Origin of the sequence: Streptomyces sp. PA03-5A (genome assembly GCF_033792725.1) — a bacterium.
Lineage (GTDB): Bacteria > Actinomycetota > Actinomycetes > Streptomycetales > Streptomycetaceae > Actinacidiphila.
Window position 1 is genome coordinate 56880 of sequence record NZ_JARAVL010000019.1, and the last position, 113845, is coordinate 170724.

The 113845-nt window shown below is 72.4% G+C and carries 101 protein-coding genes and 5 pseudogenes (1 of these 106 running past the window's edge); 58 read left to right on the forward strand and 48 right to left on the reverse strand.

Going from position 1 to position 113845, the window contains the following annotated elements; genetic code table 11:
- Window positions 1-30 precede the first annotated feature (30 nt).
- Window positions 31-753, reverse strand: coding sequence for a class I SAM-dependent methyltransferase (locus tag PV410_RS23850; RefSeq protein ID WP_500327508.1), 723 nt, complete (start codon window positions 751-753; stop codon window positions 31-33).
- 221 nt (window positions 754-974) lie between these two features.
- Here PV410_RS23850 and PV410_RS23855 point away from each other — a divergent pair, with 221 nt between their 5' ends.
- On the forward strand, window positions 975-2189 hold the full coding sequence (locus PV410_RS23855; protein ID WP_500327509.1) for a lycopene cyclase family protein: 1215 nt from the start codon (window positions 975-977) through the stop codon (window positions 2187-2189).
- Window positions 2180-3748: an FAD-dependent oxidoreductase gene (locus PV410_RS23860; RefSeq protein ID WP_500327510.1), complete on the forward strand. Its 1569-nt coding sequence runs from the start codon at window positions 2180-2182 to the stop codon at window positions 3746-3748. Before PV410_RS23855 ends, PV410_RS23860 begins: the two co-directional genes overlap by 10 nt.
- Window positions 3749-3819: 71 nt before the next feature.
- On the opposite strand, the gene PV410_RS23865 is transcribed toward PV410_RS23860, so the two are convergent.
- The 5 genes from PV410_RS23865 to PV410_RS23885 all read right to left on the reverse strand — a co-directional run bounded on the left by PV410_RS23865 (window position 3820) and on the right by PV410_RS23885 (window position 10396).
- The gene (locus PV410_RS23865) at window positions 3820-4836 is read right to left on the reverse strand and encodes a Rieske (2Fe-2S) protein (RefSeq protein WP_500327511.1); all 1017 of its coding nucleotides are present in this window, start codon (window positions 4834-4836) and stop codon (window positions 3820-3822) included.
- Complete coding sequence (locus PV410_RS23870; protein ID WP_500327513.1) at window positions 4833-5834, reverse strand: phytoene/squalene synthase family protein; 1002 nt, start codon at window positions 5832-5834, stop codon at window positions 4833-4835. Before PV410_RS23870 ends, PV410_RS23865 begins: the two co-directional genes overlap by 4 nt.
- Window positions 5831-7348: a phytoene desaturase family protein gene (crtI, locus tag PV410_RS23875; protein WP_500327515.1), complete on the reverse strand. Its 1518-nt coding sequence runs from the start codon at window positions 7346-7348 to the stop codon at window positions 5831-5833. Before crtI ends, PV410_RS23870 begins: the two co-directional genes overlap by 4 nt.
- 43 nt (window positions 7349-7391) lie before the next feature.
- On the reverse strand, window positions 7392-8492 hold the full coding sequence (locus PV410_RS23880) for a polyprenyl synthetase family protein (RefSeq protein WP_500327516.1): 1101 nt from the start codon (window positions 8490-8492) through the stop codon (window positions 7392-7394).
- 449 nt (window positions 8493-8941) lie between these two features.
- On the reverse strand, window positions 8942-10396 hold the full coding sequence (locus PV410_RS23885; protein ID WP_500327518.1) for an MFS transporter: 1455 nt from the start codon (window positions 10394-10396) through the stop codon (window positions 8942-8944).
- A gap of 165 nt (window positions 10397-10561) precedes the next feature.
- On the opposite strand from PV410_RS23885, the gene PV410_RS23890 reads away from it, so the two are divergent.
- The 13 genes from PV410_RS23890 (at window position 10562) to PV410_RS23950 (ending at window position 20968) form a co-directional block, all read left to right on the forward strand.
- The gene (locus PV410_RS23890) at window positions 10562-11002 is read left to right on the forward strand and encodes a MarR family winged helix-turn-helix transcriptional regulator (RefSeq protein ID WP_499509010.1); all 441 of its coding nucleotides are present in this window, start codon (window positions 10562-10564) and stop codon (window positions 11000-11002) included.
- A 166-nt stretch (window positions 11003-11168) separates the two neighbouring features.
- Entirely contained in the window at window positions 11169-11921 is a 753-nt protein-coding gene (locus tag PV410_RS23895; protein WP_500327519.1) for an SDR family NAD(P)-dependent oxidoreductase, read from the forward strand.
- Window positions 11922-12127: 206 nt separating this feature from the next.
- A complete protein-coding gene (locus PV410_RS23900; RefSeq protein WP_500327520.1) occupies window positions 12128-12826 on the forward strand; it encodes an SDR family oxidoreductase in 699 nt (232 codons plus the stop codon).
- Between the two features lie 169 nt (window positions 12827-12995).
- The gene (locus PV410_RS23905) at window positions 12996-13367 is read left to right on the forward strand and encodes a ClpX C4-type zinc finger protein (protein WP_500327522.1); all 372 of its coding nucleotides are present in this window, start codon (window positions 12996-12998) and stop codon (window positions 13365-13367) included.
- 146 nt (window positions 13368-13513) lie between these two features.
- Window positions 13514-13984, forward strand: a complete 471-nt coding sequence (locus PV410_RS23910) for a cation:proton antiporter regulatory subunit (RefSeq protein WP_500327524.1) — start codon at window positions 13514-13516, stop codon at window positions 13982-13984.
- A 2-nt stretch (window positions 13985-13986) separates the two neighbouring features.
- Window positions 13987-15225, forward strand: coding sequence for a cation:proton antiporter (locus PV410_RS23915; protein WP_500327526.1), 1239 nt, complete (start codon window positions 13987-13989; stop codon window positions 15223-15225).
- A gap of 171 nt (window positions 15226-15396) precedes the next feature.
- On the forward strand, window positions 15397-16650 hold the full coding sequence (locus tag PV410_RS23920) for an MFS transporter (RefSeq protein WP_500327527.1): 1254 nt from the start codon (window positions 15397-15399) through the stop codon (window positions 16648-16650).
- Between the two features lie 183 nt (window positions 16651-16833).
- Window positions 16834-17832, forward strand: coding sequence for an RNA polymerase subunit sigma-70 (locus PV410_RS23925; protein WP_500327529.1), 999 nt, complete (start codon window positions 16834-16836; stop codon window positions 17830-17832).
- A gap of 5 nt (window positions 17833-17837) precedes the next feature.
- Entirely contained in the window at window positions 17838-18128 is a 291-nt protein-coding gene (locus PV410_RS23930; protein WP_500327530.1) for a hypothetical protein, read from the forward strand.
- Between the two features lie 5 nt (window positions 18129-18133).
- Window positions 18134-18580, forward strand: coding sequence for a DUF6069 family protein (locus PV410_RS23935; protein ID WP_500327532.1), 447 nt, complete (start codon window positions 18134-18136; stop codon window positions 18578-18580).
- Window positions 18581-18706: 126 nt separating this feature from the next.
- The gene (locus tag PV410_RS23940; RefSeq protein ID WP_499509019.1) at window positions 18707-19243 is read left to right on the forward strand and encodes an NUDIX hydrolase family protein; all 537 of its coding nucleotides are present in this window, start codon (window positions 18707-18709) and stop codon (window positions 19241-19243) included.
- Between the two features lie 191 nt (window positions 19244-19434).
- The gene (locus PV410_RS23945; protein WP_500327533.1) at window positions 19435-20460 is read left to right on the forward strand and encodes a baeRF2 domain-containing protein; all 1026 of its coding nucleotides are present in this window, start codon (window positions 19435-19437) and stop codon (window positions 20458-20460) included.
- A 67-nt stretch (window positions 20461-20527) separates the two neighbouring features.
- Entirely contained in the window at window positions 20528-20968 is a 441-nt protein-coding gene (locus tag PV410_RS23950; RefSeq protein ID WP_500327535.1) for an ATP-binding protein, read from the forward strand.
- Between the two features lie 85 nt (window positions 20969-21053).
- Here the strand turns inward: PV410_RS23950 and PV410_RS23955 are convergent.
- Both PV410_RS23955 and PV410_RS23960 read right to left on the reverse strand, forming a co-directional pair.
- Window positions 21054-21371 (reverse strand): annotated as a pseudogene (locus PV410_RS23955) (SDR family oxidoreductase); the annotation flags it as partial.
- Window positions 21372-21591: 220 nt separating this feature from the next.
- Window positions 21592-22176, reverse strand: a complete 585-nt coding sequence (locus PV410_RS23960) for a TetR/AcrR family transcriptional regulator (RefSeq protein ID WP_500327537.1) — start codon at window positions 22174-22176, stop codon at window positions 21592-21594.
- 77 nt (window positions 22177-22253) lie between these two features.
- On the opposite strand from PV410_RS23960, the gene PV410_RS23965 reads away from it, so the two are divergent.
- Both PV410_RS23965 and PV410_RS23970 read left to right on the forward strand, forming a co-directional pair.
- Window positions 22254-23033, forward strand: coding sequence for an SDR family oxidoreductase (locus tag PV410_RS23965; RefSeq protein WP_500327539.1), 780 nt, complete (start codon window positions 22254-22256; stop codon window positions 23031-23033).
- Between the two features lie 88 nt (window positions 23034-23121).
- Window positions 23122-23250 carry a hypothetical protein gene (locus tag PV410_RS23970; RefSeq protein WP_500327541.1) on the forward strand — a complete coding sequence of 43 codons (129 nt, stop codon included), beginning with the start codon at window positions 23122-23124 and terminating at the stop codon, window positions 23248-23250.
- A gap of 9 nt (window positions 23251-23259) precedes the next feature.
- On the opposite strand, the gene PV410_RS23975 is transcribed toward PV410_RS23970, so the two are convergent.
- Window positions 23260-25740, reverse strand: a complete 2481-nt coding sequence (locus PV410_RS23975; protein ID WP_500327543.1) for a helix-turn-helix domain-containing protein — start codon at window positions 25738-25740, stop codon at window positions 23260-23262.
- A 178-nt stretch (window positions 25741-25918) separates the two neighbouring features.
- On the opposite strand from PV410_RS23975, the gene PV410_RS23980 reads away from it, so the two are divergent.
- Both PV410_RS23980 and PV410_RS23985 read left to right on the forward strand, forming a co-directional pair.
- Window positions 25919-26374, forward strand: coding sequence for a carboxymuconolactone decarboxylase family protein (locus PV410_RS23980; RefSeq protein WP_500327697.1), 456 nt, complete (start codon window positions 25919-25921; stop codon window positions 26372-26374).
- A 529-nt stretch (window positions 26375-26903) separates the two neighbouring features.
- Window positions 26904-27251 (forward strand): hypothetical protein, encoded by a 348-nt coding sequence (locus tag PV410_RS23985; RefSeq protein ID WP_500327545.1) that lies wholly within the window; start codon window positions 26904-26906, stop codon window positions 27249-27251.
- Window positions 27252-27363: 112 nt separating this feature from the next.
- Here PV410_RS23985 and PV410_RS23990 read toward each other — a convergent pair whose 3' ends face one another.
- From PV410_RS23990 to mmsA, 3 genes are all read right to left on the reverse strand, one after another.
- Window positions 27364-28476, reverse strand: a complete 1113-nt coding sequence (locus tag PV410_RS23990; RefSeq protein ID WP_499509026.1) for a substrate-binding domain-containing protein — start codon at window positions 28474-28476, stop codon at window positions 27364-27366.
- A gap of 79 nt (window positions 28477-28555) precedes the next feature.
- On the reverse strand, window positions 28556-29854 hold the full coding sequence (mmsB, locus tag PV410_RS23995) for a multiple monosaccharide ABC transporter permease (protein WP_500327547.1): 1299 nt from the start codon (window positions 29852-29854) through the stop codon (window positions 28556-28558).
- Window positions 29851-31398, reverse strand: coding sequence for a multiple monosaccharide ABC transporter ATP-binding protein (mmsA, locus tag PV410_RS24000; protein WP_500327549.1), 1548 nt, complete (start codon window positions 31396-31398; stop codon window positions 29851-29853). Before mmsA ends, mmsB begins: the two co-directional genes overlap by 4 nt.
- 265 nt (window positions 31399-31663) lie before the next feature.
- Between mmsA and PV410_RS24005 the strand changes: the two genes are divergently transcribed.
- Window positions 31664-32854 (forward strand): ROK family transcriptional regulator, encoded by a 1191-nt coding sequence (locus tag PV410_RS24005; protein ID WP_500327551.1) that lies wholly within the window; start codon window positions 31664-31666, stop codon window positions 32852-32854.
- A 12-nt stretch (window positions 32855-32866) separates the two neighbouring features.
- Here PV410_RS24005 and PV410_RS24010 read toward each other — a convergent pair whose 3' ends face one another.
- The 5 genes from PV410_RS24010 to PV410_RS24030 form a co-directional block, all read right to left on the reverse strand.
- Window positions 32867-33496: a TetR/AcrR family transcriptional regulator gene (locus PV410_RS24010; RefSeq protein WP_500327552.1), complete on the reverse strand. Its 630-nt coding sequence runs from the start codon at window positions 33494-33496 to the stop codon at window positions 32867-32869.
- Complete coding sequence (locus PV410_RS24015; RefSeq protein ID WP_500327554.1) at window positions 33496-34380, reverse strand: class I SAM-dependent methyltransferase; 885 nt, start codon at window positions 34378-34380, stop codon at window positions 33496-33498. Before PV410_RS24015 ends, PV410_RS24010 begins: the two co-directional genes overlap by 1 nt.
- A 68-nt stretch (window positions 34381-34448) precedes the next feature.
- The gene (locus PV410_RS24020) at window positions 34449-35177 is read right to left on the reverse strand and encodes an MgtC/SapB family protein (protein ID WP_500327556.1); all 729 of its coding nucleotides are present in this window, start codon (window positions 35175-35177) and stop codon (window positions 34449-34451) included.
- Between the two features lie 118 nt (window positions 35178-35295).
- Window positions 35296-36630, reverse strand: coding sequence for a sensor histidine kinase (locus PV410_RS24025; RefSeq protein ID WP_500327558.1), 1335 nt, complete (start codon window positions 36628-36630; stop codon window positions 35296-35298).
- Window positions 36627-37286 carry a response regulator transcription factor gene (locus tag PV410_RS24030; protein WP_500327560.1) on the reverse strand — a complete coding sequence of 220 codons (660 nt, stop codon included), beginning with the start codon at window positions 37284-37286 and terminating at the stop codon, window positions 36627-36629. Before PV410_RS24030 ends, PV410_RS24025 begins: the two co-directional genes overlap by 4 nt.
- A 113-nt stretch (window positions 37287-37399) precedes the next feature.
- Between PV410_RS24030 and PV410_RS24035 the strand changes: the two genes are divergently transcribed.
- Entirely contained in the window at window positions 37400-38011 is a 612-nt protein-coding gene (locus tag PV410_RS24035) for a PepSY domain-containing protein (protein ID WP_500327561.1), read from the forward strand.
- An 18-nt stretch (window positions 38012-38029) separates the two neighbouring features.
- Here the strand turns inward: PV410_RS24035 and PV410_RS24040 are convergent, their stop codons facing one another.
- The 4 genes from PV410_RS24040 to PV410_RS24055 form a co-directional block, all read right to left on the reverse strand.
- Window positions 38030-38653 carry a histidine phosphatase family protein gene (locus PV410_RS24040; protein ID WP_500327563.1) on the reverse strand — a complete coding sequence of 208 codons (624 nt, stop codon included), beginning with the start codon at window positions 38651-38653 and terminating at the stop codon, window positions 38030-38032.
- 100 nt (window positions 38654-38753) lie between these two features.
- Entirely contained in the window at window positions 38754-39593 is an 840-nt protein-coding gene (locus PV410_RS24045; RefSeq protein WP_500327565.1) for an MBL fold metallo-hydrolase, read from the reverse strand.
- Window positions 39594-39600: 7 nt separating this feature from the next.
- Window positions 39601-40119 (reverse strand): DUF302 domain-containing protein, encoded by a 519-nt coding sequence (locus PV410_RS24050; protein WP_500327567.1) that lies wholly within the window; start codon window positions 40117-40119, stop codon window positions 39601-39603.
- An 81-nt stretch (window positions 40120-40200) separates the two neighbouring features.
- The gene (locus PV410_RS24055) at window positions 40201-41202 is read right to left on the reverse strand and encodes a LuxR family transcriptional regulator (RefSeq protein WP_500327569.1); all 1002 of its coding nucleotides are present in this window, start codon (window positions 41200-41202) and stop codon (window positions 40201-40203) included.
- A 252-nt stretch (window positions 41203-41454) separates the two neighbouring features.
- Here PV410_RS24055 and PV410_RS24060 point away from each other — a divergent pair, with 252 nt between their 5' ends.
- On the forward strand, window positions 41455-45210 hold the full coding sequence (locus tag PV410_RS24060) for a S8 family serine peptidase (protein WP_500327571.1): 3756 nt from the start codon (window positions 41455-41457) through the stop codon (window positions 45208-45210).
- A gap of 144 nt (window positions 45211-45354) precedes the next feature.
- On the opposite strand, the gene PV410_RS24065 is transcribed toward PV410_RS24060, so the two are convergent.
- The 7 genes from PV410_RS24065 to PV410_RS24095 all read right to left on the reverse strand — a co-directional run bounded on the left by PV410_RS24065 (window position 45355) and on the right by PV410_RS24095 (window position 58151).
- Entirely contained in the window at window positions 45355-47058 is a 1704-nt protein-coding gene (locus tag PV410_RS24065) for an ABC transporter family substrate-binding protein (protein ID WP_500327573.1), read from the reverse strand.
- Between the two features lie 94 nt (window positions 47059-47152).
- Entirely contained in the window at window positions 47153-49267 is a 2115-nt protein-coding gene (locus PV410_RS24070) for an ABC transporter ATP-binding protein (protein ID WP_500327575.1), read from the reverse strand.
- Window positions 49268-49571: 304 nt separating this feature from the next.
- The gene (locus tag PV410_RS24075; protein WP_500327577.1) at window positions 49572-50591 is read right to left on the reverse strand and encodes an ABC transporter permease; all 1020 of its coding nucleotides are present in this window, start codon (window positions 50589-50591) and stop codon (window positions 49572-49574) included.
- Between the two features lie 36 nt (window positions 50592-50627).
- Complete coding sequence (locus PV410_RS24080) at window positions 50628-51596, reverse strand: ABC transporter permease (RefSeq protein WP_500327579.1); 969 nt, start codon at window positions 51594-51596, stop codon at window positions 50628-50630.
- A gap of 373 nt (window positions 51597-51969) precedes the next feature.
- Window positions 51970-55248 carry a GH92 family glycosyl hydrolase gene (locus tag PV410_RS24085; protein ID WP_500327581.1) on the reverse strand — a complete coding sequence of 1093 codons (3279 nt, stop codon included), beginning with the start codon at window positions 55246-55248 and terminating at the stop codon, window positions 51970-51972.
- A 423-nt stretch (window positions 55249-55671) separates the two neighbouring features.
- Entirely contained in the window at window positions 55672-56904 is a 1233-nt protein-coding gene (locus tag PV410_RS24090) for a GNAT family N-acetyltransferase (protein ID WP_500327583.1), read from the reverse strand.
- Window positions 56905-57419: 515 nt separating this feature from the next.
- Entirely contained in the window at window positions 57420-58151 is a 732-nt protein-coding gene (locus PV410_RS24095) for a DUF7873 family protein (RefSeq protein ID WP_500327585.1), read from the reverse strand.
- 79 nt (window positions 58152-58230) lie between these two features.
- Between PV410_RS24095 and PV410_RS24100 the strand changes: the two genes are divergently transcribed.
- Window positions 58231-58752, forward strand: a complete 522-nt coding sequence (locus PV410_RS24100) for a GNAT family N-acetyltransferase (protein ID WP_500327587.1) — start codon at window positions 58231-58233, stop codon at window positions 58750-58752.
- A 6-nt stretch (window positions 58753-58758) separates the two neighbouring features.
- On the opposite strand, the pseudogene PV410_RS24105 reads toward PV410_RS24100, so the two are convergent.
- Window positions 58759-58956: pseudogene (locus tag PV410_RS24105) on the reverse strand (alpha/beta hydrolase); the annotation flags it as partial.
- 48 nt (window positions 58957-59004) lie between these two features.
- Here PV410_RS24105 and PV410_RS24110 point away from each other — a divergent pair.
- Entirely contained in the window at window positions 59005-59472 is a 468-nt protein-coding gene (locus PV410_RS24110) for an LLM class flavin-dependent oxidoreductase (protein ID WP_500327699.1), read from the forward strand.
- Here the strand turns inward: PV410_RS24110 and PV410_RS24115 are convergent.
- Complete coding sequence (locus PV410_RS24115) at window positions 59402-59863, reverse strand: macro domain-containing protein (RefSeq protein ID WP_500327589.1); 462 nt, start codon at window positions 59861-59863, stop codon at window positions 59402-59404. The two genes, PV410_RS24110 and PV410_RS24115, sit on opposite strands and share 71 nt — an antisense overlap.
- A 42-nt stretch (window positions 59864-59905) precedes the next feature.
- Here PV410_RS24115 and PV410_RS24120 point away from each other — a divergent pair, with 42 nt between their 5' ends.
- The 3 genes from PV410_RS24120 to PV410_RS24130 all read left to right on the forward strand — a co-directional run bounded on the left by PV410_RS24120 (window position 59906) and on the right by PV410_RS24130 (window position 62582).
- Window positions 59906-60790, forward strand: coding sequence for an SCO4651 family lipoprotein (locus PV410_RS24120; protein ID WP_500327591.1), 885 nt, complete (start codon window positions 59906-59908; stop codon window positions 60788-60790).
- Window positions 60791-60936: 146 nt separating this feature from the next.
- On the forward strand, window positions 60937-62088 hold the full coding sequence (locus tag PV410_RS24125; protein WP_500327593.1) for a methyltransferase: 1152 nt from the start codon (window positions 60937-60939) through the stop codon (window positions 62086-62088).
- Window positions 62089-62138: 50 nt separating this feature from the next.
- Window positions 62139-62582: an archease gene (locus tag PV410_RS24130; RefSeq protein WP_500327594.1), complete on the forward strand. Its 444-nt coding sequence runs from the start codon at window positions 62139-62141 to the stop codon at window positions 62580-62582.
- A 43-nt stretch (window positions 62583-62625) separates the two neighbouring features.
- On the opposite strand, the gene PV410_RS24135 is transcribed toward PV410_RS24130, so the two are convergent.
- The gene (locus PV410_RS24135) at window positions 62626-64038 is read right to left on the reverse strand and encodes an RtcB family protein (protein ID WP_500327595.1); all 1413 of its coding nucleotides are present in this window, start codon (window positions 64036-64038) and stop codon (window positions 62626-62628) included.
- A gap of 213 nt (window positions 64039-64251) precedes the next feature.
- On the opposite strand from PV410_RS24135, the gene PV410_RS24140 reads away from it, so the two are divergent.
- The 7 genes from PV410_RS24140 (at window position 64252) to PV410_RS24170 (ending at window position 70151) form a co-directional block, all read left to right on the forward strand.
- Complete coding sequence (locus PV410_RS24140; RefSeq protein ID WP_500327597.1) at window positions 64252-64608, forward strand: PRC-barrel domain-containing protein; 357 nt, start codon at window positions 64252-64254, stop codon at window positions 64606-64608.
- Between the two features lie 37 nt (window positions 64609-64645).
- On the forward strand, window positions 64646-64813 hold the full coding sequence (locus PV410_RS24145) for a hypothetical protein (protein ID WP_500327598.1): 168 nt from the start codon (window positions 64646-64648) through the stop codon (window positions 64811-64813).
- 133 nt (window positions 64814-64946) lie between these two features.
- Window positions 64947-66827 carry a transketolase gene (locus PV410_RS24150; RefSeq protein ID WP_500327600.1) on the forward strand — a complete coding sequence of 627 codons (1881 nt, stop codon included), beginning with the start codon at window positions 64947-64949 and terminating at the stop codon, window positions 66825-66827.
- A 332-nt stretch (window positions 66828-67159) separates the two neighbouring features.
- Window positions 67160-68200: a hypothetical protein gene (locus tag PV410_RS24155; protein ID WP_500327601.1), complete on the forward strand. Its 1041-nt coding sequence runs from the start codon at window positions 67160-67162 to the stop codon at window positions 68198-68200.
- 175 nt (window positions 68201-68375) lie between these two features.
- Window positions 68376-68825, forward strand: a complete 450-nt coding sequence (locus tag PV410_RS24160; protein WP_499509056.1) for an SRPBCC family protein — start codon at window positions 68376-68378, stop codon at window positions 68823-68825.
- Between the two features lie 144 nt (window positions 68826-68969).
- Window positions 68970-69410: an ATP-binding protein gene (locus PV410_RS24165; RefSeq protein WP_500327602.1), complete on the forward strand. Its 441-nt coding sequence runs from the start codon at window positions 68970-68972 to the stop codon at window positions 69408-69410.
- Window positions 69411-69782: 372 nt separating this feature from the next.
- The gene (locus tag PV410_RS24170; protein WP_500327604.1) at window positions 69783-70151 is read left to right on the forward strand and encodes a GNAT family N-acetyltransferase; all 369 of its coding nucleotides are present in this window, start codon (window positions 69783-69785) and stop codon (window positions 70149-70151) included.
- Window positions 70152-70280: 129 nt separating this feature from the next.
- Here PV410_RS24170 and PV410_RS24175 read toward each other — a convergent pair whose 3' ends face one another.
- Window positions 70281-70529 (reverse strand): hypothetical protein, encoded by a 249-nt coding sequence (locus PV410_RS24175; RefSeq protein ID WP_500327605.1) that lies wholly within the window; start codon window positions 70527-70529, stop codon window positions 70281-70283.
- A gap of 113 nt (window positions 70530-70642) precedes the next feature.
- Here PV410_RS24175 and PV410_RS24180 point away from each other — a divergent pair, with 113 nt between their 5' ends.
- A complete protein-coding gene (locus tag PV410_RS24180; RefSeq protein ID WP_500327606.1) occupies window positions 70643-71800 on the forward strand; it encodes a serpin family protein in 1158 nt (385 codons plus the stop codon).
- 45 nt (window positions 71801-71845) lie between these two features.
- Here the strand turns inward: PV410_RS24180 and PV410_RS24185 are convergent, their stop codons facing one another.
- The 5 genes from PV410_RS24185 to PV410_RS24205 form a co-directional block, all read right to left on the reverse strand.
- The gene (locus PV410_RS24185) at window positions 71846-72154 is read right to left on the reverse strand and encodes a hypothetical protein (RefSeq protein ID WP_500327607.1); all 309 of its coding nucleotides are present in this window, start codon (window positions 72152-72154) and stop codon (window positions 71846-71848) included.
- A 179-nt stretch (window positions 72155-72333) separates the two neighbouring features.
- Window positions 72334-75192 (reverse strand): FAD-binding and (Fe-S)-binding domain-containing protein, encoded by a 2859-nt coding sequence (locus tag PV410_RS24190; protein ID WP_500327609.1) that lies wholly within the window; start codon window positions 75190-75192, stop codon window positions 72334-72336.
- Between the two features lie 42 nt (window positions 75193-75234).
- Window positions 75235-76413, reverse strand: a complete 1179-nt coding sequence (locus PV410_RS24195; protein ID WP_500327610.1) for an anhydro-N-acetylmuramic acid kinase — start codon at window positions 76411-76413, stop codon at window positions 75235-75237.
- A gap of 86 nt (window positions 76414-76499) precedes the next feature.
- The gene (locus PV410_RS24200) at window positions 76500-78086 is read right to left on the reverse strand and encodes a sodium:solute symporter (protein WP_500327611.1); all 1587 of its coding nucleotides are present in this window, start codon (window positions 78084-78086) and stop codon (window positions 76500-76502) included.
- Between the two features lie 8 nt (window positions 78087-78094).
- Entirely contained in the window at window positions 78095-79090 is a 996-nt protein-coding gene (locus PV410_RS24205) for an N-acetylglucosamine kinase (protein WP_500327612.1), read from the reverse strand.
- A gap of 205 nt (window positions 79091-79295) precedes the next feature.
- Here PV410_RS24205 and PV410_RS24210 point away from each other — a divergent pair, with 205 nt between their 5' ends.
- From PV410_RS24210 to PV410_RS24230, 5 genes are all read left to right on the forward strand, one after another.
- Window positions 79296-80246, forward strand: coding sequence for a MurR/RpiR family transcriptional regulator (locus tag PV410_RS24210; protein WP_500327613.1), 951 nt, complete (start codon window positions 79296-79298; stop codon window positions 80244-80246).
- 58 nt (window positions 80247-80304) lie between these two features.
- Window positions 80305-81201, forward strand: coding sequence for an N-acetylmuramic acid 6-phosphate etherase (gene murQ, locus PV410_RS24215; RefSeq protein WP_500327614.1), 897 nt, complete (start codon window positions 80305-80307; stop codon window positions 81199-81201).
- Between the two features lie 118 nt (window positions 81202-81319).
- Window positions 81320-83680 (forward strand): SpoIIE family protein phosphatase, encoded by a 2361-nt coding sequence (locus tag PV410_RS24220; RefSeq protein WP_500327615.1) that lies wholly within the window; start codon window positions 81320-81322, stop codon window positions 83678-83680.
- A 101-nt stretch (window positions 83681-83781) separates the two neighbouring features.
- On the forward strand, window positions 83782-84156 hold the full coding sequence (locus tag PV410_RS24225) for a DUF488 domain-containing protein (RefSeq protein WP_500327616.1): 375 nt from the start codon (window positions 83782-83784) through the stop codon (window positions 84154-84156).
- Between the two features lie 285 nt (window positions 84157-84441).
- Window positions 84442-84822 (forward strand): thioesterase family protein, encoded by a 381-nt coding sequence (locus tag PV410_RS24230; RefSeq protein ID WP_500327617.1) that lies wholly within the window; start codon window positions 84442-84444, stop codon window positions 84820-84822.
- Window positions 84823-85016: 194 nt separating this feature from the next.
- Here PV410_RS24230 and PV410_RS24235 read toward each other — a convergent pair whose 3' ends face one another.
- On the reverse strand, window positions 85017-85190 hold the full coding sequence (locus PV410_RS24235) for a hypothetical protein (RefSeq protein WP_500327619.1): 174 nt from the start codon (window positions 85188-85190) through the stop codon (window positions 85017-85019).
- A gap of 138 nt (window positions 85191-85328) precedes the next feature.
- On the opposite strand from PV410_RS24235, the gene PV410_RS24240 reads away from it, so the two are divergent.
- Window positions 85329-85637, forward strand: coding sequence for a hypothetical protein (locus tag PV410_RS24240; protein WP_500327621.1), 309 nt, complete (start codon window positions 85329-85331; stop codon window positions 85635-85637).
- A gap of 66 nt (window positions 85638-85703) precedes the next feature.
- Here the strand turns inward: PV410_RS24240 and PV410_RS24245 are convergent, their stop codons facing one another.
- Window positions 85704-86489, reverse strand: coding sequence for an SDR family NAD(P)-dependent oxidoreductase (locus tag PV410_RS24245; RefSeq protein ID WP_500327623.1), 786 nt, complete (start codon window positions 86487-86489; stop codon window positions 85704-85706).
- A gap of 306 nt (window positions 86490-86795) precedes the next feature.
- Window positions 86796-87491, reverse strand: coding sequence for a type 1 glutamine amidotransferase domain-containing protein (locus tag PV410_RS24250; protein WP_500327624.1), 696 nt, complete (start codon window positions 87489-87491; stop codon window positions 86796-86798).
- Between the two features lie 128 nt (window positions 87492-87619).
- Between PV410_RS24250 and PV410_RS24255 the strand changes: the two genes are divergently transcribed.
- Window positions 87620-88591, forward strand: a complete 972-nt coding sequence (locus tag PV410_RS24255) for a LysR family transcriptional regulator (RefSeq protein ID WP_500327625.1) — start codon at window positions 87620-87622, stop codon at window positions 88589-88591.
- Window positions 88592-89087: 496 nt separating this feature from the next.
- Window positions 89088-92807, forward strand: coding sequence for a S8 family serine peptidase (locus PV410_RS24260; protein ID WP_500327627.1), 3720 nt, complete (start codon window positions 89088-89090; stop codon window positions 92805-92807).
- Between the two features lie 110 nt (window positions 92808-92917).
- On the opposite strand, the gene PV410_RS24265 is transcribed toward PV410_RS24260, so the two are convergent.
- On the reverse strand, window positions 92918-93508 hold the full coding sequence (locus tag PV410_RS24265; protein ID WP_500327700.1) for a TetR/AcrR family transcriptional regulator: 591 nt from the start codon (window positions 93506-93508) through the stop codon (window positions 92918-92920).
- A 131-nt stretch (window positions 93509-93639) separates the two neighbouring features.
- On the opposite strand from PV410_RS24265, the gene PV410_RS24270 reads away from it, so the two are divergent.
- The gene (locus PV410_RS24270) at window positions 93640-94602 is read left to right on the forward strand and encodes a zinc-dependent alcohol dehydrogenase family protein (RefSeq protein ID WP_500327702.1); all 963 of its coding nucleotides are present in this window, start codon (window positions 93640-93642) and stop codon (window positions 94600-94602) included.
- A gap of 49 nt (window positions 94603-94651) precedes the next feature.
- Here PV410_RS24270 and PV410_RS24275 read toward each other — a convergent pair whose 3' ends face one another.
- Window positions 94652-95275 carry a TetR/AcrR family transcriptional regulator gene (locus PV410_RS24275; RefSeq protein WP_500327628.1) on the reverse strand — a complete coding sequence of 208 codons (624 nt, stop codon included), beginning with the start codon at window positions 95273-95275 and terminating at the stop codon, window positions 94652-94654.
- 209 nt (window positions 95276-95484) lie between these two features.
- Between PV410_RS24275 and PV410_RS24280 the strand changes: the two genes are divergently transcribed.
- Both PV410_RS24280 and PV410_RS24285 read left to right on the forward strand, forming a co-directional pair.
- Window positions 95485-96921 carry an aldehyde dehydrogenase gene (locus PV410_RS24280; RefSeq protein WP_500327629.1) on the forward strand — a complete coding sequence of 479 codons (1437 nt, stop codon included), beginning with the start codon at window positions 95485-95487 and terminating at the stop codon, window positions 96919-96921.
- Between the two features lie 249 nt (window positions 96922-97170).
- Complete coding sequence (locus PV410_RS24285) at window positions 97171-97383, forward strand: hypothetical protein (protein ID WP_500327631.1); 213 nt, start codon at window positions 97171-97173, stop codon at window positions 97381-97383.
- A gap of 58 nt (window positions 97384-97441) precedes the next feature.
- Here the strand turns inward: PV410_RS24285 and PV410_RS24290 are convergent, their stop codons facing one another.
- Window positions 97442-101248 (reverse strand): Kelch repeat-containing protein, encoded by a 3807-nt coding sequence (locus PV410_RS24290; RefSeq protein WP_500327632.1) that lies wholly within the window; start codon window positions 101246-101248, stop codon window positions 97442-97444.
- A 133-nt stretch (window positions 101249-101381) separates the two neighbouring features.
- Entirely contained in the window at window positions 101382-101969 is a 588-nt protein-coding gene (locus tag PV410_RS24295) for an RNA polymerase sigma factor (RefSeq protein WP_500327634.1), read from the reverse strand.
- Window positions 101970-101978: 9 nt separating this feature from the next.
- Here PV410_RS24295 and PV410_RS24300 point away from each other — a divergent pair, with 9 nt between their 5' ends.
- The gene (locus PV410_RS24300; protein ID WP_500327636.1) at window positions 101979-103373 is read left to right on the forward strand and encodes a serine/threonine-protein kinase; all 1395 of its coding nucleotides are present in this window, start codon (window positions 101979-101981) and stop codon (window positions 103371-103373) included.
- Between the two features lie 113 nt (window positions 103374-103486).
- Window positions 103487-104233 (forward strand): DUF4232 domain-containing protein, encoded by a 747-nt coding sequence (locus tag PV410_RS24305; RefSeq protein WP_500327637.1) that lies wholly within the window; start codon window positions 103487-103489, stop codon window positions 104231-104233.
- A gap of 15 nt (window positions 104234-104248) precedes the next feature.
- Here the strand turns inward: PV410_RS24305 and PV410_RS24310 are convergent, their stop codons facing one another.
- Window positions 104249-104842: a TMEM175 family protein gene (locus PV410_RS24310; protein WP_500327704.1), complete on the reverse strand. Its 594-nt coding sequence runs from the start codon at window positions 104840-104842 to the stop codon at window positions 104249-104251.
- A 305-nt stretch (window positions 104843-105147) separates the two neighbouring features.
- Between PV410_RS24310 and PV410_RS24315 the strand changes: the two genes are divergently transcribed.
- From PV410_RS24315 to PV410_RS24325, 3 genes and pseudogenes are all read left to right on the forward strand, one after another.
- Window positions 105148-105549 (forward strand): VOC family protein, encoded by a 402-nt coding sequence (locus PV410_RS24315; RefSeq protein WP_500327639.1) that lies wholly within the window; start codon window positions 105148-105150, stop codon window positions 105547-105549.
- 81 nt (window positions 105550-105630) lie between these two features.
- Window positions 105631-106536: a LysR family transcriptional regulator gene (locus PV410_RS24320; protein ID WP_500327641.1), complete on the forward strand. Its 906-nt coding sequence runs from the start codon at window positions 105631-105633 to the stop codon at window positions 106534-106536.
- Between the two features lie 76 nt (window positions 106537-106612).
- Window positions 106613-107480: pseudogene (locus PV410_RS24325) on the forward strand (alpha/beta fold hydrolase).
- A gap of 30 nt (window positions 107481-107510) precedes the next feature.
- On the opposite strand, the gene PV410_RS24330 reads toward PV410_RS24325, so the two are convergent.
- Window positions 107511-108122 carry a CGNR zinc finger domain-containing protein gene (locus tag PV410_RS24330; protein WP_500327643.1) on the reverse strand — a complete coding sequence of 204 codons (612 nt, stop codon included), beginning with the start codon at window positions 108120-108122 and terminating at the stop codon, window positions 107511-107513.
- Between the two features lie 164 nt (window positions 108123-108286).
- Here PV410_RS24330 and PV410_RS24335 point away from each other — a divergent pair, with 164 nt between their 5' ends.
- From PV410_RS24335 to PV410_RS24350, 4 genes and pseudogenes are all read left to right on the forward strand, one after another.
- Window positions 108287-109147: a DUF427 domain-containing protein gene (locus PV410_RS24335; RefSeq protein ID WP_500327645.1), complete on the forward strand. Its 861-nt coding sequence runs from the start codon at window positions 108287-108289 to the stop codon at window positions 109145-109147.
- A gap of 72 nt (window positions 109148-109219) precedes the next feature.
- Entirely contained in the window at window positions 109220-109936 is a 717-nt protein-coding gene (locus PV410_RS24340; protein ID WP_500327646.1) for an SDR family oxidoreductase, read from the forward strand.
- Window positions 109937-110023: 87 nt separating this feature from the next.
- Window positions 110024-110218 carry a hypothetical protein gene (locus tag PV410_RS24345; protein ID WP_500327648.1) on the forward strand — a complete coding sequence of 65 codons (195 nt, stop codon included), beginning with the start codon at window positions 110024-110026 and terminating at the stop codon, window positions 110216-110218.
- Window positions 110179-110853 (forward strand): annotated as a pseudogene (locus PV410_RS24350) (cytochrome P450); the annotation flags it as partial. The gene PV410_RS24345 and the pseudogene PV410_RS24350, both read left to right, overlap by 40 nt.
- Here PV410_RS24350 and PV410_RS24355 read toward each other — a convergent pair.
- A pseudogene (locus PV410_RS24355) lies at window positions 110789-111441 on the reverse strand (DUF2238 domain-containing protein). The pseudogenes PV410_RS24350 and PV410_RS24355 overlap by 65 nt on opposite strands.
- 160 nt (window positions 111442-111601) lie before the next feature.
- On the opposite strand from PV410_RS24355, the gene PV410_RS24360 reads away from it, so the two are divergent.
- Together PV410_RS24360 and PV410_RS24365 are read left to right on the forward strand one after the other, a co-directional pair.
- The gene (locus PV410_RS24360) at window positions 111602-112075 is read left to right on the forward strand and encodes a carboxymuconolactone decarboxylase family protein (protein WP_500327650.1); all 474 of its coding nucleotides are present in this window, start codon (window positions 111602-111604) and stop codon (window positions 112073-112075) included.
- A gap of 26 nt (window positions 112076-112101) precedes the next feature.
- Window positions 112102-113025 (forward strand): RNA polymerase sigma-70 factor, encoded by a 924-nt coding sequence (locus PV410_RS24365; protein WP_500327652.1) that lies wholly within the window; start codon window positions 112102-112104, stop codon window positions 113023-113025.
- 27 nt (window positions 113026-113052) lie between these two features.
- Here the strand turns inward: PV410_RS24365 and PV410_RS24370 are convergent, their stop codons facing one another.
- Window positions 113053-113472 carry a hypothetical protein gene (locus PV410_RS24370; protein ID WP_500327653.1) on the reverse strand — a complete coding sequence of 140 codons (420 nt, stop codon included), beginning with the start codon at window positions 113470-113472 and terminating at the stop codon, window positions 113053-113055.
- 61 nt (window positions 113473-113533) lie between these two features.
- Here PV410_RS24370 and PV410_RS24375 point away from each other — a divergent pair, with 61 nt between their 5' ends.
- Window positions 113534-113845: the 5' portion of a GNAT family N-acetyltransferase gene (locus PV410_RS24375; RefSeq protein ID WP_500327655.1), read on the forward strand. The gene runs 282 nt beyond the window's last position; only the first 312 of its 594 coding nucleotides appear in the window; it begins with the start codon at window positions 113534-113536; the stop codon falls past the right edge of the window.

Below are 113845 nucleotides of genomic sequence, written 5' to 3' on the forward strand. Positions count from 1 at the left end.
CTCACCGCGAGCCGGGGACCCCGCACGGTGTCACGTCCGGCCGCCGACCGGCGCTCGTGCCACGAAGGTGTGCGCGACGCCGGTCTGCCAGCCGGGCAAGGGCAGGACCCGCACCTGCCGGAAGCCCGCCCGTCGCATCCGTGCGGCGAAGACGTCGGCGGTGTCGAACGCGAGGACGCTGCGCCACAGATGCTCGTACAGGGGGCGGTCCCCGGTCAGGCGCGCGACGGGCAGGAGCAGTCCCCGGCACACCGCGGTCCATACCGCGCGATGGCGAGGCCGCCCGCTGAGGGTGTACTCGTGGACCGCGATGCGCCCGCCGGGGGCCATCGTGTCCAGCACCCGGGCGAGGACCAGATCAGGGTCGGCCACGTTGCGGAAGAGGTAGGCGGCGAACACCGCGTCGAACGGTCCGGCCGCCCCCGCTTCGGCAAGGCCCTCGGCCGGGGCGTGGTGGAAGGTGACACCAGGGCCCCATCGCTTGCCGGCCGCGACATGGAGCATGCCCTCGGAGGAGTCGACCGCGGTGATCCGCGCACGCGGGGCCGCCGTGAGCAGGGCGACGGTGGACGCACCGGTGCCGCACCCCAGGTCCAGCAGCCGCATGCCCGAACCACCGGCAGGCAGCCGCAGCCGCCGTGCCGACCGTCGCAGATGGGCGTGGTAGCCCGGATTGACGGCGACCATCCGGTCGTACAGCGTGGCGGCGTGGTCGAACGCGGACGCGAGTTCGCCACCGTGCATCAGGGTCATGCCGTGCTCCTCTGCCGCCGGAAAGGTACGGGGACGGCGAACGCCGGCCATGTCCGGCCAGTGCCCATCCCACCCTCGGTCCCGTCGAGGCGCACCTCGGCGGGCACGTCCACGGACGGATCAAGAAGCGCGTGTCCGGGTCGACCGTGGTCCCTCCCGGCCGCGGAAGCGGCGATCATCGCCACAACCGCTCCGCACGCGTCACCGTTCGGGAGGATCCGTTGACCGAGGCCGACCACCTGGATGCCGTCGACGTCGTGATCGTCGGGGCGGGCGCCGCCGGGCTGTCGCTGGCCCACCGTCTGACAGCCTCGCCGGGTCCGCGCGGCCTGCCCGCATCGGTCGTGCTCGTCGAGCCCCCGGCGGGGTCGCCCCTCCGCTCCCCCGCCCGGAGCTGGTGCTCCTGGGAGCACGAGCAGGACGAGTACGACAGCCTGGTGGCCGCCCGCTGGCACCGGATGCGGATCACGGCCAGGGACGGCCGCCACATCTCGTTCACGTCCCCTCGCGCCTACCGGATGATCCGCTCGGCCGACTTCCTCCACGGAGTCGGTGCCGTGCTCGAGCGCCGGCCCGGAGTACGAAGGGTCGCGGCGACCGTGACCCAGGTGCGCGACGTGCCGGGAGGCGCCGAAGTGACCGGCCACGACGTGGCAGGACGTGCGATCCGGCTGAACGCCCGCTGGGTCTTCGACTCACGGCCCCCGAGCGACCTGCCGGCCGCCCGCACCACGCTCCTGCAGCACTTCCGGGGCTGGTTCGTCACCACCCGGGACGACCGCTTCGACCCCGAAGTCGCCGACCTGATGGACTTCCGCACCCGCCAGCCCGAACACGGCCTGTCCTTCGCCTACGTGCTGCCCTTCACCCCTCGCGAGGCACTGGTCGAGTACACGGAGTTCTCCGCCGAACCGATGACGGGGTCCGCTTACGACGCGGCACTGGAGGAGTACGTCCGCGGGAGGCGCATCTCGCACTACTCCGTGACAGCTGTCGAACAGGGGGTCATCCCCATGACGGACGGGCGCTTCCCCCGTCGCGCGGGGCACAGCGTGTTCCGGATCGGCGTGGCAGGGGGCGCCACCCGCCCGTCGACGGGGTACTCCTTCGCCGGGATCCAGCGGCAGTCGGCCGCGGTGGCCGCCGCCTGGCAGGCCGGCCGGACCCCCTGGCCACCCGTACCGCACGCCGCACGTCACCGCTTCATGGACGCCGTCATGCTGCGTGCGCTGGCGACCGGCCGGGCCGGTGGGGCGGGCTTCTTCGAAGCTCTGTTCAGCCGCAACCCCCCGGACCGGATCCTGCGTTTCCTCGACGGCACGTCAACCCTGCACGAGGAGTGGGCGATCGGTCTCACCACACCGGTGCCGGCCATGCTGCGCTCATTGCTGGAGCTCCCTCTGGTTCCACGACGAAAGGCCACCGCATGCCCGTGAATCCCCCCTTCCGGCCGGTCCGTCCCGGCCGCGATCGCAGGGCCGGCCTGTGGCCGGCGCGGGACGGCGCCGATCGTGTTCCGGCACCTGGGCCCCGCGTCGCCGTGGTGGGTGGAGGCATCGCCGGGATCGCCGCGACCGCCGCACTCGCCGAGCGCGGCGTCCGGGTCGACCTGCTGGAGCGGGAGGAGGTGCTCGGCGGCAGGGCCGCCGGATGGCGGACCACTCTGGCCGACGGCCGCCCGGTCACGATGAGCCGGGGTTTCCACGCCTTCTTCCGCCAGTACTACAACCTGCGCGCACTGTTCCGTCGGGTCGACCCTGGTCTCGACTCGCTGCGACCGCTGGCCGACTACCCGCTCCAGCGCGGCACCGGCGCCCGTGACAGCTTCCGCAACGTGCCGCGCACACCGCCGTGGAGCGTGCTGGGCTTCGTCGCGCTCAGCCCCAGCTTCGGCTGGTCGAGCCTGGCCCGGATGAACCCGCGGGCCGCCCTGCCGCTGCTGGACGTGCGCGTCCCTGAGGTGTACGAGCGGCTCGACGGGATCAGCGCGAGCGCCTTCCTGGACGACATCCGTTTCCCGGAAGAGGCCCGGGACCTGGCCTTCGAGGTGTTCTCGCGCAGCTTCTTCGCCGACCCGAAGGAGCTGTCCGCCGCCGAGCTGGTGCTGATGTTCCACATCTACTTCCTCGGTTCGTCGGAGGGGCTGCTGTTCGACGTTCCCCGCGAGCCGTATCCGCAGGCGTTGTGGGAGCCGCTGTCCGACCACCTGTCCGGGATGGGGACCGCCATCCGTACCGGTCGCACGGTGCTGGCCGTGCACCCCGACGGGGACGGCTTCCGGCTCACGGTCACCGCGACCGGTTCACCTCACGCGCCGCAGGAGCACGGGTACGACGCGGTGGTCCTCGCCCTCGACACGGCCGGGCTTCAGGCCGTGGTCGCGGCGTCACCCGGCCTGGAGAGGGGCGGTTGGCGCGCGGGCGTCGAACGCCTACGGCAGGCGCCGCCCTTCCTGGTCTCGCGCTGCTGGCTGGACCGGCCCGTGCGGCCCGACCGGCCCGGCTTCCTGGGGACCAGCGGCTTCGGCCCGGTGGACAACGTCAGTGTCCTGAGCCACTGGGAGGGAGAGGCGGCCCGGTGGGCTCGGGAAACCGGGGGTTCGGTGGTGGAGCTCCACGCGTACGCCGTCGACCCAGCCGCCGACCGGACCGTCGTCGCGGACTCGATGCTGCGCGAACTGCACCGGATCTACCCCGAGTGCGCCGGGGCGACCCTGGTCGACAGCCGCCACGAGTGGCGGCAGGACTGCCCGCTCTTCTCCGTCGGCGGCTACCAGGACCGGCCCGGCGTGCTCACCTCCCACCCCCACCTGGTGCTCGCCGGAGACCTGGTGCGCACCGCGCTGCCGGTGGCCTTGATGGAGCGCGCGGCGACCACGGGCATGCAGGCGGCGAACGCGCTCCTGGCGACCTGGGGCGTACGCGGCCACCCGTTGTGGTCGGTCCCTCTGGGTGGGCGGAACCACGTCATGCGCGCCCTGTCCCGGTGCGGCTGAATCCGCCGAGGCCCTACGGCACCCCGTCGAACGGGGCCGCTCCCCACGGCCGCTCACCGCACGGCAGGGCGTCAGCCGGGGAACCGGCCCTGGCTGCGCAGGGCGTAGCGGCGCTCGGCGTAGGCGAGGTCCTCGCGCCACAGCCGGCCGGCACCGCGCCGCATCAGCGACCGCATCAGCGGCGCCGCCCGGCGCGCGAGGGTGAAGCCCCGGCGCGGCGAGTGGGCGACGACGGCTTCGATCACGGCGGTGCGCGGTCGTCCGTCGCTGCCGGGGCCGAGGGGTGTGGCGTGGGTTTCCACAACACTGGTGGCGCCCTCCCCGGAGACGATCCGCATCACCACGGTGCGCGGCCCGGGCGCGGTGAACTCCGCCCGCACCGGAACGCCGAGGCGCCCACGGACGCGGAAGGAGACGTCGACCAGGAACCGGTCCACGGCGACGTCTGCCGGACCCGAGTCATGGGCGGCAGGGGCCTCGGCGACACTCAGGTCGGCGAAGGAGTGAGGGTGGAACCAGGCGCCGTGCCAGGGGTCGAGCCGGTTGGCGACGACGTCCTCGGGTTCGCAACGTCCGGCGACGGTCATGACGGCCGCCAGTGACGAAGCGAGGGCGGGCCGCGTGGGGACGGGCGGCGCCGCCGAGGGCTCCTCACCGCCGACGGCGTCCAGACGCGCCCACACCAAGAGGCCGTCGTCGTGGGCGGGGTAGGGCTCCCAGCCGGGAAACCCCGAGGGCTTCAGCGCGAGGCCGTGCCAGTGGCAGACGATCGTGCCGTCCCGCACGAAGCTTTCGCACAGCGGAGCGCCCAGGTGGGGGCAGGCGCCGGGGGCGGCCCGGACTCGCCCCTGACGGTCCCGCCACAGCACCAGTTCGACGCCGGCCACGCACCTCCCGGTGATGCGCCCGCTGGCGACCTCCGAGCTGGCCGCCACCACGTACCAGTTCCCGGACGGCCGGGCCTGGGCGCGCTTCAGCGCGGCCGCGACGAGGGCCGGTTTGGCCTCGTGCCAGGTGGGCGGCTGGTCCTGCCACTTGCCACCGCTGAGCAGGGCCAGCGGATGGAACGGACGGCGGGAGCGGCTCATACCGGCGACCCCTCGGGAGTGTCGGATGCGGCACCGGACGGCGCCGGGCGCGGGCAGGCCCGATGGACGGCGCGGCTCGAGGCGACGGCGATCAGACCACGGGCGGCTTCGCGCGCACGGCGGTGGCGGGGCACGGCCACGCGGCGGTGGAGCACCGGGTAGCCGGCGGCCTCGATCTCGTCGAGGATGCCCCGGTAGAGCACCAGTGCCGTTCGGACGCAGGGGCGCGAGACAGGTGCGAGCAGGCCGATGCCGGTGGCGGCCCGCCGGTACACACCGCGGGTGAGAGCGGCGGTCTCGTGAAGGGCGGCGCGGACCCGTGGGTCGGTGGTGCCCCGCTGCCGGCACCACGTCAGGAGGGCCTGGTCGGCCCCGTGGGCGCCCAGGATGTCGCCGGGGATGTAGACGCGACCGCGGTCGAGATCCTCCCCGACGTCGCGCAGGAAATTGGTGAGCTGGAAGGCGACGCCGAGTGCGGCCGCCGCAGGAGCGGCCTCCTCACGCGACGTCACGGTGCCGAGGACCGGCAGGACCTGGAGGCCGATCACCGCGGCCGAACCGTGCATGTAGCCGGCCAGGTCGCCGTAGGTGGGGTAGGCGGTGACCGTCAGGTCCATCTGCATCGAGGCCATGAAGTCGGTGAACAGCGTGTGGTCGAGTCGGTGCCGGCGGACGGTGTCGGCGAGCGCGGTGACCACGGGATGGTCCGCGTGGCCCGTGCGCAGTCCGTCCAGCAGCACCGTCTCCAACTCGGCGAGCGCCTGCTTCCGGGCGGCGGAGGTGACACCGCTGCCGTCGTGGCAGTCGTCGACGATGTCGTCGGCCCACCGGGCGAAGCCGTAGAGGGCGTGGACGAAGGGGCGGCGGTCCGGGGTGAGCAACCGGGTGGCCAGGAAGTAGGTCTTGCCGTGCCGTGCGTTCAGCGCCCGGCAGCGGCTGTAGGCTGCCCGCGTCCGGGGCTCGGTGATCCCCGCGGCGTCGAGTTCACGGGCGGTCACGGGACGCTCCTGCGCGGCCGGTGCCGGGCCACCGCACGGTCCCCGGCGATGCGGGCGGCCGCTAGCTTCCCGGAGATCAGCACGGTGGGCACTCCGACACCCGGTACGGTGCCGCAACCGGCCAGCACGACGTTCTCGGCACCGTGGACGAGGTTGCGGGCGCGGAAGGGGCCGGTCTGGGCGAAGGTGTGAGCGGCGGAGAAGGGTGTGCCCGCGGCGTGCCCTTCGGCCGCCCAGTCGGCAGGTGAGACGGTCCGCGAGGTCTCGACGGACGCCTCGAACCCCTCCAACCCGCGCTTTTCCAGTTCTTCCACCAGGCGCTCCCGGTAGGTGGGGCCCAGCTGGGCCCAGTCGGCGGGGCCGGTGGAGAGGTTGGGGCACGGGGCGAGGACGTAGTGCAGGTGCCGGCCTTCGGGGGCGAGGGAGGGGTCGGTGGTGGTGGGGCGGGTGATGAGCAGGGAGGGGTCGCTCATGAGCCGTCCGAGGCGGGTCAGTTCGTCGAAGGTGCGGGTCCAGGCGCCGCCGAAGGAAAGGGTGTGGTGTGCCAGCTGCGGCCACGTCCGGCGGGTTCCGGCGTGCAGCACGAACGCGGAGGGCGACCAGCGCAGCCGTACCGGCCGCCGGGGGACGCGACCGAGGAGCCGGTACGCCACCGGCAGGTCGGGGGTGAGGACCACGGCGTCACAGGCGAACCGTTCACCCTCGGCGGTGCGTACGGCCGTGACCCTGCCGCCCGTGCTGCGCTCCAGGACGGCCACCTCGCTGTGGTAGCGGAGGTCGGCCCCCGCGCCGGCGGCCTCGGCGGCGAGCGCACGGGCCACGGCGTGCATGCCGCCTCGTGGGAAGTACACACCGGCGACCGTGTCCATATAGGCGATCACGGCGTACGCGGCAAGCGCCCGGGCGGGTGGCACTCCGGCGTACAGGGCCTGGAACGAGAAGACGCGCTGCAAACGCTCGTCCTTGACGAAGCGCGCGATGCGCGGCTGGAGCCGGCCGAATCCGCCGAGCGCCGCCAGCCGGGCGAGGTCGGGGGTGAGCAGCGACAGGGGCGAGTCGAAGTTGACGTCGATGAAGCCGCGCATCTGCACCCGGTACAGCTCGCTCAGCCAGCGCCGCAGCCGCCGGTACCCCAGTGCCTCCCGCCCGCCTGCGAACCGGGCGACCTCGGCCTCCATCACGGCAGGGTCGGAATGCACGTCGAGGGCGGAGCCGTCGGCGAACTGCGCGCGGTAGGCGGGGTGCAGCGGCTGTAGCTCCACCCGCGAGGCCAGGGTGCCGCCGGTGGCCGCGAACGCTTCCTCGAGGAGATCGGGCATGGTCAGTACCGTCGGCCCGGTGTCGATGCGGTAACCCCCGAGCTCGAGCAGACCGGCGCGGCCCCCGGGTCCACCGGCCCGCTCGAGAACGGTCACCCGGCGACCCGCGCCCAGCAGGTGCAGTGCAGTGGCCAGCCCGGACAGCCCTGCGCCGACGACGACCACGTGATCGGTGGGGCCCTGAACGGACCTCATCAGCAGTCCTCCTGCGACTCGGGGGCGGGTGGAACCGGCGGCGTCATACGACGGCGACCGCACCTATACGGCGGGCCAGCCGGGCCAGGGAACGGACGCCCTGCGGTTCGAGGAGCCCGGTTGTGAGGAGACCGGCGGCCTCGTCGGCCAAGGCGGCGATCCGGGTCTCCACCGCCTGCACCGCACCCAGGTCCCGCAACAGCCCGCGGAGGCCGTCGAGCGCCGTCTCGTCCGCATCGGGGTTGCCGAGCGTCGCGCGGATGCGGGCTTCGGCTGCGGGCGAGCCGGACCGCCGGGCCAGTTGCAGCGCCACGGCCGTCAGGTACGTGAGCTTTCCCGAGCGGATGTCGTCGCCTGACGGTTTGCCCGTTTCTGCCGGGTCCCCGTAGACGCCCAGCAAGTCGTCACGGAGCTGGAAGGCCAGGCCGATCCGGCGGCCGAACTCGTGCAGGACCTCGGTCGTGCGGTCGTCCGCACCGGCGGCGACCGCGCCCACTGCCAGCGGGCGGGCGACGCTGTAGAGGGCGGACTTCAGTTCGGCGGTACGCAGGGCCGCCCTGGGGTCGTCCGAGCGTTCCGCCTGCAGGCGCAGGTCGAGGTGCTGGCCCGCCACCATCTCGGAGCGCATGGCCTGCCACAGCCCTTCGACCTGACGGCGCACCACGTCGCCCAGCGGCACGGTCCTGAGGAGGTCTTCCGCCCACACCAAGGCCAGGTCGCCGGCCAGCACCGCTTGCGCGAATCCATAGGCCGCCGCGTCCCCGGACCAGCCCGCCCGCAGGTGCGCCTCGGTGAACTGCGCGTGCACCGCCGGCCCGCCCCGGCGTGTGTCCGAGCGGTCCATCACGTCGTCGTGGATCAGCGCGCAGGCCTGCAACAGCTCCAGCGCCGCCCCCAGCCGTACCGGGGTCACGACCTCGTCCCGGGCGACCGGCCCACCCGCCGCGAGCCAGCCCCACCACAGGCAGCGTGCGCGCAGCCGGGCGCCACCACGCGACACGAACTCCGTGAGGGTGCCGGCCAAGGTGGCGTCCGCGGGCAGGACACCCGATCCGGTGAGGCGCCGTTCCGCCATGTAGGCGGACAGTTCAGCCTCGACCGCTTCCACCACCTCGGTGTCCGCTCCCGTCTCCGAGCTTCCCACGGCGGCCTCTCGGTCGATGCCCCGGGCGGCCGCGTCCCGCGCGGAGGCGGCTCCCTCTGACGACCGCTCCCCACCTCCGCGGCCTCGGAGCCTCGCGGGGTGATCACGGTCGTTCCCGACTCTGGCACCGGCTCGGCCACCGCGCATCTGCAGCCGTCCGTCCGAACCCGCCAGGGGAGGCGATCAGCCCTCGGCGCCGGTCGGGGCGGGTGGCGTCCCGTCGACCGCGAGGGCCTGTACAGGGCGGTCAGGCGATGGCAGAAGGTGATCAGCCGGAGGAGACGCTGCCGGCCACACCGACGGCCCTGAGCCTCGTATGCCCCGGCCTTCTCCGGTACGACGCGGAACAGGGACGCGTACGGCCGCACGCCCGTCATGCGGGAGTGCGGCCGCTGCCCCGCGTCTCGTCGACCGATCGCCCGGGGGAACCGTGGGGTTCGTGAGGCGGATCAGTTCTCCAGGGCCGCCTGCTTGGCCACCGGGGCCGGCGCGGCCTCGGCGTCGCCCGACGCGGCGCGGGCGGCCGGGATGGCCATGGCGACGAGCGCGGCGACCAGCGCGATGCCGCAGCCGATCACCAGGCCGGTACGGAAGCCGTTCTCGGAGGTGAAGGTGTAGCCGCCCACGGTCGTGGTCATCTGGGAGAGGACGACACCGATCACGGCGGCGCCCACCGAGGTGCCCAGCGAACGCATCAGGGCGTTGAAGCCGTTGGCGGCGGCGGTCTCCGACAACGGGACCGAACCCATGATCAGGGCGGGCATCGATCCGTACGCGAGTCCCACGCCGCTGTTGACGACCATGACCGCCAGCATCAGACCCCAGGCGGAGCCCGTCAGCACCAGCGACAGGCCGTACCCGGCGGCGAGGACCAGGGCGCCGCACATCAGGGTGAACTTGGGGCCGCGGGCATTGGTCAGCTTGCCGCCCAGGGGAGAGACGATCATCATCATGATGCCGCCCGGCAGGAGCCACAGGCCCGCCGCGAGCATGGACTGGCCGAGGCCGTAGCCGGTCGCCTTGGGGAACTGCAGCAACTGCGGGACGACCAGCATCCCGGCGTACATGCCGAAGCCCACGAAGACCGAGGCCAGGTTGGTGATCAGCACCCGGGGCCGGGCCGTGGTCCGCAGGTCGACCAGCGGGTCGCGGGTGCGCAGTTCCCACCAGCCCCAGCCGGCCAGCACGACGACGGCGGCACCGAACAGGCCGAGCGTGGTCGCCGAACCCCAGCCCCAGTCGGCTCCCTTGGAGACGGCGAGCAGCAGGCAGACCAGTCCGACGCCCAGTCCGAGCGCGCCGGGCACGTCGAAGCGCTGGCCCTTGGCGCCGGCGGGAACCTCGGGGATGAAGAACCAGATCAGCACCGCGACGACGGCGGCCAGGCCCGCGGAGCCCCAGAAGAGCACGCGCCAGTCGGCGTACTGGGCGATCGCGGCGGCGATCGGCAGGCCCAGACCGCCGCCGATGCCCATGGAGGCGCTGACCAGGGCGATGGAGGAGCTGAGCTTCTCCGCGGGCACCACGTCACGGAGCAGGGCGATGCCGAGCGGCACCATGCCCATGCCCATGCCCTGCAGACCCCGCCCGACGATCATCGGCGTGACGGAGGACGACAGGGCGCACACCACCGAGCCCGCCACGAGCGGCACCGAGCAGACCACCAGCATGCGCCGCTTGCCCACCAGGTCGCCGAGGCGCCCGAAGACGGGCACGCACACGGCCGCCACCAGAAGGGTGGCGGTGATCACCCAGGCGGCGTTCGAGGACGAGGTGTGCAGGATCTGCGGCAGCTCCGTCAGCAGCGGGGTGACGAGCGTCTGCATGATCGCGGCGGTGATGCCGGCGAGGGCCAGCGTGGCGACCACGCCCCCTGCACGGGCTGTGGGTTGTGGGGCGTTCATGACGGCACTCCTCGCCTGACGGTCCTGCGTTCGGGATCGATGTGCATCGTACATAGGAAGTGCATCACGCACATGATGTGGCTGGTGCACGCGCTGTGCGAGGATGACAGCGGGCGCCGCACACGCACACCGGCGGCCCGGCGGACGGCAGGAGGCGGAAGAGCTATGGGCAGGTCCACCCACGAGGTCGAGTACGAGCAGATGCTCCTCAGCCGCCACGAACTGCTGCGCCACAGGTCCGGCGCCCTGGACCGCAGCGCGTACATCCTCCTCAGCCGCATCCGGGTCCAGGGGCCCATGTCGATCGGCGAGCTGAGCGAGGCCTTCGCGCTCGACGCCTCGACCCTCAACCGGCAGACCGCCGCGGCCATGCGCGCCGGGCTCGTGGAACGCATCCCCGACCCGGAGGGCGGCATGGCGCGCAAGTTCCGCATCACGCCCCAGGGCGCCCGCATGCTGGACGAGGAGCGCGACGCCATCATCGGCGGCCTGGACAAGGTCATGGCCGACTGGCCGGACCAGGACATCGCCGCCTTCGCCTCCTACCTCAGGCGCTTCAACACCGACATCGAACGCCTCGCCGGACGGCCCTGGCCCCGCCCCTGAACCGCCGGGCGCCCGGCCCGCGGGCCGCCAACCCACCTCGTCGGCAGGATATTTGACGGGGCAAGCACTCCTCGATTTACTTGACGTAGCAATCACTTCTGCGACCGGTCCGGCTCGCCCGCGCCGTCACGCGCGGAAGTACCCGTCATTCCTTGGAGGTTGTGCAATGGGACGTCTACTGGGCCGCGCCGCGCTCGTCACCGGTTCGACGAGCGGCATCGGACGTGCGGTCGCGGAAGCCCTGGCACTTGAGGGTGCCACCGTCGTGGTCACCGGGCGCAGCGCGGAGCGCGGTGCCGGGGTCGTCGAGGGGATCACGGCACAGGGGGGCCGGGCGCACTTCGTCCAGGCCGATCTGGCGGCGGGCGGTGCGGAGGTCCGGCGGCTGGCGCAGGAGGCGTCGGCGCTCGCGGGCGGGCCGATCGACATCCTGGTGAACAACGCCGCCTACCTGGTCCCGCCGCAGTCGATGACGGAGGCGACCGAGGAGCAGATCGACGAGGCGCTGGCGGTCAACGTCAAGGTCCCGTTCCTGCTCGCGGCCGCGCTGGTGCCCGCCATGGTGGAGCGCGGCGCCGGATCGGTGATCAACGTGGGGTCGATCAACGGTGTCGTCGGCATGGACTTCGCGGCGCTCTACGGGGCCACCAAGGCCGGTCTGCACTCGCTGACGAAGTCCTGGGCGGTCGAGCTGGCCTCCAAGGGGGTGCGGGTCAACACCGTCGCTCCCGGCCCGACCGTCACCGAGGCCAACGAGGTCTACCGCACCCTGCTGGAGAAGCTCGCCCAGAACTACCCCGCCAAGCGGCCGGGCACCGCCAAGGAGGTCGCCGCCGCGGTGGTCTTCCTCGCCGGCGAGGACGCCGCGCACATCCACGGCGCCACGCTCCCGATCGACGGCGGCGCCCTCGCCCTCTGAGGCGGACACCCAGGCCCCGCCTCCGGCCCGTTCTCCGGCCCCACCTGCGGTTTCGCGCGTGGGGCCGCGTCGTCGCCACAACCTGACGAGCTCTGACTTTCATTATTAAATCCAGATGCTAGCCTGGAACCGCGGACCCCGAAGGGCCGCGTGCTCGAGCCGTGTCCGGTGCCCTGCCGAGAGGGCGTGTCGCAAAGGAAAGCCGTATGGACATCAAGGGATCCGTCGCCCTCGTGACGGGAGCCAACCGAGGGATCGGGCGCGCGTTCGCCCGGGCGCTCCTGGAGCAGGGCGCGGCCAAGGTCTACGCCGGCGTCCGCGACCCGAAGAGCGTGACCGATCCGGACCTCGTCCCGCTGCGGCTGGACGTGACGGACGAGGCGCAGACAGCCGCGGCCGCCGAGGCGGCGGGCGACGTCTCCATCCTGGTCAACAACGCCGGTATCGGAGGCGCGACCACCGGGCTGCTGTCGGGCGGCCTCGACGGCGCACGGCAGGCGATGGAGGTCAACTACTTCGGCACCTGGGCGGTGTCCCGGGCCTTCGCCCCGGTGCTGGCCCGCAACGGCGGCGGGGCGCTGGTGAACATGCTGTCACTGGCCTCCTGGGCCGGGCAGCCGCAGTTCCCCGGCTACGCCGCGTCCAAGGCCGCGCAGTGGTCGCTGACGGACGCCCTGCGCAAGGGCCTGCACGACCAGGGCACCCTGGTCGTCGGTGTGCACTGCGGATTCGTGGACACCGACCTGAGCGCATGGACGGACGCGCCGAAGATCAGCGCCGCCAGCGTTGCGGAACTGACCATGGAGGCCCTGACCCACGACCGGTTCGAGGTCCTCGCCGACGAGCAGACGCGAAGCGTCAAGGCCGCCCTGTCCCAGCCCCCGACGGTGGGGCCCGCAGCCTGATCCGGCCGGCCCCGGTCCCGCCGCGCGGCAGGACCGGGGCCGCATCGGCCAAGCTGACACCTCCTCACCTGGCCGGTTCCGGCGACGAGATGACGCACGCGAACGGCTTGTCAGGGATTCCCTGACGCTCTAGCTTGTCAGGGAATCCCTGACAACCAAGGAGTGAGCCGTGCCCCCCTCTGGCATCCAGGACGCATTCACCCGGTGCTCCTTCTGCGGCAAGCCGGACCGCGAGGTCGAGAAGCTGGTCGCGGGCGCCGGCGTGCAGATCTGCAACGAATGCGTGGCGCTGTCCGCATCGATCATCGACGGAAGCCTGGGCACCCCGCCGGGAGCTCCCCTGCCGCTCTGGGCATCGCTGACCGACGCGGAGATGCTGGGCCACATCCCGCGCGTCGCCGCGCACATCGACCGGGCCGAGGCCGATCTGCGCTCATGGGTGCAGGAACTGCGGCGCCGCGGTGTCACCTGGACCCGGATCGGCGAAGCCCTCGGGATCGCCCGGCAGTCCGCGTGGGAACGGTTCTCCGGCGAGGAGTGACCGGCGCCGCCCCCTCCTGCCCGACCACGCGACGACCGGCGCGTTCGGAATAGAACGCTCCGGATGAACGTAATAAGGATGTAAAAGTCGCTGGTCAAGAGCACGCCGTCCGCAGGGGTGGGGTGCAGGTCGCCTGGGAGGCAGGAGTGGGCATACGGCGGACGACCCTTCCGGGCATCGGCACGCAGTACGACGTGACCACGCGCACCGGGCGGAACCTGTCGGTGGTGGTCCACCAGGACGGCCGGAGGTTCCTCGGCTTCTACGAGGCCGACGATCCCGACGCGTGCGGGATGTCGGTCCCACTGGAAGCCGACGAGGCCGCCGGGCTGGCACGGTTGCTGGACCCGACACCGCTGGAGGCAGTGCGGACGGAGGGCATCGGGCTGGTCACCGAACAGATCCCGGTGGACTCCAGGTCGCCGTACGCGGGGCGCCCGTTGGGTGACACCCGCGCCCGGACGCTGACCGGGGCCTCCGTCGTGGCCGTGATGCGCCGGACCACCGCGCACCACTCCCCCGGGCCGGACTTCCGGCTGGCGATCGGGGACACGCTCGTGGTGGTCGGCACGCGTGAGGGCGTGGACGCACTGGCCGCGATCGTGGCGGGGCGGTGACGATGCACGACACCACCGCGCTGCTCATCGAGCTCGGCGCCGTCATCCTCGGGCTGGGCCTCATCGGGCGCTTCGCCGGCCGGATGGGGCTGTCGCCCGTGCCGCTCTACCTGCTGGCCGGACTGGCCTTCGGGCACGGCGGCATCGTGCCGCTGTCGGCGAGCGAGGACTTCATCTCCGTGGGGGCCGAGATCGGCGTGGTCCTGCTGCTCCTGCTGCTCGGCCTGGAGTACAGCGCGTCGGAACTGGTCACCAATCTGCGCGCGCAGTACCCGTCGGGGGTCGTGGACTTCGTCCTCAACGCGGTACCCGGCGCGGTGGCGGCGCTGTTGCTGGGATGGGGGCCGGTGGCCGCCGTCGCGCTGGCCGGGGTCACCTGGATCTCCTCGTCCGGTGTCATCGCGAAGGTGCTCACCGACCTCGGCCGGCTCGGCAACCGCGAGACGCCCGTGGTGCTCGGCGTCCTCGTCATCGAGGACCTGGCCATGGCGGTCTACCTGCCGCTGCTGACCACCCTGCTGGCGGGCCTGGGCCTGGCTGCCGGAGGCGTGACGCTGGCGATCGCCCTCGGGACCGTGGGCACGGTGCTGTACCTGGCGCTGCGCCACGGCCGGCTGCTCAGCAAGGCGGTCTCCTCCGACAACCCCGAGATGCTCCTGCTGGTCGTGCTCGGCCTGGCGCTGGTGGTGGCGGGCATCACCCAGAAACTGCAGGTGTCGGCGGCCGTCGGGGCGTTCCTGGTGGGCATCGCCCTGTCCGGTGAGGTTGCGGCGGGAGCGGGACGTCTGCTGACGCCGTTGCGCGATCTGTTCGCCGCCGTCTTCTTCGTGTTCTTCGGGCTGTCCACCGATCCGGCGGCGATCCCGCCCGTGCTGCTCCCGGCGCTGGCCCTGGCGCTGGTCACCACGGGAACCAAGATCGTCACCGGTTGGTACGCCGCCCGGCGGGCGGGCATCCACGCGCGGGGCAGGCTGCGGGCGGGTGGCGCGCTCGTCGCACGCGGGGAGTTCTCCATCGTCATCGCGGGCCTCGCCGTCGCCACGCAGCCCCGTATCGGCCCCCTGGCCACCGCGTACGTCCTGATCCTGGTCGTCGTCGGGCCCCTGGCGGCCCGCTACACCGAACCCGCGGTCACCGCGCTCGGCCGGCGGCTGCGGCGTGACGCCTTCGCGCAGCCGCTGCCGGGGGCCGTCGAGGCGTTCGAGGTGACGCCCCCCGAGGACTCCCCCGCCCGGCGGTGACGGCGGTCATCTCCGTCGGAGATGACGGATATCGTGATGCATCTTCCTCACCGGGGAAGCAATCCTCCGGTGCGGGCGCTGCAGCATTCGTCCGAGCGGCGCGAGGGGTTGCTCGGTCGCCACTCCACCCGCCCGAACCGCACCACCGGTTCCCGACACGAGGAGGTCCTCGTGTCCGCTCCCCGCACGACCAGGTCCGTGCGTCGTCCGGCGCCCGCCGGGGCCGCCCACGGCGTTCCGGGATGGCTGGTCGGGCTGCTGGCCGTCGCCTCCGGGTTGACCGTCGCCAACCTCTACTACGCCCAGCCGCTCCTGGCGTCGCTGAGCACGATCTTCCACCTCGGTCCGGCAGCGGCCGGCACTTTGATCACGGTGACGCAGGTCGGCTACGTGGTCGGCATGGTCTTCCTGGTCCCGCTCGGCGACCGGCTGGAGAAGCGCCGGCTGGTCACCGCGCTGCTGACCGTCACCACGGTCTCCTTGGTGGTGGCGGGTTTCGCCACGAGCTTCCCGATGCTGCTCGTCGCGTCCCTGGTCAGCGGTGCCACCTCCGTCGTCGCGCAGATCCTGGTGCCGTTCGCGGCGGGCCTCGCGCCCGACCGCGCCCGCGGCCGCATCGTCGGGCGGGTGATGAGCGGACTGCTCGCCGGGATCCTGTTGTCCCGCACCGTCAGCAGCCTGGTCTCCGACCTCGCGGGCTGGCGCTACGTCTACCTCGGCTCCGCGGTCCTGATGGCGCTCCTGGCCCTGGCGCTGCGCGCCGCCCTGCCACAGCACGCCCCGACGACCTCCCTGTCGTACGGGCGGGTCCTGCGTTCGACGGTGCAGTTGGTGCGGACACATCCTGCGTTGCGACGCCGGGGGCTGTACCAGGCGGCCATGTTCGGCGCGTTCAGCGTCTTCTGGACCCCCGTCTCCTTCCTCCTCACCGGCCCGTTCCACTACTCGCCGATCGGTGTCGCGGTCTTCGCGCTCGTGGGAGCGGCGGGTGCCGCGGTGGCACCGCTGGCGGGCCGCTGGGCGGACCGCGGCCTCGTCCGCCCGGTCACGGGGACCGCCCTCGGCGTCGCGGCCGTGGCCTTCGCCGTCGCGGGCTTCGGGCAGCACAGCATCATCCTGATCGCCTTCGCCGCGGTCCTCATCGACATGGCCGTGCAGACCTCGCTCATCCTCGGGCAGCACACGATCTACCAGCTCGACGCCGCCGCGCGGTCGCGGCTGAACAGCGCCTTCATCGCGATCTTCTTCGTGGGAGGCGCGCTCGGTTCGCAACTCGGGGCACTGGCCTACCACGCGGACGGCTGGAGGGCGGTCAGCGTCCTCGGGGCCGCTCTGCCCCTGATCGGCCTCGGCTACTGGGCGACGGAGCGTCGCGCCGCCCGCAAGAGCGCGGAGGCCGCGACCGCGCAGGCCCCCTCCCGGTAACGGGTCCGGCAGACTCCACGAGATGACCAATCGTCAGGCGGGGCCTACGGGTCCTTGGTTCGCAGTCACGAAGCGGCGGAGTTCCCTGCGTGTCCGTGCCATGCCGGCCGACCCTGGTGATGAGTTGTCGCGCCCGCACCCGTCACATCTACGACGGGACACGACGAACCGAAGGATGACGTGATGAGTGCGGACACGCGGTTGGAGGAGCTGGGCGGGAGCGGTCTCGGCGAGGTCGACGGGCCGGCGTTCTCGGGGCTGGCGGAGCGGCACCGGCGGGAGCTGCACGTGCACTGCTACCGGATGCTCGGCTCGTTCGAGGACGCCGAGGACACCGTGCAGGAGACGCTCCTCCGTGCCTGGCGGCGGCGGGAGACCTTCGAGGGGCGGTCGACGTTCCGCGCCTGGCTGTACCGGATCGCCACCAACGCCTGCCTGGACCTGCTCGCCAAGCGCCGCCCGGAGCCCGCGACCGGCGGCGAGGTGCTGTGGTTGCAGCCCTACCCGGACCGGCTGCTCGACGAGTTGCCCGCGGCCGACGCCGACGAGCCGGAGAGCGTCGCCGTCGCGCGGGAGACGATCGAGCTGGCGTACCTCGTCGCCGTCCAGCACCTCGCGCCGCGCCCGCGCGCCGTACTCATCCTGCGCGACGTGCTCGGCTGGCCGGCGAAGGACGTCGCGGAACTCCTCGGCGACTCCGTCAACTCCGTCAACAGCGCGCTGCAACGGGCCCGCGCCGGCATGCGGGAGCACCTGCCCGCCGAGCGGCAGGACTGGAGCGGCGGCGCTGAGGACTCCGGGACGCGCGAGCTGGTACGTCGCTTCACCGACGCCAGCGTGGCCACGGACGTCGACCGGCTCGCCGGCATGCTGCGTGACGACGTCCGCTGCTCGATGCCGCCGACGCCGGGCCTGTCCCTGGGCCGCGACGCGGTGGTGACCGGCTGGGTCGCGGACGGCTTCGAAGGCATGCAGGGTCTGCGCGGCGTCCCCACGTCGGTGAACCGGCAACCCGCCGTCGCCTTCTACCTCTGGAACGAGCGCGAGGGCGCCTACCTGCCGTTGACGCTCGACGTCCTGCGCGTCACCGGCGGGGTGATCACCGAGATCGTCGTCTTCCACGCCGACCGGTTCCCGCGGCTCGGGCTTCCGGAGCGCCTGCCGGCGGACGGCACGGAGTAGCCCCGGTGCGGACGCTCGCGCTGCGCGGTGGCGCTCGTGTCACGGTGGTCGCCGCGCAATGGTGCGACGCCTTCGGCGTCGTCACCCGCGGGCGGGTGCGGCTGGAGCTGCGCGACGGCGAGCCCGGCCTCGGACGCGACGCCGGGTTCTGGCTTCGCGGCACCGGCGTCCGCTCCCTGCGCGACCCCGGCCGTCGCACGGCGAGGGTGCGCAGCGTCACCCCCAAGGCCAGGACCGTCACATGCCGGTCACCACACCCCGTACGCCCGTTACCGGATGACGGAGGAACGACATGAACACCATGAAGGGCACCGGGGTCGTCGCAGGCCCGGCATCGGGCCGGACCAGCCACACCCACCGACTCCGCAGGCTCGCCGGCACCGGCTTCATCGCCACGCTCGCAGCGATGGTGGCCACCACCCTCGCCGCTGCGCTTGCCCAGGCCGCCGGCGTCGGCTTCGAGGTCCCCGATGGTGGCGAGACGATCCCGTTGCCCGGGTTCGCCGTGGTGACCGGCCTCTTCTCGGTCGTGGGCGTCGTCATTGCCGTCGCTCTTCTTCGCTGGAGCGCTCACCCCGCCAGGCGATTCGTGTGGACGGCGGTGTCGCTGACCGCGATTTCGCTGGTCCCGCCCCTCCTGTCCGGGGCGGACACGGCCACCACCACCGCCCTCATCGGGCTGCACCTCGTCCCTGCGACGGTGATGATCCCCACCCTGGCGCGGAGCCTCCGTATCCGGACCGATTGACGATTCCGCAACCGAGCGACGCGCTGCGCCAGGGCGTGCGCGAGCGCACCAAGGTGGGTCGAACAGGTTCACGGCGCACCCCGGCGATCACCCCCACGTGGCCTGCTCTCCGCGTACGATCACTCGATGGCCGACATGACCGAAACCACGCCCGGCTGGCTGTCTCCGGACGACCTGGAGCTGACCCGCGCACGCATGCCGATCCTGTACGTCGACGCCGTGCCCGTGCGGGTCGACGACAGCGGGGAGGTGACACACATCGGTCTGCTCCTGCGCATCGGACCGGACGGGAACGTCAGCCGCGCCCTCGTCTCCGGGCGGGTGCTCCACCACGAGCGTGTCCGCGAGGCGCTCATCCGCCACCTGGAGAAGGACCTCGGGCCCATGGCCCTGCCCCGCATCCCGGTCTCGCCGCAGCCCTTCACCATCGCCGAGTACTTCCCGACACAGGGTGTGACGCCCTTCCACGACCCCCGGCAGCACGCGGTGTCCCTGGCCTACGTCGTCCCCGTGGCGGGCGACTGCCACCCCCGGCAGGACGCCCTCGACCTGGTGTGGTTCACCCCGCAGGAGGCGTCCTCGCCGCAGTTGCAGCAGGAGATGCAGGGCGGGCAGGGCGTCCTGCTCCGGCAGGCCCTCGCCCACGTCGGCTGCCTCACCTGAGCTCTGTGGCGGCCCGGGCGGTCCACTGCCCGCGCCGCCACACGCACGAGGGACCACCGCGCGGGTACGGGCACGCTCCAGCGGGTACGGGCACGCTCAAGGGGGGGCCGGCACCGGTTGCCGGCACACACCGATCCGCGCGGTCCCCGGCCGCCGCCCGGCCACAGGAGCCCCGTCCGGGAGGCACCCTGATGAAGCTGTCGTTCCTGCAACCGCTGTTCGACCGGCCGGGCCCGTGGGCGAGCGCCTACCTGGACACCTCCCGGGACGTCGCGGATCCCGACCGCGTCATCGCACGGCGCTGGCGGCACCTGCGTGACGACCTCACCGCCCACGGCGCCGACCCGGCCACCGTCCACGCCCTGCACGCCGCTGTGGGCATGGACGACAACCTGCCCGGTCGGCACGGCCAGGCCCTGTTCGCCACCCGTGGGGAACTCGTCCTCGCCGCGGAGCTGCCCGAACCGCCCGTGCACGACACCGCCGACCTCGACGACCTGCCCGACGCCCTGCCCCTGGTGGTGCAGCGCGCCCCGGACCTTCCCTACCTGGCCGTGTTCGTCGGCCGCACCGAGGACGGCGGCGGCATCCAGGTCGCCGCCCAGACCGAGCGCTGGCCGGCTGGACGTATCGACACGGATCCGGCCGTCCGGCAGACCGTCCCGGCGGAGGACTGGCAGCGCACCGCCCCCCGTCTCGCCGGGGACCTGACCGACCTCGCCGACCGCGGCGCCGCCGAGGTGCTCGTGCTGGGCCGGGATCCCGGCGACCCCCGGACCGCCGGTGTCCTGGTCGACCACATGCCGGAACGCCTGGGGAACGCCCTCGTCACGGTCGGCACCGGCAACCCCGGCGGCACTCCCGACCGGGCCCTGCTGGAGGAGCACCTCGCCCGCGAGCTCGGCGGCCGCCTCAACGCCGCCGACCAGGCCCGCCTCGAGGCGTATCTGATGCAGCGCGCCCAGGACCGCACCGCCTGCGAGGGCACCGGAGCCGTCGTCGCGGCGCTGGGGCGCGCGGACGCCGAGGCCGTCCTGGTCAACGATCCCCCGCCGCTCCCCGGGCACCTGCCGGCTGGGCCCGGCGAACCCGCCGGAGCGGCCCTGCTGCGTGCCGCGGCGTGCACCGGTGCCGAGCTGGTGGTCGTGCCCCGCGGCACCCTCGCCCTGGACGACGGGGTCGGTGTCCTGCTACGCCGACGCGCCCCCGGCGCGTAGCCCCCGGCCTGCGGAATCGTCGGTGACCCGCCCGTGTTGTACCTGCAGGTACAACGAGAGGGATGGGATGGATACCGTCGACGCAGGGCAGCGGCCGGGCCGGCAGTCCCTGCCGGCCGAATCAGGAAGCTGGGCGCTCTCCTACCGGCCCGAAGCCCCCGCAGAAGCCCGCAAACTCACCAAGGAAGCTCTGCACCGCTGGAAGGTGCCGGCAGCCGCTGCCGACGAGATCCTGCTGGTCGTCTCGGAGCTCGTCACGAACGCCTTCGAATACGCCCGGCCGCCCATCGTGCTCCACCTGGACCGCGACCGGAGCACCGGGCAGGTCCGCGTGGAGGTCACCGACGGCGGACCGGCCGCCTCCGTCGGGGAATGGGCCGCCAGCTGCGGGGCCTGCGAACACGGCCGTGGCCTGACCATCGTGGACCAGGTGGCCTCGGCGCACGGCGACCGCTGGGAGACCGGCCGCTCCACCCACTGGGCCGAACTCGCTCCCGCCGCCGCCTGACCCCCGGCGGCATCGTACGGCGCGGGGTCCGCACCGGATCCCGCGCCCGCGTACGCGGGCGGCGACCGCCACCGGAGGCGGGCGCTCAGCCCTGCGCGGTGGGGCGTACGACGAGTTCGTTGACGTCGACGTCCGCGGGCCGGTCGACGGCGAAGGCGATGGCGTCGGCGATGGCGGACGCCGGGATCGCCAACCGCTCGGCGGCCGCGTGGGCGGCGACCCGGGCCTCCTCGGATCCGCCGCGGTCGGTCAGCTCGCTCCGGGTGAAGCCGGGGCTGACGACCGTGACGCGGACGTCCCGGCTCTCCTGGCGCAGCCCCTCGGAGAGCGCGGCGACGGCGAACTTGGTGGCGCGGTAGACCGCCGCCGTCGGGTCCACCCGGTGGCCGGACACGGACGAGAGCGGGTCTTCACCGAGCTGACGACCCAGGCCGACGCCGATGAGGACCTGAATTGGGCGGTCTCGGTGGACTGCACCATCGTGCGCACGCATCAGCACGCGGCCGGGGCCCGTGGAAAAGGGCTCCGGCCGGCGAGCCCCACGACCATGCCACCGGCCGCTCCCGCAGAGGACTGAGCACCAAGGTCTGCCGCGCCGCAGACGGGAACTGCCGGCTCCAGGATCAAGAAATAGGCAGTGCGATGCTGTCGATCGCGGCGTCGGCGATTCGGTTCCTGGTCTTCACGTCGACCCCTGCCTTGGCGAGCGCTTCGAGCCCGCGATGCGTGGTGAGGATCAGTCCGCCGAGCGCCTCGGCGTCGGCGGCCGGATCCAGGTGCCCGGCGCGCTGCGCCTGCTCGACAAGCCGGCGGCAGCTGTCGAGCAGCACTTCGAACGCCGCGAGTGACCTGGTCGCGATGGCCTCGTTCTCCGACGCCAGTTCGGCCGTGGCCTTGGCCAGCAGACAGCCGGGCTGACCGGTGTGGTCGTCCGGCGCCGTGAGCCATTTGCGGAGGCGGTCGAGGGCCTGGTCCTCCGGGCCTTCGAGCAGGGCGGCGGCGCCCTCGTCGGAGTTTGCGCAGTACTCCTCGAATATTCGCTGGAACAGGGCCTCCTTGTCGCCGAACGCGCCGTAGAGGCTTCCCTTGCTGAGCCCTGTCGCGCGGGAGAGATCGTCGACCGAGGTTCCGTGGTAGCCGGTTTCGTTGAACTGCCGATGCACAGCGGCCAGGACGTCTTGCTCGCTGAATTTCCGTGGTCGCCCCATGCCTCCATGGTAGGCCGTTCTGAACCATCGGTCCAGATCTTCTGGACGTTCGGTCCAGAACCTGTATATTGGACCGTATGTTCAGAACTGGCACTTCACCCGACACCACCGAGTTCGCAGGAAAGCGCGCGATCGTCACGGGAGGCAGTCGCGGAATCGGCGCGGCCATCGTGCAGCGGCTGCTCGACGGCGGCGCGACCGTCGTCACCACGGCGCGTAACGCCTCCGACGAGACGCCGAAGGCCGCCACCTTCATTCAGGGCGACATCGGCACGCTCGCGGGTGTGCGGGCATTCACTGCGGCAGCGCTCGACGTACTCGGCGGCGTCGACATCGTGGTCAACAACGCGGCGGCGGCACGCGCCCACATCGGGGGCGTCTCATCCATCCCCGATGAGGAATGGATCGACGCACTCGACCTCAACTACCTGTCCGCCGTGAGGGTCAACAACGCGCTGCTGCCGGCGCTGCGCGAGGCCGGGTCGGGCAGCGTGATCGTCAACATCTCATCGGGAGCGGCCCTCACGCCGGCGCCGCCATTGGCTCACTACGGTGCAGCCAAGGCCGCCCTTAACACCTACAGCAAAGCGCTCGCTTCCGAGCTCGCGCCTGCCGGAATCCGCGTCACCACGATCATCCCCGGCAACGTGCTCACCCCGGGCGCCGACGCGATCCGCCAGAACTTCGCCGACGCGATGGACGTCCCGCTTGCCGCCACCACAGCGGGCATCCCTCTGGGTCGTCCCGGAGACCCGCGCGACATCGCCGAGGCCGTCGCCTACCTCGCATCGGACCGGGCTCAGTGGGTCACCGGAGTGAGCCTGACAGTCGACGGCGGTGAACTCCCCCTCATCTAGCTCCCGGTCCGGTCAGCCTCTTGTACGGTCCACAACGACCCCGGCGGCGCGAAAGCTGTCCCACGCCGCCGGGCGTCAGGTCGAGCAGTTGACCGGCAACGCGCCCGACGTCAGGTTCTCCTTCGCCGCCAACACCCCGGTATCGCTGAGCATCGGCAGGGAGTCCGTCACGTCGAAACCGTCCTCGGGCCTCCCCTACGTCCCCTCCGCCACCTGACGCCCCGCGTCAGGCGCCCGGTACGAGCTCGCGCAGGATCGCCTGTCCGGCCGCGCGGTGCTGGGCGGCGGCGGACGGATCCGTGGCGTCGAGCACCGCGGCGATCCCCTCGTGGGCCAGCGCCTCCTCGTACCGGTACCCCACCCGCGGGGCGAGGTCGAGCGCCTGCCGGTGCAGCCGCAGGGCCTCCCCCGGCAGACCGGCCAACCGGCAGGTCTCGGCGTAGCCGTTGAGGAAGTGGATCTTCCACTGCTCCTCGAAGAGCTCGTCGAGCAGCGCGAAGGCCTCGCGATGGCTGGCCAGCGCCTCCTCGTAGCGGCCCATCCGTCGCAGGGCGACACCCAGGCAGTTCAGGCACCAGGCCTCGTTGTGCCGGTGCCCGTCCTCACGGGCCAGCGCGAGGGCGTGGTGCAGATGGCCGCAGGCGCGTCCGGGTTCCTCGCGCGCGATGGCCACCCCGAGGGTGATGAGCGCGGTGAGCGCCGGCGGCCACGCGGGGTCGGCGTGCGGGATCTCCAGCGCCTCGCGGGCCAGTCGCGCCGCTTCCTCGCCATGCCCCAGCTGCAGCATGGCCCAGGCCTCGTAGGCGGTGGCGTGGGCCGTGCCCATCGGGCAGTCGGCGTCCGCGTACAGCTTCCCCGCCAGCCGGAACAACTCCAGCGGCTCCTCGACGTACCCCTGGTCCCACCTCAGGTAGCCGCGCCGCATCGCCAGTTCGGCCTCGGCCCGGACGTCCCCCGCCTCCCCCACCAGGGCGGTGGCCGCCTCATACGCGGCACCGGCCTCCGCCATCCGGCCCGCGTTGTGGCGTGCGAAGCCCAGATCGCTGTGCGCCTCCCCGAGTTGCCGCGGGTCGCCCAGCCGCCGGGCGGCGGCCAGCGAGCCCTCGAAGAGGGAGTTGAGCTGTGTGGTGCCGCAGCGCCGGGCGAAGTACGACCTCATGAAGCGCGGCAGTTCGCACACATGGGCGTCGGCACCGGCGGCGAGGGCCGCCTCGAAGGCGGCCAGCAGATTGGTGTACTCGGCGCCGAACCAGGCGAGGGCGGCGTACTTGTCGGTGAACCGCGGCAGCTCCGCAGGGGCCGGGCCCGCACAGGCCTCCCGGCTGCGGGAGAGGAAGGGCATGGTGGCGTCGGCGGCGGCCGCCGCGTGCACGTAGTAGTCGAGCACACGGCCCCGTGCCCGCACCCGCTCGGCCGCCGGGTCCTGCTCGGTGGTGGCCCGCAGTGAGTGCCGGTGCACCAGGTCGTGCAGCCGGTAGCGGCCGGGGGCGGGCTGCTGGACCAGGTGGGCGTCGAGCAGGTCCTCGAGCATCACCCGGGTGTCGCGCAGCGGCACGTCCGCGAGGGCGGCCGCGACGTACTCGTCGAAGGTCGAGCCCGGCAGCAGGCTCAGCAGGCGGAACAGGCGGCGCTGGGCACGGTCCAACTGGTTCACCGACATGGCGAACGCGGTGTCGAACTCGCTCGGGCCCTCCGCCATCCGCTCGACGAGGATGCCCACCGTCCAGCCCGGCCGGTGCCTGAGCCGGGCCGCGGCCAGCCGCAGGGCCAGCGGCAGGTTGCCGCACAGCCGCAGCACCTCGGCCGCCGCTTGCGGTTCGCGGGCCAGCCGCCCGTCGGACCCGCCGGGCTCGCCGCTGGCGCGGGCGAGCAGTTCGGTGCTCTCCTGCGGGGTCAGCACGTCCAGCGAGACCGGTGGCACCTCCTCCAGGCCCAGCAGCCGGTTGCGGCTGGTGACCAGGGCGACGGAGGGGCCCGCGCCGGGCAGCAGCGGACGGACCTGGGCGGCGTCCGCGGCGTTGTCCAGGACCACGACGGCGCGCCGGTGCGCCAGTTCCGAGCGCCAGCAGGCGGCCAGTTGCTCGACGCCTTCCTGCGGGATCCTCTCGGAGGGCACGTCGAGCGCCGCGAGGAGCGCCCGCAGCGCGGGGTCGGGGTCGAGCGGCCGCCGGCCCTCGGTGAACCCGTGCAGGTCCAGGTAGAGCTGGGCGTCGGGGTAGTCGGCGGCCAGGCGGTGTGCGGCGTGCACCGCCAGGCAGGTCTTGCCGACACCCGCCATGCCGTCGACGGCGACCACCCTGCTGCTGCCGACCGCAGCGAGCACGGCGGCGAGTTCGTCCGTGCGTCCGGTGAAGTCGGGGGCGTCACGCGGCAGATCGTTGCGGGGCGGCCGCGGGGCCGACGCGAGCGGCGTCGGGGGGTGGACCTGGCGGCTGGTCCTCGGGGGCGCGGGCAGCGGGTTGGAGGCCCGTTCCCACAGGGGCCGCAGCGGGCGCGGGTCGCGTGCGACGAGGCGGCAGAGCGCCACGACGGCGGGCCAGGGCGGCACGGTCCGGCCGGTGAGGTAGCGCGACAGTGACGACGAGCTCAGGCCCGTGTCCCGCGCCAGGGCCCGTACGCCCCGTCCGGACAGCTCCTGGAGCATGAGGAGCCGGGCGGCCAGCTCCTCCGGTGGGTCGGCCTCCGCCGTCCGTTGCTGCGCAACCACCCGTCCCCCGCCTTCCTGTCCCGCCCCCGAAGAACGCCTCCGGGCCGCATCGCCGCTGTACAAGGCCGTTCCGGCTGTCCCACGGTGTCCCACCGCCGTCGTCATGGCAAGTCCGAAGGGCTGTCATGGAGTCACGCCCCGGGGAGCGGGGAACCGAAGCGGAAGAGGGAGAACCATGATGCAGTCCCGTATGCAGAACCCGGCCGCCGTCCTGCCCGGCGCGATGCAGCCCATCCAGGAGCTGATCAAGGCCGTGCACTCCGGTGGGGTGGACGGGCAGACGCTGGAGCTGGTGCATCTGCGGGTCAGTCAGATCAACGGCTGCAGCGCCTGCGTCGACGGCGGCGCGAAGACGGCCCGCAAGGCCGGGGTGAGCGACGAGCGCCTGGCGACGGTCGCCGCATGGCGGGAAGCCCCGTACTTCAGCGAGGAGGAGCGGGCGGCGCTGGCGCTGGCCGAGGCCGCCACACGGCTGGCCGACCGGCCCGAGGCCGTCGGTGACGAGGTGTGGGACGCGGCCGCCACCTACTTCGACGAGAAGCAGCTCGCCGCGATCGTCCTGATGATCGGCGTGACCAACCTGTTCAACCGGCTCAACGCCACGACCCGGCAGATCGCCGGCGCCTGGGGATGAGGCGCGCGCCGTCCGGTCCCGGGCCGCGTCCACGACGCGCCGCCCGGGACCTGCGTGCCCGGCCGCCTGGGCCGTGCCGTCCACGGCGGCAGGGGCCTGAGCCGGGTCCCTCGGGCGGCCGGACCCTGTCACAGCGGCGGGGGCTGTCCGGTCAGGAGGGAGATGGCTCAACTTCTTCCCGCGTCCCACCCGGGCACGACCGATGATTGAACCCTCCCCCTACTGAAGCAGGGGGATTCCTGGCTCAGGAAGCCCCGCAGGTCAGCGACCCGCAAGGTCTTACTCCCTCAACACCAGCCGGGACGGAACCTGCCCGGTTGTGTACGGCAAAGGTGAGGTGGCTCGTGCTTGGTTCTCGCAACGCGCCGTCGCGCTGGCATGGTTCTCGCTCAGCACGACACACACACCACCCGCCGGTCTTTCGCCCTGGGGGCGAAACCCTCTTTCCTGCCCTGCTCCGCAGGTGTCCGATTCCTCCCCGGCCTGAAGGCCGGGGCATCCTCGGAGGAACCTGGTGAGGAGGTGCGCCATGCTGCAGATCACCAGGGCCGTGTCGGCGATCGGGGGCACGCGTGGACACGACCAGGAGTACGCCCTCACGCCACGGTGCCCGCACGCGACCGCGTGTCGCGCCACCTCGGCGGACAAGTGGCTGGTGGGGTTCAGGGTCCGCACCCGTGGTCCCGCGGCCACCTGGCTCTACTACGTGGTGGACCATGCGGACGACGCGATCGCCGCGAAGGAGGCGGCCATCACCATGGCCGGTGACGAGATCGACGTCCCGTGCCTGCACGGACTCGACGGCGTCGGGAGGACGGAGATCCGGCTCATCCACGACGACGGGATCGGACCGCGGCGGCTGCTGCGCTGCCCTTGACCGGGCTCCCGTGGCGGCGGTGTCCTCCGGTGCCGGGAACGCGGCTGCCGCCGGTGCCCCGGACCAGGTCCGGGGCACCGGCGGCAGTGGTCGTGCGCGACCGCTTCGTGAACTACTTCGTGAGCGGGGAGAGCTTCGGGTCGTTGGCGTAGGCCTCGGCCGCGTTCTCCTTCGTCACGATGACCGGCGGGAGCAGGTACGACGGGACGACCTTGCTGCCGTTGTTGTACGACTTGGTGTCGTTGATCGTCGGCTTGCCGCCCGTCTGCAGGGCCTGGACCATCTTGATGGTCTCGGCGACGAGCTTGCGGGTGTCCTTGTTGATGGTGGAGTACTGCTCACCCGCCATGATCGACTTCACCGACTCGACCTCGGAGTCCTGGCCGGTGACGACCGGGACCGGCTTGCCAGCGCCCTTCACCGAGGTGATGATCGCCCGGGCGAGGGTGTCGTTCGGGGAGAGCACGCCATCGAGCGTCTTCTTGCCGTTGTAGGTGGAGTTCAGCAGCGAGTCCATGCGGCTCTGGGCGTTCTCCGCCTTCCAGCCCTGCGTCGCGGTCTGCTTGATGTCGGTCTGACCGGAACCGACAACGATGTCGCCCTTGTCGATGGCGGGCTTCAGCACCTCCATCGCGCCGTCGAAGAACACCTTCGAGTTGTTGTCGTCAGGCGAACCGGAGAACAGCTCGATCGTGTAGGGGCCCTTCGCCTTCTTCGCCTTCATGCCGTCCAGCAGCGCCTGGCCCTGCAGCTGGCCGACCTTGAAGTTGTCGAACGCGATGTAGTAGTCGACGTCCGGGGTGTTGGTGATGAGGCGGTCGTAGGCGATGATCGTCGCACCGGCCTGCTTGGCCTGCGCCACCTGGGTGGACAGCTGCGAGGCGTCGGTCGCACCGATGACGATGACCTTCGCGCCCTTGGTGACCATGGAGGAAATCTGAGCCTGCTGGTCCGCAACGGTGGTCGAGGCGCCCGCGTACTGCACGTCCGCCTTGAAGCCGGCGTCCTTCAGGCCGTTGGTGAACAGGTCACCGGCGAGAACCCAGTTCTCCGAGGTCTTCGCGGGCAGCGCGACCCCGACCAGGGCGTCCTTCGCGAAGCCGCCCTTGGCGTCGCTGGTGTCCTTGCCGGTGGAGCCCTCGCGTTCGTTGGAGCACGCCGTGCCCAGGGCGAGCAGCGCGGCGGCGCCGATCACGGCGACGGCTCTGGTGATGGTTCTGCGCATGTGGGTTGTGCCCTTTCCTGGTGATGCGGGGAGAATCGAGCGCCGCCCTGATGCGGCACCCTGGGTTACTGCCGGTCGGTCATCCTGCGACCGGAGCCTTGTCGGGGTCGGAGGCCGGGTTCGGCGGGTCGACCGGTGTGGACGTCTCGTTCTGGCGGAACGGACGCATCAGGGTGCCGATGATCGAGAAGCGACCCTGGCTCTTGCTGTAGACGTCGAAGGCGACGGCGAGGAGGAGGACCAGGCCCTTGATGATCTGGACCATGTCCGAGCCGACGCCCTCCAGTTGGAGACCGTTGTTGAGCAGCGCCATGACGAGACCGCCGACGATGGAGCCGCTGATGGTGCCGAGGCCGCCGGAGACGGCGGCGCCGCCGATGAACACGGCCGCGATGGCGTCGAGTTCCCAGCTCAGACCGTCCTGCGGGCCGGAGGCCGCGGACCGTGCCACGAAGATCATGCCGGCGAGCGCGGCCAGCACGGACATGTTCATCATGACGAGGAAGTTGACGCGCCGGAGCTTCACGCCGGACAGTTCGGCCGCGCGGGAGTTGCCTCCGACGGCGTAGATGTGCCGGCCTCCGATGGTGTTGCGGGTGTAGTACGAGTACGCGAGCACCAGGGCGATCAGGATGATCCCGGAGATCGGGAAGCTGGTGCCGACGCGGCCGCCGGCGAAGCGCAGCGTCGCGAAGACGATGACGCCCACCATCACGACCAGACGGATCCCCGTGACCCACAGCGGCGCGGCGTCGGCGTGCATGGCGCGCCGGGTCTGCCGGGCCCGCCACTCGCGCCAGGCCACGCCCGCGCAGGCGACCAGACCGAGGAGGAGGGTCAGGTTGTTGTAGCCGGTGTCCGGGCCCACTTCGGGCAGGAAGCCTGCGCCGATGTCACGGAATCCGGTGGGGACCGGCACGGTGTCGGCGTTGCCGATGTACTGGTTGCCGCCACGGAACAGGAGCATGCCCGCCAGGGTGACGATGAACGCCGGCACCCCCACGTAGGCGACCCAGAAGCCCTGCCAGGCACCGATCGCCGCGCCGACGAGCAGGCCGAGCACGATGCCCAGGGGCCAGGGGAGCGAGTGCTCCTGCATCGTCTTGGCGACCACGATCCCGGTGAACGCCGCCACCGAGCCGACCGAGAGGTCGATGTGCCCGGCGACGATCACCATCAGCATGCCGATGGCCAGGATCAGGATGTAGGAGTACTGGCTGACCACGGCGATGAGGTTGCCGGAGGTCAGGGTCAGCCCTCCCGTCCAGATCTGGAACAGGAGCACGATCGCGACGAGCGTGGCGATCATGCCGAACTGGCGGGCGTTGGAGGTCGAGCCTCCGAAGAGGTTCTTCTGCAGGTCTGTGATGCGGCTCATGGGCTCGGTGTCTTCTTCATAGAGGTCATCTGTTTCATGAGGAGTTCCGGGTTCGCGTCGCGGCGTGTCACCTCACCGGTGATGGCGCCTTCGAACACGGTGTAGATGCGGTCGCAGAGTCCGATGAGCTCGGGCAGCTCCGAGGAGATGACGACGACGCCCTTGCCCTGGCCGACCAGCCGCTGGATGATCCCGTAGATCTCGTACTTGGCGCCCACGTCGATCCCGCGGGTGGGCTCGTCGAGGATGAGCAGGTCGGGGTCGGTGAACATCCACTTGGCGAGGACGACCTTCTGCTGGTTGCCGCCGGAGAGCTTCACGACCTCCTCGTCCACGCTGGGGGTCTTGATCCTCAGGTTCTGCCGGTACTCCTCGGCGATCCGGTGCTCGCTCACCGGGTCGATGACCTGGTGGCGGGAGATCTTCGACAGCTTGGCGGCCACCATCGAGGTCTTGATGTCGTCCAGCAGGTTGAGGCCGACCGACTTGCGGTCCTCGCTGACGTAGGCGAGGCCGTGCCGGATGGCCTCCGGCACCGTCTTGAGGTGGATCTCCTTGCCGTCCTTGAAGACCCGTCCCGACAGGAACGTGCCGTAGGAGCGGCCGAACAGGCTCATCGCGAGTTCGGTGCGCCCGGCGCCCATGAGGCCTGCGAACCCGACGATCTCACCGCGCCGCACCGTGAAGCTGGACCCCTTGCACACGAGCCGTTCGTCGGACGCGGGATGCCGCACGGTCCAGTCGCGGACCTCGAAGAACACCTCGCCGATGTCGGGCGTGTGGTCGGGGAACCGGCTGTCGAGTTCGCGGCCGACCATGCCGCGCACGATGCGGTCCTCGTTCACGCCGTCCGCCTCGACGTCGAGGCTCTCGATCGTCCGGCCGTCGCGCAGGATGGTGATGGTGTCGGCGACCGCCTCGATCTCGTTCAGCTTGTGGGAGATCATGATGGAGGTGATGCCACGGTCCCGGAAGCCGCGCAGTAGGTCGAGCAGGTGCTGCGAGTCGGTCTCGTTCAGGGCCGCGGTCGGCTCGTCGAGGATGAGCAGCTTCACGTCCTTGGCGAACGCCTTGGCGATCTCGACGAGTTGCTGCTTGCCGACGCCGATGTCCTTGACGAGCGTGTCCGGGTCCTCCTTGAGGCCGACCCGCTCCATCAGCTCCACCGCGCGGTGCTGTGCGGCCCTCCAGTCGATCGAGCCGCGTTTGCGCGGCTCGTTGCCGAGGAAGATGTTCTCCGTGATCGACATGCCAGGGACCAGCGCCAGTTCCTGGTGGATGATGACGATGCCGGCCTGCTCGCTGGCCCGGATGTCGTGGAACCTCACGGTGTCGCCGCGGTAGACGATCTCGCCGGTGTAACTGCCGTGCGGGTGGACCCCGCTCAGCACCTTCATGAGGGTGGACTTGCCTGCGCCGTTCTCGCCGCAGATCGCGTGGATCTCCCCCTCCTTCACCACCAGGTTGACGTCCGCGAGCGCCGTCACGCCGGGGAACGTCTTGGTGATGGACCGCATCTCCAGCAGCATCGGGGCGCGGCTCATGCGCGGAGCTCCACGCTGCGGACGCCGCGGCGATCACGCGGGCCCGCCTCCCCTGGGATGCGACATTTCGTGGACATCAACTTGCCTCCGATGACACTGCGCCGTGCCTCCATGCCGGACCTGTTGCGGCTTGGGCACCGGACTTTAAATCCATTTGTTTTACTAAGTCAACGCCCTTGAGCGGTATCGTCATTGCGGTAAGAGAGGAACGCGTGTGCGGCAAGCAGGAACAAACCTCCCCAAAGTCGGGCGGTACAACCGGGCGGTGGTCCTGGACCAGATCCAACTCGCCGACGGGATCAGCCGGGTCGAGATCGCCCAGAAGACGGGACTGACCCCGCAGACCGTCTCGGGGATCGTGCGCCGTCTGCTGGACGAGGGCATCGTGCGGGAGGACGGGGCCAGTCGTGGCGCGGGCGGCGGCAAGCCCCGCACCACCCTGCGGGTCAACGCGGACGCCGGCAACGCGGTCGGCCTCGTCTTCGACCCGGTCGAACTCACCTGCTCCGTGGTCGACCTGCTCGGCCGGCCACTGGTCGTCAGACGGCACCCCACGCCTCCCGGTACCGATCCGACGCACGTGGTGGCCGCCATGGCCGACCTGGTCGCCGAGGTGCTCGCCGAGGCGGACGTGCCGCGCGCCAACGTCCTGGGGCTGGGCCTCGCCACCCCTGGGCCGATCGACCAGCGCAGCGGCATGATCGTCGCCCCGCCCCAGCTCGCGCACTGGACGCGGGTCCCGCTGCAGCAGATGCTCAGTGACGCGACCGGCCTTCCGGTGACGCTCGACAACGACGCCACGGCCGCCGCGGTCGGCGAGCGCTGGTCCGGCGCGGGCCGGGGCGTGGCGAACTTCGCCTACCTGTTCTTCGGCACCGGCATCGGCGGTGGTCTGGTCCTCAACCACCAGGTCTACCGTGGCGGTTCGCTCAACGCCGGCGAGTTCGGCCACTCGACGGTGCTGTCGGACGGGCCGGAGTGCTACTGCGGCAACCGGGGCTGCCTGGAGGGACTGGCCAACCCGTCCGCGATCGTGGCCGAGACGCACCGCCGCCTCACCGACAAGCCGGGCGGCAGTGTGCTGTCCCCCGCGTACGACCGGGACCCGGCCTCCGTCGACCACGCCGCGGTCCAGCGCGCGGCCGGAACCGGCGACCCGATCGCGGCCGCGGTCATCGACGAGGCCGCGCGTCACGTGGCCACGGTCGCCGTGACCATCGCCAACTTCATCGACGTGGACCTCATCATCCTCGGCGGTCACGGCATCCAGCACGTGGAGTCCCGCTACGTCGACGCCGTCGCCTCCGCACTGGCCTCACGACCCCTGGCCCGGCACATCCGCGTCGTCCAGGTCGCAGCCTCCCCCCTCGGCGCGGACGCGGCCGTCGTGGGCAGCGCCGCGCTCGTGCTGCACGCCACGTACTCGCCGCAGTTGTCGTCGCTCGTGCTGGACTGAGGTGCGCGTGCTTCAGGGCGACGGAGGATCAGGTCGGAGCACCAGCGCGCCGATGAGGCGCTCGACCGCCGCGGCGTAGGCGGCGTGGTCCAGTCCGGGATCCCAGGCGGTCTGCAGCGCCAGCCCCTGGTAGATCGCGACGAACACCCGGGCCAGGCCGTCGGCAGGCCACGCGGCGTCCAGCTCGCCGCGCTCCTGGGCCGCCCGGACGAGGTCGGTGATGACGGCGCGGGGACGGTCCACACCCTCGCGTGCCACCGCGTGCACCCGGGGTGCCCGCAGGGCCTCGGCCCAGATCTGGACGCCGAGTTGCACGCGCTGCCGCTCGTCGGAGCCCGCGAGTGAGCGCAGGAGTTCCAGGTAGCCTCCGGCGACCTCCCGGAAGGCGTCGGCGGTGTGCCCGGCGGGGTCGTCCAGGTGCAGTCGGCGGGCCTGGTCGTCGTGCCACCGGTCCGCGATGGCCGCGACCATGTCGTCCTTGTCGGCGAAGTAGCGGTAGACCAGGCCGGCGCTGAATCCGGACTCGGCCGCGATGTCCTGGATGGTGGTGCGGTGGAAGCCCGTACGGGCGAAGCAGCGGGCGGCGGCGTCGAGGATCTGCGCGCGCCGCGCCCGCAGGTGCTCCTCACTGACCTTGGGCATCACAACACCTCGGCCTGGGCGATCCGGTAGAAGGGCGCGGCCGGCTCGTGCCGCCCCAGGGGCTCCAGGTACTGCGCGGGCGCCTCCCTCGCCGACCGGTCCGAGGTGAGCTCCAGTCCCCGCTCGGCCAGGTACGCCCGGAGCTCGTCCGGGAGGAAGCCGAAGGTGAAGGGTTCCCCGGCCGTACGCACCGCGTCCGCCCACGCTGTGACGCCGTCGAAGTCACCGGTGCCGTCCAGGGCCCTTCGGTCCATGTAGGTGAGGACGATCCGGCTCCCGGGCGCCAGCGTCGTGGAGAGCGCCGTCAGCGTGGCGTGCACCGACGGCGCGTCGAGGTAGTTCGTCACGCCCTCCCACACCACCACCGCCCGGTCGCCGGTCAGTCCCGCCTCGCGCAGGGCGTCGCCGAGGTCCTGGTGCATCAGGTCCACGGGAACGAAGCGGATGCCGTCGCCCGGCCGGCCCGCCCGGGCGGACCAGGTGGCGGCCAGCCCCCGCTTGGCCGCCTGCGTCGCCGGGTGGTCGACCTCCAGGACGGTGGCGTCGTGCGCCGCGTCCAGGCGGAAGGCCCGGCTGTCGTAGCCGGCGCCCAGCAGGACGAGTTGCCGGGCGCCGTGTTCCAGGGCGTCCACGACCAGGTCGTCGATCAGCCGGGTGCGGACCACGGCCGAGGCGCGCGGACCTGCGGGCCAGCGCCGGTCGATCCACCGCTCAAGGAACCGCGCCACGCCCGGACAACGGGCGATCGTCACGGCCAGGCGGTAGCCGGGACCGAGGCACGAGGCGGCGTACGGGTCGATGAACAGGCGCGGCCCCGGGCGCACCGACTCCAGCGCCCGGAAGAGCGCGACGTGCTGCGCGGTGCGGCTGGGTGTGCTCTGCATGGCTCCATCATAATGAATGCACATCCATTTTTTATTCAGGGCGGCGGACGGCCTCCGGCGGCAGGGTGTCACTCCTCGTCGGACGGGGTCATCCCGACCTCGAGGACGCCGTCGTGCCGGAAGAGCTCCGAAGCCAGCCGGCCGGGGTCGGCCGTACCCTCGACCTCGAGCAGGACCCGGGCGGCGGCATCGGTCCGGCCCGGCAGCCTCTCCACCCTCACCTCCCGGATGCGGAACCCGAGCCGCGTGCAGGTCTCCATCAGCCGGGGCAGCAGGGCGGTGCCCGTGCGGTAGGTCAGGCGCAGCTCGGAGACCGTCGCCGTCGCCCCGGGCAGCAGGCGCGGGACCAGCCGGGGGTAACCCCGTACCACCAGGAAGTGCAGGGCCGTGACGGCCAGCGCCAGGATCGGCAGCCCGCCCCCGCAGGCCATGCCGATCGCACAAGTGAGCCACACGGTGGCCGCCGTGGTCAGACCGCGCACCGCGTCCCTGCGCACGAAGATCAGGCCGCCGCCGATGAACCCGATCCCCGAGACGATCTGGGCGGCCACACGGGACGGGTCGAAGGAGACGTTGTCCAGCCCGAGCACATTGGTGAAGCCGTGCTGGGAGACCTCCATCATCAACGCGCTGGCGACACCGACCAGCGTGTGGGTGCGCAGCCCCGCGCTCTTCTGTTGCGCCGCCCGCTCCCAGCCGATCAGGCTGGAGAGCAGCAGGGCCGGCCCGAGCTCCGCCGGTTGCCGCAGCCCCTGCCCGTTCCCCACGTCCCACAGCGGCGCCGCCACCTCGGCCATGAACACCTCCGCCCCACGCGACGGCGTCCCTGAGGCCGCCGCACCCGGCAACTCCCAGAGCGTGCCCCGGATCCGGGGGGCGAAAAGCGCCGGTCGCGGATCGGCACAGGACCTGCGGTCACCCCGCCGGGAGCCGCACGCGCAGCAGCGCACCGCCCTGGGGTGCCTCACCGGCATCGGCCTGCCCGCCGTGGCGGTGGACGATGTCGCGGACGATGGCCAGACCGAGCCCGGCACCTCCCGCGTCGCGGGCACGGGACTCGTCCAGCCGGATGAAGCGGTCGAAGACGCGTTCACGGTCGGCCGCCGGGATGCCCGGACCGTCGTCGGTCACCTCCAGCAGGGCCCCCCGTCCGTCGCGGGTGACACGCACCGCGACCGAGTCGCCGGCGTGACGCTGGGCGTTGTCCAGGAGGTTGTCCAGGACGCGTTCGAGCCCCCGGCGGTCACCGCGTACCGTCACGGCGTCCGTCGCGTCGACGGTCACGGGCACCCGGCCGGAGCGCAGGGCGGCCCTCTCGCGGGCCAACTCGTCCAGGGCGACCGGCTCCATGGGCATCTCCTCCCCCGCGTCGAATCGGGCGAGCAGGAGGAGGTCGGAGGCGAGCGTCTGGAGCCTGGCCACGTCGTTCACCGCGCTGTCCAGGTCCAGCAGGGCCGGATGGGCGCTCGCCACCTCCAGTTCGGTGCGCAGCGCCGCGATCGGGCTGCGCAGTTCGTGGGAGGCGTCGGCGACGAACCGCCGTTGCCGTTCGACGGCGGATTCCAGGGCCGTGAGCGTGTCATTGGTGGCGCGGGCGAGCCGGGCCACCTCGTCCCGGGCCGGGGAGACGGGAACCCTGCGGGAGAGGTCGGTGCTGGAGGTGATGGCCTCCATCTCGGCGCGGATGGCGTCGACCGGGCGCAGCGCGTTGCGTGCGGCGAGCCAGGTCACCGTCCAGACCACGGCGAGCATGACGGGCAGTCCGGCCAGCAGGAAGACCACCGCCGTACGGACCGCGTCCTGTTCGGCGGCGAGGGAGGCCCCCGCGGTGACGGTGTAGCGCTCACCGTCGCGTTCCCCCGAGAGGACGGCGAACCGGTACGACGCCTGCGTGCCGTCCACGGTGGCGGTCCCGGTGCCGTGCTCGGCCTCGGACTCGGTGTCGCCGTCCGTGTCCGGTACCGGCGCTCCGGTGATCCGCTGCACGTCCTCTCCGGCCGCGAGGAGACCGCCGCGGGCGTCGGCGACCCGGACCGGGTACTCGTCGCCGTCCGGCAGGTCGAGGCGGCCGTACGAGGTCCCGGCGGCGATCTGGGCCGTCACCTCACGCGCGGCGATCTCGGCCCGCAGGCCGGCCTGACCGGTGAGGTTGGCCCGGAGCGCGAGGACGAGCCCGAGGCCCGCCAGGACCAGGGCGACGCCCACCACCGCGGTGGCGGACAGGGCCGTGCGGGCGCGGACGGACCTCATCCGGCCTCCATCACGTATCCAGCGCCGCGGACGGTGCGGATGGTGGCGGCCCCGAGCTTGCGCCGCAGGACGCTGACGTAGACCTCGACGATGTTGGGGTCGCCGCTGTAGGCGAAGTCCCACACGTGCTCGATGATGTCGGCCTTGGTGACCACCTCGCCGGCGTTCAGCACCAGGTGCTCCAGCACCGCGAACTCCCGCGCGGTGAGCGGGACCTCGGTCCCGTCGCGGGTGACCCGGCGGCGGGCGGGCTCGACGGTCAGCCCACCGATGGTGACCACCGGTGAGCCTCCGTGGGAACGCCGTCGCAGCAGCGCGCGAACGCGGGCCAGGAGCACGACGTAGGCGAAGGGCTTCGTCAGGTAGTCGTCGGCCCCGGTGTCCAGGCCCTCCGCCTCGTCGTACACCCCGTCCTTGGCGGTCAGCATCAGGATCGGCGTGTCGTCTCCGGCGGCCCGCAAGGCGGCACAGACGCGGTAGCCGTTCATGCCGGGCAGCATGATGTCCAGCAGGATCAGGTCGTAGGTCCGCTGCCCGGCCTGGTGCAGCGCTTCGTCGCCGTCGTGGACCACGTCCACGCCGAAGCCCTCGGCGGTCAGCCCCTTGGCCAGCGAAGCGGCGAGGCTCCGCTCGTCCTCCACGATCAGCAGGCGCATGGGTACAGCCTGCCAAAACGATCCTGAGGATTCCTTCAGGATCCTTCAGCGCCGCTTCAGGTACGGGGAGCGATCGTGGTGGTCACCGGACCGCTACGGAAGGACACACCATCATGAGGCGCAAGATGCTGATCGCCACCGCGGCCGCCGTCGCCGTCCTGGCCGGTACGGGGGGCGTCGCGGCGACCGCACTGGCGGACGACGACGACCGGCAGCCGGCGTCCGCCGTGGTCACCGACGACCGCGGCGGCCACGCCACCGATGACGACGGTCCCCGCGACGACGACCGCGGCACCGACGGCGAGGAACGGACCAGCGGCTCCCGCACGGTGAGCCTCACCGACGCCGTCGCCACGGCGCGGGCACAGGCCCCCGGCACCGTGGTGTCCGCCGAACTGGACGACGACCGCGGCCGCACGGAATGGGAGGTCGAGACGCTGGCCGGGGACGGCACCTGGCACGAGGTGACGATCGACGCCGCGAACGGCGAGGTCGTCACCGCCCGGCAGGAGCAGGACCGGCAGGACGCCGACGAGGCCCGGGACGCCCTCCGTGGTTCCCGCACCGACCTCCTGGAAGCGGCGAAGGCGGCCGGGGACGCCCGGCGCGGCACGGTCACCTCCGTGTCCCTCGACGACGACACCCGTACCTGGGAGGTGGAGTTCCACAAGGACGGCTCCGACCACGAGGTCCACGTCGACCCGGCCAACGGGGCCATCAGCTGACGCGGCCGGTCCGCGCCCTCACATCCGCAGCTCGGGCGGAAAGCCGGTCCAGCGCAGCTCCGCAGGGAGGTGGCGGGTGTCGTTCTGGACCAGGACCGAGACGGGCCGCCCCGGCGCATAGCGGATGACGGTCAGGGCCGCGTTGCCCTGGTTGACCCCGAGCCACCGCCACGGCGGGGCGTCCATGGCGTGCCTCACCAGCCAGCCGACCAGGAAGTTGTGGGTGACGACCAGTTCGTGACGCTCCTGATCGCCCTCCACGGGACCGGTGAACTGCTCGAGCGCGCGCAGGGCCAGCGACGGACCGAGCGCGCGCTCCTGCGCCTTGGCGCCGTCGAGGAAGCGCAGGAGGTGGTCGGCGCTGTCCGGGGGCAGTTCGTCCCGCCCCGGGAAGTACGGGACGTAGTCTCCGGCGGTCTCCGAGACGCGCAGGACGGCACCGTCCAGGTGCTCCCCGATCAGGGCGGCGGTCTGCGCGGCCCTGGGCAGGGGGCCGTGATGGACCACGGATATCGGGTGGTCCGCCAGCCGGCGGCCGAGCAGGGCGGCCTGGCGGCGCCCGTCGTCCGACAGACCGCTCTCGTCCGGCACGGCCTCCCCGTGCCGGACGAGGTACAGGTAACGCGTGGCCACAACCGTCATGCCCGGGCTCCTTCACGATGCTTCATGATCGAGTGGGTCGTCCCTGGGCACGACGCCCCCGCTGCCGTTCCGGTTCCGGATGACGGTCCGGGCGGCGGCGTCAGGGCAGGAGGGCGAGGGCGCTGTACCAGACCGGGCCCGGGTTGAGGCGGTCCGGGTGGAGCTGCAGCATCAGGTCGTAGAACGTGCGGGGGCGGGGTTCCTCCGCCAGCAGGCGCTGGGCGTCGAGCAGGTAGTCGCGGGTCTGCCGCAGGATCACGGGGTCGTCGGGCAGCGCCTTGTTCTTGTGGCCGGCCACGACCGCGCGCGGGTGCAGCGCGAGCACGGTGCCGATCGCGGCGAGCCACTTGTCGATGCCGCCGCCGGCGCTTTCCCGCAGGTACTGGTGGACCCCGTTGTAGGCCACGTCACCGGCCACGACCAGGCCGATCGACGGGATGTGCAGGACGGTCGTGTCGTCGGTGTCGGTGTGGCCGGTCTCCACCACGCGCAGCGGGTGCCCCTCCAGCGTGAACCCGTCGGCCGGGACCACCCCGTAGACCACGGGGCTGTCCGGGATGAGCCCGGGGAAGTCCACGTCCCACCTGGTCCGGCGGCCCTCGGTGGCCTGCCAGCGCATCAGCTCGATGGTGCCCTCGGTGGCGTACGGAACCGCCCCGGGGAAGCGTCGCAGCAGCAGATCGGTGCCGAACCAGTGGTCGCCGTGACCGTGGGTGGCGTAGACGTACGTCAGCCGTCTGCCGGAGCGTTCGATCCAGTCCCCGACACCGTGCACCTGCTCACGGGTGAACGGCGGGTCGACGAGGACCGCTTCCGCGTCGCCGAGGACCAACGTCGAGGTCAGCGGCGAGGAGAAGATCGGGCTCCCGTCGGGCAACCGGGGACCCTGGGCGCGGCGCAACCCGTCGCACACGAAGGTGCCGTAGCGCAGATCCGTCATCGTCGGGTCAGCCGAGCCCGGCGGGCACCGGCGCCTCCATCAGTGTCAGCAGGTGGGCGACCTTGTGGTCCAGTTCCAGGCCCACTTGGGCGATCTCCTCGCTGCCGTAACTGCCGAAGTGGGAACTCGGCTTGTCGATCACGAATCGCGGTACGTCGTCGTCGCTCCGGTAGATCTCGGTGCGCAGCGGCGCGTGCATCATGGCGGAGGGATCGTGGCGGAACATCCGCTCGGCGATGGCGTAGTTGCCCATCAGGTACATCACGAACGGCGTCGTGTCCCCGGCGATGCCCATGAGCGCCGTTCCGGAGTCCCTCCAGAAGATCATGAATCCGTGGGGCGCGTTCCCCTCGGCCAGCGCGAGGGCGCTCTCCCAGGAGCCGCCGGACCGGACGAGGTCCCGGATCTCATCGGCCCGGTACTGCGGCACCAGGGACTCGTAGCGCCGCACGGCCTCCTCGAACGTCCCGGGCAGGGGGACGTCGAACCTGGTGACGCCGTAGTCGACCGTTCGCGCCTCGGACACCTGGACCACCTCGGACGGCACGGCACACCGCCGCGCCCTCCTCCCATCGTCCCTCCGCGGCACGTCGGCGCAACTCCGCGCTCACACCCAGTTGCGCCGGGCCGCCGCGACGCCGGCGCCGAACCGGTTGGTGGTGCCCAGTTCCGTGTAGAGGTCCTGGATGCGCCGGCGCAGTGTCCGCGTCGAGATCCCGAACTGGCGGGCGATGGCGTCGTCCTTGACCCCGGCGGCGAAGAGTGCGAGCAGGTTCCGCTCCTCGTCGGTGGGATTGCGCACCTGCTCGCCGGGAGTGGAGGGCTCCGGTGGCGGTGGTGGCTGCGAGCTCGGCCCGCTCAGTGAGGCGGCACCGGCCCAGTAGTGCTCGAAGAGCTCGGTCAGGGCTTCGAGCAAGGGGGGCGCCTCGGTGTAGAGCGTGTCGGTGCTGTCGGGGCCCAGGCTCAACGACACCATGGCCGCCGAGCGGTCCGCCATGGTCAGCTTGACGGGCAGCGAGGACACGACCCTGGCCTCCTCGCCGCGTGAGACCAGGCTGCCCAGCTCCTGCCCCCCGCCGTCCTCGTCGAAGCTGGCGGCCGCGTAGACGACCCGCACCCGTACGCCGCGCCGTACGGCGGCCTCGTCGAGCGGACCGTTCGGAACGAACAGGAAGGGAGGTCGGGCCAGGCCGCACATCTCGTACTTGGCGGCCTGGTGCAAACGGTAGTAGCAGTCCCCGACTTCCTCCGGGCCGCTGATCGTCCGTGTGGCGGGTTCGCCGGCGCTGGACCGCCTGGCCTCGTCGAACAGCGCGCCGAGCGGCCCGGTGGCGTCGCGTACGGCGGCCAGTTGGCGTTCGCGTGACTCCACCAGTGTCCGCAGCGCGTGACGCGGATCCACGGTCAGGTACTCCCCCGAGGAGCGGCGGCTGAGCAGCCCGGAGTGGTGCAGGCGTTCCAGCAGGGCCACCGCCGCTCCGGTACCCAGCCCGAACGTCGCGGTGACGTCGTCGGCCGTACCGCCACCGTGTGCGAGCAGTTCGCGGTAGACGGCCTCGGCCCCCGCGTCGAGTCCGACCAGCTCCAAGGGTGCGGCGCCTTCCGTCATCCTTCTCCACCTCTGACCTTCGTGCACGCGAGCGAACTGACGTCATGTCAGCAGCGTGTGATGGATGTGCCGCTGTGCGGCGGCCGCTCACACCGTGCAGTGTGTCTCGCTTGCCGATCATTGCGCCGCTTTGCGCCGTGTCCACTTGGTGACATGGCACAGAAGTGCCAAAGGGCCGCCTTTACAGCGATGCGAACGGATGGCTGACTGCGTTCCACCCCACCCCATCGAGTCCATGAGGTTCCCTTGCGCATGCCTCCGTCCCGCAGACGCGGGCTGACAGCCGCCGTCGCCGCCCTGGTGGTGCTGACGGCCACGGGTCCGGCCGCATCGGCCGACCCCTCGGCGACGTCCCCCTCCCCCGCCGCGACCGGTGCCGCTTCCGCAGCCGTGCGCACCGTCACGCTGATCACCGGCGACAAGGTCACCGTCACCGGGGACGGCCGGGCCCAGGCCGTCACCTCGGTCACCGACCCGAACGGCAGGACCGGCGGCGCCCACGTGATGTCGGTGGGCACCGACACCTACGTGTATCCCGACGCCGCGGTCCCCTACATCGCGTCAGGAGCCCTGGACGAGGGGCTCTTCAACGTCACCACGCTGCTGAAGGACGGCTACGACGACGCGCGCAGCGACCGGCTGCCGCTCATCGTCACGTACACCGACGCCGCCGCCCGCTCCCGCAGCGCCAAGACCCCGGAGGGCGCGCGCAGGACGCTGACCCTCAGCAGCATCCAGGGCGCGGCGATCTCCGCCGAGCACGAGCGGGCCGCGGACTTCTGGTCCTCCCTGACCGGTGCCGACGCGAAGGCCACCGCGGCCGCGAGGACGGCGGAGGGCGGACGGCTCGCCGGCGGCATCGCCAAGGTGTGGCTGGACGGCAAGGTCAAGGCCACGCTGTCGGACACCACGGCGCAGATCGGCGCCCCGGAGGTCTGGGCCGGCGGGGACACCGGGCAGGGCGTGGACGTCGCCGTCCTGGACACCGGCATCGACGCCGCGCACCCGGACTTCGCCGGCCGCATAGCCGCGACGGAGAGCTTCGTGCCCGGCGCGGACGTCACCGACCGGCACGGTCACGGCACCCACGTCGCCTCGACCGTCGCCGGGACCGGCGCCGCCTCCGGTGGCACCGAGAAGGGCGTCGCCCCGGGCGCGTCCCTGCACATCGGCAAGGTCCTGGACGACTTCGGCAGCGGCCAGGACTCCTGGATCCTGGCCGGCATGGAATGGGCAGCCCGCAACCAGCACGCCAAGGTCGTCAGCATGAGCCTGGGCGGCGACGCCACCGACGGCACCGACCCGCTGAGCGAGGCCGTGAACCGGCTCAGCGAGGAGACCGGGGCGCTGTTCGTCATCGCGGCGGGCAACTCCGGCCCCGCGCCGTACACCGTGAGCGCCCCCGGTGCCGCCGACGCCGCGCTGACGGTGGGCGCGGTCAACGGCCCCGGCAAGGGCGTGGACCAGCTGGCATCCTTCTCCAGCCGCGGCCCTCGCGTGGGCGACAACGCCGTCAAGCCCGACCTGACCGGCCCGGGGGTGAACGTGCTGGCCGCGCGCTCGCAGTACGCCCCTGAGGGGGAGGGCGCGTACCAGACGATGAGCGGCACCTCCATGGCGACGCCGCACGTGGCCGGCGCCGCGGCCCTGCTGGCCGCCGAGCACCCGGACTGGACGGGGCAGCAGCTCAAGGCCGCCCTGATCAGCACCACCGCGAGCACCATCGAACGCTTCAGCCCCTTCGAGGCGGGCAGCGGGCGCGTGGACGTCGCCGCCGCCGTGAAGGCCACCCTGGTCGCCTCCGGCGACGCGTACGCGCAGACGCACTACCCGTACACGCCGGGTCAGACGGTCCGCAAGGACGTCACCTACACCAACTCCGGTGCCGCACCCGTCACCGTGGACCTGTCCCTGAACCCGGGCCAGTTGCCCGAGGGCCTGTTCACGCTGACCGAACCGCGGCTGACCGTGCCCGCGCACGGCACTGCCTCCGTCGGCGTGATCACCCACCTCGACGCGGCCGAGGACAACGGCGCCTACTCCACCCGACTCGTCGCCACCGGCGCCGACGGCGCGGCCCTGGCCCGCACCACGGTCGGGGTGAACAAGGAAGGCCGCCGGGTCAACCTGACGGTCACCGCCAAGGACCGGCACGGCAAGGCCCTTCCCGGCACCCTCATCCTCAAGGACGTGGAGCGCAACTCCGCCCCCAAGGCGTTCGCCGTCGACGCCTCGGGCCGCATCGACCTGCGCCTGTCCCCGAGCACCTACTCCGCGTGGCTGAACGCGGACGTGCCCGGCATCGACGGTACGCACACGCTGGGCTTCGCGATGTTCTCGGCGCCTCAGATCGACCTCGACACCGACCGCACCGTGCGGTTCGACGCCGCGAGCCTGCGCAAGGCGGCCGCCGTCACGCCGCAGCCGACCGCCAACGAGTTCATGCGGGTGGACCAGTACCGCACCAACGGCGACCTGTTCCCCTTCCTGGACAGCTACATGCCCGAGTACTGGCGCTACGACAGCCTCTGGGTGACGCCGACGCCGAAGGTGACGAAGGGCTCGTACCACTTCGCGACCCGCTGGCGGCAGATCCAGCCGCCGCTGACGTTCTCCTCCGGCTCGCAGACCTACGACGACGTCACCATCCAGAGCATGTCCCCCAAGCTGCGGGACGGCACGGGCACCTACCGCGCGGTCTGGGCCGGTGACGGCTCGGCCGCGGCGTTCCGCAGGCTCAAGGTGCGCGGCCAGGTGGCGGTCGTCCGTCGCAGCGACACGGTGTCCGCCCCGGACCAGGCCGCCGCTGCGGCGAGGGCCGGCGCGCGGCAGTTGCTGATCCTGAACGACGGCTACGGCAAGTTCGACCCCTGGGCCGACCTGCCCGACGCCGCCCCCCTGCCGGTGGCCTCGCTCGGCACCGACGACAGCGCACGGCTGCTGAGCCGGCTCCGCAAGCCCGGCACGGCGACGCTGAAGGTGGTCTCGCACCCGTACCCGCGCTACGCGTACGACCTGATCCGTCACCACGACGGAGCGGTCCCGAAGGACCCGTCCTACCGTCCCCGTCCCGGGGACCTGGCCCGTATCGACGAGTCGTTCCGCAACAGCACGCAGGCCGAGGCCGTGGCGTACCGCGAGGACGTGTCGCTCATCTTCAACCGGCCCACGCTCATCCAGGCGACGCGGGTCGCGGCCCAGGGCACCCTCACGTCCTGGGTCTCGGCGGGCGACGACGCCCGCTGGATCTCCTCCGCCGCGATGCGCGACCTCGGCCAGCGGGGCGTGATGCGCACCTACAAGGCGCGCAGCACGAACACCGAGACCTGGTTCTCGGCGATCCAGCACCCGCGGGTGCTCAACGACGGCATCAGCTGGACGGCCCCCTACCGGGTGGGCGACATCATCAGCACGTCCGTGCTGCCGGCCTGGGGCGACTCGGGCGGTCACTCGGGCGTCGCCTGGGTGGACGGCAACACCTCGAAGGTCTCGCTGTACCAAGGCGACCAGCTGCTCGGTGAGGACTACAACGAGCGGATCGTGACCGTCGAGGGGCTCTCACCGGACCCGCAGCCCTACCGGATCGTGGTGGAGGGCGAGCGGAACGTGCCGGACCGTCCGTACTCGACCCGCACCCGCACCGAGTGGGGCTTCACCTCGAGCACGACGGACTACTCGGCCATCACGCCCCTGCCGCTGGTGCAGCTCGACTACGCGGTGGCCACCGACCTGTCCGGCAAGGCCAAGCGGCGCACCGCGCTGACGGTCACCGCCTCGCACCTGAAGGGCGCGGCGGGCGCCGGGGCGATCCGCACGGTGACCCTCGAGGTGTCGTACGACGACGGCGCCACCTGGCGCAAGACGACGCTGCGGCAGTCGGGCGGCGGCTGGAAGGCGCAGCTCGACGCGCCGTCCCGGGCCCGCTTCGCGAGCCTGCGCACGACGGCGCGGGACGCGAAGGGGAACAGCGTCAGCCAGACCCTGATCCGCGCCTTCGGCGTCAAGTAGCCGACGGCGGTACGGACGAAGGGCCCTTGTCCCCGGTGCACCGGGGACAAGGGCCCTTCCTGGGGTGTCGGCTCGGGTCGGGGCCGACGCGACGCGGGAGGCGTTGAGGAGGGGGTCGTCCTCCCGCGCCGCGGTCCAGTGGGGTTACTTGGTGAAGCCGATCCGGGTCCAGTCGGTGTCCTGGAAACCGAAGGCGCCGTAGTTGGCCACGTCGGACTTGGTCGCGACGATCTGCGGCCGCTGGTAGAGCGGCAGGTTCGCGGCCAGCTTCCACAGCGCGGCGTCGGCCGCGTCGAGGTCGGCGAGGTAGGCGGAGTGGCCGACCTCGGTGCCCGCCTTGTGCATGTCGGCGTCGATCCCGGCGGTGCCGATGCGCGAGTAGTTCTGGCCGACGTTGCCGTGCTCGGGGGAGACGAAGGACGCCGCACCGTTGGTCAGCGGGAAGAACGGCACGGAGCCGATGCCGCTGAACAGCGTGAGGTCGAACTTCCCGGCGCTGACGTCGTTGAAGAAGTCGTCGCTCGGCTTGACCTTGGTGTCGAGCTTGATGCCCACGTTCTTGAGCATCGCCGTGAACAGCTGTGCCTCGTTGGCGGCGATGGGCGTGCCCGACGGTATGGTCAGCGTCAGCTCCAGCGGCCTGCCGTCCTTCTCACGGACGTCGCCGTGCGGTTTCCAGCCCGCCGTGTCCAGTTGCCGCCCCGCCGCGGCGGGGTCGAAGCGGCCGAGGGAGCCGGCGTTGTCCTTGTAGGCGACGTCGTTGTTGACGAGGAAGTGGTTGTCGAGGGGCTGGGCAGGGAACGGCAGGCCGTTGAGGTCGGCCTTGCCGATGGCCTGGCGGTCCAGTGCCATGAACAGGGCCCGGCGGACACGGACGTCCTTCAGCAGCGGGCTCGCGCCGTTGACCACCATCTGCCGCAGGTTCGGGGCGCCCGCCACGCGGATGGAGGTGTGCGGCACCTTCTGCGCCTGCTTGTAGGCGGCCACGTCGGGCCCGATGTCCTCGACGTCGATCTCGCCGGAGGCGAAGGCCCCGGGTGTCGACGCGGCGTCCAGGGTGCGGAAGTTGATGCCGTCCAGCACCGGCTTCGGGCCCCACCAGTGGGGGTCCCGGACCTCGGAGACGACCTTGGTCGTCGGGTCCATCCTGCTGACCTTGAACGGGCCCGCGGTGACCGGGATCCGGTTCTTGTAGCCGGCGTCGAACTTCTGCGGGGTGTCGATCTGCGATGCCGGGTACAGCGGCGAGAACAGCGTCTGCCATTCGGAGAAGGGTGTGGCGTAGGTGACGACGACGTGCCGCGCGTCGCTTCCCTCGGCGACCGAGGAGATCTGCTCGTAGCCGGAGGTGCTGACGGGGGTGTACTTGGGGTTCTTCCCGTTCTGCGCCTGCCAGTCCGCGCGGAAGTCCTTCCAGGTGATGGGTGTGCCGTCGGACCACCGGGCCCTGGGGTTGAGCGCGTAGGTGGTGACCTGCCTGCCGTGCTTGACGGCGGTGCTCACCTTGCTGAGGTAGTTCGGGTTGGGGGTCCGCTTGTTGTCGGGGGTGCTGTGGAAGAGCGACGGCAGCAGGGGGGCCATCGTCGTGGTCACGGCGACGGTGTTCTGCGAGGCCGCGTTGAGGCTGTTCCACTGGGTGGGGTACTCGTCGACGGGGAAGTTGAGGGTGCCGCCCTGCCGGAGTCCCGCGGGGTCGGCGGGGTTGATCTGGTTGAGGGTCGCCTTGGGCGGGGCCTTGGGCGCCGACGAGCTCGCGCCGCCGTTGCCGCTTCCGCACGCGGTGGCGCCGGCGAGGAGACCCGCGGACACCACGACTGCCGTGGCCAGCTTTACGGACTTTCGGTTCAACTGACTCTCCTTGTGGGTTCCGTGGGTCGGGTGTCCGCCGGGCGGGACGGCCGGGGGTGCGTCACAGGCCGGCGCGTCACAGGCCGGGGGCGCGTCACAGGACCTCCAGGGCGGCCGCGTGGTGGCAGGCGGCGGTGTGGTCCTCGCCCAGGGCCCCTGCGGCGGGGTCCTCGGTGTCGCAGCGTCTGGCCTCGGCCGGTGCGAGCTGCAGGTACTTGGGGCAGCGGGTGCGGAACCGGCATCCCGAGGGGGTGTCCGCGGGGCTGGGCAGGTCGCCCTGGAGGATGATCCGCCGGCGCTGCCGCTCCTTGCGGGGGTCGGGCAGCGGCACGGCCGACAGCAGTGCCTGGGTGTAGGGGTGGGCCGGTCGGGCGAAGACGTCCTCGACGTCGCCGGCCTCGACGATGCGGCCGAGGTACATGACGGCGACGCGGTCGGCGATGTGCCGGATGACCGACAGGTCGTGCGCGATGAACAGATAGCTCAGGCCGAGTTCTGCCTGCAGCTCGTCGAGGAGGTTGATCACCCCGGCCTGGACCGAGACGTCCAGCGCGGAGACCGGCTCGTCCAGCACGACCAGCTTGGGGTCCAGGGCCAGCGCCCGGGCGATGCCGATCCGCTGCCGCTGTCCTCCGGAGAACTCCGCGGGATAGCGCTCGGCGTGCTCGGGCAGCAGCCCGACGAGGCGGAGCAGTTCGGGGACGCGCGCGGCGATGCGTTCCCGGTCCCAGCCGTGGGTGCGCAGCGGCTCGGCCAGGATGTCGCCGATCGGCATGCGGGAGTCCAGTGACGCCATCGGGTCCTGGAACACCACCTGGAGGTCCCGGCGCAGCTCCCGCCGCGCCTTCCCGTCCAGTTGCCCGACGTCCCTGCCGAGGACGGCCACGGTGCCGCCGCGCTGCCCGGCGAGGTCGAGGATCTGCAGCATGGTGGTGGTCTTGCCGCAGCCCGACTCGCCCACCAGCGCGAGGGTCTCGCCCTGGCGGATGTCGAAGTCCACGCCGTCGACGGCGCGCACCGTGCCCACCCGGTGCTTGAACACCGCGCCCTTGAGGAGCGGGAAGTGCTTGGTGAGGTGGGTGACCCGGAGCACCTCGGGCCGTGCCGCGCGCGGGGGTCCGCCGGGCCGCCGCGGTGAGGCGGGGGTGGGGAACATGCCCGGGGAGGGGATCCCGCCGGGCGTGTCGATCTCGTGTGCGCGATGGCACGCCGTGGCGTGACCGGCTCCGGTCGCGACGGCGCGCAGGCCGGGCTCCTCGGTACGGCAGCGGTCCACGGCCACCGGGCAGCGCTCCGCGAAGGGGCAGCCGGCCGGGAGGTCCACCATCGACGGCGGCGTGCCCTCGATGGGGGTGAGGGCCGTCCGGTCCCCGGTGTCGAGCCGCGGCACCGAGCCGAGCAGGCCGATGGTGTAGGGCATGCGGGGGGTGGCGAACAGCTGGTCGGCGGTCCCGGTCTCCACCGGCTTGCCGGCGTACATGACGACCACCCGGTCGGCCATGCCGGCCACCACGCCGAGGTCGTGGGTGATCAGGAGGATCGCGGCTCCGGTGACCTCCTGGGCCTTGCCCAGGACCTCCAGCACCTGCGCCTGGATGGTGACGTCGAGCGCCGTGGTGGGCTCGTCGGCGATGATCACCTCGGGGTCGTTGGCGATGGCCATGGCGATCATCGCCCGCTGGCGCATGCCGCCGGAGAACTCGTGCGGGAAGGCGTCGACGCGCCGCCTCGGGTCGGGGATGCCCACCAGGTCCAGCAGTTCCAGGGCCCGTTCGCGGGCCTGGGCGGCGGTGAGGTCCTGGTGGATCCGCAGGGCTTCCACCAGCTGGGTGCCGATGGAGAAGACGGGGGTGAGCGCCGAGAGCGGGTCCTGGAAGACCATGCCGATGTCACGGCCGCGGATGGCTGACATCTGACGGTCCGGCAGACCGAGCAGCTCGCGGTCGTTGAGCCGTACGGAGCCGGTGACCTCCGCGTCGTCCGGGAGCAGGCCGAGCACGGCGGTGGCGGTGACGGACTTGCCGGAGCCGGACTCGCCGACGACGGCCAGGGTCTCACCGGCGCGGAGCGTGAAGTCCACCCCGCGGACCGCCTGCACCCGTCCGGCCTCGCCGGGGAAGGACACCCGCAGGTCGCGCACGGTCAGGACCGGGTCGCCGGAGGCCGGCCGCGGGGTGGGGACGCCGGGGGCGGCGGTGGGGACGGTCACCAGGTTCCTCCGCGGATGCCCCGGCCTTCAGATCGGGGAGGGATCGGACCCCTGCGGAGCAGGGCAGGGAAAGGGGTTTCGCCCCCAGGACGAAAGACCGGCGGGTAGTGTGTGTGTCGTGCTGAGCGAGAACCATGCCAGCGCGACGGCGCGTTGCGAGAACCAAGCACGAGCCACCTCGGCTTTGCCGTACACAACCGGGCAGGTTCCATCCCGGCTGGTGTTGAGGGAGTAAGACCTTGCGGGGTGCTGACCTGCGGGGCTTCCTGAGCCAGGATTCCCCCTGCTTCAGCATGGGGAGGGTTCAAGGGGTGACTCCTTCCTCGGTGGGTGCGGCGGTGATGACCGCGGCTGAGGGCTTGCTGGGCGGGACCTGCCCGGCCTTCGCGTGCCGGGAGGTGGGCGTGCCCGGCCGGGCGCGCCCCCGGGACTTCGCTCCCCGTGCCGTCGGGTCGAAGGCGTCCCGCAGTCCGTCGCCGATGAACGCGACGGAGAGGCCGATCAGGACGAGGAAGGCGGCGGGGAAGAAGAACAGCCACGGGGAGGTGTTGGCGTCCGGCGTTCCGGCGGCGATGAGGGTGCCGAGGGACACGTCGGGCGCCTGGATGCCGAACCCGAAGTAGGACAGCGAGGTCTCGCCGAGCACGATCGCGCCCACCTGGACGGTCGCGTCGATGATGAGGATCGACGCCGCGTTGGGGAGGATGTGCCGGAAGATGATGACCAGCGGGTGGACGCCCATGTAGCGCGCGGCGAGGACGTACTCCCGCTCCCGCAGGGTCCGGGTCATGCTCCGCACCACCCGCCCGGTGATCATCCAGCCGAACGCCGCGAGCAGGACCACGAAGAACAGCCAGGTCCCGTGCTGGAACGCCGGTGACAGGACGGCGAGTAGCAGGAACGCCGGGATCACCAGCATCAGGTCGAGGAACCACATCAGGACGCGGTCGGTCCAGCCGCCGAAGTAGCCGGCCGAGGCGCCCACCACCGCGGCGATCAGCGTCGTGAGCGGCCCTCCGACGAGTCCGACGACCAGTGACTTCTGCAGGCCCCTCAAGGTGAGCGCGAACAGGTCCTGGCCCGAGTGGGTCGTGCCGAACCAGTGCGCGGCCCCGGGCCCGGTGTCCAGGCTGGCGAAGTCGTTGTCGTGGTACGTCCAGTGCAGGAACGGCGGTACGGCGTACGCCAGGAGCACCAGGGCGATCACCAGGGCGATGCCCACCAGGGCCAGCCGGTTGCGGGCGAAGCGGGCGAGGACGAGCGCGCCGCGGCTCCTGGTCCGGTGTGGCGCCGCGGTCCCGGCGGCGGTTGCGGGGGTGGTCATGAGGGGATCTCCTCGAGTCGGTCGACGTGGGCCGTCTCAGGTGCGGACCCGAGGGTCGAGCGCCGCGTAGACGAGGTCGGAGAGCAGTCCCGCGATCAGGACGATGCCGGCGGTGAAGATCGCCACGGCGGCGACCGCGTTGACGTCGTTGCTGGTGATGGAGTCGACCAGCCACTCCCCCATGCCGTGCCACCCGTAGATCTCCTCGGTGAAGGTGGCGCCGGTGAACAGCAGCACGACGTTGTAGACCACCAGCGGCATCACGGGGATGACCGCGGTGCGCAGTCCGTGCCGCAGGACCGCCTGACGCCGCCGGAGCCCCTTGGCGCGGGCCGTCCGCAGGAAGTCGCTGCCCAGGACGTCGAGCATCGTGCTGCGCTGGTAGCGGCTGAAGAACGGGATCTGGGCGAGCAGCAGTGTCAGGGTCGGCAGCACGAGGTGTTCGAGGTTGTTGAGGACGACCGGGAGGGTGCCGTGCACCTTCGGGTCGTACATCCCGATGTACTGCACCAGCGGCCCGTCACCCGCGGTGTCCAGGGTCCGCAGTCCGACCGCGATCACCACGACCGGGGTGGCCAGCAGGACGTAGGAGACGATCGTCGACACCCGGTCGGAGGGCCGGTACTGCCGCAGTGCGTTCCAGGCGCCGACCGCGACGCCGCCGACGGCCCCCAGGACGGTCGCGACGAAGAGGAGCTCGGTGCTGACCAGGACGCGGCGGCCCAGCTCGGTGTTGACCGATGCGCCGTCGTAGGTCCTGCCGAAATCGCCGTGCAGCACGATCCCGGTCAGCCAGCGCCAATACCGGAGGTACACGGGCGTGTGCGGGTCGAGGTTGTAGGCGTGCAGGATCGCGTAGATCGAGTGCAGGGGCGGCCGGGGATTCTTCGACAGGTAGTTGATGTCGGGGTGGAGGGTGAAGGATGCGAGAAAGTACGTCGCGCTGGCCGCGATGAACACCAGGAATGCGTAGTTGCCGAGGCGGCGCAGTAGGTAACGGCCCAACGTGCTTTCTCCTTCCCGTGGCACGCCCTGTGACCAGGGCCGCACCGGCTCCTACGGGGGCGTGACCCGGGTTCGGCAGCGCCACCCGGATGTCGCCGTATCGGAGCGGGGAAACAATGGAGCGTCGCGGTGGGACGGCTCGGGAAATATCCTCCTGCCACCCGCGTCCATATGAGGCAATACGCGCACAAAGAATTGGCAATACGCATTGCGGGACGGAATTCCGGGAAAGGGTTCCGAGTCGGGTGGAATTCTCTCTATGACGTGCGCCACTTTATGTGATGTTGATATCGGCGATGCGGGCGCCGTTCCGGGCAGCACGAAGGGCGGGCGCGGAGTCGGCTCCGCGCCCGCCCCTGGGGGTGCTCCCGCGTCAGTCCACCGCGAGGGTGAAGACGTGGAGGTCCGTGTTCTCCGGGAGCTTCACGCTCGTGATGGTCTTGCCGTCCGGTGCCGGGAAGGGCTTGGTGGCGAAGACGTACGTGGCCACCGGGTCCTTGTCCGCGCCCGCGACGTTGCGGTAGGCGGTCTTGGCGACGACCTCGTTGCCGAACTTGACGCTGCCTCCGCCACCTCCCACGGTCCAGTCGGTGAAGGACAGGTCGACGGCACCGGTGCTGCCGTCGGTGTAGGTGACCGTCGCCGTCGTCTGCTGGTCGCCGTTGACGGCGCTGCCGACGAACGACAACCGCGAGGCGGGCGTGTCCAGTTCGATGGTCTGGCCGGTCGCCGAGGCGTTGTCGGGGCGGCCGGCGGGGGAATCCGGCCAGGTGAACGCGAGGCCTCCGGTGACCGTGCCCTGCGTCCCGCCGGTGAGGCCGGCCGCAGCGAGCGCCTGACGGGAGTAGCTCCAGCCGCCGCCGTCGTAGTCCGCCTCGTCGTGGTCACCGGCGTCGTCCGAGACGCCCGTGCTGTTGTACGCCGCGATGAGGGAACCGGGAGCGGCCACCGTCAGGGACACCGGCTGCTCGTACGAGGTGTCCCCGTAGCTCACCGCCACCTTGGCGTCGTAGAAGCCCTGCTTGACGTCGCCGGCGGTGGACAGGGTGATCTCCTGGGAGCCGTCCGTGAACTCCCCCTCCGCGGGCGACGCCGTGACGCCGTCGGGCACCTCGACGCGGAAGCGCACCTTCGGTGCGGCGCCGCCGCGCAACGACAGGGCGCGGATGCCGACCTTGGTGCCGCCGCCCGGGGCGATCGTCGCCGTGGTCGGGCCGACGCCGACCTGGTGCGGCTGCTCACCCTCCCGGAACGAGGGCGGTGCGTCGGCCGCGTCCGCTCCCCAGGTGCGGTCCGCGGTACGCGACAAGGTGTAGTCGAGCCTGCCTCCGTCCTCGACGAAGGAGGCGGGCAGCCACGGCCGGTCACTGGCACGTCCGTTGACCTTCAGCGACCGGACGTACGGCGCGTCGGCCGCCGCGCCCGCCGCGCGGATGGAGATGTCGTTCCCGGCCGGGCGGTCGATCTCGATCCGCGGGAACAGCGGGGAGCCCAGGACGAGTTCGGCGCGGGAGGGCACCTGCGGGTACATGCCGAGCGCGGAGAAGACGTACCAGGACGACATCGCGCCGAGGTCGTCGTTGCCGGGGATGCCGCCCGGCTGCGTGGACCACAGGGCGCCCATCGCGGCCCGCACGGTCTCCTGCGTCTTGTAGGGCGCGCCGGCGTAGGCGTAGAGGTACGGCACGTTGATCGACGGCTCGTTGTCCATCTCCGACTTCTCGCCGCCGCTGCCGGTGAAGGCCCACTTGCCGTCCGCCGTGTGGAAGAACGCGTCCAGCCGGTCGAGGGCCTCGCCGCGGCCGCCCATCGCCGCGAACAGCCCGGCCGGGTCGTGCTGCACCATCCAGGTGTACTGGGCGGCCGTGCCCTCGACGAAGCCGTTGCCGGTGGCCGGGGTGAACCCGGTGACCCAGCTGCCGTCGGCCGCGCGGTTGGCGATGTAACCGCCGCTCGGGTCGGCGGCGAGGTTGAAGTTGTTCTGCCACCACTGGGAGCGCCGGGCGAAGTCGGCGGCGGTGTGCTTCCGGCCGGCGGCCGAGGCGAGCTGCGAGAGGGCGAAGTCGGCGCCCGACATCTCCAGCGTCTCGGCGGCGCCGCCCCAGGCGTTGGAGACGGACGGCATGTAGTGCAGCTTCAGGTACTTGTCCAGGGACGGGCGCTGACCCACGGAGAGGATCGGCTTGCCCACCGGCGACAGGTCGCGCTCCGTCGGCACGGTCGCGGCCTTCACCAGGGAGTCGAGCGCGCCGCGCAGGTCGAAGTCCGTGCCGCCGAAGGCCCGGATCCCGGCGAGGGCGGCCGGTGACGGGTCGCCGTTCATGACGTGCGTGCCGGAGGCGCCGTGCAGCCAGCGGTCCCAGACGCCGCCGTTCTGCTCGGCGAGCTCGTACAGGGACTGGGCGATGTCCGAGCCGGTGCGCGGGCTCAGCAGGGTGAGTAGCTGCACCTGCGAGCGGTAGACGTCCCAGCCGGAGAAGGTGCCGTACTGCGCCTGGTGGCCGCGGGCCACCGTGTGGACCTCGCCGTCGCTGCCGCGGTATCTGCGGTCGGTGTCGCTGATGACGTTGGGGTGGATCAGCGCGTGGTAGAGGGCGGTGTAGAAGGTGCTGCGCTCGGCGTCCGTGCCACCGCCCACCTTGATCGCGCCCAGCCGGTCGCGCCAGGCGCGACCGGCCGCGTCCCGTACCGAGTCGAAGGAGCGGTGCCGCGGGTTCTCGGCGGCGAGGTTGGCCTCGGCGCCTGCCTGGCTCACGTACGAGATGCCGACCTTGACGTTCACCGGTCCGCTGCCGGGCGCGAACTCCACCCAGCCGCCGGCGCCCTTGCCCGCGACCGGCGTCCCGCCGTGGGAGAAGCCTCCCGTGCCGCCCGAGGCGGTGGTGGAGCCGGGGGTCACCTTGTCGTCCTGCCAGGTGCCGGTCGCCTTGAAGGAGCGGTCGAAGCGGGCGGTGAAGTAGAGGGTGTAGTAGGAGCGCCGGCCCTCCGGGTCGAGGTAGCCGCAGAAGTTCCCGGAGGTGACCGAGCCGGAGACGGTACGGGCCTGCGGGTCGATGATCACGGTGGAGTCCGTGGACCCGACCTCGGAGTTGGCGGTGCGGATCAGCATCGAGGCGGGCTTGTCCGCGGGGAAGGTGAAGCGGCCGGAGCCGGTGCGCGCGGTGGCCGTCAGGTCCGCCGTCACGCCGGAGGACAGGCCCACCTTGTAGCGGCCCGGCTCGGCGGTCTCGTCGGCGTGCTTGAAGTCCGCGGCGTACACCGCGTCCTTGGTGTCCGCCGCGGGCGAGGTGGTGACCTCTCCGGCGTACGGGAGGAACGGGATGTCGCCGCTGCCGCCCGCGCAGCCGGTGCCCGACATGTGGGTGAGGCTGAAGCCCCGGATGCGGGTCGCGTCGTAGTGGTAACCACCGGGCGCCGTGGTGCGGGTGGCGTCACCGCGGGTGGTCTCGGGGCTCCAGGACAGCATGCCGAGGGGGACGACGGCGCCGGGGAAGACGTTGCCGCCGTTCTTGGTGCCGATCAGGGGGTCGACGTAGGCGGTGGGGTCCTGTACGAGATCGGGTGGCGGCGCGGCGGGCGCCGCGAGGGCGGGAGTGGCACCGCCGACCGCCAGGACGGCGGCCAGCAGAACGGACGTCGTACGCAAACGCATGACGCGGCCCTTCTTCTCTCGGACGGGTCGCGCGCCACGGGTCACACAAGCCGCGGGGACAGTAGCGTGCCCCACGGGTGCGCGGGAAGACCCCCTCGGGTGCACGTCAACTCCCTTGACATCGTTGCCTTCTCAGCCGGTATAGTCATGCCCAGCTCAAATGACAACGTTGTCGCGCACCACGGTTCCACAAGCCCCCCACGCCCGGCACCGCTCTCCCCCTCGTCTCCCTGGTCACCCGCCCGCAGGTACCCCACCCCGTCCCAGCCCGACGCCCCCGATCCGGTGCGGTCACGAGCCCTCTCGTGAACGGTCGGGCGGTACCCGCGGGGGCTGACAACGCCGCGGCTGTACGCCGGGCCCGAAGGATCCGGCGTGCAGCCGCGAGGTGTCACCCGCGCGATCGCCGAAGGCGCACGCGGGTCAGAACCAGTGCAGGCAGTGCGGGGAGCGCTCCGCGCGGAAGAGGGCGTCGGCGAGGGTCGCCGCGTCCGGGCGGTGGGCCCGGACGTGTCCGGCACGCACGAGCGTGCTCGGAGTGGTGCCGCCGAGGTAGACCGAGCCCAGGTCGCTCACGTCCAGGGACAGGTCGGGTTCCCGCTCCGTCGGGACGCACTCGGCCTTGTTGTCCCGGACGGTCAGCAGGTAGCGGTCGTGCTCGCCCAGGAACGGGTCGTCGACGTCGAGGACGAGCTCGCCGTCCGTGGACCAGCCGCGCGAGGTCAGTGCACGCGGGACGTCCAGCAGCCGCACCCAGAGCCAGTCGGTGTGGTTGCCCGCCTGTCCGGCGCGGAAATCCGCGAACTGCCAGCGCAGCGGATGCTCGGGCGGGACGTGCTTGAACACGACCTGAGCCACCAGGTCGTGCCCGAGCACGAACCGGGCCAGGGCCGTGAAGGCGGCGTCGTCGGTGGCGATGGTCTCGTCGACCGTCAAGGTGTCGGGCTCGCCGAGGGAGTAGCTGGCGTACCCGTCGGGCACGCCGTCGGCGTCGCGGTGGACAGCGACGTAGCGCGGTGCCGGGGAGACCGGGGGCTGCCCCGCCCCCAGGGCCCACCAGCGGTGCGGCCGGGACAGCGCGCCGGGCTGTGCGCGGCGGTACCGGTCGTAGACCGCTTCCAGGATCTCCCCGCACTCGGCACGCCGCAGCACCTCGACCGAGCCGGTGTCCGGGCCGGCCACCGGGGCGCCGGCCGTTCCGCGCGCCCGGGGGACGGCGAGGGCGGCCTGGTGGCGCGGCACCGTCAGTCGCCCCGTGTAGGTCGCCGGTCCGTAGCCGAACCTGCGGTAGATCAGGGCCTCGGAGGCCAGCAGCACGGAGAGGAACTCCCCGCGGGCCCGCAGCCCGGTGAGCTGATGCCGCATCATCGCGGTGAGCACGCCCTGACGCCGGTGCGAGGGCACGACGCCGACGGCGGTGACGCCGGCGGCCGGGACGAGGACCTCACCTGGCAGGGTGAGCTCGAAGGAGTACGCACCGGCGGTGCCGATCGGCCGTCCGTCCGCCGTCGTGGCGAGCAGGTTGCGGTCCATTTCGAGCGCCGACCACCAGACCCCGCGGCCGTCGGCCGGGGTTTCCGGGAAGCGCCCGAACGCGGCATGGAGCGTGTCGACGAAGACGTCGAGGTCCTGCTCGGTCGTGGAACGGATCTCCATCGCTGCCGCTGCCTCCCCGGGATACCGGCACCACGCGTCGTGGTGACCCGCCACAGTGCAGCGTCGCCCCTCGGCAAGGTCAAGCGAATTACGGCCGGCCCCGGCTCCGGCCCGCTGGAGTGAGGCGTGACGGAGCCCGGGAGCATATCCAGCTGCCCGGGCTCCTGAGATGCCACCCAATTGCGCACGCCGGCGGCGTTTAAGAGTCGCGGATCATTCTGAGATCGACGTGTTCTACCTTTGAACTACCGCGCCACGGAAGAGGCGCAGAGGGGAGTTGAACCCCCATCCGTCGATGATCGTCCGCGCTCGGTCGATCCGGCGTTCGGCGGCGAATGCTGAGACTGGAGCGAGAGTCTGAGATTGACGGGGCTGCCTCTACCGGTTGGGCCACCCCGGCCCGGTGTGCCGGGGGAGGGATTCGAACCCCCACTGATACCCCTGGTCAGCTTCAACATCAGTTTCAGCTTGCGCTCTCGGCGCACCCCCCGCTCTCACGAGGGGCGTTGATGGGGCTACCCGAACAGGTAGCCGAAGACCGCCTCCCCCACGCGCTGGTCGGTGACGTCCGCACCGTTGGCCTCCTCGCGGGCGAACTTCACGGCCTGCTGCAGCTTCTCGACCCTGGCGAGCAGTTCGTTCACGCGCCGCGCCGGCAGCGCGCCGGAGAACTTCACGGTCGTCCAGTACCCCACGGGCACGTCCTCGTAGTACACCTCGACCTGGGCCGGGTGCTTCTCCGTGGCCTCGGCCTTCACGTGGTTGCGCGGGACCTTCTTCGTGCGGATCGTCCGCACCGGGTCGGTCTTCCAGCAGTCCGTCGACGGGTCGGGGTTCCACGACTCGGACGCGTCCAGGACCGGCAGCTTGCGCACGAACGTGTGCAGGTCGGTGAGCTGCTTCTCCAGGAAGAGCAGGTACGGGACGGGGACCTGTGCGAGCAGCACCCTCCCGTCCACCACCACGTCGGCGGCCGCGGTCCGGTTGGCCCAGTCCTTGGTCGCCGTCACGTCGAAGAGCCGCGTCAGGGTGTCCCCGACCTCGTGCAGGACGTCCTCCGCCTTCACCTGGACCCGGGTGGACTCCGGGGGCAGTTGCTCGCCCTCCTCGTCCTTCGGCTGGTACGTCCGCGAGATCCCGGCGAGCAACGCGGGCTTCTGGACGTCGTGATGGGCCTGGGTCAATTCCTGGAGGGACTTGGACTTGACGCCCTTTTCCACGGCGATGATCTGATTGAGCTTCGGCACGTCAGCGAAATTAGCAGCGCCCGCCCGTACACACACCCGATTTCTCGGGCGCACCGTGACGCACCGGTATCGTCGCCGTATGCCCGAGCTGATCGCGCCCACCACCCGTCTGCATTCCGCCTGGCTCGAGGCGCGGGACGAATGGGGTCCCGGCCCGCACGAGGACGGCTTCGGCCTGGAGCCGTCCGACGAGGTCGGCTCGCCGGACGGGTTCGCGGCCTGGGTGACGACGCTGGCCGGGCAGTCGGGGCCGGAGGCGGTGGAGGCGGGCCGCGGCTGCTGGTACCGGTGGATCGTCGAGGGCGACCGGGTCCACGGGGGCATCGCCCTGCGGCAGGGGCCCGGCGACTTCGTGCTGCGGTTCGGTCACATCGGCTACGGCATCCGGCCCTCCTCGCGCCGCCGTGGCCTGGCCACCTGGGCCCTCGGCCGGATGCTCCACGAGGCGCGCGGGCTCGGACTGGACCGGGTGCTGATCGTCTGCGAGGCGGCGAACACCGCCTCCGCCAGGACGATCGAGCGCAACGGCGGGGTGCTCGAGGGCGTCGAGGAGGCCGGGCCGGGTGGCGCCGTGCGACGCTACGGGATCACGATCGCCTGACGCGGTTCAGGGGTGCAGCGCCCGCTGCAGGGCCTCGACGGCCAGCGTGCGGGCGACGACGGTCGCCTTGGAGTCCCAGAGGCTGTCGAGCATGAGGAAGTCGTGGACCATGCCGAGCACCGGCACCGCGGTGACGTCCACGCCCGCCTCGCGCAGCTTGGCGGCGTAGGCCTCGCCCGCGTCGCGCAGTACGTCGGCCTCGTCGGCCGGGTCGACTTCTCGGGGGAATTCTGGCGGTTGAGCGACGCGGCGATGGAGCCGAAACCGTTCCAGAAGCCCTTTCCCCTGGTGTGGTTCGGCGGCAGCGGGCGCACCGCGCTGCGCCGCGCCGTGATGAGTCCGGGGCTCTTCACCGGCTTCTTCGGCGCGGGTCAGGTCCGGACGGAGAAGTTCGCCGAGCAGGTCGCGATCGTGCGGCAGGCGCTGGCCGAGAGTGGCAGGACGGCGGACGGCTTCGGGATCGCCAAGCGCGTCTACATCGCGGTGGACGACGACTCCCGGCGCGCCCGCGCCCGGATCGACGCCGAACTGGCGGCGCTGTACATGCGCAAGTCACCCGAGATCGAGGCCGCCGCGATCGCGGGGACGCCCGCGGAGTGCGTCCGGGCGCTGCGTGAGGTCGTCGCCGCCGGTGCGGAGCTCATCCTGTTCACGCCCCTGTTCGCGCAGGCCGAGCACGCCGATCGCCTGGCCGCCGAGGTCCTGCCGGAGCTCGGCTGACGCACCCGCCGTGGCGGGTCCCCGGCTGCGGACCGAGCGCGGCCCGGCCGCAGGCCACGAGCCTGATCTGCCGGACCGGGCTCTGCGACGTCCGGAGGGCTGAGGCGGCGATCCGCGCCGCTTCCTCCGATGGCTGGTCGTGGACGCCGGTGGCGATCGAGGGGAACGCGATGCTCGTGGCCCCCAGCTCGTCCGCGCCCTGCGGGCAACGCCGGTAGGAGGAGGCGAGGATGTCGGCCTTTCCGTCGTCGCCGCCTCCCCCGCCGATCAGCGACTCGTCCGCCGCCGTCACGACGGCATCGGTGGGCGAGTCAGGCGTACATGGCGCTCCGTTCGAGCGGAGCCCCCGCTCGTTTGTGTGTTCGTCGATTGCTGTAGGGTCCAAGGCCATTGATCGTTGTACAAATCTTTACCGCTCGAAGGGGAACTTTTCATGCACATCCGTCGTCTTGTGGCGATCACCGCTGCGACCGGCACGCTCGCGCTCGGTCTCGCGGCCTGTGGTGACGCCACGAAGGAGGCGCCGAAGTCCGCGTCGACGCAGGGCTCCGCCAAGCCGGTGGAGAAGAAGGTCTCCCCCGTCGAAGCCGTGCGGAACGCCACCAAGGCGGTGGAGAAGCAGGCATCCGCGAAGGTCGCCGTCGACTCCGTCGACCCTGCGGACGGCAACACCAAGGCCGAGGGCACGCTGAGCTGGAAGAAGGGCTCCGAGGGGGCCGAGCTGAGCATGGACGCCGGTTCCGACGCCGACATGAAGGACATGGCCGGTCCGGACGGCAAGGTGCACATGACGATGGCGGACGGCAGCGTGTTCCTCCCGGTCGAGGGGGAGATGGCCGAGGCCGCGGGCGGCAAGAAGTGGCTGAAGCTCGACGGCTCCTCCGCGGAGGACAACCCGGCCAAGGACCTGCCGCACGGCCCCGCCGCGGCCCTTGCCGCGCTGTCCACCGCGGCGGACCTCGCCGCGGCCGGCGAGGAGCAGGTGGCCGGCGCCGAGGCGACCCACTACACGGGCACCGTGGACATCAAGAAGCTCGCCGCCGACACCTCCGTCCTGGAGCTCATCACAAAGGACGAGCGCGACGCCTACATCGAGGAACTGCACTCCACCGGCCTCAAGAACACCGTCAAGATCGAGGCGTGGATCAGCGCCGACGACCTCGCGGTCAAGACCGTGGAGTCCGGTAAGACCGCGAAGGGCCCGGCCAAGCTGACCATCGCGTACTCCGGCTACGGCCAGACCTCCGCCATCAAGGCGCCTCCGGCCAAGGACGTCACCACGTTCGCCGAGATGATCCAGAACGCCGCCCAGGGCTGACGTCAACCCGTCGGTGGGTGCGCCGCGACCACACGCACCCACCGACGGAGTGGGCCCGGTCGCCGGCGCGGACCGCTTCGTACGAGCGGCGACCCCGGGAGCCGGTAGCCGGGGGCGGCCCGGGCAGCCCGTACCCTGAGGGGGCGATGAACCTCTTCAGCACGCCGTGGGGCGCACTCGAACTGACCCGATTCCCCGCGGAGCCGCGGGAGACGCTGCGGGCGTGGGACGCCGCGGACGACTACCTGGTGCGGCACCTCGCGGAGAACGGGACGGACCTGACGGGCACGACCGTCGTCCTGGGGGACCGCTGGGGGGCACTGGCGACGGCGCTGGCGGCGCACCGCCCCACGCAGATCACGGACTCCCATCTCGGGCAGCAGGCCACGCGGGCGAACCTGCGGCGCAACGCGCCGGACGCCGAGGTGCGGATGCTGACGACCCGCGACGAGCCTCCGGCGCGCATCGACGTGCTGCTCGTCCGGGTGCCCAAGAGCCTCGCGCTGCTGGAGGACCAGCTGCACCGGCTGGCCCCGGCACTGCACCCCGGCACCGTCGTCCTGGGCGCGGGCATGGTCACCGAGATCCACACGTCCACGCTGCGTCTCTTCGAGCGGATCATCGGGCCGACCCGCACCTCGCTGGCGGTGCGCAAGGCGCGGCTGATCTTCAGCACCCCCGATCCGGCGGCGGCCCCCCGGGCGAACCCGTGGCCTCTGCGGTACCCGCTGCCCGACGGCATCGGACCGCTGTCCGGCCGCACCGTCACCAACCACGCGGGCGTGTTCTGCGCCGACCACCTCGACATCGGCACGCGTTTCCTGCTCGAGCACCTGCCGGACCGCAAGGGCCCGGACCGTGTGGTCGACCTGGGCTGCGGCAACGGCGTGGTCGGGACCGCGGTGGCGCTGGCGAATCCCGACAGCGACGTGCTGTTCGTGGACGAGTCGCACCAGGCCGTCGCCTCCGCCGAGGAGACCTTCCACGACAACGTGGGCCCCGGGGGCAAGGCCCGGTTCCTGGTCGGGGACGCCGCCGACGCCGTGGCCGCCGTCCGCCCCGACGGCGCCGACCTCGTCCTCAACAACCCGCCGTTCCACTCCCACCAGGCGGTCACCGCCGCGACCGCCCACCGCATGTTCGTCACCGCCCGGTCCGCGCTGCGGCCCGGCGGCGAGCTGCTGGTCATCGGGAACCGGCATCTGGGCTACCACGTGCGCCTGCGGCGGCTCTTCGGGAACTGCGAGGTCGTCGCGTCGAACCCGAAGTTCGTGGTCCTGCGGGCCGTCAAGCGCTGAAGCCGGGCCGCCGGGGTCTTGAGGTCGCGTGGACCGGGCAGGCGATCCTCATGGTGGACGAGGCGTACGGTGGCGGACCGGAGGCGGGCGGACACCGTGCGGTGCCGCACACCGCCGATGTGCGGATCGAGGCGTGGGGGCCCACCAGGGAGCAGTGCCTTGTCGAGGCGGTGCTGGGCCTGGTCGAGTGCTTCGCGGACACCGCCGGGGTGCGGCCGGTGTGCGTGCGGCGGATACCGGTCGCCGACGCCGCCGACGACGACCTGCTGGCGGACCTGCTGGACGAGGTCATCTTCCGGCTCGAGGTGCACGGGGAGGTGCCCGTCGACGTCGAGGCGGAGTCGGACGCCGACGGGCTGGACGTACGTATGGCGATGGCCGACGTGGGGTCGGTCGAGGTCACCGGTGCGGTGCCGAAGGCGGTCTCGCTCAACGAACTCCACCTGGCGCCCGGCCCGTACGGATGGACCTGCGCGGCGACGGTCGACGTCTGAAAGAGGGCGACGGACGTCCGAATGGCGGCGGTCCGCGGCGGGCCTACCCCTTCACCACGCCCAGGGGCACCAGGCGGACGACCTTGCGGCACAGCCCGGCGCCCTCGCTCGCCTCCACCACCGCCGAGACGTCCTTGTACGCCTCGGGCGTCTCCTCGGCGAGGCCGCGCCAGGACGAGGCGCGGACCGCGATCCCGCGGGCCTCCAGCCGGGCCCGCAGCTCCCTGCCGCTGACGCCCCGCGCGGCCTGGTGCCGGCTCTTCTCCCGGCCCGCCCCGTGGCAGGTCGAGTGGAAGGCGTCGCCACGGGGAACGCCGGTGAGGACGTACGAGCAGGTGCCCATGGTGCCGGGGATGAGCACCGGCTGGCCGGCGCCGCGCAGGTCGGCGGGAAGGTCCGGGTGACCGGGCGGGAGCGCCCGGGTGGCGCCCTTGCGGTGGACGCAGAGGGTGCACCGCCTGCCCTCCACGTCGTGCTCCTCGATCTTCGCCAGGTTGTGGGAGACGTCGTAGACGAGGGTCAGACGGACCCCCGCCTCGCGGCGGAAGACGCGGCGGGACAGCTCGCCGAGGAGTTGGCGGTTGGCCCGGGCGTAGTTGGCCGCGGCCGCCATCGCGCCGAGGTAGGCGCGGCCCTCGGGCGAGTCCACGGGGACGCAGGCGAGCTGCCGGTCGGGGACCTCGATGCCGTACCGCCGCATGGTCCGGTCCATGGCCCGCACGTGGTCGGAGCAGATCTGGTGCCCCAGTCCCCGGGAACCGCAGTGGATCATCACACAGACCTGGCCGAGCGCGAGGCCGAAGGCGGCGGCGACCGCTGCGTCGTACACCTCGGCGACCTCCTGCACCTCGAGGAAGTGGTTGCCCGAGCCGAGGCTGCCGACCTGCCCGAGGCCGCGTTCCCTGGCGCGTGCGCTCACCTGTCCGGGGTCGGCGTCGGCCACGGTGCCCTCGTCCTCGCACCGCCGCAGGTCGCCGTCCTCGCCGTGGCCCTCCTCCACGGCGTAGCGGGACCCACCCGTCAGCACGCGTTCCAGCCGGCGGTCGCTGCCCAGGTGCCAGACGGCTCCGGTGACGGCGCCGCGGGGTGTGTCCTGGCCCAGTCCGTCCATGATCGCGGGCAGGGCGGGTCCGACCGTCCGCCGGTCGCAGTCGGCCGCCAGCAGGCGCACGCCGCAGGAGATGTCGAAGCCCACCCCGCCCGGGGAGACCACGCCGCCGTCGTCGACGTCGGTGGCGGCCACGCCTCCGATGGGGAAGCCGTAGCCCCAGTGGACGTCGGGCATGGCGTAGGAGGCGCCGACGATGCCCGGCAGCGTCGCCACGTTGACGACCTGCTCCAGGGCCTTCTCGGCATGGCCGATCAGGTCGCGCGAGGCGAACACGACGCCGGGTACGCGCATCAGCGCGCGCGGAGCGATGCGGAAACGGTAGGGGCCCTCTTCCACGACATCCATCACAGCCTCCGGGGCCGGTGGCCGGTCAACGTCCCCCATGTGTCGCGTTGCCACGCGGGACCGCGGTAAACGGAGCCCGGCCGGATCCGGATTCCGGACGTAGCATGAGGAAAAGGGCCGGTGCGCTGTCACAAGCGACGACCCGTAAGGGCGATCCCGGTGCGTCCGCGCCGGGGCACGGTGCCGAATCGGCGCTCCACCGAGGAGCAGCACATGATCCATTCAGCCGATATCCGCGAGTGGCGCGACCGCGACGTCGTCGACCCCAAGGGGCACAAGATCGGCGCGCTGGAGGCGATCTACGTCGACACCGCCACCGACGAGCCGGCGGTGGCCACGGTGCGCACCGGTCTGCCCACGCGGCAGCGACTGGTCTTCGTCCCCCTCGACGAGGCGGTCGTGGGGCCCGGCTACGTCAAGGTCGCCCAGCCCAAGGGGCTGGTGAAGAAGGGTCCGTCCATCGGGACGGACGACGTCCTGCCCGCAGAGCAGGAAGGGGAGATCTTCCAGTACTACGACATGGCCTACCACCCGGGCGCCGGCGGCGAACGCAAACTCGCCCGCCGCTGAACGCCTCACCCCGCCGCGCCAAGGAGGTGTCCCGGCCATGGCGCTCTTCCTGTTCCTGCTTCTGGTGGCCGTGGTCCTCGGACTCATCGGCGTGGTCGCCGAAGGTCTGCTGTACCTGCTGGTCATCGGCATCGTCGTGCTCGTGCTCGACCTGGTGTACGTCGTTGTGAAATGGCGGCGTTCGCGCCGTGGGCTCCTGCGCTGAGACCGGCTGGGGGGGCGCCGGCCACGGGCTGCGTGCCGCCGGAACCCGTGGGGGGGGGAGCACACTTCCGCGCCCGGGCGGGGTAGCAGACATCAGGTACGCAGAGTCCTCCGCGCGAAGTAGGGAATCCGTCATGACGGACCAGAAAGCCGCCGCCCGCCCGATCGGGCCCGACAGCGACCTGGAACAGGTCTTCGAACTCGCCCAGCAGCTCCGGGTGGACTCGGTGCGGGCCAGCACCGCGGCCGGCTCGGGCCACCCGACGTCCAGCCTGTCCGCCGCCGACCTGATGGCCGTGCTGATGTCACGTCACCTGCGGTACGACTGGCAGCAGCCCGAGAACCCGGCCAACGACCACCTCATCTTCTCCAAGGGACACGCCTCTCCCCTGCTGTACGCGATGTTCCACGCCGCGGGCGCCGTCGACGAGCACGAACTCATGACGACCTACCGCACTTTCGGAGCCCGCCTCCAGGGCCACCCCACCCCCGTCCTGCCCTGGGTGGACGTGGCGACCGGATCGCTGGGCCAGGGCATCGCCTACGGCGTGGGCATCGCCACGGCGGGCCGCGACCTGGAGCACGAGCCGTACCGGGTGTGGGTGTTGTGCGGCGACAGCGAGATGGCCGAGGGCTCGGTCTGGGAGGCCCTGGACAAGGCGGGTCAGCGGCTGCTGCCCAACTTCGTCGCCATCGTCGACGTCAACCGGCTCGGCCAGCGCGGCCCCACCGAACTGCAGTGGGACACCGAGGCGTACGCCCGTCGCGTCGAGGCCTTCGGCTGCCGCGCCCTCGTCGTCGACGGGCACGACCTCCAGGCCGTCGACCGGGCGCTGGCCACCGCGGCGGACGGGCAGGCGCCCACCGTCATCGTCGCCAGGACCGTCAAGGGCCAGGGCGTCCCCGAGGTCGCCGACATCGAGGGCTGGCACGGCAAGCCCCTGCCGCCGGACCTCGCCGAGCACGCCATCGAGGAACTCGGGGGCGTGCGTCACCTGACGGTACGCGGCCCGCGGCCGCCCGAGGCCGCGCCGCGCCCGCCGATGGCCGCGACGACGCCCATGGAACTGCCGCGCTTCCAGCTCGGGGACGAGGTCGCCACCCGGGTCGCCTTCGGCAAGGCGCTCGTCGCCGTCGGCGCCCGCCCCGACGTCGTCGTCCTGGATGCCGAGGTCGGCAACTCCACGCACGCGGAGGACTTCGGCAAGGCCTACCCCGACCGGTACTTCGAGACGTACATCGCCGAGCAGCAGATGATCGCCTCGGCCGTCGGCATGGCCGTGCGCGGCTACCGCCCGTACGCGGCGACCTTCGCGGCCTTCCTCACCCGGGCCCACGACTTCATCCGCATGGCGGCCATCTCGCAGATCTCGATGGCCCTTTCCGGCAGTCACTGCGGCGTGGAGATCGGCGCCGACGGCCCCTCCCAGATGGGCGTGGAGGACCTGTCGATGATGCGCGCGGTCCACGGTTCCACCGTGCTCTACCCCAGTGACGCCACCTCGGCCGCGGCGCTGACGGCGGCCCAGGCCGACCTCGACGGCATCTCCTACCTGCGCACCACCCGCGGGGCCTATCCCGTCCTGTACCGGCCCGACGAGACCTTCCCCGTGGGCGGTTCCAAGACCCTGCGCCAGTCCGGCGACGACCGGGTCACCCTCGTCGGCGCCGGGGTCACCCTGCACGAGTGCCTCGCCGCGGCCGACGCGCTGGCCGCCGACGGCATCACGGCCCGCGTGATCGACCTGTACTCGGTCAAGCCCGTGGACGCCGACGCCCTCGCGCGCGCCGCCCGCGACACCGGCGCCCTCGTCGTCGCCGAGGACCACCACCCCGAGGGCGGCCTGGGCGAGGCCGTCCTGTCCGCCCTCGCCGCGCAGCGCCAGGGCCCGGCCTTCGCCCACCTGGCCGTCCGTGACCTGCCCGGCTCCGGCACCGCGGAGGAACTCCTGGACGCCGCCGGCATCTCCCGCACGCACATCGCCGAGGCGGCCAGGCGTCTGACCTCGGGATGACCCCCGCCTCGACCGGTACGAGCACCGGCGGCCGCCGTCACGGGTGACGGCGGCCGCCGCCGTACCGGCGCGGGCCCGTCCTCGGCGTCCCGTCACCTGTACGGGCTAACCGGAGCGCCGGCCGGGGCACCCCCGCGCAGTTCACCGGGACCGGCGCCGGGCACTGACTCGCGCCCCCGGCCCGCCGTGCGGCCGCGTGCGACGAGCCCGCCTCGCCGGGCGATCTTCCTCCGCTTCGCCCACGCTGGTGCCGGTGCCCGCCCCACCCGGCGGCGCCGCCGCACGCCAGGGCGGCCTCCACGGCCGCCACGACACCCCACGAGGGAGCAGGCATGACATTGACGACGGATGCGCTCATACCCGCGCTCGAGGATGTGCGGGAGGCACACGCCGCGGTGGTCGACCGGTTCCGGACCGACATGGCCGTCACCCCCGTCGGTCCCCATCGGCAGACCCTGGAACGTCATGCCGCCCAGACCCAGCACCACATCGCCCGCATCGACACCCACGTCCGTGAGATGCGCCCGCGCCACCTCCTGCGGGACACCGCCGAGATGGTCCGGACCGCGTCGGCCGGCGCGTTCCACACGGCCATGGCGCCCCTGCACATCGGCACCCGCATGGTCCGCGGCGTCCTGCCGGGGCGCGGGCAGGCCGACGAGCACCAGCTGCTGAGGAACACCGAGGCCGAGTACACCGCCACCGCGCGGGCCCTCGCGGCCTGCCGGGCGGGCGAGAGCATCGCCACCCTGGCCCAGGACGACCGCGCCGCCGCGCTGCTGACCACGCTGCGCCGGCAGGACGAGCAACTGCTGCGCGACCTGGAGTCCAGCGTCGAGGAACAGGCCCTGGCGGTGGCCACCACGGCGGCCGGCAACGGCCATCACGCCCACGGGGCGGCCGGTCTGGCCGACGCCGCCGTCCGGACGCTGCGCACGACCGCCCAGCGGCTCCAGGCCGTCTGGACCGCCGGACAGCCGGCGCCCCGTCCCGCCGCCGACGCACCGCGCCCGGCCGGGAAGGCCCACGCCCCCGTGGCCCGGAATGTGGACCTCCCGCTGGCTGACTACGACCGGCTCCCCGTCGCGGAGATCATCCAGCGGCTGCGCATCTTCTCGCAGGCGGACCTCTCCGTCATCGAGGACTACGAACGGGAGCACGGCGACCGGGTCGGCATCCTGAACGCCATCGAGAACCTGCGCGCCAACCAGCCCTGGCCCGGCTACGACACCATGAGCCCGGACCAGATCACCGCGCGGCTGCGCGGCGCCGAACCGCTGCAGGCCCGGCAGGCCATGGACTACGAGCGGCAGCACCGCGGACGCCCCGACGTCATCAGCGCCGCCAAGCAGCGCACCCGCGCCGCCGTCTGAGCCGGAGCTCCACGAGGTCCCCGCCGTGGCACCACGGCGGGGACCCTCGCATGCCCCGCCGGGCCGGGCGGCCGTGCCCGGAGCGCTGTTTGGCGCCATCGGGCTCGGGCAGGCGCCACCACCGAGAAGAAGGACCCTGCATCCCGAAGCGGATGCCGACCCGAAAGGTGGGCGCATGTCGACGGTTGAGGAGTCGGTCGAGGTCGCGGTGCCGGTCACGACGGCGTACAACCAGTGGACGCAGTTCGAGGAGTTCCCCCACTTCATGGAGGGCGTGGAGCGCATCGACCAGCGCACGCCGACCCTGACGCACTGGGTCGCGAAGGTGGACGGCGTGACGCGCGAGTTCGACGCCGAGATCAGCGAGCAGATCCCGGACGAGAGGGTCGCCTGGACCACGGTCGGCGGCGACGTCCACCAGGCGGGGGTCGTGACCTTCCACCGCCTGGACGACCGGCACACCAAGGTCATGCTGCAACTCCGGCACGAGCCGCACGGCGTGGCCGACACGGTGGCCGACAAGCTCGGCGTCGTCAAGCGCCAGGCCAAGGGCGACCTCAAGCGCTTCAAGGCGTACATCGAGGCCCGCGGCATCGAGAGCGGCTCCTGGCGTGGTGAGGTGTAGGAGCGCCGCCTGGAGCGAGCCCGACGCGCGGGTCCCGGACGCCGATCGGTGTCCGGGACCCGCTCCGTCCGTTCGCACCGCGATGCGCGGCGGCAGGCGGGGTAGGCGTACTTCTGCCACCCATGAGCAGAAGGGAGCTCTCCGATGGCCGACTCCTCGATGAAGGCCGTCGGCTGGGCGCGGTCGTTCCCGGTGTCCGGCGGAGTGCGGGCCGGCCGGCGGTGGACGCGGCAGCACCTCGCCACTCTGGACTGGACCAAGGACGCGCCGGGCACGGTCGACGACATCCTGCTGGCCGTGTCGGAGCTCGTCACGAACGCTCACGTCCACGCCCACAGCGACGCCGAGGTCGTCCTCACCTGGGACAGCCGCTGCCTGCACGTCAGCGTCCACGATGACGACGACACGGTGCCCGCCCCGTGCGACGCCGACGCAGAGGCCACCGGCGGGCGCGGGCTCGCCATCGTGGACGGTCTCGCCGACCACTGGCACACGCACGCCCAGCACCACGGCAAGACGATCACGGCCTGCTTCACACCACCGGGCGGGAAGTCGGCCGGCCCCGATGAGGAGCCGGCACGCTGAAACCCTGTCACCTCATGGCGCAGGGTCCACGGCACGGCCGTGGCCCCGCCGTACCGGACGACAGGGCCACAAGCAGGAGCGTGCCCCGGGTGGGGCCGGGAAAGGGCTGGTGCCGCATCAGGCAAGGTTCGCCTACTGTGATGTGACGTGTCCTTGATCGATAGGCTTCGAGAACGTGTTCAGGCTGGTGATCCTGGAGGTGCCCTCATGGCCGTCGAGTGGGTTCGGCTCAATCTCGACCTGGATGCGTTCGACGATTCGATTCGAACCGTACCTCCGACGCTGCCAGCAGGCTGGTATCGAGTTCACGACCATGGCAGCTGTCGGCGACACGGTTGAACATCGGCGTGCGCTTTACGACCTGAACAAGACGTGCTCCGCCGACATCCCAGAGCGGGGGGGGAGTTCTACACGTTCGACGAGTACCTCACCCAGCGCATCGAGACTCCGACCTACGATCCCCAAGGTGTCGTCCTTGCCCTGGACGGTGGGTCATGGGTTGGCATGGCAACCACGTCGCTCCAACCCGAAGGGCACGCCCTCAGCGAGATGACCGGGCTGCTGGCCGGCCATCGGGGAAGGGGAATCTCGCTGGCCATGAAGCTCCTGGCCATTGGCTTCGCGCGTTCTCACGGAATCCACTGGCTGCAGACCTTCCACCACCCTGACGACGCATCGGCCATCGGCATGAACCGACGGCTCGGCTTCGTCAACGCCGAGCCACGAGTTGCAACCACGTGATGGTCCTGCACCTCCTCTGTGTGATCGTGCGTGGCACGAGCCGCTGGAGAGTAGCAGCCCCAACTGACAGCACCGCCAGGGAATTTCCCCTGACGGCGCTGCTGTGGGTTGGTCGGCGGCGACCGCCGGTCAGGGGTGGAACGGGTCCGAGGAGTGGGTGAGCGGAGCGTTGTGCACGGACGCCGAGTTGTACGTCCAACGGTCGGCGTGGGCCTGCTCACGGCGGGCCTGCTCGATGAGCAGGCCGTCCGCGTTCTCCGTGCGGCGGTTGCCGCGGCGCAGGAGTTTGACGACCAGGTACGTCACGAACGACGCGAGCAGGAGCAAGAGGATCCCGAGTTCGACCACAGCAGCTCTCCCCCGTATGTCGACAGCCACGTGACCTGCATCGTATCCGCGGAGCGGTGGCTTGTCCCTGCCGCTTGAGCCTCATTTGAGCTTGCGGGAAACCCTGTTGGCGTCGGGAGGGCGCGCTGCCATGATCACGGGACATGGGAGACGCGAGGACGGTCCGCGCGGTCAACGCGCTGACCGTGGGGTGGGCGGGCCAGGCGCTGCGGCACAGCGAGGAGACGGTGTTCTCCGCCGCAGGGGTGTGGCCGCTGCTGGCCCTGTTCGCGGCAGGATCCGACGGTGCCGCGCGGGACGAGCTGGAGCGGGCGACGGGGATCGGGTCCGGTGAGGCAGCCGAGGCAGCGGGGCGGCTGCTGGCGCGCATGGACGGGCTGCCGGGCGTGGCCGCCGCGATCGGGCTGTGGAGCAAGGGCTCGCTGCCGCTGGAACCCGGATGGGTCGGCGCGCTTCCACCGGCTTCGCACGGAGCGCTGAGCGGCGACGTCACCGCCGACCGCAGAGCGCTGGACGCCTGGGCCGACAAGTGCTCCGGCGGCCTGATCCCGAGGATGCCGGTGGCCTTCAACGAGGAGACGGAGCTGGTGCTGGCCGGTGCGCTGACCGTCAGGACCGACTGGCTCCGGCCGTTCCGGAACCACGGCGGGGTCCTCCACCGCACCACCGCGCTGCTGGACCGTACCGAGGTGGTGGAGGCGCCGTGCGGGCGGGTGGCGGTGCTGAAGGTGGTGGGCACGGGCGGGATCGACGTCCACCTGCTGCGCGGTGAGGACGACGTGCCGGGTGGCGAGGTGCTTGCGGCGGGCGTGGGCGCGCTGCAGCGCACGTACCCGGCCGTCCCCGGGGACCGGCTTCCGTACGGGGAACCGGGTCCCGGGGTCACGGTGTCGCGCGTGCACAGCTGGGACCGCGAGCCGTACCTGTCGGTGACCGCGGTGCCGTTCGAGGTGACGGCTCACCACGATCTGCTCGCCCACGCGGGGCTGTTCGGGCTCGCCTCGGCCACGGACCCCTCCCGAGGGCACTTCCCCCGCATCAGCCGCGAGCCGCTGGTCGTGGGCGCCGCCGGGCAGACGGTCACGGCCGCCTTCAGCGCGCTGGGCTACCGTTCCGCCGCGGTCACGGCGTTCGGCGCCGTGGCGCTGGGCATACCGCCGTCCAGGACGAAACGCGTCGCCGTCGAGTTCACCGGGCCGATCGGCTTCCTGGCCGTGCACCGGACCTCCCGGCTGGTGCTCAACGCGGGGTGGGTGCACGCGCACTTCCCCGGCGAGGCCTGGGACGCGGAGGACGAGTGACGCGAGGCCGTGCCGCCGGCCCCGCGGCGCACGCCGATCGGGCCGTCACCGGGCGGCAACGATCCACACGCTCAGGAACACCCCTCCCAGCGCGACCCCGATGTGCAGGCTCATCCGGAGGACGTAGAGGCGGATCCTCGCCGTGCGGGCGGACCGGGCCTCGTGGCGGGCGTAGGGCTCGGACTTGACGCGCCGCAGACCCAGTTCGGGGTGCTCGTCTGCGATCGCGGCGTACAGCGTGCGTATCTGCCGGTTGTGGAGGCTGGTCCGCTCCCGGTACTTCCAGCACGTGAGGGTGCCGTACACGCCCAGGAGGACCATGGGCACGGTGACGCAGAGGTCGCCGGTGCGCAAAGTGCTCCTTCTGCGCGAGGAATCCGAGCCCGGCCGCGACGACGACGATGACGATGTTGGTGAGTGCGGCACGCTGGTTCTCCGACTGAAGGGCCTGCGCGCGCTGGTCCTTCCAGAGTTCCAGCAGGACGGCGGACGGGTCGTGCCTGCCGGGGCCGGGCGGGCACTGAGCCCGCCCGTCAGGCGGTGGCCTCGTCCAGCAGTTCCAGGACGTGCCGGTAGGGGCGGCCGGTGGCGCGGGTCATGCCCATCTCGCAGGTGCGGTTGCACGAGGCGTACGCGTCGTACGTCCCGGCGGTGATCTCCGCCGCCTGGGCGGCCGTCGCGGACTGCGTGACCTCCGGGTGGAGCAGTCCGCGGTCCCCGGCGAAGGCACAGCAGCCCCAGTTGTCGGGGACGGTGACCTGTTCGCTGACCGCGGCCGCGACCTGGCGCAGGGCGGCGTCGATGCCCAGGTGGACGGTGGAGCAGGTGGGGTGCAGGGCCATGGTGCCCATGCGGCGCGGGGCGGGCAGGGCGGGGAGCAGGTGCTCGGCGGTGAAGGCGACGCTGTCGACGAAGCGCAGGGCCGAGAACCGGGCGCGGTCGGACTCCGGGAGGATGTCGGCCAGTTGCTCGAGACCGTGGGTGCAGGAGGAGGCGTCGCACACGACCGGCAGCCGCCCGCCGTCGCTGGCCTCCCACAGTGCCTCAAGGGTCCGGCCGGCCATGGTGCGGTGGCCGTCGGTGTAGCCCTTGGACTGCCACGGCGTGCCGCAGCACAGGCCGGTCAGGCCGTCCGGGGCGGTGACCTGGACGCCGGCGCGTTCGCACAGCCGCAGGAAGGCGGCGGCCGCGCCGCCGGAGTCTCCTTCGGGGGCGAAGACGCTGCCGATGCAGGCGGCGAAGAACACCGCCCGCGCCCCTTCGTGGTGCCGGGGGGCGGGGCGGGCCGGGCCGCCGCGCGGGATGTCGCCGGACCAGGTGGGCACCAGCTCCGTCGCCCCGAGCTTGCGGACCACGCCGGTGGCGGCACGGGTGACCGGGGTGGGCAGCGCGTGGGCGGTGTTGAGGGCGGCACGCACTCCGGTGACGGCACTCCCCCAGTGCCGGGCGGCGGTGTTGCCGAGGCGCTGGGCGGTGGGGCTGTGGCGCTGCGCGCGCAGGCGCTTCATGACCGCGCCGGTGTCGATGGTGACGGGACAGGCCGTGACGCACAGGCTGTCGGCCGCGCAACTGTCGACGGCCGCGTACGCGTAGTCCGCCTCCAGGGCGCGGCGGCGCTCCTCGTCGCCGGCGGCGGTGGCCAGGGCGATCTCACGCTGCAGGGCGATGCGTTGCCGGGGCGTGGTGGTGACGTCGGCGGTCGGGCAGACCGGCTCGCAGTAGCCGCACTCCACGCACGCGTCGACGGCCGGGTCGACCGCGGGCACGCTCTTCAGGTCGCGCAGGTGCGCGGCCGGGTCGTCGGTCAGCAGGACGCCGGGGTTGAGGACGTCGTGGGGGTCGCAGAGCCGCTTCAGCTCGCGCATGACCTCGTACAGCTCGTCGCCGTACTGGCGGTGGACGAAGGGGGCCATGGCGCGGCCGGTGCCGTGCTCGGCCTTGAGGGTGCCACCGGCGTCCAGGACGAGGTCGACCATCGCGTCGGTGAAGCGGGCGTAGCGCTCGGTCTCGGCGCGGGTGTCGAAGTCCTGGGTGAGCATGAAGTGCAGGTTGCCGTCGCGGGCGTGGCCGAAGATGACCGCGTCCTGGTAGCCGTACCGGTCGAACAGGCCGATCAGGCCCTCGCAGGTGCCGGTCAGCCGTTCCATGGGGACGGCGATGTCCTCCAGGAGCGCGGTCGTCCCGGCCGGCCGTGCCCCGGCGACGGCCGTGTACAGGCCCTTGCGCAGGTGCCAGAGCCGGCCGCGGACGGCCCCGTCGCGGGTGAGCGCGGAGCCGGTGACCGCGGGCAGCCGGTCCAGGACCGGCCGGGCGGCGGCCACGGTCGCGTCGAGCGCTTCGGCGCTGTCCTCGGCGAACTCCACCAGCAGGGCGGCGTGGCGTTCCACCCGCAGCCCGCGCAGTTCCTCGACGGGGTCGGCGGCCTGCTGAGCGACGCGCAGGGAGGCGGCGTCGAGGAGTTCGGCGGTGCGGGCGCCGGCGGCCAGCAGCGCCGGGAGGGCGTCGGTCGCCTCGGCCAGGCCCGGCAGGATCAGCAGGCCGGTGGCGGTGTGCGGCAGCAGGGGGACGGTGTGGAAGACGGCCTCGCCGACGAAGCCGAGGGTGCCCTCGCTGCCGATCATCAGGTGGGCGAGGATGTCGGCGGGGTCGGTGTGGTCGAGGAACGAGTTGAGCCCGTACCCCATGGTGTTCTTCATCGCGAACAGCCGCTCGATGGTGGCGCGGGAGGCGGCCGAGCCGCGGACCCGGTCGCGCAGCCGCAGCAGCCCGGCGTGGAGGCCGGGCTCGTGGGCGCGCAGTGCGGCGTCCGCGTCGGGGGCGGCGGTGTCGACGACGGTGCCGGACGGCAGCACGAACTGCAGCGACTCCATGGTGCGGTAGGCGTTGTCCTGGGTGCCGCAGTTCATGCCGCTGGAGTTGTTGGCGACGAGCCCGCCGATGGTGCAGGCGCTCTCGCTGGCCGGGTCGGGGCCGAGCCGGCGGCCGTACCGGGCGAGCCGTGCGTTGGCCTGGCGCACGGTGAGTCCCGGCTGCAGGCGGATGCGCAGGCCCTCGTCGAGGACCTCGGCGGAGCGCCAGTGCGTGCGGACGTCCACCAGGACGCCGTCGCCCCCGGCCTGCCCCGCCAGGCTCGTGCCGCCGGAGCGCAGCGTGAGCGGGATCCCGGCCCTGCGCGCCCCGGCCATGAGCGCGCCGACCTCGGCGGTGGAGGCGGCGCGCACCACGGCCTGCGGGGTGAAGAGGTACGGCGAGGCGTCGTGGGCGGCAGCGACCCTGCGGGGCACGTCGGTGGAGACCCGGGAGGGGTCGGCCACGCACGCCGTCAGCCACGCGGCCGGGCCGGGGTCGGCGGTGCGGGACGTGGGGGCGGGGGTGGCGGCGGAGGTGCTCATGGTTCCTCGGGTACGACGGTACGACGCGGCGGCGGCGGACGGTCAGTGGGCGGGGTCGGTGATCCGCAGCAGGCGGGGCGGCTGTGCGGCGGGTTCGGGCAGGCGCAGCGGGGCCAGGCCGGGGGTGATGCTGCCCAGCACCGTGGCGCGGCGGGCGCCGGTGCCCGAGGTGAGGGTGCCGGGCAGGCCGTGGACGGTGAGGAAGCCGAGCACGGCGAAGGCGAGGGCCTCCTTGGCGTCGGAGGGCAGGCCCAGGTCGTCGCTGGGCCGCAGGGTCACGCCGGGCAGTTCCTCGGCGATCATGCGCATCAGCACCGGGTTGCGGGCGCCTCCGCCGGACACGACCAGGCTGGTGACCCCGTGCGCCCGGCAGGCGTCGGCGACCGTGACGGCGGTGAGCCTGGTCAGGGTGGCGAGGACGTCGTCGGTGCCGGGCGCGGGCACGGCGGTCAGGGCCCGCTGCAGGTACGGCAGGTGGAAGAGTTCCTTGCCGGTGCTCTTCGGTGCGGGCCTGCGGTAGTAGGGGTCGTCGAGGAGGACCTTGAGCAGGTCGGGGTCGGTGCGTCCGGCCGCGGCGCGGCGGCCGTCCTCGTCGTAGGCGGCGGCGCCGCCGGTGAAGTGGCGTACGGCCGCGTCCAGCAGGGCGTTGGCGGGGCCGGTGTCGAAGGCCAGGGGCTCGGCGCCGGGGGCGACGACGGTGATGTTGGCGATGCCGCCGAGGTTGAGCGCGGCGGGCACTCCCGGCAGCCCGCGCAGCAGCAGGGTGTCGGTCATCCCGACCAGCGGGGCGCCCTGGCCGCCCGCGGCCACGTCCCTGCTGCGCAGGTCGGACACGACCGGCAGCCCGGTGGCCTCGGCGATCCAGGCCGGCTGGCCCAGTTGCAGGGTGCCGCGGACGGTGCCGTCCTCGACCCAGTGGTGCATCGTCTGGCCGTGGGACACGACGAGGTCGGCGGCGCCCGCGCACAGCTCGTCGAGCGCGCGTGCCGCGGCGTCGGCGAAGGCCTGGCCGATGCCGGTGTCCAGCGCGCACACGGCCTGGGTGGTCGTCGCCGCGGGCGGCAGGGTCGCGCTGATCAGGTCCCGCAGGTCGTCGGCGTAGGGCACCGACAGATGACCGAGCGGCCGCATGAGCAGGGTCTCGCCGTCCAGGGTGAGGTCGGCGGCGGCCGCCTCGATGGCGTCGTACGAGGTGCCCGACATCAGGCCGATCACGCGCATGGCTTTCTCCCAACTGTGGTGTCCGGGGCGGTCGTGCGGTGCCCGGGGTGGGGGCCGCCCGTCGACGGCCCCCACCCCGGGGGTCCTCACTCGAGGCCGGCGCCCGCCGCGACACGACCGGAGCCGGAACCGGACTCGGGACCGCCGTCGGTCAGCTCGACCTCACGCACCTCGCGGACCTCGGGGGCCTTGTGGAACAGGCTCATCACACCGCCGATGACCAGGGTGATCAGCACGCCGATCGGCACCAGCCACTGGGCGGCGATGGCGGTCGGCACCGTCGCGCCCGCCACGGTGACGTCGATCTTCACCGAGCGCACGATGTAGGTCATCACGCCGACCGTGACGAGGAACGCGACGACGGCGTCGACCTCGTTGGCGCGCCTGATGATCCGGCCGAGCAGGAAGGCGCCGAGCAGCGCGCCGTAGGTGTAGCCCGCGATGGTCAGGCCGGTCAGGTAGACGTTGCCGGTGCTGGTGCTGAAGGCGCAGGCGAAGACGGCCATCAGCACGGCCCACACCAGCGTCATCACCCGGGCGAGCTTGAGCAGCGACTCCTCCGACGGGGTGCTGCGGAAGAAGCTGTGGATGATGTCGGCGACCGTCGAGTTGGACATGGAGTTCAGGGCCGAGGACAGCGAGCCCATCGCAGCGCCGAGGATGCCGGCCACGAGCAGGCCGGAGATCACCACGGGCAGCCCGTGCAGGATGAAGTTCGGGTAGAGGTTGTCGGAGCTGTGCAGGCCCAGCTCGGAGAAGCTCTTGCCCTTGTTGTACGACCACAGCAGCGCGCCGACGAGCGAGAAGGCGGCGAACTGGAGGGTGACGAAGACACCGGAGGCGATCATGGCCTTCTGGCCGTCGCGCAGCGAGCGGGTGGCCAGGACGCGCTGGACGATCAGCTGGTCGGAACCGTGGCTGGCCATCGCGAAGATGGCGCCGCCGATGATCGCGGTCGGCAGAGCGAACGGGCTGGTGAGGACGTGCGCCAGGTCGAAGTTGGTGTCGAACAGCTTGAAGTGGCCCGAGTGCAGGGCGTCGGAGAAGCCGCTGCCGCCGACGTGGCCGGAGAGCACGGCGATGGCCAGGATGGCACCGCCCAGGTACAGGCCCATCTGGATGGCGTCGGTCCAGATGACCGCCTTGATGCCGCCGAGGTAGGTGTAGACGACGGTGATCACCGTGAGGACGATGATGATCAGGCGGTAACCGGCGTGCACGCCGAACTCGTCGAGCAGCAGCTTGATCGGGATCGCGGAGGCGAACAGGCGGACGCCCTCGGCGAGGAGGCGGGTGAAGACGAAGGTCACCGAGGCGAGTCCTTGCAGCTTCAATCCGAATCTGCTGCCCAGGTACTGGTAGGCGCTGACGAACCCGCCGCGCTTGTACAGGGGGATCAGCACGGTGGCGACGACCACGCGGCCGATGACGTAGCCGAGGGCGAGTTCGACGTTGCCGAAGCCCTGCCCGCTGTAGGCGCCGCCGGGCACGCTGATGACGGTCAGCACGCTGGTCTCGGTGGCCACCACGGAGAAGGAGACGGTCCACCAGGGCATGTGCCCTTCGCCGACGAAGTAGTCCTTCGCCGTTTTCTGCCTTCCGGCCAGTCGCAGTCCGATCCAGGCGATGGCGATCAGATAGACGACGATCACGACGAGGTCGAGTTGGCGCACGCTCGCTCCTAAGCAGCGGCCGGCGGGATCACCGGCGTGGTGGGGACAGTGGGTGACGTCGTCCGGCGGACTCGGACGACGTGGGGTTCGTGCGGCACGGTGGCGTCCCGTGCCAGCAGGCGCGCGCCGTCCAGCGGGTCCCCGAGCGGGGGCCGCGGACTCAGCGGTGGCGCGGAGCCCTCGAGCATCGCGCGCAGCGGCGCCATGAGCGGTTCGCCGAGGCCGGTCAGCCCGCCGGTGACGGTGACGGGCAGGACCTCCCCGGTGATCCGGGCGGCGGCCGCGAGCACGGCCTCGCCCAGTGCGGTGGCCGCGTCCCGGACGATCACCCCGGCGACGGCGTCACCCGATGCGGCGGCGTGGGACACGTCCGGGGCGAAGGAGGCCGCGGTCCGGGCGGGGTTGCCGCCGGCCGCGAGGGCCGCGGGCAGCGCGTCCGGGTCGCCGAAGCGCCGGGTGGCGGCGGCCAGCAGCGCGGTGTCCGGGCCGCGTCCGTCGTGGGCGCGGAGTGCGGCCCGCAGGCCGGTCACCCCGATCCACGCGCCGCTGCCCTCGTCGCCGAGCCACGGGCCCCAGCCCTCGACGCGGGCGTACGAGCCGTCCTCGCCGATGCCGATGGCGACGGAGCCGGTGCCGATGGCCAGCACCACGCCCGTACGGCCGCCCAGGGCGCCCGCGTGGGCGGTGACGGCGTCACTGGTGACGGCGACCTCGTCCGCGGGCAGGTCCTGGAGGAGCAGTTCGGCCAGGGTGCGGGCGGCCTCCGGGGCCGCGGCCGCTCCGGCGGCGCCGACGCAGACGGCGGCGAGCCGGCCCGGGGCGTACCCCTCGATCAGCGGCAGGACGGCGGCGCGCACGGCGGCGCGCGCCGCGTCGACGCCGCCCTCGGCAGCGAGTCCCGGGGCCCCCGGAACCTCGTGGACGGGTCCGACGGTGCCGTCCGTGCCGGTGAGCACGGCACGGCAGCCCGTCTTCCCCAGGTCCACAGCCACTGCTGCTGTCATGCGGCACGCCCTTGTGTCGTACGGGATCCGGCACGTCGGGTGGTCACGGTGGGTGGTGACCGGCGCGGATCGCGGTGCAGCGAGTATCGGAAGGCAGACGTCCGTATGTCAATAAGTAACTTCACGAAATGCATCACGTAAATTTTTGACGCGACCGACGGGGCGTGGTTACGCTGACGCCACCCACTCAGGAGGGAACCCATCCATGGCCTCCCAGGACCCGACCCGCACCTCCGCGCAGCCGGCCCAGGAGTCCGCCACCGGCGGCGACACCCTGGCGCGCATCCGCGCGGCCCTGCCGGGCCTGGCGCCCTCCGAACGACGGGTGGCCGAGGCCGTCCTGGCCGATCCGGCACAGGCGGCGGAGCTGTCCATCAGCGCCCTCGCCGAACGGGCCACCACCTCGGTCGCCACGGTCATGCGGTTCTGCCGGACGATGAAACTGGGCAACTACCCGCAACTGCGGCTCGCGCTGGCCGCGGCCGCCGCCCGCGAGCACGCGCTCGGCGGCGAGCGCCCGACCCCGGGCACCGACATCAGCGCCACGGACACCCTCGAACAGATCGTCCACAAGATCGTCTACAACGAGGTCCGCGCCCTGGAGGACTCCGGGGCCGGACTCGACATCGAGGCGCTCGGCCGCGCCGTCGACGCCGTCGCCGGCGCCCGGCGCGTGGACATCTTCGGCGTCGGCGCCAGCGCCTTCGTCGGCCAGGACCTGCACCAGAAGCTGCACCGCATCGGCCACATGGCGTTCATCTGGACCGACCGCCACGCGGCCCTGACCGCGGCCGCCCTGCTCGGCCCCGGCGACGTGGCCCTGGCCATCTCCCACTCCGGGGAGACCGAGGACACCGTCGAGCCCCTGCAGGCGGCCGCCGAACGCGGCGCCACCACGATCGCCCTCACCAACGTCCCGGGCTCCACCCTGGCCGACGGCGCCGACCTGGTGCTCGCCACCTGCGCCCGCGAGACCCCTTTCCGGTCCGGCGCGACCGTCAGCCGGATCGCCCAACTCGCTGTGATCGACTGCCTGTTCGTCGGCGTCGCCCAGCGCTCCTACGACGCCACGACCGCGGCGCTGCAGAAGACCTACGGGGCCGTGCAACGCCGCAGGCGCCCGCAGCCCCAGCGCCGCACCCCGGCGGACGACTGACCGCCGGCCCCGCACCACACCCCAGCACCACCAGCACCACCGAAAGGACGACCGCGCCGTGGACCTCAGCACACTCGGCACCGAGACCCGCAACGAGCGGACCGCCGAACTGGACCGCATGCCGGTCTCCGAACTCCTGTCCGTGATGAACGCCGAGGACCAGACCGTCGCCCTCGCCGTCCGCGAGGCCCTCCCCGAGATCGGCACCGCCGTCGAGGCCATCACCGAGTCCCTGCGCCGCGGCGGCCGCCTGATCTACCTCGGTGCCGGCACCAGCGGCCGCATCGGCCTGCTCGACGCCGTCGAGTGCCCGCCGACCTTCGGCACCGCGCCCGAGCAGGTCGTGGGCCTGCTCTCCGGCGGCCCCGGCGCGTTCATCGTCGCCGTCGAGGGTGCCGAGGACGAGCCCGCCAGGGCGATCGCCGACCTGGACGAGATCGGCGTCGGCGACCGGGACACCGTCGTCGGCCTCGCCGCGAGCGGTCGCACCCCGTACGTCATCGGCGGCCTCAAGCACGCCGCGACGCGGGGCGCCGTCACCGTCTCCGTGGCCTGCAACCGCGACGCCCTCGTCAGCCGCTACGCCGACGTCCCGATCGAGGTGCCCACCGGCCCGGAGATCCTCACCGGCTCCACCCGGCTCAAGGGCGGCACCGCGGAGAAGATGGTCTGCAACATGCTCTCCACGGCCGCGATGGTCAGGCTCGGCAAGGTCTACGGGAACCTCATGGTCGACGTGCGCGCCACCAACAACAAGCTCGTCGACCGCGCCCGGCGCATGGTCGTGCAGGCCACCGGCGCCGACCCCGACATCGCCGCAGAAGCCCTGAGCGCCGCGGGCGGCCACGCCAAGACGGCCATCGTGATGCTGCTGACCGGCGCCACCGCCGAGGAGGCCGCCCGGCGCATCGAGCAGGCCCACGGCGACACCCGCACCGCCGCCGGCCAGGCCTGATCCCGGGCCCGGCCCCGGGCCCGTCACGAGCACAGGGGAATCCGGCGCCCAGCGCAGCGGTTCTCCCCCTGAGGAGGCGAGCCTCGTTGCCCACGGCCATGCACGAGACGATCTGCAGATGCACGGAGCGGAATCGGGGGGCACACACCGGAGTCCGGCAGCGCACCGGGGGGCGGTCATCTCCGTCGACCCCGAGGGCCGCGTCGACGGCTGGAGCGCGGGGGCCGAGAGCATCCTCGGTTACCGCAGGGACGAGGTGATCGGCCGGCCCGCGCTGGACCTCGCCGACGACGACGCGCGCCAGACCCTGGCGATCGGCCTGGCCGGCCGCCACTGGGAGGAGCGGGCGGTGCTCCGGGACAAGGCGGGCCGTCCCGTGGAGGTGGACGTGCTGATCCGTCCGGCGTCCGCCGACGGCAGCTCCACCGTGTGGTTCGTCAGCGGGCCGTCCGGACCGGCGGCGGACGACGTCCGCGCCGGCGGCATGCTGGAGCGGGCTTGGTCCCAGTCGTCCGCCGCCATCGTCGTGTGGTCGCCCGGACTGCGCCTGCTGTGGGCGAACGAACGCACCTGCCGGCTGTTCAACGCCGGCGTCGACCGCATGCGGGGGCACCGGCTCACGGAAATCCTCACCCCCGACAGCCAGCACTACGCCGTCGAGGAAGCGCTCCGCCGCGCCCGCGACACCGGAACGACGCAGTACGTCGTCACCCACGAGCAGGTTCCCGGGGAGAAGCGGCCCCATGAATGGGCCCTCCACATCGACCCCCTCCGGGACGAGGACGGCACCGTGGTGGGCCTGTGCTCCATGGCACGCGACAACTCCGCGGAATTCTGGGCCCGCCGGCGCCTGATCCTCCTCAACGACGCCCGCCGCAGCATCGGGCTCTCCCTCGACGTGGGAAGCACGGCCCAGGAGCTCACCGAGCTCGCGGTGCCCGACCTCGCCGACGTCGCCATGGTGCATCTGCTGCCCCGGACGCTCGGAGCCGGCGGTGCGGCCTCCCGCGACCCGGTGGAGGTCCGGCTCGTGGCGGCGAGCGGCCGCGCGCTGCCCCCTGCCTCACCCTCCTGGCACGTGGTGGACCGCCGGTCCCTGCCCGGTCGTGCCCTGTCCGAGCGCAGGGCCGTACGGGTCGACCTGCCGCACGAGGCCGCGGCCTGGGCCGGGCGGGAGGGCGGCTTCGAACGGGACGCGCGCGGAGGGGCCATCTGCGTGCCGCTGACGGCCCGGGGCGGCACGCTGGGGGTGGTGACGTTCCTGCGCCGCGGAACGGCGTTCGACTCCGACGACCTGCTGCTCGCCGAGGAACTGGCCGCCACGACCGCCATCTCGGTCGACAACGCCCGCAATTTCCAGCGCGAGCACAGTACCGCCCTGACGCTGCAGCAGAGCCTGCTGCCCAGGGAACCGCCCGCCCAGAACGCGGTCGACGCCGCCTACGGCTACCGGCCCGCCGACCTCGCCGCGGGGGTGGGCGGCGACTGGTTCGACGTGATCCCGCTGTCCGGCGCACGCGTCGCCCTGGTCATGGGCGACGTCGTCGGGCACGGGGTGCGTGCGGCCGCGACGATGGGACGCCTGCGCTCGGTCGTGCGTACCCTCGCGGACATCGACCTCCCCCCGGAGGAGCTGCTCACCCGCCTCGACGACATCGTGAACCGGCTGGACCAGGAGACGGAGGCCAACGCCCCCGATCCGGAGGTCGGGGCGTCGCTCCTCTACGCGGTGTACGACCCCGTCTCGCGCCGGTGCCGGATGGCCCGGGCGGCCCACGTGGAACCGCTGCTGGTGCTGCCGGACGGCACGAGCCGCCGGGTGGGACTCCCGGAGGGACCTCCGCTGGGCCTCGGGGGGCTCCCGTTCGAGTCGGCCGAGGTCACCCTGCCCGAGGACTGCCTGCTCGTCCTGTTCACCGACGGGCTGGTCAAATCCCGGCACCAGGACCTCGACGCGGGGATCGCCAGGCTCCAGGCGTCCCTCACCGCGGCCACGTCCTCGATCACGGCGGTCTGCGACGACATCATGGGCGCCCTGCTGCCCGGGGACGGCAGCGACGACGCCGCGCTGCTCGTCGCGCGGCCCCGCGCGCTGGAGGCGGCCGACGTCGCCCACTGGGACGTGCCGGCCGATCCTTCGGCCGTCGCGGCGGTACGCGAGGAGACGACCGCGAAACTCGCCGCCTGGGGGCTGGAGGACAGGGCCTTCGCCACCGGGCTCATCGTCAGCGAGCTGGTCACCAACGCCCTGCGGCACGGACGCGCCCCGATCCACCTGCGGCTCATCAGGGACCGTTCGCTGATCTGCGAGGTCACCGACGGGAGCAACGCCGCTCCTCACCTGCGCCGGGCGCGCACCTTCGACGAGGGCGGCCGCGGACTCTTCCTGGTGGCGCAGTTGTCCTCGCGCTGGGGCAGCCGGCCGACGGAACTCGGGAAGATCATCTGGTCGGAGCAGCAACTGGACCGGACAGGCTGAGCCCGGCCGAGGCCCCCTCCCTTCCGGACGGGCCGCGGCGCGGCACCGCCGATAGAGTGAAGATCGCGGGGGTACCGCGACCGGAGAAGGTGACGACGGCCATGGCCGGACGGTTCGGTTACCGCAGGATCTACGAGGACGCCTCGTCCCAGGAGGGCAAACGCGTCCTCGTCGACCGGCTGTGGCCACGGGGCGTGAGCAAGGAGCGGGCCCACCTCGACGAGTGGCTCCGCGACGTGGCACCGTCGGCCGACCTCCGTCACTGGTACCACCACGACACGGAACGCTTCCCCGAGTTCCGCGAACGGTACATCGCCGAACTGGGGGACCCCGATCACCGGCCGGCCGTCGAGCACCTGCGCGACCTCGCCGCCCACGACAAGGTCACCTTGCTCACCGCCACCAAGGACGTCGACCACAGCGAGGCGGCGGTCCTGGCCCGGTGGCTGGACTCCGCGGGGTCCGCGGGCCGCTAGTCGCCCGCCCGGCGTCGAGTCGGAGGTCCGACCGGACGTGGCTGCCGCGGAGCAGGGCGGTGACGGTACTAGGCCGTGTCGTCAAATGAGCGCCGGCCGCCCGGAGGGCGGGCTCGGCGGCGTCTGGTGCGGTGCATCGCAAGGCGGAGAGTCGTCCTCGTAGTGGGTTACTCGGACGATTCGACAACGCAGCGTGGGGGCACCCCCGGCCGAAGGCTGGGGGAGTGCCGTACCAGGCGTCGCCGAGCAGGCGGGCATTTGACAACACGGCCTAGCGTTGGTGGCATGCGCTACGAGGTGACCGATGCCGACACCGCGACGACGGTGGGCAGCGGCGACGTACCCGTCCTGGCCACGCCGCAGCTCGTCGCCTGGCTGGAGGCGGAGACGGTGCACGCCGCGACGCCCTTCACGGCGGCGGGACAGACGACGGTGGGGACGGCACTGCGGATCGACCACGTCCGCGCCACACCGGTCGGCGGCAAGGTCGACGTCTTCGCCGAGCCTCCGCCCTCCCCCACCGGCCGGCGGCTCACCTTCCGGGTGCGGGCGGTCGACGACTGGGGCCGGCTCGTCGCGACGGGCGAGATCGACCGTGCCGTCGTCGACAGGGAACGTTTCCTTGCGGCCGCCCACGATCCGGAGCACCCCGCCGAGCCGTCCTGACGCGGCGGGCGTACCTCGGCGCGGGAGCCGGTCCAGGCACTGCTGAGGGGTGATCGCGGAGCCGCCCTCGAACAACACGACGGGAACGGCCTCGCGATCTCCGCCGTGAAGTGGGCGGGACCGTGCCGCCCACGTCCGGCCGGACGGCACGACCGGGCTCCGGCCTCCGCTCGACGGCTTCGTAGGGCTGGTCGTCAGTGCTTGAAGACGTCCTTGGTCCTCTCCTTCGTGCCCCGCATCCTGCCGCGCGATTCGAGGGCGGCGCCCTTGGCCGCGAGCGTTTCCTTGTGCACCGCGTGGGCCGCCTTCCGCACGGTCTTCCCCACGACCTGTTCCATCTTCGCCTTGGCTTTCTCTCCGGCGCTCATCTCGGCACCTCCACGGCCTCTCAACCGGCGCGTGCCCGTGGGGCGGGCGTCGAAACCACGTGCCGTGGGCACCCGGACTCAGGACATCCGGGCACTAAGATCACAAGGAATGCGCTCGCCGCGGACAGGGGGGCCAAGATGACGTGGCGGTTGGTACAAGGGGACACCGTCATAGGCAAGCTCACCGATTACGGCTGCGACATGCCGTTCCTCCTGCTCCGCTTCGCCCCGGAGGCGGGTTGGGAGGCCGTCAGGCCACGCTTCGAGGCGTTGGCCGCTGCCGTCACGGGCGAGGACCCCGACGGGAGTCGATTCGTCGCCGCCGTCAAGCCGTTGCAGGAACTGGAACTCATCCTCGAGCACGCGGACGGCCGCGAGGCTCCGCTGCGTGTCTGGCGCAACTGCTTCCTTCACATCGACGGACCGAAGGCCAGACTGCGCTATTGAGCCGGTCCGCGCGGGGTGCTCGACCCGGAACCGGAGGGAACGGGGTCGCACGGCCGCCCCGCCGGGTCAGAGCAGCGACGCGGTCACCGCGGCGAGGCGCCGGCGGTACTCCGTGTCGTAGGCCTCGGCGGCCGCCCGGGCTTCCTTCTCGCCCTCGAAGTACCGGCCTGTGACGCCCGCCAGCGCGGGAGCGTCGACCAGGCGCCGCGTGGCGGCGACGCCCTGCTCCAGGGAGTCGACGACGTCCATCCCCGAGCGCCGGGACATGGCGGTGGGCATGAAGGTCGCCGGGTGGACGCTGTTGACGGTGATGCCGGTGCCGGAGAGTTCATCGGCGAGGTCGAGGCTGTGGCGGATGAGCGCCAGCTTGGAGCGGCAGTAGGCGGCGACGTCGCTGTAGTCGCGGGTGAGTTCGGGGTCGTCGAGGTCGAGCGGCTGCTGGCCGATGGAGGCGACGTTCACGATCCGGGAGGGTGCCGCGCGGTGGAGCAGCGGGAGGAGTTCCCGGGTCAGCACGAGCGGTGCCAGGTAGTTGACGGCGAGGCGTAGTTCGTGTCCGTCGGCGGAGGTCTGCCGCCGGGTGCCCTCCGCGTGGAAACCGACGCCGGCGTTGTTGACGAGCACGTCCAGCCGGTCGCGCCGGGCGGCGATGCCGGCGGCCAGGCGCCGGACTTCGGCGAGGGAGGAAACGTCGGCCCGGTGGGGCTCGCCGCCGGTGGCCGCGGCCACCTCGGCGAGGCGCCCGGGGTCACGGCCGTGCAGCAGCAGGGTGTGCCCGCCGTCGGCGGCGAGGTCCTCCGCGAGGGCGCGGCCGAGCCCGTCGGAGGCGCCGGTGATGAGGATCGTGGCCATGTCGTTCACCTTTCTGTTCCGGGGACGACCTGGGTCCCCTCCGGTGGAGTGGGATTGGGGGTGAGGGGCCGGACCGGTCGGCGAGCCAGCTGACGTCGGCGGCCGAGGCGTGCAGGTCCCGCTGGACGGTGCCGAGGACCGGCACCACCAGGGTCTGCATCATCGAGACGATCATGGCGCCGAGACCGAGGGCGGCGACGAGGCCACGGCCCGGGTCCGCCGTGACCGGGAGCACGGGAGGCGTTCGCATGAGGTGGGTACTTCCGTGGGTCTTTCCGTGGGTCTTTCCGTGGGTGGGCGCGCCGGTCAGCCGAGGGTCTTCAGCACTGCGGCGGCCAGCGCGGCGGAGGACGCCGGGTTCTGCCCGGTGTGCAGGCCGCGGTCGACGACGACGTGCGGGGCCCAGGGCTCGCCCGCCGAGTAGTCGGCGCCGAGCGCGACGAGCCGGTCCTGGAGCAGCCATTCCAGCCGGTCGGCCAGCCCGGTCTGCGTCTCCTCGGCGGCGCTGAAGCCGGTGAGGCGATAGCCGGCGAACGGCGACACGCCGTCGGAGTCCCGGGCGGCAAGCAGGGCGGCCACCCCGTGGCAGACCGCGGCCAGCGGGGTGCTTTGCGCGAGGACGGTGCGCAGCAGCCGGGCGGAGTCGGCGTCCCCGGCGAGGTCCTGCATCGGGCCGTGGCCGCCCACGTAGAAGACGGCGGCGTAGCGGGCCGGGTCGACGTCCGCCAGAACCAGCGGGGTGTGCAGTGCGGTGACGGCCCGCAGGGCCGCGGTCGCGGCGGCGGCGCCCGCCGGACCGCCGTTGAGCTCGGGCGCGAGGCTGACGGGGTCGGCGGTGGGGACGACGCCGCCCGGCGTGGCCACGGCCACCCGGTGGCCGGCCTCGGTGAAGGCGCGGTAGGGCGCCGTGAGCTCTTCGGCCCAGAAGCCCGTGGGGTGCTCGGTGCCGTCGGCCAGCGTCGGGTGATCGGCGCCGGTCACCACGAGAAGGATCTCTGCCATGTCTGCGTACTTCCTGGTCTCCGCCCGGACACGGCCGGAGCGGGATGTGCGGGACCGCAGGTTGACCGGCGGCGGAACGTTCCCGACCCTAGGCGCACAGCCATCAGCCAACCAATAGGATCCTCGACATGGCTCATCAGAATGCCGATGGGAACGCACCTCGCCCCGACGACGGCGGGACGGCCGCCGCCCCGCCTCCCGGCGCGCCTTTGGACCTGGGGCTGCTGCGCACGTTCCTCGCGGTGTACCGGGCCCGTTCCCTGACCACGGCCGCCCGGATGCTGCGCATCTCGCAGCCCACCGTGACCGCGCAGGTGCGTGCGCTGGAGCAGCAGCTCGACCGGCAGCTCTTCGAGCGGCTCCCGCGGGGGGTGGCCGCCACGTCCGTGGCCGACGAACTGGCCGGGCAGGTCGCCGGGCCGCTGGACGCGCTGGCCGAGGTCGCCGGCCGCGGTCGCCCGGACCCGGAGGCGCCCCCGGAACCGGTGCACCTGGCGGGGCCGGCGGAGATGGTGTCCGTCCGGGCGCTGCCCGTCCTCGCGCCACTGGCGGCCCGGGGCGTCCTGCTGCGCATCACCACCGGCCTCGCCGAGGACCTGCTCGAAGGCCTGCACGCAGGCCGCTTCGACCTCGTCCTGTCGGCGGTACGGCCGCGCGGCCGCTCCCTGGCCGCCGTCCCGCTGATGGACGAGGAGTTCGTCCTGGTGACGACGCCGGAATGGGCCGCCGGGATCGGGCGGCTCACCTGCGACGACCCCGGCCCGCTGCGCGAGGTCCCGCTGGTGGCGTACGCCGAGGACCTGCCCATCCTGCGCCGCTACTGGCGCCACGTCTTCCGTACGCGTCTGACCGCCCGGCCCGCCGTCGTCGTCCCGGACCTGCGCGGGGTGCTCGCCGCCGTCGTCGCGGGCGGGGGTGCGACGGTGCTCCCCCGCTACCTGTGCGAGGCGGAGCTGGCGTCCGGCGCGCTGGTGGAGTTGCTGACGCCGGAGGACCCGCCCATCAACACCGGCTTCCTGGTCGGACGCGCGGGCGCGCCTGCCCGCGCGCCGGTCACCGCCGTACGCGAACGGCTCCTGGAGGCGGCCCGCGACTGGTGACGGCGACGCCGTTGCCCGTCCGGGTGCGGCAACGCGCAGCTTCGGCAGCGTAGGTGAGGTCACGTCAGGGAACGCCGGAGCACCTCGCGGTCGCCCTGGGGGGGTCAAGTCGACTTCGGCAGCCGGGAACGCCCGGAGATCGCCGGCAGGCCCCGCGCCGGTGGGATCCCCAACGTCGCCCTCCCTGGGCATTCCTGACGAGCCGCCAAGCTCCGCCGCACGTGGCAGGGGCCCGGTGACGCTCCCCTGCGCGTACGTCCACGGCCATCCGCGCGCCCGGACCAGATGGATCCGGCACCGCACGAAGCTGCCCGCGGCCGTGTCCCCGAACTCCCTGGCATAGCGGGTCTTGTCGGCATACGACGGCGTTCGGGCGGCCTCGTGATGACACAACTGTGCCATGGCACAAGAGCGACGCCCCGGGGCCCTTGAGCGGGGGCGGGGGCGCCTCGAAGATCAATGGCCGTCCACTCTTCACATGGCTTGAGGAGTTTCCTTGCCCACGCTTCACATCCCCCGGACCAGGTCCGGGGCGATCACGCTCGGCGTGGTCGCCGCCCTGGCACTCGGGGTCATACCGGCCACGGCCGCCGTATCCGCGGACCCCGCCGGTCGCGGGCCCGCCGCCGGCGCCGCACAACGGCCACCCGGCAACGGCGGCACGCACACCGTCACCCTCATCACCGGCGACAAGGTGACGATCGGCACCGCCCCCGACGGCACCACCGTCCGGTCCTTCCAAGGTGCGAACGGCACGACCACCGGTTTCCACCGCGCGGTCGTCGACGGGGCCACCTACGTGTACCCCGACGCCGTCCTGCCCTACGTCAGCGCCGGGAAGCTCGACAAACAGCTGTTCAACGTCACCCAGCTGATCGCCGACGGTTACGACGACGCGCACTCCTCCCGGCTGCCGCTCATCGTGAGCTACACCGACGCCGCGGCCAAGGCCCGGACCCTGCCGAAGATGGCGGGCTCCAGCGACGTCCACCGGTTGGACAGCATCCAGGGCGCGGCCCTCGCGCAGAACCGCAAGCAGGCTCCGGCGTTCTGGTCGGCCCTGACCGGCGGCGCCGGTGCGGCGGCCCGGTCCGCGAAGCCCGCCTTCGCGGGCGGTGTCGCCAAGGTCTGGCTCGACGGCAAGGTGAAGGCCGATCTGGCCGACTCGACCGCCCAGATCGGCGCGGACAAGGTCTGGGCGGAGGGCAACACCGGCGAGGGCGTCAAGGTCGCGGTGCTCGACACCGGAGTCGACGCCGAACACCCCGACCTCGTCGACCGGATCGACACCAGCGCCAGCTTCATCCCCGACGAGCAGGACACCCTCGACTACCAGGGCCACGGCACCCACGTCGCCTCGACGATCGCCGGCACCGGCAGCGCCTCCGACGGCAAGGAGCGGGGCGTCGCCCCCGGCGTCCGCCTGGACATCGGCAAGGTGCTCAACAGCGAGGGAAGCGGCCAGGAGTCCTGGATCATCGCGGGCATGGAATGGGCCGCCCGGGACCAGAAGGCCAGGATCATCAGCATGAGCCTGGGCGGCGGCGGTGACCACACCGACCCCATGAGCCAGGCGGTCGACCGGCTCAGCCGCGAGACCGGCGCGCTGTTCGTCATCGCGGCGGGCAACAGCGGCCCGCACACCATCGGCAGCCCCGGTGCCGCGGACTCCGCGCTGACCGTAGGCGCCGTGGACTCCGCGGACCACCTCGCCGACTTCTCCAGCACCGGTCCGCGTGACGGCGACGCCGGGCTGAAGCCGGAGATCACCGCGCCCGGCGTCGACATCCTGGCGGCCCGCTCCCACTACAAGCGGGGCTCGGGCTACTACACCACGATGAGCGGCACCTCGATGGCGACCCCGCACGTCGCCGGCGCCGCCGCGCTGCTGGCCGCCGCCCACCCGGACTGGACCGGCCCGCAGTTGAAGGAGGCGCTGGTCAGCAGCACCAAGGCCACCCCCGCGTACTCCCCGTACGAGGCCGGTGCCGGCCGGCTGGACGCACCGGCGGCCGTCCACACCTCGGTCTTCGCGACCGTCAGCGCATTCTCCGGCTTCTACGCCTGGCCGCAGAAGCCGGGTGAGACCGACGTCCAGAAGGTGACGTACACCAACACCGGCGACGCGCCGGTCAGTCTGGACCTGGCGATCGGCTCGAAGGCCCCGGCAGGGCTGTTCACCCTCTCCGAGGACAAGGTCACCGTCCCGGCGCACGGCACGGCCTCGGTCTCCCTGACCGCGGACCTGGACCGGCTGCCGCTCGACCAGTCGATCAGCGGCATGATCACCGGCACGGACGGCACCGGCGCGGTCCGGGCCAAGACGCTGATCGGCGCCGCCAAGGAAGGCCGGCGGCAGACCCTGACCATCACCGCCAAGGACCGGTCGGGCAAGCCGCTGGCCGGCCGGGTCATGCTCACCGCCGAGGGCCTCTTCACCACGATCGACCTCGACGCGTCCGGCACCGGCACCGCGCGGCTGCCCGTCGGCACCTACAGCGGCTGGCTCACCGCGGACGTACAGGGCGCCAACGGCCCGCACTCCCTGGGCATGGCACTGCTGGCCTTCAACGACGTGCAGCTGGACCAGGACCGGTCCGTCACCCTCGACGGCCGCAAGATGCGTCAGATCCTGGCGCGTGCCCCGCAGCAGACCACCCCCGTCGCACCGCGCCTGGACGTCCACCGGTCCTTCGGTGACAGCCTGGTCGAGTCGTCCATGCTGCCCAACGAGACCTACGACAGCATCTGGGCGCTTCCGACCGGCAAGAAGGTCACCGACGGCGAGTTCGAGTTCGGTGCCCGCTTCCGCCTGGAGCAGCCGGCGCTGACCGTGGGCACGGCCTCGAGGACCTACGCCGACCCGCTGGTCAAGCGCGGGGCCGAGCCACTGCCGGCCGGCACCCGGACACTCACGGCGGTCTACGCCGGTGAGGGCACGGCCGCGGATCTGGCCCGCACGAACGTCCGCGGCAAGGCCGTGGTCGTGCGGGGCGGTGACCCGTCCGGCATCCAGGCGCAGGCGGAAGCCGCGGCGGCGGCGGGCGCGCAGGTGCTCGTCGTCGTCAACGACGGCATCGGCCGGCTCCAGCCCTGGGACGAGGGCCCCTGGAGCCCGGAGAGCCCGGCGCCGCTGACGGTGGCGACCCTCGACGCCGACCAGGGCGCCGACCTCATCGGAGCGCTCGGGCACGGCCCGGTCAAGCTGAAGGTCACCTCGAACCCCACCACCGACTACGTCTACGACGTGGTGCACCACTGGTCCGGCGCGGTACCGGCGGACCCGACCTGGCGCGTCACGCAGCGCGAGCTGGGCAAGGTGGACGTCTCGTTCCGCAACCACCGCCAGGGCAAGGCGATGGAGTTCCGCCCCGACGTCTGGCGCGGCTGGGTGGTCGGCAACCAGCTCACCGCTCCCGCCCAGGGCGACCGGACCGACTGGGTCACCGCGGACGCCAGTTGGCTGGACGACGCCTTCATCCTGAGCGAGACGGGGCAGCACTCGATGGACGTGCTGCGCTACCCGGCCGGGAAGACGGCCGAGGTCAGCTGGTTCGGGCCGATCCAGCGCCCGCGGATGGGCCCCATCGGCTACCAGCCGGTGCGCTACCTCGACGGGGTCTACATCCCCGCACCCGGCTGGGGCGACTCCGGCTCCGGCCACGTCGGCGAGGCCTACGGCAACTACGACGTCAAGGACTGGATGTCGCTCTACCAGGGCGACCAGCAGCTCAACTGGGGCAACGCCGAGTACCTGCCGATCACCGGACTCGCCCCCGAGCGGCTGCCCTACCGGCTGGTCGTCGACAACGACCGGGCGGCCTGGACCCACCCGTACTCGACGCACACCCTGACGGAGTGGAACTTCACCTCCGCGGCCACCGGGCCCGAGTCGGCGGTGTCCCTGCCGCTGATCCAGCTCGACTACGGCGTGGACACCGACAGGGCCGGCCGGGCGGACCGGCACGCCAAGCTGACGGTGACCGCCTCGCACCTGCCCGGTACGACCGCCGCCATCGGGAAGCCCTCGCTGGAGGTCTCCTACGACGACGGGAAGACCTGGCAGCGCCCCGACCTGGACCGCAGCGGTAGCGGCTGGCGGGCGGGCCTGCGCGCCCCGAAGTCCGCGGGCTTCGCCACGCTCCGGGTCACCGCCCGGGACGACGCGGGCAACACCGTCTCGCAGACGATCACCCGGGCCTTCGGCCTGCGCTGACGCCCCGGCAGTGCACCCGGCGGGCGGGACCGCGGCCAGCGGTCCCGCCCGCCGGCGTTCCCGGGCGCTCCGGTCCGATCACGTCGAGCGTGGACCCCGCTCGTCCCCGGTCAGCCGTCGGCCGGTGCCGCGAAGGCCAGTCGCGCCGCCGGCGGGAGCGGTGCGTGCCGGGGGCGGGCTTCGAAGGCCTGGATCACCAGCCCCGCGAAGCGTCGGGAGGCCGCGACCTGGGTGGCGGTCGATGCGGTGTGGATCCCCTTGTTGGCCATCAGGACGAGGATGAGGTCGTCCAGGACGAAGTCGGCCCGCAGGCGCCCCGCGTCCTTGGCCCGCCGGGCCAGTCCGGCGACCGCCTTCACCGTGTACTCACGTCCCCCGGCATCCGGTGTCCCGGGGAAGGCCGACAGGAAGGCTTCGGTGAAGCCCCGATCGCGTGCGTGCAGCTCACAGATCTTCTCGATCACCAGGCACAGGCCACGCCACGGATCGGGATCCGCGCACCCCTCGTCGACGATGGCCCGACATGCGTGCAGTTGGTCCGCGAAGGCCTCGGCGACCAGCATCTGCTTGGTCGGGAAACGCCGGTACAAGGTGGCAGGTCCCACCCCGGCTCGCCGCGCGATCGCCCGCATCGGCACCTCCAGGCCGCCGGCCGAGAACAGCGCTCGGGCCGCGTCGAGGATGCGGTCGCGGTTGTCCATCGCGTCGGACCGCAGCTTCTGAGGCACTTGGCCGGTCACCCGTCTCACTTTACCCAAACGGACGGGGGCGTCCGATTACCGTCCACGACGTGGAGCCCGCCCGGAGGCGGTACGAGAACAGGGAGACGACATTGAAGGCGATCGCGATCCGGACGTTCGGAGGTCCTGAGGGTCTGGCGGTAGTCGGCCTGCCGGTACCCACACCTGCTGCAGGGCAGGTGCTGGTCGACATCGAGGCGGTGGGTGTCGGTGGTGTCGACACCGTGATCCGGAGCGGGGCTCTGGCCGCCTACGGATTCACGGAGGGCTTCATCCCGGGCAGCGAGGTGGCCGGCACCGTGACCGCGGTCGGCGAGGGCGTCGACGCCTCGTGGATCGGCCGGCGGGTGTGGGGCTCCACCGGCACCGGCGGCGGCTACGTCGAACAGGCCGTCGTACCGGTCGAGCAGATCCTTCCCCTGCCCGCTGGCCTGTCCGTCGTCGACGCGGTGACGCTCGGCAGTGCCGGCGCGGTGGCGCACTTCGGGCTTCGCCACGCCCATCTCGCCCCCGGGGAGACCGTCTTGGTGCGGGGCGCGTCCGGCAGCATCGGGATCATGGCCGTGCAGCTCGCGGCTCGCGGTGGTGCCTCCGCGGTGGCGGTCACGACCTCGTCGGCCGGTCGCGGCGAGCGGCTGCGCCGTCTCGGCGCGACCCACGTGCTGGACCGCTCCGGCGACGGAGGGGAAGAGGCTCCTGCGGGCTATGACGTCATCATCGACGTCGTGGCCGGCGAGGACATGCCGTCGTTCCTCGACCGGCTCAACCCGAACGGCCGCATGGTGGCCGTCGGCGCCGTCGCAGGTCAGCCGCCCGCGGACTTCGGCACCAAGCTCATGGCGGCGTTCCGGAAGTCGTTGTCCTTCGCCACCTTCAGCGCGGCCACCGTCGCCCCGGCCGACCTGCGTGCGGTGCGCGGCGAACAGCTCGCCGCGGCCGGTCGCGGCGAGATCGCAGCGGTGGTGCACGAGGTGCTGCCACTGGACGAAGCCGTTCTGGCGCACCGGAAGATGGACGCGGGCGAGGTCTTCGGCAGGATCGTGCTGACGCCGTAGTCGAAGGTCCGACGCCGGGACTGCCGTACGTCCAGGCGACGGCACGAGGTCAACGGCCCTCGGGCGGCGGGCCGGCGCCGAACGCGGCGACGGCGTCGAAGAAGTGGAGCGCCTGGTCGACGAAGTCCTCGCGGGAGAAGGCGAGGCCGCCGTCCACCCAGTTGAGCAGGATCTGGTTGACCCCGCCGACCACGGCCATGGCCATCGCGGTCACGTCGGTGCCCGGGGCGGCCCAGTCCTCGCGGAGCAGGGACTCCACCAGCGAGGCGAGCCGGCGCAGGCCGCGGCGTCGTTCGGCGGCGGCGAGCGGTCCGCCGGCGAGTGACTCGACCAGCTTGATCCGGCCCTTGCGCGGGTCGTCGACCACGCCGCCGGCCAGGACGTCGAGCATGCCGCGTGCCCGGTCGCGGCGCGTACCGCCCGTGGCGAGGGCCGCCCGGCACCTCGCGGCCTCGTCCTGCTGGATCTCCTCGAGGATCGCGGCGAGCAGTTCGTCGAGGGAGGCGAAGCTCTCCGTGAAGTAGCGGTCGGGCAGGTGGCAGTGGCGGAGCACCGCGCGCATCGAGGTCCCGCCGTAGCCCTGGGTGGAGAACAGCTCGATGGCCGCGTCCATGATGCGGCGGCGCCGCGCCGCGACGCGCTCCTCGGCGGTCATGCCGCCGTACTTCCTCATACGGTCACCCCGATCGACATCTGAGGGCAGATGCCATCAGATAGGAGTATTCTCGGCCATCAGTCGCGAAAAGAACGCTTCCCACGCGGTGGAAGCCACCACCGGCCGCCCGACGGCCGGCTGGACGGACGCACGCCGGCTTCCCGCCGCGCCGAATCATCCGAAGCCGGGTGAACACGGCCCGGCCGCAGCCGGAAGAAGTACCCATCATGGATGTGAAACGCCTGTTCATCGGGGGGCAGTGGACGACACCAGCCGGTAGCCGGACCATCACCGCCGCGTCCGCCAGCACCGGCGTGTACCTGGGCTCGGTGCCCGAGGCCCTGGACGCGGACGTGGACGACGCCGTGCGGGCGGCCCGTGCCGCCTTCGACGCCCCCGGCGGATGGCCCCGGTGGGAGCCCGAGCGCCGCGCTTCGGTCATGCTGCGGCTCGCCGATGCGCTCGAGGCCCGGAGCCGCCTGACGGCGAGCACGGTCAGCGCGCAGAACGGCATGCCGATCTCCACGGCCGAGCCCTTCGAGGGGACGGTCCCGGCCGCCCTGCTGCGCTACTACGCGGGCCTCGTCACCGGGGCGCCCCTCGAGGAACGCCGCGCCGGGCTGCCCGGCGGCAGCACCCTGGTCCGCAGGGAACCCGTGGGGGTGGTCGCCGCGATCATGACCTGGAACTTCCCGCAGACCATCGCCTTCTTCAAGATCGCGCCCGCGCTGGCCGCCGGCTGCACCCTGGTGCTCAAGCCGGCGCCGGAGACCGTGCTCGACTCGATGGTCCTGGCGGACGCGATCGAGGAGGCGGGCCTCCCCGACGGGGTCGTCAACATCGTGCCCGGCGGTCCCGGCGCGGGCGCGTACCTGGTCTCCCACCCCGGGGTCGACAAGGTGTCGTTCACGGGGTCGACGGCGGCGGGACGGCAGGTCGCGGTCGCGTGCGCGTCGCTGATGCGCCCGGTGACGCTGGAACTGGGCGGCAAGTCCGCCGCGGTCGTCCTCGACGACGCCGACCTGGGCTCGCTGACCGAGCCGTTCTTCATGGCCGGCCTGCTGAACAACGGCCAGACCTGCTTCGCCAGTACGAGGATCCTGGCCCCCGCCGACCGCTACGGCGAGGTGGTCGAGTTCTGCACGGCGATGGCGGGCGGTGCCGTCCTGGGCGACGCCCTGGACCGCACCACGCAGATCGGCCCGCTCGTCAGCGCCGGACAGCGCGACCGCGTGGAGGGCTACATCGCCAGGGGACTGCGCGAGGGCGCCCGGCTGACGACGGGCGGCGGGCGGCCGGCCGATCTCGACCGGGGCTGGTTCGTCCAGCCGACCGTCTTCGCCGACGTCGACAACGCCTCGGTCATCGCCCAGGAGGAGATCTTCGGGCCGGTCCTGTCGATCACGCCGTACGACGGCGAGGACGAGGCCGTCGGACTCGCCAACGACTCCGCGTACGGCCTCGCGGGCACGGTCTGGACCGCCGATCCCGAGCACGGCACGCGCGTCGCCCGGCGGATCCGCAGCGGCACGGTGGGGATCAACGGTTACGTGCCCGACCTCGCCTCCCCGTACGGGGGCGTGAAGGCCAGCGGCCTCGGCCGGGAGCTGGGCCCGGAGGGGCTCCAGGCGTACCAGGAGTTGCACTCCGTCTACCAGGCGTGATGCCCGCGCCATGGCGCGGTGGACCTCATAGGTCCGACGCTCGTCACCTCCTTGACAGGTGACGAGCGCCTGTGCGAACGTCGGCAGCAGCCGCGGTGGTGCCCGACTCCGCCGATCCCCCACCGGAGGGTTCCGTGAAAGTGCTCAGCGTCATGAAAGTGGCCACGGTGGCCGTGGCCGTCGTCACCATCGCCTGCGGGTGTTTCCTCCAGGTCTTCTGAGGACGACACCGCGAGAGAGAGGACCGGCATGCCGAACACGCAGAAGGCCGTCAAGGTCGTCAAGGTCGTGAAGGTGGCCAAGGCCGCTGACACCGGCGCGGTGACGCGCCAGGCCCGCTTCGGCGCCCTGCCCGAACGCGTCCGGCCCGAGGACACCACCGAGGTGGTGCCCATCGTGGAGCGGTACCCGTCGCAGGACCACTACGACCACGAGAAGTGGCTCACCTGCAGGTGGGTCTAGCAGCAGGCGCCGCGCCCCCGGACGGACTCCGGTCCGCCCGGGGGCGCGGCGATGGGGCCTATGGGGTGCGCCCCTTCGTGACGTGCAGGGACACCGGGACCGGCGGGAGCCAGTACGGTGTGTCGCTCCGCATCACCAGGGACGCCGCCCGGTCCGCCGGCCCGCGGATCCCGCGGGCGTCCGCCGTGACCGTGAACGTCGCCCGCTCGCCGGGCCGCAGGGTCAGACGGACCGGGCTCTCCGACAGCCAGCCCACGTCCGTCTCGGTCCCGTCCCAGCCCGGCAGTTCCTCCACGGTGGCCACCGGCACGGGGAAGCGGCTCTGGTCGCTGCCGCCCACCCGGTACATGCCGGGGGCGCCGCCGCCTCGGTACACGGCGGTCGTGCTGCGGGGCAGCGCGGACCAGGTGTCGCCGCCGGGGTCGTAGGCGTAGCCCTCCGGGGTCAGGACCCTGTTGACGCCGACCCGCTTGAAGCCTCCGGACACCAGGAGCCGCCCGTCGGCGGCTGCGTAGGCGGCGGTGGCCAGGCCCACGGGCATGTCCGCGCGGGGCTGCCAGGCGTCGGAGGCAGGGTCGTAGACGTACGCCGCGGCCGTCTCCACGTACTCGTGGGTGCCGCCAGCGCAGTAGAGCTTGCCGCTGATGGCGCCGCACGAGGCCCAGCTGATCGACTGCGGGTAGTCCGCGGCCCTGGCCCACCTGCCGGAGGCCGGGTCGAAGACGGACACGGTGTTCGCGCACTCGGTGTTGGTGCATCCGCCGACGACGTACAGCCGCCCGTCGAGGACGGCGCCCGCCGCGCCGTAGTGGCCCTGGGGAACGGCCGGGCCCTGCGCCCAGGTGTTCCGCGCCGTGTCGTAGACCTGCAGGGTGCTGCTGACCGTCTCCTGCGGGCCCCAGCCGCCGACCGCGTAGAGGCGGCCGTCGATGATCCCGTGGGCGGTGGCCTGCCGGGGCTCGGGCGCGGTGGCGCCGCGGGTCCAGGTGCCCGCCGACGGGTCGTAGACGTACAGGTCGGCGGTGGGCGTGGAGCCGTCGGAGCCGAGGGCGGAGTAGAGCCTGCCGCCGTAGGTCTCCACCGCGTTGTCCATCACCGGGACGGGGAGGTCCGGCAGGGTGCGCCAGGCCGTGGCCGGGGGTCCGGAGTCCGCGCCGGTGCCGGTGCGTTCGCCGATGCGGAGCGTGGCGGGGGCGGTGCCGGTGTTGCGCACGGTCACCTTCCGGGCCGCCTTGCCACCGGGTGCGGTGGTGGTGTCGATCCGGGTGGTGCCGACCGACAGCCGCCCCGCCGCGAGGGAGAAGGAGGCCTTGACCGCCCGGTCCGGCCGGACGGTCACGGTACGGGACGCCGTCCGGTACGCGGGCTTGGCGACGGTGACGGCGCGGCTGCCGCCACCGGGGACGAACAGCCGGTAGAGGCCGTCACCGGTGCGCGGGTCGCCGGTGGTGGCGGTGGTCGGCGCCGAGGGGCCGTGGACCCCGCCACGCACCACCGCGCCGACGAGTCCCCGTCCGGTGTTGGCGTCGGTGACCGTGCCGGTGACCACTCCCCCGCGGACGGGGGTGAGGATCCGCCGGCTGACCGTCACGTCGTCGACGGCCCAGAGCATGCCGGGCCCGGTGAAGTGGAAGCGCAGCCGCACCGCGCGCTCGCCGGCGTAGGCGGTCAGCGGGACGTCGACGCGGCCGCTGCTCCACAGCTGGTCCTGGTGCCACACCGTCGTCCAGGTCCTGCCGCCGTCGTCGCTGACGTCGACGTCACCGCTCTGTTCCGCGGAACCCTGGTAGTCGGTGGCGAAGGCCAGCGCGGGATCGCCGGTGCCGCTGAAGTCGTACGCGGGGCTGATCAGCTGGGTGTCCAGTGCGGTGTCCCAGCCGGCGTGGTCGTTGTCCGCGACGGCGAAGGCCCCGGAGCCGCCCGTGGTGTTGCCGCGGCCGCCCGGATCGTCGAACGCCCAGCCGTGGGCCGTGCCGGGCGCGTCGGCGACGCTCCAGCCCCCGGGTGCCCCGGCCGTGGAGTCGAAGCGCTGCGTGTCGAGGGTGCGCACCGTCAGACGGTAGGCGGGGTTGCCGGTCGCCCAGGTGTCCGCGGGCAGCGCCAGGCGCAGGCCGCGGTCGGCGGAGCCCACCGTCACCTGCCGTACCAGGGACCGGTAGTGGGAGTCGTCGCTGACGACCCGGAGGGTGTAGGTGTGGTTCCCGGGGAGGTCGAGACGGTACGCGCCGGTGGAGGCGTCGGACCAGACCGGGGCACCCGGGACGCCGTCCACGGTGATCTTCGCATGGAGCGGCCAGCCGTGCCCGGACCCGTCGGTGACGGTGCCCGTCACCCGGTGGGTCGGCAATTTGCGCAGGCCGACGTCCCGGAGCAGCGCTGTGCCGTCGGTGACGTCCACGGCCGCGGGCTGTCCGGGCGCGTAGCCGTAGGCCTCGACCCGGACGTCGTGCCGGCCGGCGGGCAGCGGCAGGCGGTAGCGGCCGCGGGCGTCGGTGGTGGCGCGGAAGATGCCCGCGGTCACCACCGCCGCGGGCACGGGCGCGTCACTGCGCCGGTCGGTGACCGTGCCGGTCACGGTGCCGTGCGGCCCCATCCGGAAGGCCCCCGTGCCGTCGGGGGTGCCCAGGCCGGTGGGCCCGTCGTAGCCGGGGCCCGCGGTGCACAGGTACGCCGGGGAACACCGGCCGTTGGCGCCGGAGGTGACGTCGTGCAGTCCGGCGCCGCCGGAGGCGTACGGGTAGGTGTTGGGGTAGGTCCCGGCGACCGGGGCGTCGGCGGTGGCGTAGACGCCGGCGATGATCGGCGCGGAGGCGCTGGTGCCGCCCGCCACGCCCCAGCCGCCGCCGCTGTAGCTGTCGTAGACGGCGACACCGGTGGCCGGGTCGGCCACGGCCGAGACGTCGGCGACCGTGCGCCCCGGGCAGCCGGTGTCCTTCTGGAAGGCGGGCTTGGCCTCGTAGCGGGAGCAACCGGAGCCGGTTCCGGCCCCGTCGTGGCTCCACACCGACTCCGACCAGCCGCGCGGGGCGCCGGCGTCCCGGGTGAGGGTGGTGCCGCCGACCGCGGTCACGTGGGGGGACGCGGCCGGGTAGGCGACGCCGTAGCGGGAGTCCCCGGACGAGGCGACGACGGCGACACCGGGGTGGTCGTAGTGGACGTCGGCTGCGGACTCACCCGGGTCCTCGGGGAAGAACGCGTAGTTGGAGCCGTAGGAGTTGGAGACGTACCCCGCGCCGAGCGCCACGGCCTGGTCGACGGCGGCACCGAGGTCGTCGATGCCGGCGGAGTCGGCTTCGACGAGCAGGATCCGGGCGTTCGGGGCGACGGCGGAGACCATGTCCAGGTCGAGGGAGATCTCCCCGGCCCAGCCGGGGTCGGGGTCCGGGTAGTGGGTGCCGCCGCGCTGGTCGACCTTGGTGAAGCAGCCGTCGGCGCTGGTGCAGGCGGGCAGCCCGTACTGCGCCCGGTAGAGGGCGAGGTCGGCCTCGGCGTTCGGGTTGTCGAAGGCGTCGACGACGGCGATGGTCCGCCCCGCCCCGCCGTCGGCGGGCAGGCCGTAGGCGCTGCGCAGGTCGGCGGGCCCGAAGCCCTCCGGGTCCTGCCCGGCCGCCCGCGCGCCCTTGCGCGCGGGAACGTCGGTGCGGCGCAGTCCGAAGCAGGTGAACTCGTGCGGCTTGGGCGTACCGCAGAGCGGCTCGACGTGACCCCCCGGCGGCTGCGCGGACGCGGGCGGCGCCGTGGTCCGCCCGCCCTCTGCGGCCAGGGCCTGGGCGGGGACGCCGAGCGCGGCAAGGACGGCGGCGCTCAGCAGCCCGGCGCCGAGGGACAGCCGTCTGCGCCGGTGGGGCGGACGGCTCGGGAACATGGACAAATCGCAACTCCTGTCGGCATCCTCGGGCGGCGGCACACACCGCCCCCGGATGGGTGAGTTGCGCGAAGTCCGGCGGAAGTTCCGGGTCCGGCGGGGGAATTTCCCGCGAACCGCGGTCGCGGACGTCTCAGGCCGTGTCCACCAGCCACTGCCGGACCTGTCTGCGCGCCTTGTGCAGCCGCGACTTGACCGTCCCGAGCGGGATGCCGAGGCGCTCCTCGATCTCGCGGTACTCCATCTGGCAGATGTCGCGGTACACCAGCGGCGCGACCAGTTCGGGGCCGGTGGCCTCCAGCCGCTCGAGGGCGTCCAGCAGGTCGAGCCGGGTCCCGGCGACCACGCTGGTCCTGCGCGGGTCGGGCGTGTCGGCCTCGGCGGCCGAGAGCGGCTGCTCGGCGCGGCGCCGTTTGAGTTCGCGGTACTTCTGGCGGGAGCAGTTGGCGACGACCGTGTACAGCCAGGTGTGGAAGAGGCTGCGCCCCTCGAAGGAGCCGATGCTGCGGGCGACTTGGAACAGCACGTCCTGGGCGGCCTCCTCGGCGTCCTCCCGGTGGGGCAGGAAGCGCCCGCAGCGGCGCATGACCTCGGGCCGGATCCGCGCGAGGAGCAGTTCCAGGGCCGCGGCGTCCCCGGCCGCCGCCCGCGCGGCGAGCTCCTCCGTCTCCTGGGCGGGCGTCACAGGGGTCCTCCTCGGTCCTTCTCGGGGTCGGTGCATGATAGGCACATGCCCCCACCTCAGCAGATCGGCCGCTACCGGCTGGTGCGACCTGTCGGTTCGGGGGCGTTCGCGATGGTGTGGCTGGCCCATGACGACTCGCTCGACGCGCCCGTCGCCGTCAAGGTGATGGCCGAGAACTGGGCGTACCGCCTGGACCTGCGCGAGCGCTTCCTCTCCGAGGCCCGGCTGTTGCGCAAGGCCGCGTCCAGCCGGCTAGTGCAGGTCTTCGACATCGGGGAACTGCCCGACGAGCGGCCGTACTTCGTGATGGAGTACGCCGACGGGGGCACCCTGGACGACCTCCTCGGCCAGGGACGGCCGGCCCTGGCCGAGGCGCTGCGGCTCACGGCGGAGGCCGCCCGCGGTGTCGCGGCGCTGCACGAGGCGGGCGTCGTGCACCGCGACATCAAGCCGTCCAATGTGCTGATCACCGGGGCGCGGGAGGGTCAGGAGCGGGTGCTCGTGGCCGACCTCGGCCTGGCGAAGGCGCTCGCCCAGGCCTCCGGTCTGACGATGGCCGCCGGTTCGGCCGGTTACATGGCGCCCGAACAGGCCCGCCCGGACGGGGGCATCGACGTGCGCGCCGATGTGTACGGCCTGGGGGCCCTGCTGTACCACCTGGTCACGGGCTCGGTGCCCGGCCCCGCGGGCAAGGTCGTACGGCCCGGCCGATTGCGCCCGGACGTCCCGGCGGCCGTGGAGCGGGCGGTGCTGCGCGCCCTGGAGCCGGACCGGCGCAAGCGCTGGCCCAGCGCGTCGCGCTTCGCCGACGAACTGGAGGCGCTGGCCGCCCGGTCCGCCGGCCACGAGGAAGGACGGCCGCGCCGGCGGCGTGGGCGGACCCTGGTGATCGCCCTGTGCGCCGCGGCGCTCGCGGCCGCCGGCGCGGGTCTCGCCGCCTCGCGTTCCGGGGCGCCGCAGAAAGTGCCGCCGACGGCGGTCAGCGACGCCACCGGCCGGATCCGGGTGGAGGTCCCCGCGGGCTGGGGCCGCGAACTCGTCCGCGGCGGCTGGAGCCCCGGGGTGCTGGGCCTTCCCGATACCCATGAGCCGGCCCTCCTGGTCGCCGGCGACGTGAGGAGCTGGCAGGACCTGGGCTCCGGCGTCGACGGCGTGTTCGTCGGGCTGAGCGAGCGGGGCGACCTCACCGCCCGGGTGGATGCCATCCGGCACGGCGGCTGCCGCTACCGGGGCAGCCGCGGCTACGGGACCGAAGGGTCGCCGGGATGGAGCGGGCGGGTCCGTCACTGGACCGGCTGCGGCGCGGAGGGCGGCTCGATCGACGAGATCAGCCTCACCCGGGCGGGTGCCGCGCAGCCCCAGGTGTACGTGCAGATCCGGCAGGACGGCGGCCCCGACCTGACCGACGATGTCCTCGGCGGTCTGCGGATCACCGGTTGAGCGGTGCCACGGATCGGCGAGAACTTCCGCCGCCCGCGGTGCATCTCACCAGGAGTACAGGATGCGGACCGGCACAGGACACCCGGCGGCGCCCTGCCGAGGAGGAAAGAGACATGCACGTGGCCCAGCACGAGGCAAGGCCCATCGAGCGGCTCGACCGGAGGGCGACGCCGTCTGGCCGACGCACCGGCCGTGGCAGAGTCGTCCCGCTGCTCGCGGGCGGGCTCGTCCTGGCGGCCCTGACCGGCTGTGGGGGCGGCGGGAACGGCACCGCGAGCGCCCCGCACACCCTCCCCGGCTCGGCGGGTCCGGCGAGCGGGGACCTGACGAGCAGTGAGCCGCCGACCTCCGCCACGCCCTCCGAGAACACCGACGGCTCCGCCCCCGCGGCGCACCACCCGCCGTCCCCCACCGCCTCCACGCCCCCGCAGGCCGGCGGGCGCTGCCACACCTCGGACCTCAGCGCGTCGATCGGCCGCAACGACCCCGGGGCGGGCCAGGAGAACTTCCCGGTCGTCCTCACCAACCGCTCCGCTCGCACCTGCACGGTCTACGGCTTCCCGGGCATCGCCTTCGTCAACGCCGCCGGGGAACAGGTGACCGTGGACCCGGAACGCGCCACGGGTCAGCCGGCACGGCGGGTCTCGCTCGCACCGGGAGCCAGTGCCTGGTCGGCGATGTCCTTCTCCAACCCGTCCATCACGGGCGTGACCACGGTGACCCCGGCGGCCGTGCTCATCACCCCGCCGGACGAGACGGCGTCCCTGAAGGTGCCGTGGACCGGCGGCAAGGTCTCCAACACCGGCAAGGCGTCCGTGCCCCGCCTGGGGCCCTTCCAGCCGGGCAGCGGACCTGCGTGACGGGGGCGGCACGGCTCATCGCCGCCGGGCGGCCCCGAAGAGCCGGCCGAGGGGACCTTCGTGGAGGCCCTCGCTGGTGAGGCCGTGGTAGACGATCACTACGGCGATGCACACCACCCCCCCCACGGGGGCGATGAACCAGCCGCCGATGCCGCAGACCACGTACAGGACGAGGCCGGTCAGCGGCCGGGTCCGCTGCGAGCGGAGGTAGCGGGGCGACACACCGGGCTCGAGCAGTTCCGGGTGGTCGCACAGATAGCCGAACACCCCCCACCACGGCGCCGACATGACGGCCGCGACCAGCGCGTACAGGACGACCGCGACGCGCTGGTCGTGAGGGTTCCCCGCATCGCCGAACGCGTCACCGAGGACCGCGGTGGGGAACGGCACGATGACGGCGCTGAACAGGATGGCGAGGTTGATCCACAGCAGGCCGACGTCCATCCGGCGGATCAGACGGAAGAGCCCGTGGTGGTTGAGCCAGATGACGCCGACGCAGACGAACGAGACGAGGAACGCCACGTACGCCGGCCACTTGCCGGCGAGCCCCGGCACGAGTTCGCCGGGCCCGTGGTCCGGATCGTAGAGGTCGAGGACGAGCAGCGTGATTCACGATGGCGAAGACGGCGTCGCTGAAGCCCTCGACCCGGCTGGTGTCCGCGAGGCGCATACCGTCGCCGGCGGCCGGACCTGACGGAACATCACGATCCGGGGGATTTGCCATGATGTGATCCTAGGCGCCGGCGTACGGCGGCGACGGAGGCCACACAGCATGTCGGTCGCGGGGGCGCCGGCGCGGGATTCTCGCTTTCTTCAATGGTCATTCGAGCTGCGCATGCCCCATCGGTGGCGATGTGCCGCAGCGCTGATCAAAGATGGACCGATGGACTACAGCTTCGAGGTCGTCAGTGCCGGTGAGCGAAGTCGACCGGTCATCGGTGTTTTACACGGAGCGCGCAGGCTTCACCCTCGACGTCGACTACGCACCCGGCGACGACTTCCGTGTCGTACAGCTGACACCGCCGCGATCGGCGTGCTCGGTGCAGATCGGGACCGGTCCCACCGATGCCGTCCCGGGGTCGCTGCGCGACCTCCACCTGGTCGTCGGTGACGTCGAGCGGGCCCGCCGGGATCTCGCCGAGCGGGGCGTGGCGGTCGGCGAGGTCCGGCACAAGTGGCCCCGCGACGGGTGGAAGGGCGGTTTCCGGCCCGGGCCGGACCCCGAACGCCGTGACTACGCCAGTTTCGTCGACTTCGCCGACCCGGACGGCAACACCTGGCTGGTGCAGGAGCGCGGTTTCCACCGGACGGAGTGAAGCCGGCGCGCACCCGCCGCAGGGAGAGCCGGGAGATTTTCGGCTTATGGAAGTTTCGAACAGTTCGGATAGATTTTAGACATGGCGACACTGCGGGCGCTGGAGTGCCTGGTGGCCCTGGTCGACGAGGGTTCGGTCACCCGGGCCGCGGCCTCCCTGCACATGTCCCAGCCGGCGCTCTCCCACCAGATCGCGGCGCTGGAGCGGGAACTGGGCACGTCCGTGGTCGAGCGGCTGGCCCGCGGTGTGCGGGTGACGGCGGCCGGCCGTGCCGCGGCCGAGGAGGCCCGGATCGCACTGGCGGCCGCGACCCGGGCCGTCCGGATCGGACGGCAGGTCGGCGCGGGCAGCGGCGGGCGGCTGCGGATCGCCTGCGCGGAGACCATGACCGCGTGGCTCCTCGTACCGGTACTGCGCCGCTGGCGCTCGCGCCGGCCCGAGGTCCGACTGGAACTGGCGGAGTTCAGCAGCGCCGACCGCATGGTGGAGCACCTGATGAACGGCGCCACCGACCTGGTGGTGGGACCGGAACCCACCACGACGACGGCCCACGCGGAGGTGCTGGGGCGGGAGGAGATGGTGGTGGTCACCTTCCCCGGTCATCCCTTCGCCTCGCGGGCGTCGGTCGCGGTCAAGGAGCTCACCGACGAGCCCTTCGTCCACTACGACCCGGACAACGGGATGGCGGTCTGGGTGGACCGGTTCGTCACCTCGCACCAGGTGACCCTGAGTCCCGTGCTGCGCACGCGCAGTCCGCGCACCGCCGCCCAGCTCGCGGGAGCGGGCATGGGGGTGAGCCTGGTGCCGGTGTCGGCCCTGGCCGGCCGGCCCGCGGCGGCGGTCCGGCGGCTGGAGCCCCGCGTCCACCGCGACATCGTGGCCCTCACGATGACGCCCTCGGACGCCCTGGTCCGGCGGTTCATCGCCGACCTGCACAGCCGGGGGCTCCCGAAGGTGGACACCGCCGCCGCGCTCCCGACCGCCTAGCCGCACCCGGCCCCGCCGTCGTCATCGGTGCCCGCCCCCACAACAGCAACCGATCACAGCGCCCAGGAGGTCGAAGATGACCCGCACCGTCCACTACCGCACCACCGGGGTCAACGGCCTGGAGGTCTTCCACCGGGAGGCCGGTGACCCCGGGGCACCCGTCCTGGTGCTGCTCCACGGGTTCCCGACGAGCTCGCACATGTTCCGGAACCGGATCCCCGCCCTCGCCGACCGCCACCGCGTGATCGCCCCCGACCACATCGGCTTCGGCCAGTCGGCCATGCCGGCGGCGACGGACTTCCCGTACACCTTCGACGCCTCACCGAGGTCGCCTCCGGGCTGCTGAACAGCTCGGCGTGGACCGCTTCGCCGTGTACGTCCAGGACTACGGCGCCCCCATCGGATGGCGACTGGCGCTGGCGGACCCGCGGCGGATCACCGCGATCGTCATCCAGAGCGGCAACGCGTACACGGAGGGGTTCGTCATGCCCTTCTGGGACGGGCTGTTCGCCTACGCCAAGGACCCGAACCCCGAGACGGAGGCGCCGGGGCGCGGCGTGCTGACCCTGGAGGCCACCCGCTGGCAGTACCTGAACGGGGTGGCCGACCCCAGCCTGGTCAGTCCCGACAACTGGGTCCACGACCAGGCGCTCCTGGACCGGCCGGGCAACGCCGAGATCCAGCTCAGCGTGTTCCGCGACTACCCGCGCAACGTCGACATGTACCCGGCGGTCCACCAGTACTTCCGGGACTCCCACGTCCCGCTGCTGGCCGTGTGGGGCGAGCGCGACGAGATCTTCGGGCCCGACGGTGCCCGCGCCTTCCGGCACGACCTGCCGGACACCGAGGTGCACCTGGTGGAGTCCGGGCACTTCGCGCTCGAGAGCCATCTGGAGCCCATCGCGGAGTACATCCGTGGCTTCCTGGGCCGGGTCCCGGTCTGAGCGGCGGGTCACCGGCCCGGGCCGGGCAGCTCATCCGGCCGGGGAGGCGCGGCCGGAACGGTTGCGTTCGTAGTGGCGTGCGACGCGGGTCCGGTTGCCGCAGACGTTGCTCGCGCACCACTTGCGGCGCCTGTTCCCCGCCAGGAACAGCATCGAGCACTCCGGGTTGGCGCAGCGGCGCAGGAGCCGCAGCCGGTCGGGGCTGCCCAGCAGCGCCACGGCCTCGGCCGCGATCACCGCGAGGGCGGCGTTGCCGCCGTACTCGGTGTGCCGCCTGGCGGTCTCCCGGAGTCCTTCTCCGGTGACGACGAGCCGGGGGCTGACGGGCACGGAGGAGGCCGCGGCGTTGATGTCCTCCACCGCGGCGGGATCCACGGGCCGGCCCTCCAGATGCGCGTCGAACGCCTCCCGGACGGCCGCACGGAGCCTGCGGGTCGCCACCGGATCGGGGGCGGGGCCCGGCGGGAGCCTCCTCGCCTGGATCCCCCACCAGGCGGCGGCCGCGGCAGGAGTCCCGATCAGGTCCTCGGCCGGCTCGCGGGCGGTCTTCACCGTGTCCGCGAGGTCCAGTGCGACCAGGGGCTCCCCGCCCATGGGGAAACCCGCGGCCTGCAGCTCCTCGAGCCCGACACGAACGCTCACAGAGGAAAGATATGCATTAGGGCACCGGGAATCCAGCCGATCCCGGACCGTCGAATTACGACGTGATCGCCTCCAAAAGACGAATCCTTGATCGCTTGTTCCACGTCACTAACGGTTCTAGCGTCGAAGTATCCATTACGACGGCCGACGAGGAAGGAAAAGCCATGGGACTGTCCTGGCAGCAGGGGCCGCTCTCCACCACCCGGATCGGACACTTCCTGGTGCCCGATCCGCTCCCCGAGCGCATGCTCTTCGCCGAGCGCCTTCGACGCCGCATGCGGGTCCGGTTCGCGGGCGAGTGGATCGCCGATAGCGAGGACGTGGTGCTGCTCCACGAGCCGGGCCGCTATCCGGTCGCGTACTTCCCGCGCTCCGACGTCCTGCCCGAGGCGCTGGTGGCCGGAAACCACGTCACGCGGCACAAGGACCTGGGGGACACCGCCTGGTTCGCGGTACGCGCCGGCGGGCGGACGGCCGAGCGCGCCGCCTGGGAACTGGTCGCGCTCCCTGAGCACGCGGGCGACCTCAAGGGGCGGATCGCCTTCGCCTGGCGGGCGATGGACGCCTTCTACGAGGAGGACGACCGCATCCTCGGTCACGCCGCGGACGCATACCACCGCATCGACATCCGCACCACCTCCCGCACGCTGGAGGTCCGCTCCGATGGCCGTGTGGTGGCCCGGTCCGGGCATCCCGTGGTGCTCTACGAGTCGGGTTTCGCGCCCCGGTGGTACGTGCCGCGCGCGGACGTCGACGAGAGCGCGCTGACGCCCGCCGAGGACCGGACCTTCTGCCCCTACAAGGGGATCGCCGCCTACTACGACATCGGCGGTGCCAGGAAGGCGGCGTGGTCGTACCGCGACGCCTACCCCGAGGTCGGCCGCATCGACGACCTGGTCTCCTTCGAGCCGGACAAGGTCGAGGTCACCCTCGACGGCAAGCGGCTGGAGCCGGAGCCGGGCCAGCAGGTGATCCCGCACGGCGTGGACCGCGGCCTGGACGCCGACGAGGTCCGCGGCCGTTAGGCACGGCGCCCGGCACGGTCGCCTGCACACCGGGGCACCCCCCACACGCGACGAGATCAAGGAGAGAGTGCCATGTCATCTTCCCTGCAGGACCGGACCGTCCTGGTGGTGGGCCGCGGCAGCGGCATCGCCCGGGCGGTCGCCGACGCCGCGCTCGCCGAGGGCGCGCACGTCGTCGCCGCCGGGCGGACGCCGGGTGACCTCGAGGACGCCTACAAGGGCACGGACGTCACCGTACGGCGGGTCGACCTCACCGACGAGGGCACGATCGCCGCACTCGCCGAGGACCTCGGCCGCGTCGACCACGTGGTCTCCACGGCGTCCGCCCGGGCCCGGGGGAAGGTGAGCGAACTGACCCCCGAGGCGATCGTCCTGTCCTTCCACACCAAGGTGGTCGGGCCGATCATGCTGGCCAAGCACTTCGCCCCGCGCATGCCCGAGGACGGGTCCTTCGTCCTGTTCTCGGGTGTCGCGGCCCTCGAACCCGACCCGGGCTTCCTCGGGGTCGCCGCCACCAACGGCTCGGTCAACACCGTCACCCGGTCGCTGGCCGTCGAGCTCGCCCCGATCCGCGTCAACGCCGTGTCCCCCGGCACCATCGACACCGGCGCCTGGGACGGACTCGGCGACGAGAGGAAGTCCGAGCTCTTCGCCCGCCTGTCCCGCAGCAACCCCGCCCGGCGGATCGGCACGCCGCAGGACGTCGCCCAGGCCGTGGTGTTCGCGATGACCAACACCTTCATGACCGGGGTCTCCCTCGCGGTCGACGGAGGCCAGCCGCTGGTGTGACCGCCCCACCCCGTACCCGGCACACGGGACCGTCGGTGGCCGGACTCCCCCCGGGCACGCGGCATTTCCACCCGAAAGGCCTGACCGATGACCAACCGGCGCCACTCCCCCTTCCTTCTCGACCCGGGCGGCCGGGCCCTGCACACCGAGAGTGCCGCGCTGCGCGCCCGCGGCGCGGTGACGAAGGTGCTGCTGCCCGGCGGCGTCGAGGCGTGGTCGGTGAACAGCCACGCCGCGCTGGACTCGTCGCCCTGCGCCGCAGGCGGCCCGGCGACGACCTGACCAGCGCCCTGGTCGCCGCGGAGGAGGGCGAAGAACGCCTCACCCGGGCCGAGGTGACCGACACGCTGCTGCTGATCATCGCCGGGCACGAGACGACGGTGAACCTCCTCGACAACGCCTGCTTCGCCCTCCTGACCTCCCCGGCCCAGCTCGACGCCGTCCGTGCCGGGCGGGCCACCTGGGGCGACGTGATCGAGGAGAGCCTGCGCCGGGACGCACCCGTCGCCCACCTGCCCCTGCGCTACGCGGTGGAGGACATCCGCGTGGCGGGGACCACCATCGCCAGGGGGGACGCGATCCTCGCCTCGTACGCCGCCGCCGGCCGTGACCCCGGCCGGCACGGACCGACCGCCGACGACTTCGACGTCACCCGCTCCGACAAGGACCATCTCGCCTTCGGGCACGGCGTCCACTACTGCCTCGGCGCCCCGCTGGCCCGGCTGGAGGCCGCGGTCGCCCTGCCCGCGCTCTTCGCGCGCCACCCCACGATGACGCTCGCCGAGGAACCCGGCGCGCTGGAGCCGGTGACGTCCTTCATCTCCAACGGGCACGCCCGGCTGCCCGTCACCCTCACCCGAGCCGCCCGGCGCCGCGCGGCGCGAGGCCGTCCAGCTGCCGGTCGTGGACCCTGCTGAGCAGCAGCAGCGACAGCACGGCACCGACCAGGGCGCAGAACATGTCCCACTGGGTGTCCCAGACGTCCCCCTGCGTGGCGAGGAACGCGTCCGCGGCGTCCCCGCCGATCAACGCGGCCCACCACTCGATTAGTTCGAAGAACGCGCTGAACGCCATGCAGGCACAGACGGTGAGCGGCGCGAGCCAGCGGCTGCCGCGCAGCGGGGAGGTGCGGACGAGGTCTCACGGACGAGCACGGCGGGGACGAAGCCCTGCATGAGGTGGCCGATCCGGTCGTACGGGTTGCGCGACAGGTCCAGGGTGTCGCGCAGCCACTCCCCGAACGGGACCTGGGCATAGGTGTAGTGACCGCCCACCGACAGGACCAGGGCGTGCAGGGCCAGCAGCACGCACAGCAGCCCGGTCAGCGGGAAGCGGCGCCGCAGGGCCACGGCGAGCGGCAGCCCGATCATGATCCAGAAGGTCTCCAGCACCCACGTGCCGCGCTCCCGGGGATGGATTCCGGACACCACGAGGACGGCGAGCACGAAACCGGCGGCCAGCACGGGCAGCCCGACGCGCCGGACGGGGACGGTGAGGTCTGTCATGTCCACCAGGGTCGCGGGACGCGGTGCACGGGCGCATGAGTACGCCTACTCAATCCTGAGACGCGGCTCACACCGGACCGTGTCACTGGCGTCCCGGCTACCTCGTCCCAAGGGGTGAAGCCGTGGACGACACGGACGGCGGACACCGGAGGAGCACACCATGGACGCGCGACTGGACTACCTCGCCGACCCGACAGCGGGCAGGGCCCTCAAGCACTTCATGGCCGTGGGCAGGTCGTTCAAGGAGTCGTCGTTGCCGGCCGCGACGCAGGAGCTGGTGGCGCTGCGGGTGAGCCAGATCAACGGCTGCGGCGCCTGCATCGACATGCACACCAAGGAGGCCGCCGCCGCGGGCGAGACCCCGGTGCGGCTCCACCTGGTCGCAGCTTGGCGGGAGGCCACAGTCTTCACCGAGGCCGAACGCGCCGCGCTGGAGCTGGCGGAGGAGGGCACGCGGGTCGCGGACGGCGGTGGCGGGGTCGGCGACGAGGTGTGGGCGCGCGCCGCCCGGCACTACGACAAGGAGCAACTCACCGCCCTGGTAATCCTGATCTCCTTCATGAACGCCGTGAACCGGCTGAACGTCATCGCCCGGCAGCCGGCCGGCGACTACGAGCCCGGGCGGTTCCACTGAGCACGACCGGGGGAAGGGGATCCGGCATGGGCAAGGTGGAGGAGTTCGAGGCGCTGCGGCCGCTGCTGTTCTCGATCGCCTACCGGATCCTGGGCAGCGTGGGCGAGGCCGAGGACGCGGTGCAGGAGACGTGGCTGCGCTTCGACGGCTCGCCGACCCGGCCCGTGTCGGCCAAGGCGTTCCTGGCGGCCACGGTGACCCGGATCTCGATCGACGTGCTGCGCTCGGCGCGGGTGCGGCGGGAGGCGTACGTCGGGCCGTGGTTCCCCGAGCCGCTGCTGAGCGATCCGTACCAGGATCCGGCGCGGTCGGCGGAGCTCGCCGACTCGGTGTCGATGGCCGCGCTCCTGCTGCTGGAGCGGCTCAGCCCGCTGGAGCGGTCGGTGTTCGTGCTGCGGGAGGTGTTCGGCTTCGGTTTCGAGGAGGTCGCCCAGGCGGTGGGGCGTTCGGAGGCGGCGTGCCGTCAGCTGGCGGTGCGGGCGCGGCGGCACATGGAGGCCGGGCGGCCACGGTTCGCGGCGGACCGCCAGGCGCGGCAGGAGCTGGCGCGGCGGTTCTTCGACGCGTTGAAGGACGGCGACGTCGACGCGCTGCGGGACCTGCTCGCCGCCGACGTGCAGCTCGTCGGGGACGGTGGCGGCAGGGCCCCGCAGCTCGCGCGGGCCGTCGTCGGTGCGGAGAACGTGGCCCGGGTGCTGGGCACGGTCTTCCCCTGGCTGGTCCGGATCGACGTGACGTTCGAGCCGCGCGAGGTCAACGGCCAGCCCGGAGCGGTCTTCCGCGACCGGGACGGCAAGGTCCTGCACACCATGGCCCTCGACGTGCTCGACGGGCGGATCCAGGCCATCCGTTCGGTGCTCAACCCCGACAAGCTCGGCCACCTCGGTCCGGTCGCCGACGCCTGGGCGGTGCACCGGGAGGTGAAGCGGGCGCGCAGGCAGGGGAACTGACGGCACTGAGCCGGGCGGGCCTGGTCGTCAGGGCCGGCGCGGCCCGATGAGCGCGGTCTCCAGGGCCTCGCCCGTCATCTCGACGACGACGGCGGCGTCCCGCATGCCCACCGGAAGGTGCGCGTACTCCTCGGCCCGGCACACGACGGCGCCGTCGCTCGGGTCGAGGACGACCGCGCCGAGCCGGGAGACGAGTTCCGCGACGATCCCGAACACCCCGCCGGCGTGCGGGCGCGAGACCATGATGTCGCGCTCGCCGACGTAGACCTCGGCCTCACCTCCGTCCGCGGCCCGCACCAGGAAGTACAGCCCCTCGTCCGAGGCCGCGGTGAGCCGCGGATCCCCGACAGCGTGCGGCTCCAGGACGGCCCGCACCAACGCGCCGTCGACGGGCACGGGCACCTCCGCACCGTCGACGAACGTGAAGATCAGCGGACTCCACCCCACGACGACCCCTCCCCGCTCAAAACCGTGTGCGCCGGCCGGGACGGGAACCTACCCTCCGGGCATGGGTCTTCGCGAAGAGCTTCCGGACGACGCCGAGTCCGTACGTCAGGTCCACCTGCGGGCCTTCGGCCACGACCACGGCCCGGTCGTGGCCGATCTGGTCGGCACCCTGCGAGGGAGCGTCACGCCCACGGACGGTCTCTCGCTGGTCGCCGAACACGACGGCCGGGTCGTCGGGCACGTGATGTTCACCCGCAGCCTGCTGGACGCCCCCCGGCGCCTGGTCGAGGTACAGGTCCTCAGCCCGCTGGCCGTCCTGCCCGAGCACCAAGGGACCGGGATCGGCGGGGCCTTGTTGCGGACGCTGGTCGAG

Bases quoted from the DNA above. Each gene is read 5' to 3' on its own strand.
- PV410_RS24045 (WP_500327565.1), bottom strand. From the start codon at position 39,593: ATGACGGATCTGCGCTACGGCACCTTCGTGTGCGACGGGTTGCGCCGC.
- PV410_RS24265 (WP_500327700.1), bottom strand. From the start codon at position 93,508: ATGGACAACCGCGACCGCATCCTCGACGCGGCCCGAGCGCTGTTCTCG.
- PV410_RS24035 (WP_500327561.1), top strand. From the start codon at position 37,400: ATGAGGCGCAAGATGCTGATCGCCACCGCGGCCGCCGTCGCCGTCCTG.
- PV410_RS24240 (WP_500327621.1), top strand. From the start codon at position 85,329: ATGACGTGGCGGTTGGTACAAGGGGACACCGTCATAGGCAAGCTCACC.
- PV410_RS24100 (WP_500327587.1), top strand. From the start codon at position 58,231: ATGCCCGAGCTGATCGCGCCCACCACCCGTCTGCATTCCGCCTGGCTC.
- PV410_RS24160 (WP_499509056.1), top strand. From the start codon at position 68,376: ATGTCGACGGTTGAGGAGTCGGTCGAGGTCGCGGTGCCGGTCACGACG.
- PV410_RS24135 (WP_500327595.1), bottom strand. From the start codon at position 64,038: ATGGATGTCGTGGAAGAGGGCCCCTACCGTTTCCGCATCGCTCCGCGC.
- PV410_RS23945 (WP_500327533.1), top strand. From the start codon at position 19,435: ATGAAGCTGTCGTTCCTGCAACCGCTGTTCGACCGGCCGGGCCCGTGG.
- PV410_RS24360 (WP_500327650.1), top strand. From the start codon at position 111,602: ATGGACGCGCGACTGGACTACCTCGCCGACCCGACAGCGGGCAGGGCC.
- PV410_RS24250 (WP_500327624.1), bottom strand. From the start codon at position 87,491: ATGGCAGAGATCCTTCTCGTGGTGACCGGCGCCGATCACCCGACGCTG.
- PV410_RS23915 (WP_500327526.1), top strand. From the start codon at position 13,987: ATGCACGACACCACCGCGCTGCTCATCGAGCTCGGCGCCGTCATCCTC.
- crtI (WP_500327515.1), bottom strand. From the start codon at position 7,348: ATGAGGTCCGTTCAGGGCCCCACCGATCACGTGGTCGTCGTCGGCGCA.
- PV410_RS24335 (WP_500327645.1), top strand. From the start codon at position 108,287: ATGGGACTGTCCTGGCAGCAGGGGCCGCTCTCCACCACCCGGATCGGA.
- PV410_RS24230 (WP_500327617.1), top strand. From the start codon at position 84,442: ATGCGCTACGAGGTGACCGATGCCGACACCGCGACGACGGTGGGCAGC.
- PV410_RS24245 (WP_500327623.1), bottom strand. From the start codon at position 86,489: ATGGCCACGATCCTCATCACCGGCGCCTCCGACGGGCTCGGCCGCGCC.
- PV410_RS24025 (WP_500327558.1), bottom strand. From the start codon at position 36,630: ATGAGGTCCGTCCGCGCCCGCACGGCCCTGTCCGCCACCGCGGTGGTG.
- PV410_RS23935 (WP_500327532.1), top strand. From the start codon at position 18,134: ATGAAGGGCACCGGGGTCGTCGCAGGCCCGGCATCGGGCCGGACCAGC.
- PV410_RS24365 (WP_500327652.1), top strand. From the start codon at position 112,102: ATGGGCAAGGTGGAGGAGTTCGAGGCGCTGCGGCCGCTGCTGTTCTCG.
- PV410_RS24145 (WP_500327598.1), top strand. From the start codon at position 64,646: ATGGCGCTCTTCCTGTTCCTGCTTCTGGTGGCCGTGGTCCTCGGACTC.
- PV410_RS23980 (WP_500327697.1), top strand. From the start codon at position 25,919: ATGCAGTCCCGTATGCAGAACCCGGCCGCCGTCCTGCCCGGCGCGATG.
- PV410_RS23990 (WP_499509026.1), bottom strand. From the start codon at position 28,476: ATGCGCAGAACCATCACCAGAGCCGTCGCCGTGATCGGCGCCGCCGCG.
- PV410_RS23885 (WP_500327518.1), bottom strand. From the start codon at position 10,396: ATGAACGCCCCACAACCCACAGCCCGTGCAGGGGGCGTGGTCGCCACG.
- PV410_RS24165 (WP_500327602.1), top strand. From the start codon at position 68,970: ATGGCCGACTCCTCGATGAAGGCCGTCGGCTGGGCGCGGTCGTTCCCG.
- PV410_RS23895 (WP_500327519.1), top strand. From the start codon at position 11,169: ATGGGACGTCTACTGGGCCGCGCCGCGCTCGTCACCGGTTCGACGAGC.
- PV410_RS24110 (WP_500327699.1), top strand. From the start codon at position 59,005: ATGGAGCCGAAACCGTTCCAGAAGCCCTTTCCCCTGGTGTGGTTCGGC.
- PV410_RS23850 (WP_500327508.1), bottom strand. From the start codon at position 753: ATGACCCTGATGCACGGTGGCGAACTCGCGTCCGCGTTCGACCACGCC.
- PV410_RS24010 (WP_500327552.1), bottom strand. From the start codon at position 33,496: ATGCCCAAGGTCAGTGAGGAGCACCTGCGGGCGCGGCGCGCGCAGATC.
- PV410_RS24225 (WP_500327616.1), top strand. From the start codon at position 83,782: ATGGCCGGACGGTTCGGTTACCGCAGGATCTACGAGGACGCCTCGTCC.
- PV410_RS24085 (WP_500327581.1), bottom strand. From the start codon at position 55,248: ATGCGTTTGCGTACGACGTCCGTTCTGCTGGCCGCCGTCCTGGCGGTC.
- PV410_RS24300 (WP_500327636.1), top strand. From the start codon at position 101,979: ATGCCCCCACCTCAGCAGATCGGCCGCTACCGGCTGGTGCGACCTGTC.
- mmsB (WP_500327547.1), bottom strand. From the start codon at position 29,854: ATGAGCCGCATCACAGACCTGCAGAAGAACCTCTTCGGAGGCTCGACC.
- PV410_RS24345 (WP_500327648.1), top strand. From the start codon at position 110,024: ATGACCAACCGGCGCCACTCCCCCTTCCTTCTCGACCCGGGCGGCCGG.
- PV410_RS23890 (WP_499509010.1), top strand. From the start codon at position 10,562: ATGGGCAGGTCCACCCACGAGGTCGAGTACGAGCAGATGCTCCTCAGC.
- PV410_RS24155 (WP_500327601.1), top strand. From the start codon at position 67,160: ATGACATTGACGACGGATGCGCTCATACCCGCGCTCGAGGATGTGCGG.
- PV410_RS23960 (WP_500327537.1), bottom strand. From the start codon at position 22,176: ATGGGGCGACCACGGAAATTCAGCGAGCAAGACGTCCTGGCCGCTGTG.
- PV410_RS24280 (WP_500327629.1), top strand. From the start codon at position 95,485: ATGGATGTGAAACGCCTGTTCATCGGGGGGCAGTGGACGACACCAGCC.
- PV410_RS24075 (WP_500327577.1), bottom strand. From the start codon at position 50,591: ATGACCACCCCCGCAACCGCCGCCGGGACCGCGGCGCCACACCGGACC.
- PV410_RS24255 (WP_500327625.1), top strand. From the start codon at position 87,620: ATGGCTCATCAGAATGCCGATGGGAACGCACCTCGCCCCGACGACGGC.
- PV410_RS23860 (WP_500327510.1), top strand. From the start codon at position 2,180: ATGCCCGTGAATCCCCCCTTCCGGCCGGTCCGTCCCGGCCGCGATCGC.
- PV410_RS24205 (WP_500327612.1), bottom strand. From the start codon at position 79,090: ATGACAGCAGCAGTGGCTGTGGACCTGGGGAAGACGGGCTGCCGTGCC.
- PV410_RS23925 (WP_500327529.1), top strand. From the start codon at position 16,834: ATGAGTGCGGACACGCGGTTGGAGGAGCTGGGCGGGAGCGGTCTCGGC.
- PV410_RS24055 (WP_500327569.1), bottom strand. From the start codon at position 41,202: ATGACGGAAGGCGCCGCACCCTTGGAGCTGGTCGGACTCGACGCGGGG.
- PV410_RS23985 (WP_500327545.1), top strand. From the start codon at position 26,904: ATGCTGCAGATCACCAGGGCCGTGTCGGCGATCGGGGGCACGCGTGGA.
- PV410_RS24210 (WP_500327613.1), top strand. From the start codon at position 79,296: ATGGCCTCCCAGGACCCGACCCGCACCTCCGCGCAGCCGGCCCAGGAG.
- PV410_RS24295 (WP_500327634.1), bottom strand. From the start codon at position 101,969: ATGCACCGACCCCGAGAAGGACCGAGGAGGACCCCTGTGACGCCCGCC.
- PV410_RS24340 (WP_500327646.1), top strand. From the start codon at position 109,220: ATGTCATCTTCCCTGCAGGACCGGACCGTCCTGGTGGTGGGCCGCGGC.
- PV410_RS24290 (WP_500327632.1), bottom strand. From the start codon at position 101,248: ATGTTCCCGAGCCGTCCGCCCCACCGGCGCAGACGGCTGTCCCTCGGC.
- PV410_RS24040 (WP_500327563.1), bottom strand. From the start codon at position 38,653: ATGACGGTTGTGGCCACGCGTTACCTGTACCTCGTCCGGCACGGGGAG.
- PV410_RS24120 (WP_500327591.1), top strand. From the start codon at position 59,906: ATGCACATCCGTCGTCTTGTGGCGATCACCGCTGCGACCGGCACGCTC.
- mmsA (WP_500327549.1), bottom strand. From the start codon at position 31,398: ATGAGCCGCGCCCCGATGCTGCTGGAGATGCGGTCCATCACCAAGACG.
- PV410_RS24320 (WP_500327641.1), top strand. From the start codon at position 105,631: ATGGCGACACTGCGGGCGCTGGAGTGCCTGGTGGCCCTGGTCGACGAG.
- PV410_RS24115 (WP_500327589.1), bottom strand. From the start codon at position 59,863: ATGGCCTTGGACCCTACAGCAATCGACGAACACACAAACGAGCGGGGG.
- PV410_RS24020 (WP_500327556.1), bottom strand. From the start codon at position 35,177: ATGGCCGAGGTGGCGGCGCCGCTGTGGGACGTGGGGAACGGGCAGGGG.
- PV410_RS23940 (WP_499509019.1), top strand. From the start codon at position 18,707: ATGGCCGACATGACCGAAACCACGCCCGGCTGGCTGTCTCCGGACGAC.
- PV410_RS24180 (WP_500327606.1), top strand. From the start codon at position 70,643: ATGGGAGACGCGAGGACGGTCCGCGCGGTCAACGCGCTGACCGTGGGG.
- PV410_RS23965 (WP_500327539.1), top strand. From the start codon at position 22,254: ATGTTCAGAACTGGCACTTCACCCGACACCACCGAGTTCGCAGGAAAG.
- PV410_RS24090 (WP_500327583.1), bottom strand. From the start codon at position 56,904: ATGGAGATCCGTTCCACGACCGAGCAGGACCTCGACGTCTTCGTCGAC.
- PV410_RS24150 (WP_500327600.1), top strand. From the start codon at position 64,947: ATGACGGACCAGAAAGCCGCCGCCCGCCCGATCGGGCCCGACAGCGAC.
- PV410_RS24015 (WP_500327554.1), bottom strand. From the start codon at position 34,380: ATGCAGAGCACACCCAGCCGCACCGCGCAGCACGTCGCGCTCTTCCGG.
- PV410_RS24220 (WP_500327615.1), top strand. From the start codon at position 81,320: ATGCACGGAGCGGAATCGGGGGGCACACACCGGAGTCCGGCAGCGCAC.
- PV410_RS24275 (WP_500327628.1), bottom strand. From the start codon at position 95,275: ATGAGGAAGTACGGCGGCATGACCGCCGAGGAGCGCGTCGCGGCGCGG.
- PV410_RS23950 (WP_500327535.1), top strand. From the start codon at position 20,528: ATGGATACCGTCGACGCAGGGCAGCGGCCGGGCCGGCAGTCCCTGCCG.
- PV410_RS24190 (WP_500327609.1), bottom strand. From the start codon at position 75,192: ATGAGCACCTCCGCCGCCACCCCCGCCCCCACGTCCCGCACCGCCGAC.
- PV410_RS23900 (WP_500327520.1), top strand. From the start codon at position 12,128: ATGGACATCAAGGGATCCGTCGCCCTCGTGACGGGAGCCAACCGAGGG.
- PV410_RS24030 (WP_500327560.1), bottom strand. From the start codon at position 37,286: ATGCGCCTGCTGATCGTGGAGGACGAGCGGAGCCTCGCCGCTTCGCTG.
- PV410_RS24060 (WP_500327571.1), top strand. From the start codon at position 41,455: ATGCCTCCGTCCCGCAGACGCGGGCTGACAGCCGCCGTCGCCGCCCTG.
- PV410_RS24305 (WP_500327637.1), top strand. From the start codon at position 103,487: ATGCACGTGGCCCAGCACGAGGCAAGGCCCATCGAGCGGCTCGACCGG.
- PV410_RS23865 (WP_500327511.1), bottom strand. From the start codon at position 4,836: ATGAGCCGCTCCCGCCGTCCGTTCCATCCGCTGGCCCTGCTCAGCGGT.
- PV410_RS24125 (WP_500327593.1), top strand. From the start codon at position 60,937: ATGAACCTCTTCAGCACGCCGTGGGGCGCACTCGAACTGACCCGATTC.
- PV410_RS24140 (WP_500327597.1), top strand. From the start codon at position 64,252: ATGATCCATTCAGCCGATATCCGCGAGTGGCGCGACCGCGACGTCGTC.
- PV410_RS24195 (WP_500327610.1), bottom strand. From the start codon at position 76,413: ATGCGCGTGATCGGCCTGATGTCGGGCACCTCGTACGACGCCATCGAG.
- PV410_RS24285 (WP_500327631.1), top strand. From the start codon at position 97,171: ATGCCGAACACGCAGAAGGCCGTCAAGGTCGTCAAGGTCGTGAAGGTG.
- PV410_RS24235 (WP_500327619.1), bottom strand. From the start codon at position 85,190: ATGAGCGCCGGAGAGAAAGCCAAGGCGAAGATGGAACAGGTCGTGGGG.
- PV410_RS24130 (WP_500327594.1), top strand. From the start codon at position 62,139: ATGGTGGACGAGGCGTACGGTGGCGGACCGGAGGCGGGCGGACACCGT.